Source organism: Alteromonas genovensis (assembly GCF_010500895.1).
Taxonomy (GTDB): Bacteria; Pseudomonadota; Gammaproteobacteria; order Enterobacterales; family Alteromonadaceae; genus Alteromonas; species Alteromonas genovensis.
Genome location: NZ_JAAAWO010000001.1, coordinates 230,687 through 346,029 on the forward strand (window position 1 = coordinate 230,687; position 115,343 = coordinate 346,029).

Annotated in this window: 96 protein-coding genes, 1 other RNA gene and 1 pseudogene (2 of these 98 running past the window's edge); 67 read left to right on the forward strand and 31 right to left on the reverse strand. The window is 44.8% G+C overall.

The features are described 5' to 3' along the window. Together prsK and prsR are read left to right on the forward strand one after the other, a co-directional pair. A protein-coding gene (gene prsK / locus GTQ48_RS00930) for an XrtA/PEP-CTERM system histidine kinase PrsK (RefSeq protein ID WP_163104550.1) crosses the window boundary here: on the forward strand, positions 1–873 show its 3' portion. The gene continues 1,164 nt to the left of window position 1, outside the view; 873 of the gene's 2,037 nt are visible here — the last part of the coding sequence; the start codon falls outside the window, past its left edge; it ends in the stop codon at positions 871–873. Between the two features lie 110 nt (positions 874–983). Beyond that, positions 984–2,345: a PEP-CTERM-box response regulator transcription factor gene (gene prsR / locus GTQ48_RS00935; protein WP_163104552.1), complete on the forward strand. Its 1,362-nt coding sequence runs from the start codon at positions 984–986 to the stop codon at positions 2,343–2,345. 173 nt (positions 2,346–2,518) lie between these two features. On the opposite strand, the gene GTQ48_RS00940 is transcribed toward prsR, so the two are convergent. The 5 genes from GTQ48_RS00940 to GTQ48_RS00960 all read right to left on the reverse strand — a co-directional run bounded on the left by GTQ48_RS00940 (position 2,519) and on the right by GTQ48_RS00960 (position 6,934). Continuing rightward, positions 2,519–2,944 (reverse strand): hypothetical protein, encoded by a 426-nt coding sequence (locus tag GTQ48_RS00940; protein WP_163104554.1) that lies wholly within the window; start codon positions 2,942–2,944, stop codon positions 2,519–2,521. A 220-nt stretch (positions 2,945–3,164) separates the two neighbouring features. After that, complete coding sequence (locus GTQ48_RS00945) at positions 3,165–3,467, reverse strand: ADP-ribosylglycohydrolase (protein ID WP_163104556.1); 303 nt, start codon at positions 3,465–3,467, stop codon at positions 3,165–3,167. A 4-nt stretch (positions 3,468–3,471) separates the two neighbouring features. Then, positions 3,472–5,610 carry a diguanylate cyclase gene (locus tag GTQ48_RS17855; protein WP_163104558.1) on the reverse strand — a complete coding sequence of 713 codons (2,139 nt, stop codon included), beginning with the start codon at positions 5,608–5,610 and terminating at the stop codon, positions 3,472–3,474. A 300-nt stretch (positions 5,611–5,910) separates the two neighbouring features. Next, the gene (locus GTQ48_RS00955) at positions 5,911–6,279 is read right to left on the reverse strand and encodes a replication protein RepA (RefSeq protein ID WP_163104560.1); all 369 of its coding nucleotides are present in this window, start codon (positions 6,277–6,279) and stop codon (positions 5,911–5,913) included. Continuing rightward, the gene (locus GTQ48_RS00960) at positions 6,239–6,934 is read right to left on the reverse strand and encodes an AAA family ATPase (RefSeq protein ID WP_032097450.1); all 696 of its coding nucleotides are present in this window, start codon (positions 6,932–6,934) and stop codon (positions 6,239–6,241) included. The genes GTQ48_RS00955 and GTQ48_RS00960 overlap by 41 nt, the downstream gene beginning before the upstream one ends. A 474-nt stretch (positions 6,935–7,408) precedes the next feature. Between GTQ48_RS00960 and GTQ48_RS00965 the strand changes: the two genes are divergently transcribed. Together GTQ48_RS00965 and GTQ48_RS00970 are read left to right on the forward strand one after the other, a co-directional pair. Beyond that, positions 7,409–8,149, forward strand: coding sequence for a glutathione peroxidase (locus GTQ48_RS00965; protein WP_163104562.1), 741 nt, complete (start codon positions 7,409–7,411; stop codon positions 8,147–8,149). A gap of 122 nt (positions 8,150–8,271) precedes the next feature. Further along, positions 8,272–9,387: an alpha/beta fold hydrolase gene (locus GTQ48_RS00970; protein WP_163104564.1), complete on the forward strand. Its 1,116-nt coding sequence runs from the start codon at positions 8,272–8,274 to the stop codon at positions 9,385–9,387. A gap of 275 nt (positions 9,388–9,662) precedes the next feature. Here GTQ48_RS00970 and GTQ48_RS00975 read toward each other — a convergent pair whose 3' ends face one another. Beyond that, positions 9,663–10,949: a dipeptidase gene (locus GTQ48_RS00975; protein ID WP_163104565.1), complete on the reverse strand. Its 1,287-nt coding sequence runs from the start codon at positions 10,947–10,949 to the stop codon at positions 9,663–9,665. Positions 10,950–11,602: 653 nt separating this feature from the next. Here GTQ48_RS00975 and GTQ48_RS00980 point away from each other — a divergent pair. From GTQ48_RS00980 to GTQ48_RS01130, 31 genes are all read left to right on the forward strand, one after another. Then, the gene (locus tag GTQ48_RS00980) at positions 11,603–12,379 is read left to right on the forward strand and encodes a SapC family protein (RefSeq protein WP_163104568.1); all 777 of its coding nucleotides are present in this window, start codon (positions 11,603–11,605) and stop codon (positions 12,377–12,379) included. Between the two features lie 390 nt (positions 12,380–12,769). After that, a complete protein-coding gene (mraZ, locus tag GTQ48_RS00985) occupies positions 12,770–13,228 on the forward strand; it encodes a division/cell wall cluster transcriptional repressor MraZ (RefSeq protein ID WP_032097455.1) in 459 nt (152 codons plus the stop codon). Next, positions 13,225–14,181, forward strand: a complete 957-nt coding sequence (gene rsmH / locus GTQ48_RS00990; RefSeq protein ID WP_163104570.1) for a 16S rRNA (cytosine(1402)-N(4))-methyltransferase RsmH — start codon at positions 13,225–13,227, stop codon at positions 14,179–14,181. Before mraZ ends, rsmH begins: the two co-directional genes overlap by 4 nt. Beyond that, positions 14,178–14,507: a cell division protein FtsL gene (gene ftsL, locus GTQ48_RS00995; RefSeq protein WP_032097457.1), complete on the forward strand. Its 330-nt coding sequence runs from the start codon at positions 14,178–14,180 to the stop codon at positions 14,505–14,507. Before rsmH ends, ftsL begins: the two co-directional genes overlap by 4 nt. Further along, a complete protein-coding gene (locus GTQ48_RS01000) occupies positions 14,504–16,279 on the forward strand; it encodes a penicillin-binding transpeptidase domain-containing protein (protein ID WP_163104572.1) in 1,776 nt (591 codons plus the stop codon). The genes ftsL and GTQ48_RS01000 overlap by 4 nt, the downstream gene beginning before the upstream one ends. Next, positions 16,269–17,846 carry a UDP-N-acetylmuramoyl-L-alanyl-D-glutamate--2,6-diaminopimelate ligase gene (locus GTQ48_RS01005; RefSeq protein WP_163104574.1) on the forward strand — a complete coding sequence of 526 codons (1,578 nt, stop codon included), beginning with the start codon at positions 16,269–16,271 and terminating at the stop codon, positions 17,844–17,846. Before GTQ48_RS01000 ends, GTQ48_RS01005 begins: the two co-directional genes overlap by 11 nt. Continuing rightward, positions 17,843–19,240 carry a UDP-N-acetylmuramoyl-tripeptide--D-alanyl-D-alanine ligase gene (locus tag GTQ48_RS01010; RefSeq protein ID WP_163104576.1) on the forward strand — a complete coding sequence of 466 codons (1,398 nt, stop codon included), beginning with the start codon at positions 17,843–17,845 and terminating at the stop codon, positions 19,238–19,240. Before GTQ48_RS01005 ends, GTQ48_RS01010 begins: the two co-directional genes overlap by 4 nt. Beyond that, complete coding sequence (gene mraY, locus GTQ48_RS01015; RefSeq protein ID WP_032097461.1) at positions 19,234–20,316, forward strand: phospho-N-acetylmuramoyl-pentapeptide-transferase; 1,083 nt, start codon at positions 19,234–19,236, stop codon at positions 20,314–20,316. Before GTQ48_RS01010 ends, mraY begins: the two co-directional genes overlap by 7 nt. A gap of 7 nt (positions 20,317–20,323) precedes the next feature. After that, positions 20,324–21,688 carry a UDP-N-acetylmuramoyl-L-alanine--D-glutamate ligase gene (murD, locus tag GTQ48_RS01020; protein WP_163104578.1) on the forward strand — a complete coding sequence of 455 codons (1,365 nt, stop codon included), beginning with the start codon at positions 20,324–20,326 and terminating at the stop codon, positions 21,686–21,688. Beyond that, positions 21,685–23,094: a cell division protein FtsW gene (ftsW, locus tag GTQ48_RS01025; RefSeq protein ID WP_203565041.1), complete on the forward strand. Its 1,410-nt coding sequence runs from the start codon at positions 21,685–21,687 to the stop codon at positions 23,092–23,094. The genes murD and ftsW overlap by 4 nt, the downstream gene beginning before the upstream one ends. After that, positions 23,087–24,280 carry an undecaprenyldiphospho-muramoylpentapeptide beta-N-acetylglucosaminyltransferase gene (murG, locus tag GTQ48_RS01030; protein ID WP_163104580.1) on the forward strand — a complete coding sequence of 398 codons (1,194 nt, stop codon included), beginning with the start codon at positions 23,087–23,089 and terminating at the stop codon, positions 24,278–24,280. Before ftsW ends, murG begins: the two co-directional genes overlap by 8 nt. Further along, positions 24,280–25,734 (forward strand): UDP-N-acetylmuramate--L-alanine ligase, encoded by a 1,455-nt coding sequence (gene murC / locus GTQ48_RS01035; protein ID WP_163104582.1) that lies wholly within the window; start codon positions 24,280–24,282, stop codon positions 25,732–25,734. The genes murG and murC overlap by 1 nt, the downstream gene beginning before the upstream one ends. Next, the gene (locus GTQ48_RS01040; protein ID WP_163104584.1) at positions 25,727–26,701 is read left to right on the forward strand and encodes a D-alanine--D-alanine ligase; all 975 of its coding nucleotides are present in this window, start codon (positions 25,727–25,729) and stop codon (positions 26,699–26,701) included. The genes murC and GTQ48_RS01040 overlap by 8 nt, the downstream gene beginning before the upstream one ends. A gap of 79 nt (positions 26,702–26,780) precedes the next feature. Beyond that, complete coding sequence (locus GTQ48_RS01045) at positions 26,781–27,494, forward strand: cell division protein FtsQ/DivIB (protein WP_239059961.1); 714 nt, start codon at positions 26,781–26,783, stop codon at positions 27,492–27,494. A 7-nt stretch (positions 27,495–27,501) separates the two neighbouring features. Then, complete coding sequence (gene ftsA / locus GTQ48_RS01050) at positions 27,502–28,731, forward strand: cell division protein FtsA (RefSeq protein ID WP_032097467.1); 1,230 nt, start codon at positions 27,502–27,504, stop codon at positions 28,729–28,731. A gap of 105 nt (positions 28,732–28,836) precedes the next feature. Then, positions 28,837–30,006, forward strand: coding sequence for a cell division protein FtsZ (ftsZ, locus tag GTQ48_RS01055; RefSeq protein ID WP_163104588.1), 1,170 nt, complete (start codon positions 28,837–28,839; stop codon positions 30,004–30,006). Positions 30,007–30,386: 380 nt separating this feature from the next. After that, the gene (gene lpxC, locus GTQ48_RS01060; protein ID WP_163104590.1) at positions 30,387–31,298 is read left to right on the forward strand and encodes a UDP-3-O-acyl-N-acetylglucosamine deacetylase; all 912 of its coding nucleotides are present in this window, start codon (positions 30,387–30,389) and stop codon (positions 31,296–31,298) included. A gap of 175 nt (positions 31,299–31,473) precedes the next feature. Then, the gene (locus GTQ48_RS01065; protein ID WP_163104592.1) at positions 31,474–32,352 is read left to right on the forward strand and encodes a M23 family metallopeptidase; all 879 of its coding nucleotides are present in this window, start codon (positions 31,474–31,476) and stop codon (positions 32,350–32,352) included. 193 nt (positions 32,353–32,545) lie between these two features. Then, the gene (gene secA / locus GTQ48_RS01070; RefSeq protein WP_163104594.1) at positions 32,546–35,257 is read left to right on the forward strand and encodes a preprotein translocase subunit SecA; all 2,712 of its coding nucleotides are present in this window, start codon (positions 32,546–32,548) and stop codon (positions 35,255–35,257) included. Then, positions 35,257–35,643 carry an 8-oxo-dGTP diphosphatase MutT gene (gene mutT / locus GTQ48_RS01075; RefSeq protein WP_163104596.1) on the forward strand — a complete coding sequence of 129 codons (387 nt, stop codon included), beginning with the start codon at positions 35,257–35,259 and terminating at the stop codon, positions 35,641–35,643. Before secA ends, mutT begins: the two co-directional genes overlap by 1 nt. A 333-nt stretch (positions 35,644–35,976) precedes the next feature. Next, positions 35,977–37,884: a methyl-accepting chemotaxis protein gene (locus GTQ48_RS01080; protein WP_163104598.1), complete on the forward strand. Its 1,908-nt coding sequence runs from the start codon at positions 35,977–35,979 to the stop codon at positions 37,882–37,884. Between the two features lie 84 nt (positions 37,885–37,968). Then, entirely contained in the window at positions 37,969–39,489 is a 1,521-nt protein-coding gene (locus GTQ48_RS01085) for a chemotaxis protein CheW (RefSeq protein ID WP_163104600.1), read from the forward strand. Between the two features lie 27 nt (positions 39,490–39,516). Next, entirely contained in the window at positions 39,517–40,554 is a 1,038-nt protein-coding gene (gene cheB / locus GTQ48_RS01090; RefSeq protein WP_163104602.1) for a chemotaxis-specific protein-glutamate methyltransferase CheB, read from the forward strand. A gap of 10 nt (positions 40,555–40,564) precedes the next feature. Then, positions 40,565–41,206, forward strand: coding sequence for a HEAT repeat domain-containing protein (locus tag GTQ48_RS01095; protein WP_163104604.1), 642 nt, complete (start codon positions 40,565–40,567; stop codon positions 41,204–41,206). Next, positions 41,199–42,053: a CheR family methyltransferase gene (locus GTQ48_RS01100; RefSeq protein WP_163104606.1), complete on the forward strand. Its 855-nt coding sequence runs from the start codon at positions 41,199–41,201 to the stop codon at positions 42,051–42,053. Before GTQ48_RS01095 ends, GTQ48_RS01100 begins: the two co-directional genes overlap by 8 nt. 1 nt (position 42,054) lies before the next feature. Then, a complete protein-coding gene (locus tag GTQ48_RS01105) occupies positions 42,055–42,426 on the forward strand; it encodes a response regulator (RefSeq protein WP_163104608.1) in 372 nt (123 codons plus the stop codon). Beyond that, entirely contained in the window at positions 42,423–45,005 is a 2,583-nt protein-coding gene (locus GTQ48_RS01110; RefSeq protein ID WP_163104610.1) for a chemotaxis protein CheA, read from the forward strand. Before GTQ48_RS01105 ends, GTQ48_RS01110 begins: the two co-directional genes overlap by 4 nt. Continuing rightward, the gene (locus GTQ48_RS01115) at positions 44,996–45,250 is read left to right on the forward strand and encodes a hypothetical protein (RefSeq protein WP_163104612.1); all 255 of its coding nucleotides are present in this window, start codon (positions 44,996–44,998) and stop codon (positions 45,248–45,250) included. Before GTQ48_RS01110 ends, GTQ48_RS01115 begins: the two co-directional genes overlap by 10 nt. Further along, the gene (locus GTQ48_RS01120; RefSeq protein ID WP_163104615.1) at positions 45,250–45,981 is read left to right on the forward strand and encodes a ParA family protein; all 732 of its coding nucleotides are present in this window, start codon (positions 45,250–45,252) and stop codon (positions 45,979–45,981) included. The genes GTQ48_RS01115 and GTQ48_RS01120 overlap by 1 nt, the downstream gene beginning before the upstream one ends. Before the next feature lie 13 nt (positions 45,982–45,994). Then, positions 45,995–46,363 carry a response regulator gene (locus GTQ48_RS01125; RefSeq protein WP_163104617.1) on the forward strand — a complete coding sequence of 123 codons (369 nt, stop codon included), beginning with the start codon at positions 45,995–45,997 and terminating at the stop codon, positions 46,361–46,363. Positions 46,364–46,371: 8 nt separating this feature from the next. After that, positions 46,372–47,682: a methyl-accepting chemotaxis protein gene (locus GTQ48_RS01130; RefSeq protein ID WP_163104619.1), complete on the forward strand. Its 1,311-nt coding sequence runs from the start codon at positions 46,372–46,374 to the stop codon at positions 47,680–47,682. Between the two features lie 65 nt (positions 47,683–47,747). On the opposite strand, the gene GTQ48_RS01135 is transcribed toward GTQ48_RS01130, so the two are convergent. The 9 genes from GTQ48_RS01135 to GTQ48_RS01175 form a co-directional block, all read right to left on the reverse strand. Continuing rightward, positions 47,748–48,629, reverse strand: coding sequence for an aspartoacylase (locus tag GTQ48_RS01135; protein WP_163104621.1), 882 nt, complete (start codon positions 48,627–48,629; stop codon positions 47,748–47,750). A 21-nt stretch (positions 48,630–48,650) separates the two neighbouring features. Then, positions 48,651–48,878, reverse strand: coding sequence for a DNA gyrase inhibitor YacG (gene yacG / locus GTQ48_RS01140; protein ID WP_032097484.1), 228 nt, complete (start codon positions 48,876–48,878; stop codon positions 48,651–48,653). 264 nt (positions 48,879–49,142) lie between these two features. Beyond that, complete coding sequence (gene zapD / locus GTQ48_RS01145) at positions 49,143–49,895, reverse strand: cell division protein ZapD (protein ID WP_163104623.1); 753 nt, start codon at positions 49,893–49,895, stop codon at positions 49,143–49,145. A 254-nt stretch (positions 49,896–50,149) separates the two neighbouring features. Further along, a complete protein-coding gene (gene coaE / locus GTQ48_RS01150) occupies positions 50,150–50,767 on the reverse strand; it encodes a dephospho-CoA kinase (RefSeq protein WP_163104625.1) in 618 nt (205 codons plus the stop codon). 259 nt (positions 50,768–51,026) lie between these two features. After that, positions 51,027–51,941: a prepilin peptidase gene (locus GTQ48_RS01155; protein ID WP_163104627.1), complete on the reverse strand. Its 915-nt coding sequence runs from the start codon at positions 51,939–51,941 to the stop codon at positions 51,027–51,029. A 195-nt stretch (positions 51,942–52,136) separates the two neighbouring features. Next, positions 52,137–53,348, reverse strand: a complete 1,212-nt coding sequence (locus tag GTQ48_RS01160; RefSeq protein WP_163104629.1) for a type II secretion system F family protein — start codon at positions 53,346–53,348, stop codon at positions 52,137–52,139. A gap of 73 nt (positions 53,349–53,421) precedes the next feature. Continuing rightward, entirely contained in the window at positions 53,422–53,868 is a 447-nt protein-coding gene (locus GTQ48_RS01165) for a pilin (RefSeq protein ID WP_163104631.1), read from the reverse strand. A gap of 404 nt (positions 53,869–54,272) precedes the next feature. After that, entirely contained in the window at positions 54,273–55,127 is an 855-nt protein-coding gene (gene nadC, locus GTQ48_RS01170) for a carboxylating nicotinate-nucleotide diphosphorylase (protein WP_163105062.1), read from the reverse strand. Positions 55,128–55,159: 32 nt separating this feature from the next. Then, positions 55,160–55,678, reverse strand: coding sequence for a retropepsin-like aspartic protease family protein (locus GTQ48_RS01175; protein WP_163104633.1), 519 nt, complete (start codon positions 55,676–55,678; stop codon positions 55,160–55,162). Positions 55,679–55,878: 200 nt separating this feature from the next. On the opposite strand from GTQ48_RS01175, the gene ampD reads away from it, so the two are divergent. The 6 genes from ampD (at position 55,879) to lpdA (ending at position 65,123) form a co-directional block, all read left to right on the forward strand. Continuing rightward, positions 55,879–56,418 carry a 1,6-anhydro-N-acetylmuramyl-L-alanine amidase AmpD gene (gene ampD, locus GTQ48_RS01180; protein ID WP_163105063.1) on the forward strand — a complete coding sequence of 180 codons (540 nt, stop codon included), beginning with the start codon at positions 55,879–55,881 and terminating at the stop codon, positions 56,416–56,418. Between the two features lie 149 nt (positions 56,419–56,567). Next, positions 56,568–57,482: a beta-lactamase regulator AmpE gene (ampE, locus tag GTQ48_RS01185; RefSeq protein ID WP_163104635.1), complete on the forward strand. Its 915-nt coding sequence runs from the start codon at positions 56,568–56,570 to the stop codon at positions 57,480–57,482. A gap of 350 nt (positions 57,483–57,832) precedes the next feature. Then, the gene (locus GTQ48_RS01190; RefSeq protein WP_163104637.1) at positions 57,833–58,579 is read left to right on the forward strand and encodes a GntR family transcriptional regulator; all 747 of its coding nucleotides are present in this window, start codon (positions 57,833–57,835) and stop codon (positions 58,577–58,579) included. A 187-nt stretch (positions 58,580–58,766) separates the two neighbouring features. Then, on the forward strand, positions 58,767–61,442 hold the full coding sequence (gene aceE / locus GTQ48_RS01195) for a pyruvate dehydrogenase (acetyl-transferring), homodimeric type (protein WP_163104639.1): 2,676 nt from the start codon (positions 58,767–58,769) through the stop codon (positions 61,440–61,442). A 26-nt stretch (positions 61,443–61,468) separates the two neighbouring features. Beyond that, complete coding sequence (aceF, locus tag GTQ48_RS01200; RefSeq protein ID WP_163104641.1) at positions 61,469–63,559, forward strand: pyruvate dehydrogenase complex dihydrolipoyllysine-residue acetyltransferase; 2,091 nt, start codon at positions 61,469–61,471, stop codon at positions 63,557–63,559. 142 nt (positions 63,560–63,701) lie between these two features. Next, positions 63,702–65,123, forward strand: a complete 1,422-nt coding sequence (gene lpdA / locus GTQ48_RS01205; protein WP_163104643.1) for a dihydrolipoyl dehydrogenase — start codon at positions 63,702–63,704, stop codon at positions 65,121–65,123. 66 nt (positions 65,124–65,189) lie between these two features. On the opposite strand, the gene GTQ48_RS01210 is transcribed toward lpdA, so the two are convergent. Next, entirely contained in the window at positions 65,190–66,272 is a 1,083-nt protein-coding gene (locus tag GTQ48_RS01210; RefSeq protein ID WP_163104645.1) for a LysR family transcriptional regulator, read from the reverse strand. 218 nt (positions 66,273–66,490) lie between these two features. Between GTQ48_RS01210 and GTQ48_RS01215 the strand changes: the two genes are divergently transcribed. Both GTQ48_RS01215 and GTQ48_RS01220 read left to right on the forward strand, forming a co-directional pair. Then, positions 66,491–67,759: an efflux RND transporter periplasmic adaptor subunit gene (locus tag GTQ48_RS01215; protein ID WP_163104647.1), complete on the forward strand. Its 1,269-nt coding sequence runs from the start codon at positions 66,491–66,493 to the stop codon at positions 67,757–67,759. Beyond that, positions 67,759–70,881: an efflux RND transporter permease subunit gene (locus tag GTQ48_RS01220; protein WP_163104649.1), complete on the forward strand. Its 3,123-nt coding sequence runs from the start codon at positions 67,759–67,761 to the stop codon at positions 70,879–70,881. The genes GTQ48_RS01215 and GTQ48_RS01220 overlap by 1 nt, the downstream gene beginning before the upstream one ends. A gap of 117 nt (positions 70,882–70,998) precedes the next feature. Here the strand turns inward: GTQ48_RS01220 and GTQ48_RS01225 are convergent, their stop codons facing one another. Continuing rightward, on the reverse strand, positions 70,999–71,643 hold the full coding sequence (locus GTQ48_RS01225; protein ID WP_163104651.1) for a hypothetical protein: 645 nt from the start codon (positions 71,641–71,643) through the stop codon (positions 70,999–71,001). A gap of 166 nt (positions 71,644–71,809) precedes the next feature. On the opposite strand from GTQ48_RS01225, the gene GTQ48_RS01230 reads away from it, so the two are divergent. The 5 genes from GTQ48_RS01230 to GTQ48_RS01250 all read left to right on the forward strand — a co-directional run bounded on the left by GTQ48_RS01230 (position 71,810) and on the right by GTQ48_RS01250 (position 75,850). Then, entirely contained in the window at positions 71,810–72,520 is a 711-nt protein-coding gene (locus tag GTQ48_RS01230) for an SIMPL domain-containing protein (protein ID WP_163104653.1), read from the forward strand. A gap of 180 nt (positions 72,521–72,700) precedes the next feature. Beyond that, the gene (locus tag GTQ48_RS01235; RefSeq protein ID WP_163104655.1) at positions 72,701–72,997 is read left to right on the forward strand and encodes a DUF1289 domain-containing protein; all 297 of its coding nucleotides are present in this window, start codon (positions 72,701–72,703) and stop codon (positions 72,995–72,997) included. Between the two features lie 74 nt (positions 72,998–73,071). Further along, complete coding sequence (locus GTQ48_RS01240) at positions 73,072–73,896, forward strand: HDOD domain-containing protein (protein ID WP_163104657.1); 825 nt, start codon at positions 73,072–73,074, stop codon at positions 73,894–73,896. Positions 73,897–73,999: 103 nt separating this feature from the next. After that, a complete protein-coding gene (locus GTQ48_RS01245; RefSeq protein ID WP_239059945.1) occupies positions 74,000–74,899 on the forward strand; it encodes a DUF481 domain-containing protein in 900 nt (299 codons plus the stop codon). A 207-nt stretch (positions 74,900–75,106) separates the two neighbouring features. Further along, positions 75,107–75,850, forward strand: a complete 744-nt coding sequence (locus GTQ48_RS01250) for a DUF481 domain-containing protein (protein WP_163104659.1) — start codon at positions 75,107–75,109, stop codon at positions 75,848–75,850. A 157-nt stretch (positions 75,851–76,007) separates the two neighbouring features. Here GTQ48_RS01250 and serA read toward each other — a convergent pair whose 3' ends face one another. The 7 genes from serA to ssrS all read right to left on the reverse strand — a co-directional run bounded on the left by serA (position 76,008) and on the right by ssrS (position 82,721). Beyond that, a complete protein-coding gene (gene serA / locus GTQ48_RS01255) occupies positions 76,008–77,237 on the reverse strand; it encodes a phosphoglycerate dehydrogenase (protein ID WP_163104661.1) in 1,230 nt (409 codons plus the stop codon). A 107-nt stretch (positions 77,238–77,344) separates the two neighbouring features. Beyond that, positions 77,345–78,001: a ribose-5-phosphate isomerase RpiA gene (rpiA, locus tag GTQ48_RS01260; RefSeq protein ID WP_163104663.1), complete on the reverse strand. Its 657-nt coding sequence runs from the start codon at positions 77,999–78,001 to the stop codon at positions 77,345–77,347. Positions 78,002–78,087: 86 nt separating this feature from the next. Continuing rightward, positions 78,088–78,855 carry a 5-formyltetrahydrofolate cyclo-ligase gene (locus GTQ48_RS01265; protein ID WP_163104665.1) on the reverse strand — a complete coding sequence of 256 codons (768 nt, stop codon included), beginning with the start codon at positions 78,853–78,855 and terminating at the stop codon, positions 78,088–78,090. A gap of 115 nt (positions 78,856–78,970) precedes the next feature. Beyond that, complete coding sequence (locus tag GTQ48_RS01270; protein ID WP_163104667.1) at positions 78,971–80,587, reverse strand: hybrid sensor histidine kinase/response regulator; 1,617 nt, start codon at positions 80,585–80,587, stop codon at positions 78,971–78,973. 67 nt (positions 80,588–80,654) lie between these two features. Beyond that, a complete protein-coding gene (locus tag GTQ48_RS01275; protein WP_163104669.1) occupies positions 80,655–81,599 on the reverse strand; it encodes a nucleoside hydrolase in 945 nt (314 codons plus the stop codon). A gap of 21 nt (positions 81,600–81,620) precedes the next feature. Beyond that, the gene (locus tag GTQ48_RS01280) at positions 81,621–82,517 is read right to left on the reverse strand and encodes a ribokinase (protein WP_163104671.1); all 897 of its coding nucleotides are present in this window, start codon (positions 82,515–82,517) and stop codon (positions 81,621–81,623) included. Between the two features lie 21 nt (positions 82,518–82,538). Further along, positions 82,539–82,721: non-coding RNA, 6S RNA (gene ssrS / locus GTQ48_RS01285), on the reverse strand. Positions 82,722–83,255: 534 nt separating this feature from the next. On the opposite strand from ssrS, the gene GTQ48_RS01290 reads away from it, so the two are divergent. The 5 genes from GTQ48_RS01290 to GTQ48_RS01310 all read left to right on the forward strand — a co-directional run bounded on the left by GTQ48_RS01290 (position 83,256) and on the right by GTQ48_RS01310 (position 89,399). Then, complete coding sequence (locus GTQ48_RS01290; protein WP_032097509.1) at positions 83,256–83,822, forward strand: UPF0149 family protein; 567 nt, start codon at positions 83,256–83,258, stop codon at positions 83,820–83,822. A gap of 269 nt (positions 83,823–84,091) precedes the next feature. Next, on the forward strand, positions 84,092–85,399 hold the full coding sequence (gene pepP, locus GTQ48_RS01295) for a Xaa-Pro aminopeptidase (RefSeq protein ID WP_163104673.1): 1,308 nt from the start codon (positions 84,092–84,094) through the stop codon (positions 85,397–85,399). A 54-nt stretch (positions 85,400–85,453) separates the two neighbouring features. Next, a complete protein-coding gene (locus GTQ48_RS01300) occupies positions 85,454–86,743 on the forward strand; it encodes an FAD-dependent monooxygenase (protein ID WP_163104675.1) in 1,290 nt (429 codons plus the stop codon). A gap of 94 nt (positions 86,744–86,837) precedes the next feature. Next, on the forward strand, positions 86,838–88,010 hold the full coding sequence (locus GTQ48_RS01305; protein ID WP_163104677.1) for an FAD-dependent monooxygenase: 1,173 nt from the start codon (positions 86,838–86,840) through the stop codon (positions 88,008–88,010). 87 nt (positions 88,011–88,097) lie between these two features. After that, complete coding sequence (locus tag GTQ48_RS01310) at positions 88,098–89,399, forward strand: M24 family metallopeptidase (RefSeq protein ID WP_163104679.1); 1,302 nt, start codon at positions 88,098–88,100, stop codon at positions 89,397–89,399. A gap of 12 nt (positions 89,400–89,411) precedes the next feature. On the opposite strand, the gene GTQ48_RS01315 is transcribed toward GTQ48_RS01310, so the two are convergent. Then, on the reverse strand, positions 89,412–90,263 hold the full coding sequence (locus GTQ48_RS01315; protein ID WP_032097514.1) for a LysR family transcriptional regulator: 852 nt from the start codon (positions 90,261–90,263) through the stop codon (positions 89,412–89,414). A gap of 293 nt (positions 90,264–90,556) precedes the next feature. Here GTQ48_RS01315 and nagA point away from each other — a divergent pair, with 293 nt between their 5' ends. The 6 genes from nagA (at position 90,557) to GTQ48_RS01345 (ending at position 98,175) form a co-directional block, all read left to right on the forward strand. Beyond that, complete coding sequence (gene nagA / locus GTQ48_RS01320; RefSeq protein ID WP_163104681.1) at positions 90,557–91,753, forward strand: N-acetylglucosamine-6-phosphate deacetylase; 1,197 nt, start codon at positions 90,557–90,559, stop codon at positions 91,751–91,753. A gap of 219 nt (positions 91,754–91,972) precedes the next feature. Continuing rightward, complete coding sequence (locus tag GTQ48_RS01325) at positions 91,973–92,401, forward strand: DUF4168 domain-containing protein (protein ID WP_163104683.1); 429 nt, start codon at positions 91,973–91,975, stop codon at positions 92,399–92,401. Between the two features lie 321 nt (positions 92,402–92,722). Beyond that, a complete protein-coding gene (gene gcvT / locus GTQ48_RS01330; protein ID WP_163104685.1) occupies positions 92,723–93,802 on the forward strand; it encodes a glycine cleavage system aminomethyltransferase GcvT in 1,080 nt (359 codons plus the stop codon). A 48-nt stretch (positions 93,803–93,850) separates the two neighbouring features. Next, entirely contained in the window at positions 93,851–94,240 is a 390-nt protein-coding gene (gene gcvH / locus GTQ48_RS01335) for a glycine cleavage system protein GcvH (protein WP_163104687.1), read from the forward strand. A gap of 382 nt (positions 94,241–94,622) precedes the next feature. Further along, positions 94,623–97,544, forward strand: a complete 2,922-nt coding sequence (gene gcvP / locus GTQ48_RS01340) for an aminomethyl-transferring glycine dehydrogenase (protein WP_163104689.1) — start codon at positions 94,623–94,625, stop codon at positions 97,542–97,544. Between the two features lie 433 nt (positions 97,545–97,977). Then, complete coding sequence (locus tag GTQ48_RS01345; RefSeq protein WP_163104249.1) at positions 97,978–98,175, forward strand: hypothetical protein; 198 nt, start codon at positions 97,978–97,980, stop codon at positions 98,173–98,175. 891 nt (positions 98,176–99,066) lie between these two features. Here the strand turns inward: GTQ48_RS01345 and GTQ48_RS17575 are convergent. Beyond that, positions 99,067–99,189 (reverse strand): annotated as a pseudogene (locus GTQ48_RS17575) (endonuclease III); the annotation flags it as partial. Positions 99,190–99,328: 139 nt separating this feature from the next. Here GTQ48_RS17575 and GTQ48_RS01360 point away from each other — a divergent pair. Further along, positions 99,329–101,452, forward strand: coding sequence for a FlgO family outer membrane protein (locus GTQ48_RS01360; RefSeq protein ID WP_163104691.1), 2,124 nt, complete (start codon positions 99,329–99,331; stop codon positions 101,450–101,452). An 831-nt stretch (positions 101,453–102,283) separates the two neighbouring features. On the opposite strand, the gene GTQ48_RS01365 is transcribed toward GTQ48_RS01360, so the two are convergent. Further along, positions 102,284–102,886 (reverse strand): LysE/ArgO family amino acid transporter, encoded by a 603-nt coding sequence (locus GTQ48_RS01365; protein WP_163104693.1) that lies wholly within the window; start codon positions 102,884–102,886, stop codon positions 102,284–102,286. Positions 102,887–103,190: 304 nt separating this feature from the next. On the opposite strand from GTQ48_RS01365, the gene GTQ48_RS01370 reads away from it, so the two are divergent. From GTQ48_RS01370 to GTQ48_RS01380, 3 genes are all read left to right on the forward strand, one after another. Beyond that, positions 103,191–104,546 carry a hypothetical protein gene (locus tag GTQ48_RS01370; RefSeq protein ID WP_163104695.1) on the forward strand — a complete coding sequence of 452 codons (1,356 nt, stop codon included), beginning with the start codon at positions 103,191–103,193 and terminating at the stop codon, positions 104,544–104,546. Between the two features lie 189 nt (positions 104,547–104,735). Further along, on the forward strand, positions 104,736–105,380 hold the full coding sequence (locus GTQ48_RS01375) for a phosphoribosyl-AMP cyclohydrolase (protein WP_163104697.1): 645 nt from the start codon (positions 104,736–104,738) through the stop codon (positions 105,378–105,380). Between the two features lie 85 nt (positions 105,381–105,465). Further along, positions 105,466–106,170, forward strand: a complete 705-nt coding sequence (locus GTQ48_RS01380) for a DUF2490 domain-containing protein (protein WP_163104699.1) — start codon at positions 105,466–105,468, stop codon at positions 106,168–106,170. A gap of 125 nt (positions 106,171–106,295) precedes the next feature. Here GTQ48_RS01380 and GTQ48_RS01385 read toward each other — a convergent pair whose 3' ends face one another. The 3 genes from GTQ48_RS01385 to GTQ48_RS01395 all read right to left on the reverse strand — a co-directional run bounded on the left by GTQ48_RS01385 (position 106,296) and on the right by GTQ48_RS01395 (position 108,452). Beyond that, positions 106,296–107,804 (reverse strand): serine hydrolase domain-containing protein, encoded by a 1,509-nt coding sequence (locus GTQ48_RS01385; protein WP_163104701.1) that lies wholly within the window; start codon positions 107,802–107,804, stop codon positions 106,296–106,298. A gap of 146 nt (positions 107,805–107,950) precedes the next feature. Continuing rightward, positions 107,951–108,193 (reverse strand): DUF4235 domain-containing protein, encoded by a 243-nt coding sequence (locus GTQ48_RS01390; RefSeq protein WP_032097533.1) that lies wholly within the window; start codon positions 108,191–108,193, stop codon positions 107,951–107,953. A gap of 94 nt (positions 108,194–108,287) precedes the next feature. Continuing rightward, a complete protein-coding gene (locus GTQ48_RS01395; RefSeq protein ID WP_163104703.1) occupies positions 108,288–108,452 on the reverse strand; it encodes a DUF1328 domain-containing protein in 165 nt (54 codons plus the stop codon). 373 nt (positions 108,453–108,825) lie between these two features. On the opposite strand from GTQ48_RS01395, the gene GTQ48_RS01400 reads away from it, so the two are divergent. Together GTQ48_RS01400 and GTQ48_RS01405 are read left to right on the forward strand one after the other, a co-directional pair. Next, a complete protein-coding gene (locus GTQ48_RS01400; RefSeq protein ID WP_163104705.1) occupies positions 108,826–109,707 on the forward strand; it encodes an ABC transporter ATP-binding protein in 882 nt (293 codons plus the stop codon). An 11-nt stretch (positions 109,708–109,718) separates the two neighbouring features. After that, the gene (locus tag GTQ48_RS01405; RefSeq protein WP_163104707.1) at positions 109,719–113,273 is read left to right on the forward strand and encodes a M1 family aminopeptidase; all 3,555 of its coding nucleotides are present in this window, start codon (positions 109,719–109,721) and stop codon (positions 113,271–113,273) included. Between the two features lie 130 nt (positions 113,274–113,403). On the opposite strand, the gene GTQ48_RS01410 is transcribed toward GTQ48_RS01405, so the two are convergent. Beyond that, complete coding sequence (locus GTQ48_RS01410; protein WP_163104709.1) at positions 113,404–113,622, reverse strand: hypervirulence associated TUDOR domain-containing protein; 219 nt, start codon at positions 113,620–113,622, stop codon at positions 113,404–113,406. Positions 113,623–113,928: 306 nt separating this feature from the next. Between GTQ48_RS01410 and GTQ48_RS17785 the strand changes: the two genes are divergently transcribed. Both GTQ48_RS17785 and GTQ48_RS01420 read left to right on the forward strand, forming a co-directional pair. Then, positions 113,929–114,402, forward strand: a complete 474-nt coding sequence (locus tag GTQ48_RS17785; RefSeq protein WP_163104711.1) for a type II secretion system protein — start codon at positions 113,929–113,931, stop codon at positions 114,400–114,402. A gap of 37 nt (positions 114,403–114,439) precedes the next feature. Further along, a protein-coding gene (locus GTQ48_RS01420; RefSeq protein WP_163104713.1) for a putative bifunctional diguanylate cyclase/phosphodiesterase crosses the window boundary here: on the forward strand, positions 114,440–115,343 show its start. Its footprint extends 1,322 nt past the window's final position; 904 of the gene's 2,226 nt are visible here — the first part of the coding sequence; its start codon is at positions 114,440–114,442; the stop codon falls past the right edge of the window.

Consider the following 115,343-nt stretch of genomic DNA (forward strand, 5'->3'; position numbering starts at 1 on the left):
TTAAAGCTTGATAGGGAAGTATTAAAACAGTGGGATTACCAACTATTCATACCCTTCATGCAAGATGCCCAGGTATGGGGCTTTGCCGTGTTAGCCGCGGGCGATAAAGAAAAAGTCGCATTGAATTGGGAAGTTAAAGATTACCTCAACGCAGTATCAGAGCAAGTCGGCACCTTTATACAACATCATGAAGCTGCTCAAGTCGTTGCTGAGAATGCACAATTTGCAGCTTTCAATCGAATGTCCGCATTTGTGCTACACGATTTGAAAAACGTGCTTGCTCAGGTAGACCTCATTCTTGCTAATGCGCAGCAGCACAAACACAATCCCGAATTCATTGAAGATACGTTTGAGACGCTTGAGCACACAAAAGCGCGTATGGAAAAAATGCTGAAACAATTAACCGATAAGAAGGTCATTGAAGAGAGTGTGAATGATGATCAGTATCTATCGCGAATAGTCGATGAGGTGGTAACGCAGCGCTGCAGTTCAATTTCTCCGATACCAAAAGTCCATTTGATGAAAGAAGAATCTGTTATTGTGGACAAAGAGAAAGTGGCCAATGTACTTTATCACTTAATCAGTAATGCTCAGCAGGCTACCGCAGATGATGGCGAGGTTGATGTGGTATTGACGGTTGATGGCGCAGAGCGCACGCAAATGATCATGATTGAAGATACCGGTACCGGCATGGAAAGAGCCTTTATTGAAGAGCGCCTCTTCAAACCCTTTGATACGACTAAAGGAAATGCAGGTATGGGCATTGGCGCTTACGATGCAAAAACCTACCTAGAGTCTATTGGCGGCAAACTTACCGTACAAAGTGAAGTGGGAAAAGGAAGCTGTTTTACTCTGCATTTTCCCATAGAGTAAGCGATGATACCTTTCGCAAAATAGCGCTTAGGCGCAGTAAGCACCCAATCAAATACGAGCGCAGTGGATTGTTCGCGGCGTAGGATGAAGTAGAAGAATAGGATGACAAGATGACAGATACCATACTGGTAGTTGATGATGACCTCGGTATCCAAAAGCAGCTCAAGTGGAGTTTAACCGACTACAACATTGTGTTTGCCGATGATCACACCTCGGCAATTGCTCAGTTGCGACGTCATGAGCCCAAAGTTGTTACTCTTGACTTAGGACTCCCTCCAGACCCTGCAAACGCCTCAGAGGGGCTGCGTATACTTCACGATATAATTTCTCTCGCGCCTCGTACAAAAGTAATAGTGGTAACGGGCAACAGCGATAAACAAAATGCACTAAAGGCCATCGATTTTGGTGCTTATGACTTTTATCAAAAACCTATCGATTCAGATACGATAAAGCTGCTAGTAAATCGCGCCTTAAACTTAGCAAAATTGGAACACGAGAACGCTATTTTAGCCCGCACTCGTACCGGCATGTCTCGAATTGTAGGAAACAGCGAAGCCATTCAAACGGTGGTAAGACGCGCAGAAAAAATAGCAAATACTGACATTAGCACGTTGCTTCTTGGGGAAAGTGGTACGGGTAAAGAGGTGTTTGCCCGCAGTATTCACGAACATAGTCCGCGCAAAGATAAGCCGTTTGTGGCTATTAACTGCGCATCCATACCGGAAAACTTACTTGAAAGTGAGCTGTTTGGTTATGAAAAAGGGGCATTTACCGGAGCTAACAAAACCACGCTCGGTAAAATCGAAACTGCCCAGGGCGGGACTCTATTTCTTGATGAAATTGGCGATATGCCGATTGGACTGCAGGCTAAAATGCTGCGTTTTCTTCAAGAGCGCATTATCGAACGTGTAGGTGGAAGAAGTGAGATACCCGTCGATATACGAGTTATCTGTGCAACCCACAGAGACTTGCAGGCAATGGTGGCGAACGAAACATTCAGAGAAGATTTATATTACAGGGTAGGGGAAATGCCTATTATGATCCCACCTTTGAGAGACCGGGATCAGGATGTCATTTTACTCGCACGAACGTTTCTCAATATTTATCGGGAAGAATTTAAAGCGAAAGCAAAAAGTTTTTCCGAATCTGCTGTTAACGCCCTGCTTGCTCACAAATGGCCTGGCAATATCCGGGAAATGCAGAATAAACTCAAATCAGCGGTAATTATGGCCGAGGGAACGGTGATACAGCCAGATGATTTAGGGTTGTTACCTGCAGATGGTGTTGACGAGCCCACCACATTAAATTTAAGGGAAGTGCGAGAAATAGCCGAAAGTAAGGCCATTCGAAACGCTTATCAAAAAGCTGAAAAGAACATGTCTAAAACTGCGGAGTTACTCGGGGTTACAAGGCCAACGCTTTATTCGCTTATCGATAAATATCACATGGAAGATATTAAAAGTAGCGACTGAGCTAGATAACCGGGTTTTTGCATTTGCGCCAGTAAAGAACGAGACCTGTTAAATAGTCTCTGTAAAATAAAGTGTTGGGTGGCTTACGCCAACCAACACTTCACAGGGCAACTTGCTAAGTAGTAAGGAAATTCAGATTCGTTGAATTAGCCTTACCTATCGCATTCACTAAATTAGTCTTGCGTGTCGCATTCGCTAACGTCGCCACCCATTTTTTTCTTCATTTCGATACACGCTTCGCGCATTTTTTCTGATGCCGCATCTTTCAGCTCTTCAGATTTTTCAGCGCCTTTGTCCATCATATCAGAACCCATTTCTTTACCGTCTTCGTATGCATCAGAAGCCATATCTTTGCCGTCTTCGTATGCATCAGACGCCATGTCTTTACCTTCTTCGTAGGCATCAGATGTTGCATCTTTGGTCTTATCCCATGAATCTGCTGCTTTCTCTTTTGCATCTTCATAGGTATCAGCAGTTGCTTCGCCTGCCTTTTCCATTTCAGCCATTACTTCTTCTTTCGGCTCTTCTTTCTGATCAGAGCAGCCTGCTACGCCAAGAGTGGTAAGTAGTAGTGCTAGCGCGACTGTTTTTGTTTTCATGGTAAAACCCCTTTTGCCGGATAATTTGAGTGCTGGTGTCACAAGTTGATAAGCGTAGAACAGGTAATGAATCTACCACACCTCAGCTTACGCTTAACTTCACGAGTCTAGCCTAATTCTAAAGCAAAGTGTGAGAAGTATTTGTATAGTGAGAGTTAGCGCCCACAAAGAAGAAACCGCAATGGGTCAATACCGTAGTGTATTAAATGGAGCCATTAACTTAGGTGAAACCAATCGGTTTACTGTGCCCTGCAAACATGACTTCAAGCTGGAAAGTATCTGGCTTTACTTCCACAAACAACAGCGACCCACATATATTGCAAACATGATGTGTTTCGCCGCTTGAAGCATGGAGTCGTGCGACACTTGATGGTGCGCAATCTACAATGACATGCTGTCTATCAGCCTCAAGTAACATTTTACTGTCATCTGTTGGCAGTGACATCGATGAATAGGCTTCTAGATGGTTGCCATCGGCTAATTCAAAATGCACAGCTTGGCATTTGCAATTTCCCCTATACATACTGCTACCTCGTTACTTCTTCAGGCCATTGAATACTAGCGATATTGTTAAATGATGTTGCTATTCTTGAACTTGGAAAATCGAACTTACAGTCTAAGGGCGTTCGATTGGCGTCTGTCGTGTGATACGTTTCAATTAGCCCTATCCACCCATTTCTACCAGAAAGTTTAGCGGCATACAGGGCATAATCAACGACCGCAAACGTTCGTTGCCACGCCTTATCAAAATGTGAAATTTCGTTGGGTGGAAGTAGTGAAAATCCAATACTGCAGGTAACTTTAACCGTTTTGTCATCGCCGATATTAAATACATTGCTTGCCACCGTTGCTCGGCAACGCTCTGCTAATTCAGGAAGCTCCTCTCGCGAGGAATGGCGGCACACTACAAGAAACTCTTCCCCGCCCCAGCGGATAATTAAATCGGTATGCCTAAACACCTCTTTAAGTACAGATGAAAAACCTTCAAGCACCTTATCGCCTGCTAAATGTCCATAATCATCATTAATACTTTTAAAGTGGTCTATATCAATGAGTAAACACAGAAGATCCCGCTTCTTTGACGGCGTAGATATATTGTCAATTTCAATCTGACTGCGTTTAATCTCTGAAGGTAGTTGAGATTCCAAGTAATGTCGGTTGTATAACCCCGTGAGTGGGTCGCGTAAGCTGACATGCTCTAAGGTTTTGTAGGCTTGCTCTAATTCACTATTCTTCTCTTGTAAGGTTTCAGTTTGCTGCCTAACTTCACGGCGTAAAATAATGGTTTGTTGGCGCTGCTTAAACCTGCTCCACATTAAAAAGAGCATGAGTAACACCGCGACAGATGCACTCCAAAAAAGGGTGTTTTTTAGCTTTTCCCGCTCCGCTTTTGCAATAACAAGCTGTTTGGACTCTTCTAATTTTTCAAGCTCTCCTGACTGCCTAACAAGTTCAATTTCCGCTTGAAGCCCTTTTACAGCATTCTGGGTTTCGGAATTAAGAAGCGCCTCGCGAAGTTCTTGAACCACCGACTGTATGTCCAATGCTTTCTCGAAATCGCCAAGGCTAACATTGGCGCTTAGCTGAATAGCTAAAAAGCGTAATTGGTCTCGCAAGTTCCCATGTTTTCGAGCGTCAACGGTTCCTGCGCGCGCATAGATGAGCGCTCGGTCAAACTTTTGTTCTCGCATATAGCCCTGAGCAAGCGCTAAGCGCACATCATTGACTAAACCAATTTGTCCTGATTCCAACGCAAAACTCATTGCCTCTTGCAACAAAGCAGTGCCTTTGACTGTGTCTCCGGTTTCTAACAGCGCTTTGCCCATTAACATCTTTGCCTCGAAAATGGCGCCAACATCATTGGTCGATAAAAGAAGATCAAGCCCATCAGTAATTGATTGCAGCGCGTCTTCTTTCTCGTTGTCTTTAAGCTGAAGACTTCCCATTTTGCTTTTTATCATTCCCAATAAGCGTTTATTTTCTACATTTGCGCTTAAGTTAGAAACAGCAGAATAGGCATCGTCATAATACGTAAAGGCGAGGGTAGTGTGGCCTAGTAAAGCGTAAATATCCCCGATATGAGACAAGCAAAGACTTGAATAAGTCACGTTGTCGTTGTCGCGAAACACTGCCAAAGCGAGCTTCAAAGGCTCCAAAGCGAGCTCTAATTTATCTTGCTCTTTATATACAACGCCCAACTCTAAATGTACTTCTGCTTTAAGCTGTCTGTCATTTCTCATTTCGGCAATCGAAAGGGCACGACGTAAATAGTCTTCTGCAGATACGTAATTTGAGAGGTGCCGTTCAGCGCTGGCTAGGTGCAGAAGTGAACGAGCTACGTTGAGTAATTGGCCTTCACGTGTATACGTTTCAAGTGCTGCGTCTAATACTGCTTTGGAAGCTTTGAATCGTGAGTAGGCTTGAAGCAGCTTTCCCAACGGTAGGTAGTCTGACGGTGCATTATCTTTTTGAAGCGCTCTTTCTATAAAAAGCAGCGCTTGTCTGTCAGCATCTGCATATCTTTTCGCTTCTAGAAGTCCGCCGATAACGTTGAGTTCATTGACTTCGTTTTTTTCATTACTTTGTGCAAACGATGGTACGACGAAGATACTGCTTAATAAAAGAGAAAGAACAAGCGAGTGAATAAGCTTGAAGCTGTAAATCACGTTCTTCCTCCTGAGTTGCGTGATAAGATTTTTAATAATAACTCTTTAGCTGATAGCTTTTTAGATATAGCGTTTTAGGTGTCGCTTTATAGGCTCTTTTTTTGAGCGCTCCTTGTTCTCGGAGCGCTAGGTAGCGAGAGCCGCCACGATGGCACTGATATGCTGCCATCATGCATAGACCGTAAACGGTTTTTCAATAACGTCTAGAAAGGCAGTTATACCTTAGTATAAATGATTAAACGAACTGAGCCTAAATAAAGCTCAGTGTTTTATTATCTTTATACAATGTAGTTCTATAAATTAGCGCTTTCTAAATTGACGTTTGGAAAATTCAGCTGATATCCATTCTCTTATTATTGCTGATTTCGCCATACCGCTATCTTGTGAGAGTAGTGAAAGCTGCGTAATACACTCGGGTGTAAGCGTGAAGGTTGCATGGCGCATGCCTTTTTGCTGCTTCTGAGTGGCATTACACTTAACCGCTTTCAGACACGGTTTTACTCGAGTATCTTTTGGTTTTTGGTTCGAGTCTGCCAGCGTTTCCAATGGCGTTTCTTGTTGTAATCCCTTACCCGCTGCGTAAGATATCGCATCGTCAATAAACGAATCGACAGAGTGAAGCGTGGCTTTAGCTGACGGCTTCGACTTTTTGAGGCTGAGTAAACTCATGCGAATCCTCCACTTTTCCCGCTAATAGCTCTTCAAACAAAGTTCTTATCTCGTGCGACGCTTTACCCTCTGGCTCGCTCTCTATGACTGATTGTCCTGATTCTTCTGAATCATCATACATATTGCGGCTGAAGGTAACAGCGTTAAGCACCGGAATACCAAAAGAACGGCACACTTCTTTCGCTTCTAAAATTCGTCCTGCAAGGCTAGGTAGAGAAGGGCACTGCGTTACAACAAATGCAGCATTCATCTTTGGATTTACCATCTTACACGTTGACAGTATATCTTCCATGTGAGGAACGGTTTTTAAGTCTCTACGTTTAGGGCGAAGAGGAATAAGAATATGATCGGCCACTGCCATAGAAGAGCGAAGTGCAAGGTTGTCTTGCCCACCGCAGTCTATTACGACGTAATCGTAATACTGACGAAGGTTCAAAAGTTCGTTACGTATTTTTCCGTATAACTGAACGCAATTTATTTCAGCAAGTCTCGGGTTGGCTTTTCTCTCTTGGATCCAATCCGATGTGGTTCGTTGAGGGTCACAGTCGACCATTAGCACATTTGCTCCTTTTTCGGTACGCAAATACACTGCTATGTTCTGGGCTAAGCAACTTTTACCGCTTCCGCCTTTTTCACCACCGACTAGAATAATCATGGTACAAACCCTCAAGTAAACCTTTAATAAATCGTTGTGCTACCAACATGAACCACGCATTGAACGTGCGGCGTCGGTAACCTATGACACAAAGCATAGAAACACTTGGGTGAATCTTCAGCATCAAAAACGATATTAACGAATGTAGTTAAATACCTAATAATGATTAAGTGACTGTTGTTATGGCATAATCGCCCTGCGATGCAGTTTATAAAGCATGCCGCAGTATATAAAGGGCATCTATTGATTTGTGATCTAACACAAACTAGTCTTGTCACACGGTGTTTTTATTTGTCGTGTGCTTTAGATGCAGAATCACTGCACCTTTAATGTGTGTCGCGAATCTGCGCACAAACAATATGTGCCGAGAGTGTGCGCTGCACGCACGTAGAGTGAACAATATGCACGCAGCAAAATATATGCAGCAAAGATAAGCATCCTCCATTTAATAGTAACTTTAACAGTGAGAGAAATATGTCAGAGAGTCGTTTCACATCCAAAGAAGGCCAAAAAGTACCAAGCGTAACGTTTCAGTGTAGAGAAGGTGAGTCGTGGGTAACGAAAACGACGGAAGACATCTTTGCTAAAAAGAACGTTGTCGTGTTTTCTTTACCGGGTGCCTTCACGCCAACGTGCTCATCTACACACCTACCTCGTTTTAACGCCCTTGCGAAAAAATTCGCCAAGCACGGTATCGACGACATTGTGTGCATGTCAGTGAATGACACCTTTGTTATGAATGCGTGGTCTGCCGACCAAGAGGCAGAAAACATTACCGTTATACCAGATGGAAACGGTGAGTTTACTGATGGAATGGGCATGCTAGTAGACAAAGCTGACTTAGGTTTTGGTAAACGCAGCTGGCGCTATTCTATGCTAGTGAAAGACGGTGTGGTAGATAAAATGTTTATCGAACCAGATGTGCCGGGCGACCCATTTGAAGTATCAGATGCCGATACTATGTTGTCTTATATTGCACCTGAAGAAGTCACCAATGCACCGGTTGCACTCATTACTAAGCCTGGTTGCCCTTTCTGTACGAAAGCTAAAGCACTTCTTACCGAAAAAGGGTACGACTATGAAGAACTAGTGCTAGGGAAAGATGCTACGTTAACCAGCCTTTCAGCCATTAGCGGAAGAGAAACCGTACCTCAAGTGTTTATCGGTGGTAAGCACATTGGTGGTTCTGATGACTTAGAAGCCTACTTTAGCTAAAGAGGTTGTTGTAAGCTAAAGCTAATGTGAACAACAATTAGCGGGGTCGTGACAACATGGCCCCGTTTTTTATTGTCATTTATTAACCGCCGTTTTTTTGAGTTTTTCCGTGGAGATTTAAGGTGTCGTCAAAATTAGGTTTCAAACTACTTTCTGCACTCATATTGTCGTTGATGTCGATGTTAGCTGGGGCTAAAGAAGCCAATGAGCGCTTTAAAGGATTCTACGAGAGCGAGTGGGGACAGACACAAACGTGCCGCGAAACGGCGTTAAATAAGTTTGGCGTTTGCAGCAACGTTTTGCGAAATGAAGGAAATGCGCCTTTTATTTTGCACAACAAAAATAGCGAAAAAGTTGCAGTGCTCGTGCATGGTTTAAGCGACTCTCCTTTTTTCATGCGTGCAATAGCACAAGTATTGTTTGAGGAAGGTTTTTCAGTTGTAGTGCCGCTGTTACCGGGGCACGGCTTACGAGAAGCCGATGACGATATGTCGGATTGGGACCTTGCAGAGCGCTGGCAAGCCCACGTAGACGATGTCATTTCATTAGCGGGCACTATGGGTGACACCCTTGTAGTCGGCGGATTTTCTACGGGTGGGGCGTTGGCCGTCGATAACTATCTTACCAAGGAAAACAATATTGATGGGCTCATGCTGTTTTCGGGGGCGTTAGCGTTGTCTGATAACGCAGAAGGCATGTCTCGAATTTGGGGTATTAAACTCCTCGCCAAGATTGTTGATGGCACTTACGAGACTCATGGTCCCAATCCTTATAAGTACCCTAACGTGGCTGGTTTTGCTGGTTTGGAGCTAATGGATATCATTAATGATATTCGCGACGTGATGGATGCTTCCAATAACGCTGAAGATAGCTTTGATGGCAGTACTTTTGAAAAAAACAGCGCTGAAAAAAGCAGCTCTGATAAAAACAGCTCTGGCGCAAAGAAGCACATAGACATCCCTGTATTTGCTGCTCACTCTCAGGCGGATTCAACAACGCCAATTTACGGGGTTGAAAACCTGATAGCGCAAAGTAAAGGTATCAACACCTTTTTCGTGATTGATGAATCATACAAGCTTTGTCATGCCGACTTAGTCGTTAACGCTGCGCTACTTGCCAAAATGGACTTTAATGCAAACATGGTCAATCAACAGGAAGAATGCGCTATTCCAAAAGCAAACCCGTTGTTCCCTACCATGAAACTGATGTTAGTTGATTACCTGACTAACTTTAAGTAAGGCAGGTTTAAGCAAGGCAAGTCTAAGTAAAGCATACTCGGTTTAATCGTTACGTTGGGCGTCAGTGGTATGCGTCTATGAGGCATATGCCAGTGAAGCCGTTTTAAACTGAGGTGTGGATTGCAAGCTGACCACACTATGATTCAATAGACAATAGCAGCAAGCAAAAGACAAAAAAGGGGCGTTTTCTGTACAGAAAACGCCCCTTTTTTTAATATTTTAGATTACATAAGACTCGGTGAGCAACAGTTGCAGCCGTCTTTAATAAACGTGTTTTAATGTGTTTCTGCGTAGTCTTCTACCTGTTGCCACACACGCAGTAAATTGCCACTCAATATCTTCTCAATATCGGCTCGGCTGTAGTCTCTGTCTAACAGGCCTTGCACTAAGTTTGGAAAACTCGACACGTCCTTAAGGCCTATTGGTAATGAGTCGCCAACGCCGTCATAGTCTGAGCCAATGCCTACGTGGTCAACGCCAATTAACTTAACTACGTGATCAATATGGTCCAACACTTCGTCAAGGGTAGAGTATGGATAAGGCACTTTTTTGCGATACTGTGCTTCAAAATCTTCGAGCTTAGGACTGTCTTCGCCTTCAGCTTTTATCAGCGCTTTTCGCGCGTTAGTGAGTCCAGTGCGCCATTGACCCGCTTCTTTAGAAACAAAGCTTGAGCCAAAGTTAATCATGATCACGCCACCATTGTCGCCCAGCTTTTTTATCATGTCATCGTTCATGTTGCGCTCAAACCCTGGAGTAAAACGGCGCAGCGAAGAGTGTGATGCAATAACGGGAACGTGAGTAAGCTCAACCACCTGATAGAAGGCATCATCAGATACATGAGAAATATCCAGCATAATGCCAATGTTGTTCATTTCGCTAACCAACTGCTTCCCAAACGGGCTCAGCCCTTTCCACTGTCGACGCAGGTCATAGGATGAATCTGAAATATGATTAGACTGGCTGTGAGCAAGGGTTATATAGCGAATGCCGCGCTCGTGAAAGTCTTTTAGGTTATCTAAGTTACCCTGAATAGGTGAGCCATTTTCCATTCCAAGTGGAAGTGAAATAATGCCTTTTTTAAAATGTGCTTTTACGTCGCTTGGGCTTTTGGCAATGGCAAACTTATCGGGCGCTCTCGCCACAATGGCCTCTACAGAGTCGATAAGCAGATGTGCCAGTTGGGTTGATTCGGGCGAGTTATCCAAACTTGCTGGAACATAAATACTCATAAAGGGAGCGTTTAACCCTCCTTTTACCGCCCGAGGATAGTCAAAGTCACCATCGTCGGTGGCTTTTGTCACATCAACCCACTGGTTTTTAACCCGATAGGGAACATCAATATGGCCATCGACAATAATGGTTTCCTTGGCAATGCTCACCGCTTTATCTGAAGCACTGTATGATTTAGAAACTGTAGAGCTATTGTCCTGTGCCTGGTCTTGCGACAATGGTACAAAAGCGAGTGCGCTAGCTGACAATACGCTGGCGGTAAAAAATGCGGTGATAGCCAGTGCACACTTACTCTTTACAAAGTGTGTTGTTGGTAGACGCCCCTTCATTGTTTTATTCCTTATTTGTTATTTTCATTACTTATGGATCTTAAGGTGTAGATAAAAGCCCTTGTCTTAGAGCTTTTAAACCAAAGCTTAGTAGATACTATGAGCCTAATGCATATTTTGGTGGGCTACAACGACTGCTTTTCTATCGCTTATTATCGCAGTTTTTAAAGGGGGTATTAGGGCCTGTTCACTACCTGCCTTTCGACTATTAGGCCTATTGGGCTAGGTTTTCACCTCAATTGCTCATTTTTAAAGCGGTCGGGCGTATTTACCTCAAGTTTACATTGCAATAAAAATTTAAAACTTGTTATTGTGAAGCCTGCGTGACTTCATTGCGCGAATACGGGATACTTCATGGCGTTATTTTCGGGAGAATCCCTGGGCGTGTTGACCGCTGCCCGAAGGGGTCGTTATGGAAGCATTTTACTCTTTGTCACAGTCCTTTGATCTAGCTCACTAGGCCTACAGGACTGTTTCGCGATCAAAATGCTTCCATTTAGACCAAAATCTGTACATCAGAGGTCAGCACGCCCTAGCGCTCGTCCGATGGGTGATGACGACATATCACCTGAACGGCAAAACTACATTTTTTGTGGCTCCGCACTTATCAAAACAAAAGCAGGGGCCACCGTTAACAAGTATGAGAAATAAATATGGCTATTAATTTTGTACCGCTAGATAAAGAAAAGCATAAAGACCTGAAGGTTGCGGTAAATTCATCTTTCAGCTTCGCAAAAAATACTCACCTTGCTGCGGCAACAATTCGTGAGTTTGCACAACTTGCGGCAACTATGCCTCTAGTGTTCATCGAAGATCCAACATCAAAGCGTCACCACGTAGTCACTATGCTAGGTATGGAACAAGGTCAAAACTTGTTTTTAACTGGCGACTCGTGGAAAGGCCCTCATGTTCCAATGAACATTCTTCGTTACCCGTTTGACGTTCGTCCTGACGGCGACAAACTAGGTGTATACATCGACGAGAACAGTGACCTAGTGTCAACGGGTGAAGGTCAAGCATTGTTCACTGATGCTGGCGAGCCAAGCGAGTTCCTAGACGGTCGTCAGAAGTTCTTAGCAGACCTTGCTAACAGCGAAATGCTAACACAGCGTTTTGTTGCTAAAGTGGTTGAGCTAGACCTTCTTGATCAAATCCAAATTCGTCTAACTTACCAAGACGGTAAGCAACGCAACGTAACTGGCATGATGAGCATCAACGAGAAGAAGTTACTTGAGCTTCCTGAAGAGCAAGTACTTGAGCTACATAAAGCGGGCTTCTTAGGTGCAATCTACGCGGTAATGATGTCTGTAGGTCAACTAAACCGTTTGGTTGAGCTTTCTAACGACACAGAAAACCCAATTCGCAACATGCAGCTTTCAGCCGTTCAGCCTGAAGAGCAACAAGCAAGCGAAGAAGCACCAAGCGAATAATAGATTTAATAATAGGCTACACGGCCTAGCGTATTTTAAAGCCCCGCTTTTTTGCGGGGCTTTTTGTATCTCACACAAATCCACGGTTAGCGACACTATTTACTGCAGTTCATCGATTAATTTTTAAAGGCTTAATTTCTTTTCCCAATATTTTTCTCTTTTTTACATGCCTAATCATACACTTCCTCTTAGTACTGTATATACAAACAGTCAAAAGCCAGTAAATACGCGGGCTTGGCGTTGTTTTTATACTTGACAGTGGGGATCAATGATACCTAAACTGTCACCTAGTGGGTAAATGTGGCGAAATGTGGATCAAATCATCATCACTTTGCAGATTAGTACTCAAAAAGTAAGAAAAATAAAAGCAAATAACAAAAGGCTAGGGGAATGTTCCGCGGCGCTAACGCAATTAATCTGGATACAAAAGGCAGACTAGCTATACCTACGCGGTATCGTCAGTCGCTGCTGGATGATTGTGAGGGACAACTTGTCTGCACTGTCGATACACAGCAAAGCTGTTTGCTACTTTACCCACTTCCCGAATGGGAAGAAATCGAGCTCAAGCTCATTAAGCTCTCTAGTATGGTTCCAGCCGAGCGCAGAATGCAGCGCTTGCTATTAGGCCATGCTTCAGAGGGGGAAATGGATAAAAGCGGTCGAATTCTTATACCTACACCTTTGCGTGCTCACGCAAAGCTATCCAAAGAAGTCATGTTAGTTGGTCAGTTAAACAAATTTGAAATTTGGGATGCCGATGTTTGGGCTCAACAAATTGAGGTTGATATAGACACCGAACGCAAAGGCGAATTTGAACTTACCGAACGGCTACAGGATTTCTCTCTATGACATCGCAAAACACATCATCAACAGGCGAATTTAAGCATATTTCCGTATTGCTTGATGAATGTATCGAGGCGTTATCTATTAAGCCTAATGGCACTTATATTGACGCGACCTTTGGACGTGGAGGCCATTCTGCGCACATTTTAGCGGCGTTAGGTAGTGGCGGAAAACTTATTGCGTTTGATCGCGACCCACAAGCTATCAAGGCAGCTGAGCGCTTTGCCGAGGACGAACGCTTCAGTATTATTCACGCGCCCTTCGGCAATATGGCCGAAGAAATAGAAGCCTTAGGTTTGACGGGGAAAATTGATGGTGTATTGATGGACTTAGGTGTGTCATCACCTCAGCTCGACGATGCTGAACGGGGTTTCAGTTTTCTTCGCGATGGCCCTCTTGATATGCGTATGGATACCTCTAAAGGCCAAAGCGCCGCTGATTGGTTGGCGCACGCAGAAGAGCAAGATATCACGCAAGTTATCAAAGAGTTCGGTGAAGAGAAGTTCGGCAAGCGAATAGCGCATGCCATTGTGAATACGCGCAAGGAAACGCCTATCACTCGTACGGCGCAATTAGCGAAAATTATCGACGAAGCCGTACCGGTAAAAGATAAATATAAGCATCCAGCCACGCGAGCATTCCAAGGCATTCGAATTTATATCAACGCTGAGCTTGAGCAGCTGCGCGTTGGGTTAAAAGCAGCGACGAGGGTGTTGGCGAAAGAAGGTCGATTAGCCGTTATTTCTTTTCACTCATTAGAAGACAGATTGGTTAAACGTTTTATTAAAGATCAGAGTAAAGGGAAGTCGGTTCCTCACAACATGCCCATTACTCAAGCTGAAATTGATGCCGACAAAGTGCTAAAAGCGCTTAGTCGAGCTATCAAGCCATCTGAGCAAGAAGTCATCAACAACGTGCGCTCTCGTAGCTCAGTATTGAGGGTGGCCGAAAAGCTATGACAACGCCGAATAAAGCCAGTACTAATTTTAACTTAATACTGATTATCGTCTCAGATTTGACCCGCAACAAGTTGCGGGTTTTGTTGTATTTGATGGTTATTACAAGTGCTATGGCCGTGATTTTGAGTAGTCACCACAATAGACAGCAAGTTATTGCATTAGAAGACCTTATGCAGGAGAAAGACGAGCTTGACGTTGAGTGGCGAAACCTCGTGCTTGAGCAACGCGCTTTGACCGAGCACAACCGCATCGAAACCTTAGTTGAAAAGCAGCTTGGTATGTATCGCCCTACTGCCGATGATGAAGTGGTGGTTAGACTTAAATGAGCACGGTATCTACTACTCGGTCGCGCAAGAAGACAGGCGCAAAACAAAACGTAACACCAAGTTTCATGCACTGGCGATTCCTCGTTGTGCTTGTGGTTATTACTTCTGTGTTTGGCGTACTTGCAGCCCGCGCCGCGTTTATTCAAGTGATAGAGCCCGATGAGCTTATTCAACAGGGTGACAGCCGCACACTGCGTACACGCAACATGCCCACCTACCGCGGTATTATTACCGACAGAAACGGGGTTGAATTAGCAGTCAGCGTGCCGGTAAGAGCGATATATGCCGATCCAAAAGTAATCCATGAAAACAACGGTTTTGATGAAGTGCGCCGCTGGGATGCACTGGCAGACGTTTTACGTCAGGACGTGACTGAACTAAAAGAAAAGGTAGCAAACCCTAAACGCCGATTCGTGTATCTGCAGCGCCAAGTATCGCCAGCTATGGCCGAATACGTGGACAAACTTGATATTCCCGGTATTTATCTCAGAAGGGAAAGTCGCCGTTATTACCCAACCGGTGAAGTATCAGCACAGCTTATTGGCATCACGGATGTTGATGATACCGGTGTTGAAGGTCTTGAACACATGTTTGATGAGTGGCTAACGGGCACGCCTGGCTCTCGAAAAATCCGTCGCGATGCAAAAGGGCGGCAAGTAGAAATTCTGGAGACCAAAGCAGGCGAAAAAGCCGGTAATCTTCAGCTTGCTATAGACCAACGTATTCAGGCTTTGGCGTATAAAGAAATTAAAGAAGCCATGATTTATTATCAGTCCAGCTCTGCATCGGCCATGGTGGTTGATGTAAAAACGGGCGATGTATTGGCCATGGTAAACGCACCGTCGTTTAATCCTAATGACAGAAGTGACATTGCGCCGCACAGAATGCGTAACCGCGTGATTACTGATGCCTTTGAGCCAGGCTCTGCATTAAAACCACTAGCGGTGCTTACGGCACTTGAATTCGGTGAAGTAGAACCTAACGATACTATTGATACTAGCCCTGGCTGGATGCGGCTTGGCGGTAGTTTGGTCAAAGACTCTCGCAATTACGGTGAACTATCCCTTGAAGAAATTATTCAACACTCGAGCAACATGGGAACGTCTAAGTTAGGGCTTTCAGTACCCAAAAACTTCCTATTAGACACCTATTACAATCTTGGCTTGATGAGCGACACTGGGCTTAATATGTCTGGGGAAAGCAGCGGCATTTTCCATGAAAGAAGCCGGTGGTCGAAATTTGAATTAGCGACACTGTCTTTTGGCTACGGTATTTCGGTAACCACTGCTCAGTTAGCACGGCTTTACGCCACTATCGCCAACGGTGGAATTAAAACGCCACTTAATATGGTGAAGTCGCCAGAGCAGCCTGCATGGCAAGGGCAGGCCGAACGGGTGATTAGTGAAGAGAATGCAAAAGCCATTGTTCAAATGATGGAGAGCGTTACCCAGCGTGGCGGTACAGCAACTAAGGCCGCTGTACCTGGCTACCGCGTTGCGGGCAAAACGGGCACAAGTCGAAAAGCGGTGGCCGGTGGTTATGGCGAAGAGTATGTGAATATTTTCGCAGGTATTGCCCCTGTTTCCGATCCGCGATTAGTCACGGTTGTGCTTATCAATGAGCCTGGTGGCGATCTATACCACGCAGGCGATACCGCTGCCCCTGTATTTTCATCCATTATGGGTGGGGCACTTCACATATTAAATATTACCCCCGATGACAAGCAGGTTACGTTCAGTCGATTTTTGAAGGGAGGTGAAAGTGGTAGCTAACGCCTTCACTCAAAGCATTCGAGCCTTACTCGCAAAGTTTGGTATAGATGCCCCTGATATACGCGTAGAAGGGCTCACCCTTGATAGCCGCGAAGTTAACACGCGCTCAGCGTTTGTTGCCATAAAAGGCCATGAAAGAGACGGTCGTGAATTTATTCCCCAAGCTATTAGCTTAGGTGCAAAAGTGATTCTGGCGCAAACTGACGACAGTGATGCCCATGGCGCCATGGAGATGCGTGACCATAGCGTTATCATCTCGCTTTACCAGTTGCCTAATTTGCTATCCACATTAGCGGGCGCATTTTACGACTACCCTGCACAAAAAATGACATCGGTTGCGGTAACGGGTACAAACGGAAAAACATCGACAGTTCAATTGCTTACGCAGATTAAAGGCGCGCTAGGTACACGCAGTGCCAGTATAGGAACCTTAGGCAGCAGTGTGTTTGAAGGTGCTGATACCCAGTGGCAGACAACGTCAGCGGCAAATACCACGCCTGATGCCATTCGCATGCAGTACTTGTTGGCAGAGTTTGTGCAAAGCGATGTGCAGCACGTTGCGTTTGAGGCGAGTTCTCATGCTCTGGTTCAGGGGCGTCTGAGTCATGTTAAAATCGATATTGCGGTGTTGACCAACTTAACCCGGGATCATCTTGATTATCATGGCTCTATGGAAGAGTACGCAAAGGCTAAACGTTTGTTGCTAGAACAACCGGGACTTGCGGCAATTGTATTAAATGCAAATGATGAAGAAAGTAAGCGTTGGGACAGTGCGGCAGCACAACATATTACTCGTGTGTGGACTGGTGTAACTAGCAACGAAGTTTCGGTAAGTACGTATGAAAACCAAGGCTCTGCTTTAACTACGAGTGCGGAGAAGCCCGCTAGCAAATATTGTTTTGCGCTAAATGCCGAGTATCACGAAGCCGGCTGTCGTTTTGACATCCAAAGCTCTTGGGGGAGTGCCTCGATAGCGCTTCCGTTATTTGGAGCATTTAATGTAGCCAATGTACTGAGTGCCATTGCGACTTTATTACAGCAGGGAGAGCGCTTTAACGAGGTGGTCAGCGCCGTCAACGCAATTACACCCGTTGAAGGACGCATGGAAGTATTTCCCTTTCAAGCTCACGCTAATGTGGTTGTGGATTACGCTCACACCCCCGATGCCCTTGAAAAAGTGCTTGCCAGCGCCAAGGCGCATACAGAAGGAAATGTATGGTGCGTATTTGGCTGCGGTGGAGACAGAGACAAAGGAAAGCGTCCTTTGATGGCGCGCGCGGCAGAAACGGGTGCAGACAGCATAGTGATTACCACCGACAACAGTCGAAGTGAAGCGCCTGAGGACATTGCAAAAGACATTGTTAAAGGGTTGCACAACCCAGACGTTGCGGTGTCTATCCCCGATAGAGAGAAGGCAATTCGTTACTGTTTAGCGCACAGCGCAGCGGGCGACATTATCATCGTGGCGGGTAAAGGCCACGAAAATTACCAAATTATTGGTGATACGAAAATAAATTACGATGAACGTGCAGTAGTGGCGCGACTACAACAGGAATACAGCAAATGATAATTACAACGCTGTCTTGGGTAGCCGAGAAAATAAACGGTACATTAATAGGAAATGATTGCGACGTTTCAAACGTTAGCACAGACACCCGGACAATTAGCGAAGGGGCTATTTATCTTGCACTCAAAGGCCCTAATTTTAATGGTCACGATTTTGTTAACCAAGCACAACGTGCAGGTGCAAAAGCGATAATCGCTAGCGAAGATATTACGACATCCTTACCCGTTATTCAGGTTTCAGACACAAAAGTAGCCTTAGGGTTATTAGGGGCGGCAGTAAAAGCTTCTGTGGCTCCAAAAACTATCGCCATAACAGGCAGCAGTGGCAAAACCACAGTAAAAGAAATGTGCGCATCCATATTGCAAGGTTGCGGAAGTGTGTTGGCCACAAAGGGCAATTTCAACAATGATATTGGCGTCCCGCTTACCTTGCTTCGCCTTGAACCTCATCATGACTTTGCCGTCATGGAGCTTGGTGCAAACCACAAAGGTGAAATTGCCTATACCACTGAACTAGCAAAGCCTGATGTCGCCACCATTGTGAATGCCGCTGCATCACACCTTGAGGGGTTTGGCAGCGTAGAGGGTGTGGCACGAGCAAAAAGCGAAATATTCGATGGCTTAGCAAACAATGGCGTTGCCATAGTAAACATCGATAGTGAATTTGGTGATTTTTGGTTGGACAAAGTGAGTGGTAAGCAAACCCTGACGTTTTCACCTGATCAAAAAAATGCAGCAGACTTCACTGCCACAGATATTGAAATAAAAGACAGCGGCTGTGCGTCTTTTACGCTTAATACACCAGACAGTCACATTGCTATTGCGCTAACTATTCCCGGTATTCACAACGTAGGCAATGCACTACTTGCAGCGGCTCTTACGCTGAATGTTGGAGCCACTCTTGCCGATGTAAGCGCAGGGCTCAGTGCAATGAATCAAGTAGATGGCCGACTTAACGTTAAGCGGCTTAACAAGCAGCTACGGGTGCTTGATGATACTTACAACGCCAACGTTGCCTCGGTGAAAGCCGCTATTAACACCTTGGGCGAATTTTCCGGTGCCAAGGTACTCGTTTTAGGTGATATGGCAGAGCTTGGTGATGAGTCAGATTATTACCATCAGCGCGTCGGTGAGTATGCAAAGCAGCAGGGCATTAATTACCTTTACACTATGGGTGCCCTAAGTCATTTGGCGAGTGACTCATTCGGAGGTCGACACTTCGACAACCTTGACAGTTTACTCGCCTCGCTACAAGACGACGTAGTGACAGCACACCAAGATATTTCAGTTTTGGTAAAAGGATCCCGTAGTTCAAAAATGGAGCGAGTCGTTAAGGCTATTGAAGCCTCTTCATTCGGACAGTGCGATAGTAATGAGGAGCAAAGTAAATGTTAATGTGGCTGGCCGATTGGCTAACTCAATTCGATTCAGGGTTTAACGTATTCTCGTACCTCACGTTACGGGCTATCTTAAGTACGTTGACTGCGCTTCTGATTGCTATTCTTATAGGTCCTAAAATGATCCGCTATTTGCAAAACATGCAAATAGGCCAAACGGTGCGCGACGATGGTCCGCAAAGTCATTTATCGAAGTCTGGAACGCCTACAATGGGCGGCCTCCTCATACTCGCGGCAATCGTAATAAGCGGTTTACTGTGGGCTGATTTATCAAACCGATACGTGCTTGTGACGCTTACCGTGGTAGTGGCTTATGGCATTATTGGTTTTGTTGATGACTACAGAAAAGTAATACGCAAAGACTCGAAGGGTCTTATTGCTAGGTGGAAGTACTTTTGGCAATCAGTGATTGCGTTGGGCGTTGCGTTTTATCTTTACAGTAGCGCTACGCTAAGTGCAGAAACATCCCTACTAGTGCCTTTCTTCAAAGAAGTATTCCCACAGTTAGGGATATTTTTCATCATTATTACTTACTTCGCTATTGTGGGTACCAGTAACGCCGTGAACTTAACCGATGGCCTTGATGGCTTGGCCATTGTGCCGACTATTTTAGTTGCCGGTGCGTTTGCTGTTTTTGCCTATGTGACAGGGAACGCGAACTTCGCGGCCTACCTAAATATTCCACACATCCCCCTTACCAGTGAACTGGTGATTGTCTGCACCGCTATGGTGGGTGCCGGACTCGGCTTTTTGTGGTTTAACACCTATCCAGCTCAAGTATTCATGGGCGATGTGGGCTCGTTAGCCCTAGGTGGCACACTTGGTGTGTTAGCGGTGTTAGTAAGGCAAGAGCTGGTGCTTATCATTATGGGCGGTGTGTTTGTTATAGAGACGCTGTCTGTAATCTTACAAGTGGGCTCTTACAAACTGCGCGGGCAACGTATTTTTAGAATGGCACCTATTCATCATCACTATGAATTGAAGGGTTGGCCTGAACCCAGAGTTATTGTTCGGTTCTGGATCATATCCATTATTTTAGTGCTAGTAGGTCTAGCAACACTGAAGTTGAGATAAGTCGATAATGACGTATAACGTACGCGAGCAAAGCTATGTAGTAGGAGGCCTTGGAATAACAGGTCAGGCTTGCGTGCGCTTCTTACTTCAACAAGGCGCTAGTGTAAAAGCGTTCGATACACGACCCACAGCTTCATCGACAATGGCTTCAATGCCAGAAGCGATGCAAGTAAGCATGAAAGGCAAAATAGAAACGGCTTCTTTGTCTGCCGCTTTTTTCGATAACGTAGATACACTAGTACTCAGCCCTGGCTTATCGCCGGATATAGAGCAAGTTAAGCTAGCGAAGCAGTGTGGCGTTGAAGTCATTGGTGATATAGAGCTTTTTGCTCGACTTAACACCAAACCCGTTGTCGGTATTACCGGTTCAAATGGCAAGACCACAGTGACCTTACTGACTACGCACTTGCTCAACTCACTTGGCGTTAAAGCGATTGCCGCTGGCAATGTAGGGCTTCCTGCTTTAGATACGTTGGATTCTGATGCAGACGTTATTGTGCTTGAGCTTTCTAGCTTTCAGCTTGAAACCACATCAAGCCTGTCGCTCTGTGCCGCCACTATTCTTAATCTGTCCGACGACCACCTTGATCGCCACGGCTCGTTTGAACACTACGCCCTTGCAAAACATCGTATTTTTGATAACGCATCGCAGGCTATTGTGTGGCGCGATGGTCATCATGTCGCACCTCAATCATCCTCTGTTGTACAGTTACACTATGGGTTAGGGGAAGCGCTGCAAGGTTTTGGTGTGAGTGGTTCTACAGATGAACAGCAGCTTACTTTTAACGGTGAGTCTCTTTGCAGTCTAAGCAGCATCCATCTTGCAGGCACGCATAATGTGCTTAACGTAATGGCATCGTTAGGTCTCTGCTATGCGTTAAATAAGAGCCATGCACTAGAGATAAGTCTAGAGGCAGCGGCAACGCATATCGGCAGCTTTGCCAGTGCTCCACACCGCTGTGTTGAAATTGCGAACAATGGCGTGCGCTTCATAGATGACTCAAAAGCCACAAACGTAGGTGCCACCATTGCCGCCCTTGAAGGGTTAGCGCCTGTCACACAAGGTAAACTCATTCTTATTGCTGGTGGAGATGCAAAAGGCGGCGATATTAATGCGCTGTCTCCTTATCTGAACCAGTTTGTCTCACACGTATTTGCTATCGGTAAAGATGCGCCTTTGTTCACCGCTGCTTTTGCCAACACCGTAATAAGCAGCAATTTAAACGACGCAGTAAAAAGTGCATGCAAGGTAGCAAGCAATGGCGATGTGGTATTGCTGTCTCCAGCCTGCGCTAGTATTGATATGTTTAACAACTATATGCACCGTGGAGATGTATTTAAGCAGGCGGTTGAAGAGGTATTAGCAGCATGATGTTAACCTCTACCAAACTCAGCGCGCTATTTGCAGCCAAGCATGATAAACCGCAGCAACCAAAGTACCCTTACGATGCTACCTTGGTGCTGATTGCCCTAGCGCTTATGAGCATAGGCGTCATTATTGTTACCTCGGCATCAATGCCCGTGGCTGACCGATTACACGGTAATCCTTTTCACTTTGCTATTCGCCACGGCATTTATATTGTCGGCGCCATCTTAGCGGCTATTGCTGTATTACAGCTGCCGATGCAGTTTTGGCGCGTGACAAATCCTTACCTTCTTTTTGCCGCAATAGGCCTATTGCTAGCGGTACTGCTTATTGGTCGAACCGTAAACGGCAGTACCCGGTGGTTAGCACTTGGGCCCATTACCATTCAAGCAGCCGAACCGGCAAAGTTATTTTTCTTTGCTTACCTAGCTGGGTACTTAGTTCGTCGTTATGAAGAGGTTACCGAGAATTTAAAAGGGTTTATCAAGCCCCTGGGCGTATTCTTCTTACTTGCGCTTCTACTGTTGTTACAGCCAGATTTAGGCACGGTCGTAGTGATGTTTGCCACCACTATAGGGCTGTTGTTTTTAGCTGGCGCAAGGTTGTGGCAGTTCTTTGCTTTAGTGTTTGTTGGGCTTATGGCAGTGGTTGCGCTTATCGTATTTGAAGAATACCGCCTTAAGCGCGTGACATCGTTCTTAGATCCGTGGGCCGACCCTTTCGGCGCTGGATATCAGCTAACCCAATCGCTAATGGCCTACGGTAGAGGTAATTGGTTTGGCCAAGGGCTAGGGAATAGTCTACAGAAGTTAGAGTTTTTGCCTGAAGCCCATACCGATTTCGTGATGGCAATTTTAGCTGAAGAGCTGGGCTTTGTAGGCGTTCTTGCTGTGCTAGGTCTTATTTTATGGATGGTGATTAAAGCGCTGCATATTGGCAATCACGCATTGGAGAGAGGACGAGCCTTCGACGGTTTCCTATCTTACAGTATCGGCATTTGGTTTAGCTTTCAAACGGCGGTAAATATTGGCGCTAGCGCAGGTATTTTACCCACAAAAGGGCTTACACTACCCCTTGTCAGTTACGGTGGTTCTTCCCTTATTATCATGTCGATTGCCGTTGCCATTTTATTGCGAATAGACTTTGAGCTTCGCGTAGATGGCGTACAAGCGTTAAACCGCGGGGAAAAGAGAAAGGCTAAGGCTTCTGCATCAAACGCTGAAGACTTACATACTCCAGACTCAAATGCCCTAGACTCAAATGCCTCAGGCTCAAATAAAAGCGCTGGGGCGAATGCTTCTCCAAGGGCTACACCTAACTCTTCTAGTGCTAAAGCAAAACCGGAAGACGAAGGAAAGGCCGGTATTAAAGCTATACTCGCGCGGGTAGCCGAGGAGGCCGATAATGACTAAGCGTTGTCTTATTATGGCCGGCGGCACTGGCGGGCATGTATTCCCTGGGCTCGCAGTAGCCAACGCGTTGCGTACAGAAGGATGGGATATTCATTGGCTTGGAACTGCCGAGCGAATGGAAGCGAACGTGGTGCCAAAGCACGATATTCCTATTCACTTTATTCCGGTAAAGGGTTTACGTGGCAAAGGTATGTCAGCGCGTATTAAAGGTGGCATTGCGCTACTAAAAAGTTTGCTATCGGCTAGGCGTATTATCAAGCGTATACAGCCTGATATTGTCGTCGGTTTTGGTGGTTACGCGAGTGGACCTGGTGGCATAGCGGCGAAGACCCTTGGCATTCCGGTGATTATTCACGAGCAAAATGCGGCTGCCGGAATGACCAACAAACTATTGAGTAAAGTGGCGCATCGCGTGTTGCTTGGGTTTGAGGATGCGAAAGCGCAATTTACTAATGTGGCCAGTAAAGTACACGTTGTTGGCAACCCAGTAAGAGACGATATTTGGGAAGTCTCTAGTAAGTCTCAGTTACAGAAGGTTCATCAAAGCGAACCTCAAGCGGTTAATAGCTCGGCCAGTGTTTTAGAAAAAAGCTCAGAGATTAGCTCAGAGGAAAGCGTCAATACAGCCAATGAGAGCAACGCTTCATGCCTTAACATGCTAGTTGTTGGCGGCAGTCTGGGAGCGCAAGTGCTCAACGAAGTAGTGCCGCAAGTGTGCAGCGCATTAAAAGGGTTATCCATTGTGCATCAATGCGGCAAAGATAACGCCTCGCCTGTAAAACAAACCTACGATAATTTGGGTGCTAATACTGTTGATGTAACGGTGAGTGATTTTATTGACGATATGGCAGACGCTTACGAATGGGCCGATTTTATTGTATGCAGAGCAGGCGCGCTTACCGTTAGCGAAGTTGCTGCGGCGGGAAGGGCGGCGATTTTTGTTCCGCTGCCTCATGCGGTGGACGATCATCAAACTAAAAATGCACAATCGCTGGTTAAGCACAGCGCTGGCGTTATGATTGTGCAATCGGTATTAAAAGAGAATTTAGGGCAAACCGTTCGTCACTGGATACAGCATCCAGAGGACTGTTTGAAAATGGGCGAGCTTGCACGTAAATGCGCAAGCCCCCACGCCACACACCAAGTAGTAAGCCACATTAAGTCAGTGGTAGGAGTAGGGGACTAATGGTTTTTAAAACCCCATTTGAAAGCCCGCAAATGCGTCGGGTTAATAATATTTTCTTTATCGGTATCGGCGGCGCCGGTATGGGTGGTATTGCAGAAGTTCTTCTTAATGAAGGGTATCAAATAGCGGGCTCAGATATTCAAGAGGGCCCAATGACAAAACGCCTTAGCGAGTTAGGTGCTGACGTTAAAATTGGACACCGAGCGGAAAATGTCGATGGCATGGATGTGATCGTCGTCTCTAGCGCGATTAACGAGGAAAACCCTGAAATCATCACCGCAAGAGAAAACCGTATCCCCATTATTCGCCGAGCTGAAATGCTTGCTGAGCTAATGCGTTTTCGCCACGGAATAGCCGTTGCTGGTACGCATGGTAAAACGACCACGACCAGCTTAATTTCGACCATTTTTGCTGAGGCCCACTACGACCCAACCTTCGTGATTGGTGGGTTGCTAAATAGTGCTGGCACCAATGCCCGCTTAGGGAAAAGTCGTTACCTTATTGCTGAGGCTGATGAAAGCGATGCATCATTTTTGCACCTACAGCCTATGGTCTCTGTAGTGACCAATATTGAAGCTGACCACATGGATACCTATGGCGGCGACTTCTCAAAGGTTAAAGATACCTTTGTGGATTTTCTGTCTAACCTGCCGTTTTACGGTCAGGCCATTGTGTGTGGCGATGATACTAATATTCAAGAAATACGCCCGCGTATAGGCAGAAGCATCGTTACTTATGGCTTTGAGGAGCATAACGACTATCGCGCCAAGAACATTACGCTGTCCTTTGGTAAAGCAAATTTCACTGTACACCGACCTGATGCTGAGCCCCTTGAGATAATGCTCAACTTAACCGGTAATCACAATGTGCTTAATGCGCTCGCCGCCATAGCGGTAGCTTGTGATGAAGGTATTGATGATGAATCAATAGTAAGCGCACTGGCAAGCTTTGGCGGCATAGGGCGTCGATTCGAACAGTTAGGCACGTTTAATACCAGTAAAGGTGAAGTGTGTTTAGTCGATGACTACGGCCATCACCCTACCGAAGTAAAGGCGACAATTGCGGCAGCAACAGCCAATTGGCCAGACAATCGCTTAGTGATGGTTTATCAGCCTCACCGCTACACGCGAACTCGAGATTTGTATGAAGACTTTGTTGAGGTGCTATCAAGTGTTGATGCACTGCTGTTGCTTGATGTGTATGCCGCTAGCGAGCAGCCCATTGAAGGGGCAGATAGCAAGTCATTGTGTCGCTCTATTCGACAACGAGGCCAAATAGAGCCTGTATATGTGGGTGATAAAGAGGCGTTGCCCTCTATATTGGCCAACATATTACAAGGCGGCGATATTGTTATGACGCAGGGCGCAGGCAATATCGGTCAAATTTCAAAACGATTAGCGGCGTGTGAATTAGAGCCAGCAAAGCTTGCTAGCGAAGGAGGTGACCATGCTTAAGCCAATGGTGACTTCTCATACACCAGAGCAATACGGCAAAGTTGCCGTGTTACTTGGTGGTGACTCTGCCGAGCGCGAGGTATCGCTTAATTCGGGTAACACGGTGTTAAACGCCCTGCTACGACAAGGGGTTGATGCCTTTGCTTTTGACCCTGCCGAACGCCCGCTTACCGATTTGATTGACTTAAACGTCGATCGCGCGCTTATCATGCTGCACGGTCGCGGCGGTGAAGATGGTTCTATGCAAGGGGCACTTCAGCTGCTCAAAATTCCCTATACTGGCAGTCGAGTTTTAGGCTCTGCATTGGCAATGGACAAAATCCACACTAAGCAGGTGTGGCAAAGTCTTGGCTTACCTACGGCGAAATATGAAATTGCTGACAAAAGGCGCTTTGATGCTGGTAAGTGCAGCGCTATAATGGAAAAGTTGGGAAATGAGGTCATGGTAAAACCGGCTCAAGAAGGGTCGAGTATTGGCATGGCAAAGGTGACAAGCGCTAAACAACTAGAAACGGCTGTTCAAGATGCCTTTCAATATGACGATCAAGTATTGCTAGAGCAGTATATCGACGGCCCTGAGTTTACTGTTTCTGTTGTTCAGGGGCAGGCTTTACCGTCAATTCGTATGTCTACGCCTCACACGTTCTACGACTATGCTGCGAAATATCAGGATAATACAACCGAATACTTTTGCCCAAGCGGCTTATCAGAAGCGCAAGAAGTGCAGCTGGCATCGCTAGCATCTCGCGCTTTTGACGCTATTTCAGGAAGCGGCTGGGGAAGAGTAGACGTGATGCAGGACAATCAGCGCCAGTTTTATTTGCTAGAAGCGAATACGGTGCCCGGTATGACTGAAAAAAGCTTAGTGCCAAAGGCAGCAAAAGTGGCAGGGCTGAGCTTCGATGAGTTGGTGTTAAGTATTTTATCAACGAGCTTCGATAGCGTTGCTTATATTGCTAATGACTAAAGCCGCGCGAATGACAAAAGCCGCTGATGAGTCGGGCGCAGGTTCAAAAGCTAAAGCGCCGAAGAACAATAGGCGCACAATGTGGGCCGGCGTACTCTTTTTGCTGTTGGTGATATCGGGTGTGGTGTTTGGCGGCATGAAAGCCAATCAGTACTTGCATGATGAACAACAAATGCCGGTACAAGTTATCGATTTTTCTGGGGATTACCAGCATATCGATATCACTAAGCTAGAGAGATTGATTAGAAAGGCGCAGCCCGGCAGTTTTTTTGCTTTGGATGTTAATGACGTGTTTGAGTTAGTTGAAGCACAGTCATGGGTATACCGCGCGTCGGTTCGCAAAAAGTGGCCGAACACGCTGAAGATTTATTTGGTTGAGCAGCAAGCCGTTGCAAAGTGGAACGAAGACTTGCTGCTTAATCCGTACGGCGACACCTTTAATGACGAAGGCGTTGAGATTGATTTGCCGCGGCTGTATGGTCCCGGTGGTAGTGAGAAAACAGCGCTAGAAGGCTTTAACAGCATGCATGCACTGATAGGCACTACCAATATGGCTATTGATGAACTGTCACTCAGCGAGCGATTTGCTTGGCAGGTACAGCTAGAAAATGGCATTAGATTGAATTTAGGGCGCCAGGATTTTATCGATAGGCTACAGCGCTTTATCGATGTGTATCCACTGTTAGCGCAACAAGAGAAGGCTGTACGTTACGTCGACCTTCGCTATGACACTGGTGTCGCTGTTGGTTGGAATGAAAACGACAGCAGCAACACGACAAACAAAGAGAGTTAAGAAAACCATGTCAAAACCTGCGGAACGCAATTTGATTGTAGGACTAGATATCGGCACCAGCCAAGTTAAGGCCGTGGTGGGCGAAGTACTAGATGATGATCAAATCAGTATTGTTGGTGTGGGCACTCATGCATCGAAAGGCATGGATAAAGGTGGCGTTAACGATCTGAATTTAGTGGTAAAATCAGTACAACGTGCTGTTAATGAAATGGAATTAATGGCAGATTGTCGTGTTTCGTCGGTGTTTATGTCTATCTCAGGACGTCATGTTAAATGCCAAAACGAAAACGGCATGGTGCCAATTAACAATCAAGAAGTGACACAAGAAGACGTGGACAACGTTATTCACGCGGCGCGCAGTGTGCCAATAGCAGCTGAAAGACGCTTACTTCACGTGTTGCCACAAGAGTTTACTATTGATGTGCAAGAGGGGATTAAAAACCCCATTGGTATGTCAGGGGTGCGTATGGAGGCCGATGCACACATCATTACTTGTGCAGACGATATGGCTAAAAATATGGTGAAGTGTGTAGAGCGCTGCGAACTAAACGCAGACCAGCTTATTTTCTCTGCACTGGCCTCAAGTTATGCAGTACTCACTGACGATGAGCGCGAATTAGGCGTCTGTGTGGTTGATATAGGTGGCGGCACCATGGATATGGTTATTTACACTGATGGCGCAATTCGTCACACTGCAGTAATACCTGTTGCTGGCAATCAGATTACGAGCGACATAGCGAAAATATTTAGAACACCTATCAGCAATGCGGAAGAGATTAAAATCAACTACGCGTGTGCACTAAAAGATATGGTGAGTATGGAAGACAGCATTGAAGTGCCTAGCGTGGGTGGACGCCCTGCCAGAGTCATGTCTCGTCATACATTAGCGGAGGTCATTGAGCCTCGCTATCAAGAACTTTTTGAACTGGTACATGATGAGATTCGTGCCAGTGGTCTGGAAGAGCAAATTGCTGCGGGCCTTGTGCTTACAGGAGGCACCGCGAAGATGGAAGGTGCTGTTGAATTTGCCGAAGAACTTTTCCAGATGCCCGTTCGCGTGGGCAAACCTATCAATGTAAAAGGCTTAGCCGAATATGTTGATGATGCCGGATTTGCAACTGTAGTAGGTTTACTGCAATACGGCAAAGTACAAACTGATAATAAGAATTCCAGTACGCAGAAATCGAGCGAAAGTTTGTTTCATCGAGTGCAAAGCTGGTTCAAAGGTGAATTTTAATTTTTTAGGGGGCGCTGCAGTAAAGGCATTAAGGCTAGCAGGATGCTATTAGTCAACAACGTGACCTAGTGCAGTGTTTTAAAGACGTACAACCGGAGAGTAAGTATGTTCGAATTAATGGATAGTCACGGCGAAGAAGCCGTAATCAAAGTCATCGGTGTAGGCGGTGGCGGCGGTAATGCAGTTGAGCACATGGTGTCTCAAAGCATTGAAGGCGTAGAGTTTATCGCTGTGAATACTGATGCACAGGTACTTCGTAGTTCAAATGCAGATATTACGCTGCAAATTGGCTCAAGTGTCACAAAAGGGTTAGGCGCAGGCGCCGATCCAAATATCGGTAGAGATGCAGCGCAAGAAGACAGAGAAACTATTCGCCAAGCGTTAGATGGGGCCGATATGGTTTTCATTACCGCTGGTATGGGTGGTGGTACTGGAACCGGAGCTGCGCCAGAGGTGGCAAAGATAGCCCGTGAAATGGGTATTCTTACAGTGGCCGTGGTAACCAAACCATTTCCATTCGAAGGGAAGAAACGTACCTCTTTTGCTGAGCAAGGTATTGTTGAGCTAGCGAACAACGTTGACTCATTGATCACTATTCCTAACGAAAAGCTTCTTAAAGTAATGGGTCCTGGCACGCCGCTTCTTCAAGCATTTAGCGCGGCGAACGATGTATTACGCGGTGCGGTTCAAGGCATTGCAGAGCTGATCACACGCCCTGGTTTGATCAATGTGGATTTCGCCGACGTAAGAACTGTTATGTCTGAAATGGGTAAAGCCATGATGGGTAGCGGCGCAGCAAGCGGTCCAGACCGTGCTGAAGAAGCAGCTGAGTCCGCTATTGCGAGTCCACTGCTTGAAGATATCGATTTATCAGGTGCGCGAGGCATTCTTGTTAACATTACAGCGGGCCCAGACTTTGCTATCGACGAGTTTGAAACTGTGGGTAATGCAGTTAAAGCATTTGCATCTGAAAACGCTACTGTTGTTGTTGGTACCGTTATTGATATGGAAATGACGGACGAGCTACGTGTCACTGTTGTTGCCACAGGTATTGGTGCAGAGCGTAAGGCTGATATTTCGTTGGTCAGTACTGAAGGTTCTCGCTTAACTCAGCCTGCTAAAGAGTACGGAAGTAATAGCAATACTACCGAATCACGCTCCTCTGTTGGTGGTACCGAAGGCAACCAAGCATTAAAAGCAGAAGACAGTGCACAGCCTGACAATGATTTGGAATATTTAGATATTCCTGCGTTTTTGCGTAAGCAGGCAGACTAACCTACTGCCTGGCAGTTTCGAGACATTTGAAAAAAGTCTGCGAAAAAACGTCAGGAAACTACGGGGAATCTTTTGGTTTTGCTGTGGTCTGAGTAATGCGGTCATTCTCTTATGGCTAGAGTGTTATGGCTAGACTGTTATGGTTAAAGCATTATGGTTAGAGTCTTAAGCTTAGAGTGAAACAGGCACTGGTTGAATAAACTGCGAGCGAGTACGAGGTGCTTTTTAGACTACCTCAAGGTTTATGAAAGCAAGTTATTCAGTATTTTTGCTCAGGCAAAGCAGTGGGAGAAATTCCACAATTTGTGTGTTTTTTGACATGTGAGTAATAACTCACTATAATTCGCGCCCGCTTTTTTAAAAGGTAAAAGCATAAGCAAATGATTAGACAACGTACAATCAAGCATCCGGTTCAAGAAACCGGCATTGGGCTTCATAAAGGGGAAAAGGTCACGATGACTCTCCGGCCTGCGCCTGCGAACACGGGAATCGTGTTTAGGCGTGTTGACCTTATCCCTCATGTTGATATTCCTTCTCGCGCCGATGCGGTAGGGAACACCATGCTGTGCACGTGTTTAAATAACGAAGACGGTGTGACAATTCAGACCGTTGAGCATCTTGCTTCTGCTCTTGCTGGCTTAGGCATCGACAATATCATCGTTGAAGTTGACAGTAACGAACTGCCAATCATGGATGGAAGTGCAAGTCCGTTTGTATTTCTGCTTCAAACGGCGGGTATTGAAGAATTAAATGCACCTAAGCAGTTTATCCGTATAAAGAAACCGGTGCGCGTGGAAGATGAAGACAAATGGGCTGAGCTGGTTCCTTATGACGGCTTCCGTGTAGATTTCAAAATCGACTTTGACCACCCAGTTATTAGCGAAACCCGCCAACACATGGTGATGGATTTCGATTCATGCTCTTATGTTAACGAAGTTAGCAGAGCGCGCACATTTGGTTTTATGCGCGATCTTGAGTATATGAATGCGAATAATCTGGCATTAGGTGGCAGCATGGAAAATGCCGTGGCTCTTGACGAGTTTCGCGTGTTAAACCCTGAAGGTTTGCGCTACGACGATGAATTCCTAAAGCATAAGATTTTGGATGCTATCGGTGATTTGTATCTTGGCGGCAACAGCTTGATCGGCGAACTGAGAGCGTATAAAACCGGTCATGGTTTGAATAATAAGCTGCTGAATGCCCTACTAGCACAACAAGATTGTTGGGAGTTCGTGACGTATGACTCTCAGGAGTCCGCGCCAATACGCTACGCACGACCCGTATTAGCATAATTTGAAAAAGCCGCCAACTTGGCGGTTTTTTTTCACGTGGCAATCGTTTCAATAAATGATAAAGTAAGCCGATAATTTACAGAATTCCGTCTCGACATTAATAATAAAGCCCTAGGAAGTTAGCCTAGTGCGCAAAGAACACGTTCGAGTGTGAAGTCCAATTCCGTTTTGTGGTATGAAGTTAACAATTACACTAGCAGGTAAAAATACACGCTATCGGCACAGTATCAGTGTCCGTACGCTTGTGAGCGCAACTGTGCTCACATCTATTTTTATGCTGGTGTCGAGCCGTTCAACAGAGTCTGTTCCTGAAGACGTTGCTCGGGTTCGCTTAGCTCAATCACAAGTCGATGGCGCTAGAGAAGACATTGACGCGCTAAAAAATCAAACCACAACGAAATTAAAAGCACTGCTCTCACGTGTGGCCGAACTCTCGGCACAAGCAACCATTCTTGACGAGCAAGGCAAACAAATTGCAACAGAATTAGGTATGTCAGCGGCTGACCTGGACGCTTTCGTACCGGTATCGATACCAGACAACATCCAAGACGACCTCATCCTCAATGAGATAGCCAAGCTAGAGCAATCACTCGATTTGAAATCGCAACAGCTAGCTATGCTTGAAAGTTTGGTTCGGGGTCACCATATCCAAGAGCAGAGTCGATTATCTGGTCGTCCGATTGCGTCGGGATGGTTGTCATCTTATTACGGTATGCGGGCCGACCCGTTTACTGGCGAATCAGCTATGCACAAAGGGCTAGATTTTGCTGGAGAGGCGGGTGTAGACGTAGTGACAACAGCTGCAGGTATTGTTACCTGGGCAGGTGATCGCTATGGTTATGGCCAACTAGTAGAAATTGATCATGGAGATGGATTCGTTACCCGCTATGGGCACAACGACACACTGTCTGTTTCCATCGGTGATGTGGTTACCAAGGGGCAACCTATCGCTAAAATGGGCAATACCGGTCGTTCGACTGGCGCTCATGTTCACTACGAAGTAATAAGAAACGGAAAACAAGTCGATCCTCTACCTTACGTAAGAAAAAGATAAAGGTAGCAGCCAGGTAAGTAGGGTAATTCCTGCGTCAATATAAAGTGCATTTTTAAGCAGTGTTTACGCACTACAAACCGCATTTTATGTGAAAATCGCAAGGCAATGTCACATTGTGGCTTCAGTCTTATACAATTAATTTTTGCTGTACCTCTGGTATGGCGTCTCGACAAGTAGTGGAATAAAAAAGCTAATGTTTTCAAGCATCCTTAGAAAAGTATTCGGAAGTAGAAACGACCGTCTATTAAAAAAATTACGTAAAAACGTAGATGCCATCAATGCACTGGAAGCAGAGTATGAAAAGCTTTCTGATGAGGCGCTAAAAGCAAAAACTGACGAATTTAAAGCGCGCATTGAAAAGGGCGAAACCCTAGATGCGTTGCTAAATGAAGCGTTTGCGACAGTGCGAGAAGCCAGTAAACGCGTATACGGCATGCGTCACTTTGACGTGCAAATGTTGGGCGGTCAGGTACTGCATCAAGGTAACATTTCAGAGATGCGTACTGGTGAAGGTAAAACACTAACTGCAACCTTGCCTACCTATTTAAATGCATTATCGGGTAAAGGTGTTCACGTTATTACTGTGAACGACTATCTTGCCAAACGTGATGCGCAGTGGAGCAATCAACTGTTTAACTTCTTGGGCATGGAAGTCGGTTGTAACATTCCGGGGATGTCCTCTGAAGAGAAGCGTCAAGCCTACCAGGCCGATGTGACCTACGGTACGAACAACGAATTCGGTTTTGACTACCTACGCGACAACATGGCGTTTAGCCCCCAAGACAGAGTACAGCGTCCTCTAAACTACGCAGTAGTGGATGAGGTTGATTCAATTTTAATTGATGAAGCTCGGACGCCTTTGATCATCTCTGGTCAAGCTGAAGATAGCTCAGAACTCTATCGCAGAATAAACGTGCTTATTCCTCAACTTGTACAGCAAGAAAAGGAAGATGAAGAAGGCCAAGAAGGTGATGGCGATTACACCATTGACCTTAAAGCCAAACAGATTCACTTAACTGAACGTGGGCAGCTTCACGTAGAAGAAATTCTTCAGGAAGAAGGCGTGCTTCCAGAGGGGGAATCTCTATTCGCTGCAGGCAATATCTCATTACTGCATCATATTAATGCTGCACTGCGTGCCCATAAGCTATTTACGAAAGACGTAGATTACATTGTTAAAGACGATCAGATTGTCATTGTTGATGAGCATACTGGTAGAACAATGGAAGGACGTCGCTGGTCTGAAGGTTTACACCAAGCCGTAGAGGCGAAAGAAGGTGTACGCATTCAAAACGAAAACCAAACGCTTGCATCAATCACTTTCCAGAACTACTTCCGCATTTATAACAAACTGGCGGGTATGACAGGTACGGCAGATACAGAAGCGTTTGAATTTCAGCATATCTATGGCTTAGAAACCGTAGTTATTCCCACCAACAAGCCAATGCAGCGCAAAGACATGGCTGACCTTATCTACTTAACTGCTGAAGAAAAATACGAAGCGATAGTAGAAGATATAAAAGACTGCGTGAAACGTGGGCAGCCTACTCTGGTAGGTACGGTATCGATTGAAAACTCTGAGCTTATCTCGCGTATTCTGAAAAAGGCGAAAATTCCGCACAAAGTACTGAATGCCAAATTTCACGAGCATGAAGCAGACATTGTGGCACAAGCGGGTAAAACCGGTGCCGTAACTATTGCGACTAACATGGCTGGTCGTGGTACCGATATTGTATTGGGCGGTAACTGGCAGGCTGAGGTTGAAAATATTGAAAATCCTACCGACGCTCAGGTTGAGAAGATCAAAGCAGAGTGGAAAATAAGACACGACGAAGTACTCGCTGCTGGTGGTTTACACATCATTGGTACTGAGCGTCATGAATCTCGTCGTATCGATAATCAGCTTCGTGGACGTTCAGGCCGTCAGGGTGACCCTGGTTCAAGCCGTTTCTATCTATCGTTAGACGACGCACTTATGCGCATATTTGCCTCTGAAAAAATGGGCAATATGATGAAGCGTTTAGGCATGGAGCGTGGCGAAGCCATTGAACACCCTTGGGTGACCCGCGCTATTGAAAATGCACAGCGCAAAGTGGAAGGTCGTAACTTCGACACCCGTAAACAGCTTCTTGAATACGATGACGTGGCTAACGATCAGCGTAAAGTCATTTACGAGCAGCGTAACGAACTACTCGATGAAGGCGATATCAGCGAAACGATTTCTGCTATCCGTGAAGACGTTATTACGAGCGTTGTAGACGAATACATTCCACCGCAGTCTCTTGAAGAAATGTGGGATGTAAAAGGCCTAGAAGAGCGCTTGAAGGCAGACTTCGCTGTGGATTTACCGGTGCAGTCATGGTTAGAAAACGACGACAAGCTTTATGAAGAGAAGCTTCGTGAACGCATTCACGGTGAAGTAGTAGGCGCTTACACAGAGAAAGAAAAAGTAGTAGGGGCTGACGTGTTACGTCAGTTTGAAAAAGCAGTCATGCTACAAAACCTAGACAGCCACTGGAAAGAGCATTTGGCGGCTATGGATCATCTTCGTCAGGGCATTCACTTGCGTGGCTATGCTCAGAAGAATCCAAAGCAAGAGTATAAGCGAGAGTCCTTCGCGCTATTCTCACAAATGCTTGAGACCCTAAAGGTTGAAGTGATCACTATTCTTGCTCGCGTGAAAGTACAAGCAGAAGAAGACGTGCAAAAAGTGGAAGAGCAGCGTCGTCAAGCCGACGATGTTCCTAAGAACTTTGAGCATCAAGATGCTTCTGAAACGCAACCAGAAGAAGCGAGCAATACGCCGCGCACCGCAGTGAGAAATGGCCCTAAAGTCGGCCGTAACGATCCGTGTCCGTGTGGTTCTGGCAAGAAGTATAAGCAGTGTCACGGTAAGCTGAATTAATGAAGCTAGTACACGTAGCCGTGGGCGTAGTTGCCCGCGGTAGTAACATTTTCACTACCCTTCGTGCTAAAGACGCTCACCAAGGCGGGAAATGGGAGTTTCCGGGCGGAAAAGTGGAAAGTGGAGAAACGGTTACTGATGCACTAACGCGAGAGCTTGCTGAAGAAATTGGCATAGACGTGCTATCTAGCGAGCCGTTAATACTTATCGAGCATGACTATGGCGATAAGCGCGTAAAACTAGATGTGCATCGCGTGACGCAATTTACCGGCGAGCCTCACGGCAAAGAAGGGCAGCCTTCAAAGTGGCAGTCGTTGAGTGACATTAACAGCGATGAATTTCCTGCGGCGAACAAACCCATCATACAAGCTTTAGCACTTCTTTAAGCTCTTTTTTGTACTGAACGTCATACACATGGCGTTCAGTTACGCAAAAACTCAAAAATTTTCTTTTCACAATTTCTCCTATTAGACGAAAGATAATTGACAATTTTTTCAATTGTCACCTTTTTAAATTTTATATTGCAGATCAATATTTTATTTTTTTATATGACATTAGTGTCATTTGTGTATTCTGCTTGTATCTCCGAAATTTCAATAGCGGCATAATTCCCTTAGTTCGTTATTTCTATACTTTAGTATTTTGATTTATACCTAAATTGTTCAGAAAGTCGCTGATAGTAAATGGCGTATCTATCCTGAACCGTACTGAGGTAACCCATGGCACTCAAAAAAAACACCGAGCAAAGCTCTGCCCCCACCGTTAACGTTGACGCTAGAATGAGGAAACAAGCGGAAGATGCACGTAAAAAGGCGCGCACGCTAGCAAGGCAACAACAAGCAGCTGAGCGGATTGCAACGGCAACAACTGAGCTTGCAAGTGGAATCAACGAATCATCGAGTGCTACAGATCAACTTTCAACTGCGGTTAGTGAAATTTCGGCTGGAGCAGAAGAGTCAAGTAGTGCAAGCCAAGAAAGTCTGGCAGCTATCACTCAAATTGCGGGCGGTTTAGCAGAGCAAACTGAGCTATCTAGCGCGACGCTAGATAAATCCAACGAGCTAAAAAAATATATTGAAAGAGTAGTCAGTGATTTGGCGATTATGATGTCAAGCGTAAAGGTGGCATCTGAAAATCAATCCCGTTCTGTTGTGATGATGAGTGAGTTAGAGCAACAGGCCTCCAACATTGGCGAGGCGGTCAAACAAGTGACACGTATTGCTGACCAAACTAATCTTCTTGCTCTCAATGCAGCAATTGAGGCGGGGCGAGCGGGTAAGCACGGTAAGGGGTTTGCGGTTGTCGCTGATACGGTGCGCGCTTTAGCAGAAGTATCTGATAAGAGTGCATCTGAAATTGCAAGGCAAATAGAGTCTATTCAAATGCAGTCGAACCAAGTTTCAGACTCTGTGAAATCATCCTCTGAGTCAGCACTTGAAGAAGTAAAAAAAGGAGAAACAGTCACTTCGCAGCTCAGTACGATAAAGGAAGATATGCAAGCAATTTCGGATGGTGCTTATGAGCTTCAAGCTCAGGTTAAATCGATGGAAAATGCTGCAACAGAAATTCAGACTGCTTCAGAAGCTATTTCCTGCGCAGCCGAAGAGCAGTCATCAGCCGCCCAAGAGGTTTCTTCTAATGTCGCTGAACAAAGCGCTGCACTGACCCAAGCAGAGCAAGCCGCACAGTCGCTCGAAATCATAACTGAGGAGCTTCGCAATAGTACTGACATTAATAAAAGCGCGGAAGAAGTCGCCTCCTCTGCTGAAGAACTTTCTGCCACCTTGGAAGAAATCAGTCGGTCATCAACAGAAATATCAACCGCTCTTACTCAGGTTAACAACGGTGCTCAGCAAGCTGCAAGCGCGGTTGACCAGGCGGTTGGTAACATTGAAATACTGCGAGAGGGTGTGGATAAAGCCTCTTCCCAATGCGATACAGCTTTAGAAAAAGGTGAATCCATTTCTGTCTTACTCGCAACGAATAAAACACTTATCGAAGAGATGGTGTCGGGAATTGATATCGCGCTTGAAACCAGCAAAGAAAATGTCTCATCCATTTCTACCATGGAAGCAATGACCCGACAGATCGATAAAGTTATAGACACTATCACCACAGTATCAGTGAAGACTAGCATGTTAGCGGTTAACGGTGCTGTGGAGGCGGCAAGAGCGGGCGAATTTGGAAAAGGCTTTGCTGTCGTTTCTTCCGATATTCAAAGTTTAGCCGATGAAGCGGCGGAAAACGTAGAGCAAATCAAAGACTTAATAAAAGCCATTCAAGATCAGACAGTTAAAGTCAAATTTGACCTTACTAATGTTGCAGAAAGCGCGTCGCGGGAAGTTCAAAAAGCTCAGCAAACAATGAAAGATGTGGAAAAAATCAGTATTGATATTGGCGAAATCGTTAAGTTCAACCAAGGAATGAAAGATAGTGGTCAGGAAATATCAGCAGGGGTAACACAAGCGCAAAAAGGACTGGAGCAAATTGCCACTGCCAATGAGCAAGCCAGCAGTAACTGTCAGCAAGCACTTGTGGCTGCCGAGCAGCAGAGTAGGGGAATGGAGTTACTCGCTAAGTCCATTGAAGAAATTGCATCTGTAGCTGATGAAATGCAAAACGGTTAGTTTGAGTGGCCGATAGAAATCGGTCATTTAAATGTGGTTTGTGCAAAGTGGTTAAAACGAAGCGGTCAAGATGAGGAAGCAGTGATGAGTATAACCGAACAAGTTCACACTGATAGCGCAGATGTTGAAAAACAATTTGTTTCTTTTTTAATCCAAGAAGAGTGTTTTGCATTCCAAATGTTATCAGTCGGAGAAATCATCAGAGTTCCAGTTTTGGTATCTGTCCCATTAGGGCCGCCTCAAATGCAAGGACTGGCAAATCTTAGAGGAAATGTGCTGCCAGTTTACGATCTGTCAATGATTTTACTTGGCAAGCCTTCAGTGGTATCCGATGTGAATCGCGTTATTGTAGTTGATACAGAGCTTGGGAGTATTGGTTTTCTTGTAGACCGAGTTCTCAAGGTGTACAGCGTGCCAAGCAATTGCGTGGTCGACAGCGATAGTAAAGCGGTCGCTGTGGCTTACGACTATTTAGATGGAATTATAAAGCAAGCAGATATGCCCGTTGAGCAAATTCTGAATGTGTCTTCACTAGCTAAAGCACAATCAATAGCAAAGCTAGAATCGAAAAATACCACCCTTTCTCACTTTGCATCAGCTGACAGTAAGACGAATATTGGACAAGAGGCAGATGACCTGCAGCAACTTGTGTGTTTTTCGCTAGAGGCTCAAGACTTTGCTCTGCATTTACAGGACGTGCAAGAAATAGTGCGGGTACCAGATGCCATGTCGCAATTACCCGATAGCCTACCTTGTGTTTTAGGGCTTGTTAATCTCAGGGGGCGAATTATTCCTATTATCGATCTTGCGTCGACCATACACATGAAAAGTTCTCAAATTAACGATGCAAGCAGAATTGTGATCATACATAGCGCACATTATGGAAGTATTGGCTTCGTTGTCGCTAAGGTAAGCAACGTCATGTCAATTTGCAGTAATGAGATGGAGCCTGTTCCTAGTGTTTGTAACGATGGCGCAGAGTCTGGCTTCCTTGAAGCGGTTTACCGACGAGACGGCGGCAAAAGTTTAGTTTCAATAATCTCGTTAGAGAATATTTTCATGCGTTCCTTATCACATACGCTAAGTACCATGGAAACCAATCTTATAGGAGAGGAAAACGTGACTGAGGTTAAGCAAGATTCGGTGGGCGAAGACGACTATGAACAGTACGTCATATTCTGGATTGAGGGACAGGAGTATGGCGTTAGTATTGAAGACACTCAAGAGATAACTCGTGTACCAGAAAAGCTAGAGAGTGTGCCAGGCACTCCTCACTACCTGAAAGGAATTGTTAACTTAAGAGGTACAGTTTTACCTGTTATCGATTTGAGAAGCCGTTTAAATCTGCCTTCGTCGCAAAGCTGTGAGCGTCAGAGGATTGTTGTACTGACGAAAAATAAGTTACGTACAGGTTTTATTGTAGACAGCGTTGTTGAAGTAAAAACCGTGGTGCGAAATGCGATTGAAAAAGCACCTTCCTTATCAGATTCACAAAGTGAATTTTTAAATAGGTTAATAAAGCTCAGCGATGAAAAACGCATTATCCAACTTATCGAGCCTAGTGTGTTGCTTCACGACAGTGCTGTAGAAACTGCTCGTGGTTAAATGTCTTATCGCTTGAGAGGTCAAGAAATGCCCATTAAAGTTCTTATCGTCGATGACTCCGCTCTTATGCGCAAACACTTCTCTAACCTATTCATCAGGGAGGGGTTTGTGGTTGACATAGCGCGCAACGGAGAAGAAGCACTTAGCAAAGCCGTTGAGTTTCAACCAGATTGCATTACGTTAGACATCAATATGCCCGTGATGGACGGGATGACATGTTTAGCTATTTTGAAAGATTTATACTCTTGCCCAATTATTATGGTTTCATCGCTCACTCAAAAAGGTGCGATCGTCACCTTAGAAGCGCTCACCTTAGGCGCCGCCGATTTTGTACTAAAAACTGGCGGAACCGTATCTCGTGATATTGCAGACATAGAAGCTCCCCTAATTGATAAAATCCATGCTCTGACAAACGCGGTTAAGCCAGTAAGAACAATTCGAAAAGTAAATTCAACTGCAGCCCCTGTCCCGCAGAATACATCTTCAAACCAGCAGGTGGATGTCGTGCTTATTGGAGTTTCAACTGGTGGTCCAAAAAAACTGGAGCAAATTTTAACTCAGCTTTCGCCACAGTTTCCAGCTCCTATCGTAATTGCTCAGCACATGCCAGCTTCATTTACTAGCGCACTAAGCAATCGGTTGGATGGAATTTGCCCGCTTCCTGTCATGGAAGCCGGCAATAAAACTAAGTTGAAACGCGGCTGCGTGTATATAGCAAAAGGGGATTCGGATGTCGTATTCTCAAAATCAGGCCAAGACATCTTTATCAGGCCTGTTCCCTCTAGTCCTTCTTTTCTATGGCACCCGAGTGTAGATCGCATGGTTGAGTCTGCACTCTCCTGCTATGAGCCGATGAATATGGTTTGTGTTCAACTCACTGGAATGGGGTATGACGGGGCGCATGCTATGAGTAAAGCGTTCAAAGGTGGGGCTATAACAATTGCCGAAAGTGAAAAGTCTGCAGTGGTGTTTGGCATGCCTAAAGAGTTAATAGAGGCTGGATGTGCCAGTTTTACCCTTGATAGTCATCATATTTCCGGAAAATTGAACACACTGTGCCGCTGAGGAGATTCAAATGGGATTGAAAAAGAAAAATGACGTTAGTTTTGATACTGAATCGAGCGAGTCAGAACGCCGTGCAGTAGCCAGAACCTACGAACAATTAATCCGCGATTTATCCTCAAGTGACATAGAGGTAAGACGCTGGGCAATTCGTGATTTAGGGGCCAGTGACACTGCGGACGAAGTGTTCATCGAACGGCTTCACAAAGAGACTGACGTTACCATTATTGAGGCGCTATTCTCTGCTTTAGACAAGATGTTTTCGTCAAAGACAGCAAGTGAGATGCTTGATTTGCTCAAATCAGAGAACGTTCAAGTTCGAAATGGAGCTATAGAACTTTTTCAGCTCAATCCTGTTGAGTTCGCCTCTCAAATTGACAATATCATCGATGATAGCGATCCAGATGTACGAATTTTCTGTGTCGATATTATTGGCGCTGTTGCACACAAAGAGGCTACAAACTGGCTACATAAAATTGCTCTAACGGACACGAACATAAATGTTGTAGGAACCGCATTAGACAAACTCACAGAGGTAGGCGACGGCACAACGTTGGAAGTATTGCCATTGGTTGCTGAACGACATGCTGGCAATTCGTACATAGAATTTGTCATCAATATTCTCTATCAACAGCTAGGTTCAGCTGATGAGTAGCGCATCATTAGACAAAATTTCAACAGCAGATTTTGAACGCTTCCGCTCACTGTTTTATCGAAAAACAGGTATTCACTTTGAAGATGGGAAGCGTTATTTCGTTGATAAACGTCTCTATGAACGAATGAAAGTCACGGGGCATACGACATTTAAAAGCTACTTTACGTTCATGCGATTTCAGGCAAGCGGTGATGAATTTCAAAACTTAGTGAATGCCATGACAGTCAACGAAACGTACTTCTTTCGTGAAGACTATCAGTTTTCTGCCATGACTAAACATATAATGGACGAGCTTGATAGTAAACGTCAGCCTGGTGAAGATCTTAGGATTTGGTCGGTTCCCTCTAGCACTGGCGAAGAGCCTTATTCTATTGCAATTCAGTTGCTTGAATATTGGAAGGGAATATCACATCGAGATGTAGAAATAATTTCTTCAGACATCGATAGCAAGGTCTTGCAAGCAGCAAAGAAAGGACTCTATTCAAAACGCTCGGTACAAAATATTCCAGTGGATATTCAAAGAAAATACTTTGTAGAAAACAATGGGCAGTTCCAACTAATTGAAGATATTCGCGATTCTGTTTCATTCACTCTCGCCAACATTTTATCTTCAAGCAATATGAAGCAGTTTCGACATTTTGACCTCATATTTTGTCGTAATTTATTGATTTACTTCGACGATGACTCACGCAAGCGGGCAGCACAAGTTTTGTACGATGCTATGAAGCCAGGGGGGTATATTTTTCTCGGTCATTCTGAGTCGATGAGTCGTATAACGTCTATGTTTAAAATTAAAAGATTTGGTGATGTGATTGCTTACCAAAAACCTATGACAGGGGGTGAGTGAGATGAAGAATATCATGATTGTTGACGACGCCACTACAGTTCGTATGTTTCACAAAGGCGTTATTTCTTCTATAAACCGACACATAGAAGAGGCTGAAAATGGCGTAGAAGCATTAGAGAAAGCGCTTAAAGCGCCTATTGATCTGTTCTTGGTTGATATCAACATGCCAAAAATGGACGGGTACCGATTATGCCAAGAAATCAGACAACGTGACGAGCTACGCACATCCACAGTCATCATGATAAGTACAGAGTCAGCGAAGCTGGATGAGGAACGGGCCTATAGAAGTGGTGCAAATTTTTATATGTCTAAGCCTGTAGACAGTGAACAGCTCAAAGTGCTTGTTGGGGCTATATTAGGGGATGCGGTATGAGTGAGCTTCTAGATGTATTTATTAATGAGTCGAGAGAAAATCTAGAGTCAGCAAGTCGAGGCCTGTTAACGATACAGTCCTCGAGCTCTCACAACGGTATCATCGACGGTATTTTTAGAGACATCCACACAATTAAAGGCTCTTCTGATCTTTTCGATATTAAACCCCTCACCGCGTTAGCGCACGCCGCAGAAGATTTGCTTGATTGTCTACGAGCGAGTGAAGTCGTTTATACCGAAGAAATTGGTGACCTTCTATTAGAGGTGTTAGATCAAATATCCTCGTGGTTCGATGAGCTTGAACTCGGTACTGAAAACATGAACGAATGGAAACCAGTTTCGGTAAAACTAAGCGATTCATTACGTGCATTCATTAATGCAGACAACCCAAAGGTCACCAGCTATGAAGAGCAGCCGCACCCCGTCTCATCGTCTTCTGAAAATGTTATTGGAAATATAGCGAGTGAATCACCTGGCGCTGGCCCATTCACTAGCACTATCGGTACATTCACGTCCAAGTTTTCATCAAGCTCGGCAATCATTCTTTTGGCAAAAACGCAAAGTGAAAACCTGTATCTCATAGACTATCAGCCAGATCACGACTGCTTTTTTCGGGGCGAAGATCCGTTCAATGTATTAATCACAATGCCTGGTTTATTGGGTTTCAAAGCAGCATTTCCACTTTTAACAAGCGAAAGCGATATTTACGAGAGTGCTCTCTCTTTTGTTGCCATCGGTGAAGCGGATATAAGTGAAATCGATAGCCATATGGCATATTACGAGGGACAGTATCACGTATCGCACATCTCTCGCCGCGAATTAGCACTGTCTTGTGCCGCTGAAATAAGAGACGCTGTCGAGAAACTTGCGAATGAAAGTCTCCTTATTGCGATTGAAGATGGTGAGTTGGAGCAGATACAAAGTGTTGCCGAGTTACTGCAAACCTCGGGTAATCACGACCCTATGACAAATGCAGTGCTCTGTTATTTGGCAAAAGGAAATGAGTACCCTGCTAATTCTACTCAAGCCCATATGCAAGGTAGCGTGAAGCTAGAATCTCTTCAGCTTACAGACAATAAACACGTTAAATCTGTCAGCCTCTATGAAGTCGAGCTATTGCAACAGCAGCGCAAACTACTTGACGCAGAGTATTACAATCGCGAGCTTATGCTCCCTTCAGTAGCGAACCTAACGCAACAATTGCTGTGTCGTTTTGCAATTGAATGTGATTTGACCTGTGAGGAGAGCATACGAAATGCGATAGACCGCGCCTTGTCTGTGGCGAGCACCCCTTTAGAGAATTCACAACCAGAGAACGACAGTAATTCAATAGATGTTGATTCGCATAACAGACACGCTTCTTCAAATTCACCCGCTGAAGAGGGGGCTAAATCAGAACGCCACGTCGTGAAAATGCTCAAAGTCGACCAAGAAAAAATTGATTATCTCATGGATATCGTTGGTGAACTGGCTGTCGCAAAAAATTCTTTACCCTACTTAGCAAAGCAAGCTGAAAAAGAAGGGGGAAGTAAAGCGTTGAGTAAGCAGATTAAGTCTCATTTTTCTATCGTGAATCGTTTAACTGAGTCGTTACAAAGCGCTGTGCTTCAGATTCGTATGGTGCCAGTATCTCATGTTTTCGAACGGTATCCTCGTTTGGTGCGTGACCTTGCTAGAAAGCTTAATAAAAAAATTGAGTTAGTTATGAGTGGAGAGGATACAGAATTCGACAAAAATTTAATTGAATCACTGTCTGAACCGCTTATTCACCTGCTGCGAAATAGCATTGACCATGGTATTGAGCTTCCAGATTTAAGGATACAGCAGGGTAAAGCGGAAAAAGGAAGAATAGATCTTATTGCTACTCCGCTTGATGATAGCGTTGTCATTGAAATTCGCGATGACGGTAAAGGAATTGACCCTGAAAAATTAAAAATGCTTGCCTTCCAAAAGGGCATCATCACTGAACATCAGCTAGAAACAATGAATGATGAGGACGCGCTTCAGCTTATCTTTGCTCCGGGATTTTCAACCAACGAAGAGGTGTCTGATTTATCGGGACGTGGAGTTGGCATGGATGCTGTGCGCACCATGGTAAATCAGGCCGGCGGAAAAATTGAGATGAGCAGCGAGCTCGGTATTGGAACCACATTTAAACTCTTGCTGCCTCAAACCATGTCGGTAAACCATGTAATGATGTTTGAGGTCGCCGATCAAATGTTCGCTGTCAGTATGGATGCGGTTGTTGAAACAGTAAAAGTGCATCGAAGTGAAATTCAACGAATTCGCAATCAGAATGTACTTGTTATCCGCGATAAGTTAATCCCGCTGTGTGAACTGCGTTCGGCGCTTGGTTTTGAAAATCAAGAAAAGGGAGAAGAGTGTTCTATCTTGATCGTGACTTCTCCTACCGGCGAGCATGGGTTGGTGATAGATAAATTTCACGAGGGAATAGATGTTATTCAAAAGCCTTTAGAGGGAGTCCTGTCTGGCTATTCCCACTTTTCAGGTACAGCACTACTAGGCGATGGGCGTGTGCTGCTGATTGTAAATATTCAGGAGATACTCGCATGCCATTAGTATTGAAGAAAAAAGTGGCGGTGCTGCGTGGGCACTGCGAAATAGAGGACGCAGAAAGCTTGTTCAATTGGCTGCAGGAGTCCTCTGGACGTTCGCTAAATTTAAAAGAGCTGACCTCCGCACATACAGCTATCTACCAAGTGATTTTAGGGTTCCAACCTACAATATCGATAATGCCTGAGGACACTTCACTGTTTTGGCTTAAAGAGCTATTAACGCACGATTCGAAAGAGGTGTGGTTGTGATGCGGGTTGTAACGGTCGCAAATAGGAAAGGTGGAAGTGCTAAAACGACCACTGTTGTAAACCTTGCCTATGGTCTTGCGACTAGGGGGCGACGTGTATTGGTATTAGACTTAGACAATCAAGGACATGTGCTACACGGATTCTCTCAAGGCGAGCAAAGCCCTATTACGCCTGCTTTTCCAATTGAGCATTTTTATAAACAACTTGTGGCAGTGCACCCCAATATTGATATCACAGAAGTGAACAATACAAGTTCCGATATTGGAAGCCAGATCCAGTTACAAGCGGTAAGAGAGTGGTGTGATGATTCAAGAGTGCGCGCACGCTACGACGTGATTCTTATTGACACCCCACCAACGCTCAATGCTCAGCTAATGGCTGCATTAGCAGCCGCTACAGAAATCGTTATACCCGCAGCTCCATTGCCCCTTAGCTCGGATGGTGTAGATAAACTGCTTTTTGCTTGTTTAAAAGCGGTGTCAGAAAGAAAGTTTAGAGCAAAAAGCATAAAGCTACTCCCTGTCATGGTTGAAAAAAACGTGAGGCTTCATCGCTTAACGCTTAACCAGTGGAGAGAGAGATTTGGGAACACAAAAGTATTTTCCCCTATTCACAAGTGCATCAAATTAGCGGAAGCATTCAGTATCAATAAGCCAATAAGTGAGTTCGCCCCTAAATGTCGGGGAGCGAAAGACTACGACGCACTGTGTAACGCCATGATTTCACAGTAACAACGGAGCCACTATGAGTACAATACATTTAATTGACGATTCTGCAACCATGCTAATGAGTATGGAAATGCTACTTAAGCGAGCAGGATATACCGTAACAAAATCAAACAGCGCTGAAGCTGCGATGAAAGACCTTCAAGAGATCACGCCTAAACTCATCATCACAGATTTAAATATGCCAGGTATGAATGGAATAGATCTCATTCAGACTTTAAAACAACAAACAAAGTTTCGGTTTATGCCGATGCTGATGTTGACTACTGAGTCACAGCAAAGCCGACGTGAGGAGGCGAAGCGAGCTGGTGCAACAGGTTGGTTGGTTAAGCCCGTAGAGCCCGATCAGCTCATTGGCGTAGTAAAGCAACTGGTTCCTGCAGCATAAGGTTAAACATGATGAAGAAATCAACTTTTTTTGATAATCAGTTTGTAGCGAGCAGAATGAAATTTGCAAATATGAAAATCTCTATAGATTCTTTTGTCAGTTTTTTCAGTCTTCAAAGAATGGTGTTTTGTGCCTGCATAATCCTCTCTTTGCTTATAGGGCTTGGGGCAAATCTTCACTCAAGTTTATCAATGGCTCTTGGTGGAGCTCTTGATATGGTTCTCGTTGCATCGGGAATTTTGTTCAGCTGCTTTTGGAATACGAAGAAGGTGAGGAAGGAGTTGAATGCAGAGATACACATACAAAATCTCTATTTAAAAGAAGCGTCGAGTCAATTAAGCGATACCCATAATCAAGTAAACGATTACGTTGCAATACTGAAAGGACAAATTGATGGGATTAGTACGATTACCGAAGAGGCGTCATTAGAGCTAATGACTGCGCTTTATGAGATCGAAAGTTCCATTCAAAGCAGCTTGGACAACGTTGAAATGAACCAACGTCAAAGTGTTAATTGCAAGAAGGAAAGTGCTTCTGAGTTTTTAAAAGTTGAAACGCGCTTATCGCAAATACAGACTCTTATAAACCAGCAGCGAGAGCAAGATATCGAACACAATGAGTCTATCCAAAATGTTATGTCCGAAGTGGAGAAACTCAAAGAGTTGACGGATTTAGTCAAAAACATCGCAAACCAAACTAACCTTCTAGCGTTGAACGCTGCAATAGAAGCAGCAAGAGCCGGGGAGTATGGTCGAGGTTTTGCAGTGGTCGCAGAGCAAGTTCGTATTCTGTCTTCGCAATCTTCTGAAGCAGCAGATAAAATTGAATTTGGAATAAAGTCGGCGCTTGATGCTGCTCGTCTTCAGGGCGATAAAATGTTGGCATCTACCCAGTCCAACGAAACCTGTGACTTGCTAAGTGGTTTCTCAAGCTCCTTGAAAAGCATTACTCAACACTACAAGTCATTAGAAGATTTAAATCCTGCAATGCTTGCGTGTTTTGAAAAAAGTGCGTGCGAAGTCGCGAAGAAAGTAAGTGGGGCAATTGGTAAAATTCAGTTTCAAGATATCATAAGGCAGCGCGCAGAGCACATAAAGCTAGAACAAGATGCTATTGTGGGACTGTTCGGCCATTTTTCTTCATATATTGATTCACGAGAAGAGTTTGATGAAACTTTTAACTTAAATACAAAGAAGATGTTTGAAAATTACGTTATGGAAGATCAGCGTAAGATTCACTTTGATATCAATGAGGATAAAGGTAACAGTGTTAAAACAGAGGTTGAAGAAGCGAGAGAGCCCAAAATACAACTATTCTGAGAAGCGATATCGCCAAGCACTGAAGTGCAAAGCATATCGCTCCTATTTGTATGATTTTAGTTCTGCTATAGCGTAATTAGTGACGAGGTGGCAAAGGCCACATCTAGTTTGTGATAGGCCGCTTCATTGATAAAGTGCGGGTAGGTTGGCTCTGTACCCTCCCATACAACGTCTTTACCATCAAAACGCCTAAACATGGGCGCGCCAGGCATTAAGGGGACAAAGTCGTTATCTTGCAACGAATGATGGATCATAGCCGTGCGGTTGCCTTCATCATTTAATGGGAAGGCGATGTTCTCACCGAGTCGAAACGCCTCGCAGGCCTCTAAGTCGTCGCACTCGCCTTTGTTATAAGCAACACAAAAGGCCAACAAAACTTCTGCCATCTTTTGTGTGGCTAAGTACACGTCCTCTCGCAATACACCTTGAGGCTGGGCGCCAACCTCAATCATCACGCCATATTTACCTGTAGTACACAAATAACCGTGAGACGCATAGGGCTTTTCGTCTTCCACTAAAATATTAGCTTCTGGCATATTTTGCTTTACGTAACGCGCCATTTTAACGTACACATCGCTCGTATCGAGGATGATAAGTGTTGCACCCATATTGCTGGTGGTATTGTGTATATCGATTACCAAGTCGGTAGAAGCATTGCCTTTAGGGCCTAATTGTTCGTTAATCGTTTGTGCTAACTTGTGTTCTTCACTCGTGCTGGCAGCTTGAGGTGAATCGAATTTTAAGGCGTCAGGAGTAAACTGACGATTTAAATCTTCCTCTAAAAACCGAACGTTGGCCGCGATAGCAGCAGGGTTGGCAGTATAAAGCGTGACGTCCAAGTCACTAAACTGAGTAGGAATGCCGCTAGATTCCCAATTTTGAATAAGCTGAATACCGCTCATTTCATTGCCGTGAGTACCACCTACCAGTGCGATATGGTTAATCATGTTGTTCCTTAAATAGACAAATTAGTGCTTGAAGAAGTCGTTAGGCTGCTGCGCTAACATTGCCTCTATTTCCTCTATATCCATAGCTTGCGGCGTAGCATCTTGAGCTGGTTTACCGGCTATCTTTCTATCTTCACCGGCCCATTCACCTAAATCAATCAGCTGGCACTTTTTACTGCAAAAAGGGCGGTATTCACTTTGTGGCGACCACACAACAGGTTTGGTACAAATAGGACACTTTACTTCCATCTATCTCTCCAAAAAGAATGCTAAAACAATAGTCTAGGGCATATTCACCCTTGCTAAGAACTTAAAACCACATGTGTTCACCCACGCATAAACTAGGCTAATTCTTTGAATGAGCTACTAGGACGAATCGACCACAAGCGGCTCTATGTTCTGCAGGTACAGCAATTATCCGCTGTAGATACAGCTATTACAAAAGTTCAAGATGCTAGTTATTCTACATAGTATGTGTACGGGTTTTAGTAAGGAGTAGCTCTTAACTACAGGTTAGCAGGCTGCTAAAAGGAATTGAACGTTTTCTTCTACAGAACCGCTCTTACTGTCATCACTTGAGAAAAGCATAAAGCGAAGGGCATAGCGATATTTGTTACCGCTAAGGGTTGGGTAGTAACCTTCATCGGTGCGACATTTGACTCTTATAAGCTCATTTTTGTCTTCTGCTGCTCCTTGATAGAAGCCACTCTCTGCAATAGTACTCTTAAATTGACCTCGTTCGCGAATAAACGATAGGCCTACCGTGATAGCGTCGTCTAATAAGGCAAGGGTGTCTAACCATTGCGCTATTTCTGTTAAGCGACGCTCAAGGGGTTGATGTAACCAAAAATGCAAATTAGGTAAATCAAAACTACAGGCACCGCCAGGTATGGCGAATCGCTGCCTTATGGAGCTTAACAACTTGTCTTCTTTTAGCGTACTGCCAAACCGACCTTCAGTTTTAATTTTTTGGCGTAAACGCAATACGGTTTTTAACGCATGATCAAGGGCAGTAGAGTCGATTTTAGGATGTTTTGACCAGTAAACAAGGCTCTTTTCGTGAGCTTCTAAATCTTTAGTGAGATCTGAGCGAAGATCGATTCGCTCTACAAGGTCAAGCAGCTCAAAGAGCTGCTCAAAAAATACAAGCTGCAAGCTACTTTGCTCTGCCTTAGCCGTAATTTTAAGTTGCCCAAGCAGCTGTTCTACGCGTAAGTAATTACGCACCTTTTCCTTTAGAGGGAATTCGAATACAGCGTCGCTCATGGATATCCTTTAAATACAATTACGTAAGGAGAAAGCGTAAAGCCTAAAGCATAGTGACCATTAAGCCAAGTACACTTACCAACCAAACTAGTCTTTAGATACCAAATGAGCAAAAAAGTTTCAAAAACAGGCAAATTGTCATCAATCGCTGTTACAGCGGGATGTCTTTAACTATTTGCCTTGCTTAACTTGAGAATAAGCCACTGTAAAAATGTGCAGAGAGGGAAGGCTCGCTCTAGGGAGTGCGGATTGCTCTAGGAAGAAGGAGTATTTGAGGCTTGCGCTAATAATTGATGGTGTAAATCTGCTACTTGCTGCTCAAGCGATAGTAAGCTTGAATTGTTATCTAGTACATAATCAGCTGCATTTAAACGTTCTTCGCGGGTAGCTTGGGCATCCATAATGTTCTTTATGGTTTCTACATCACTGCTATCTCTTTCCACTGCACGAGTCAGCTGAGTGCTTTCGCTGCAGTCAACTACAACGACTTTGTTGCACATTGTAGTGAGTTTGTTTTCCACAAGTAGCGGCACAGAGAGTATGCAGTAAGCGCTCGATGTGTCGGCTATCAGTTGCTGCATACGCTCCCGTATAAGGGGGTGAAGTAAGCTATTTAGCCAGTTTTTCGCTGTGCTATCGGTAAACACTAACTTACGAAGTTGTGCTCTATCAAGGGTGCCATCGCTGAGCAATACACTGTCGCCAAAGCGCTCGACAATACTCTGCAACCCAGTTGTGCCAGGTAAAACTACATCTCGTGCTACTTCATCGGCGTCGACAACGTCAATACCATGGGTTTTAAACAAATCGGTAGCTGCCGATTTACCGCTTCCAATACCGCCAGTCAGGCCAACAACAAATGTGTTATTCAATTTTCACTCTCCCCAAACACGTTAATTAAACACACTAAGCCAATCAGTTTATCCAACACGTTAAACAAGAATGTCAAACAAGAACGTCAAACAAACGTCTATTCGTTACATGTTGTAGTTACCAAACCAGCGCTGTTTGACAGCGTCGCTGCTCTTGAATTATCAGCTTGAGCCATAAGTTCGAGCCATAAGCTTGAACTTAAAATTTGACTGATAAACTGATAATGAACACAATCAGCTTTTGCTATTTAGCTAATTGCTACAAAACCATATCAAGGTAGGTGGTAATAATAACGTCTTTGTATAAAAGCGTCAGCCAGCCCGCAACTGCTAAATAAGGCCCAAAAGGAATCGCCAGCGATTTACCCTTATTTTGTATCATCATAATGGCAATACCAATAACGGCGCCCACAAAAGAAGAGAGTAAAATAATAACCGGCAGGCCCTGCCAGCCAGTATAGGCACCAAGGGCAGCCAGCAACTTAAAGTCGCCGTAGCCCATACCTTCTTTGCCAGTCACTAACTTAAACAGCCAATAAACAGACCATAAGCTTAAATACCCTGCAGCAGCACCAATTATGGCATCGGTAGTGCCAACAAAAACGTCACTCGTGCTTAACAGCAAACCAAGCCAAAGCAGTGGCAACGTCAGTTGGTCTGGCAGCAACATTTTGTCTACGTCGATGAAAATAAGCGAAATAAGTACATAGGTAATTAAAATGGCCCATATGGCTTGGGACGTTGGCCCAAAGTGATATGCAGTAAACGTACAGGCGATAGCAGTAAAAAGCTCTACTAGCGGATAGCGAGGGGAAATGCTCGTTTTACAGTTGGCGCATTTGCCTTTTAAAAGCAAATAACTGAGTACTGGAATATTCTCCCACGCCCGAATGGTATGCCCACACTTAGGGCAGGTGCTATCAGGCTTAACTAGGTTAAACGGGGCCGAGGGGGGAGAAAGGGCAGGGGCAACAGTTGAAGCAGCATTGGCGTCTTCATCACTATTTTCTTCAGCAAAGTAACTGTCGTATTCTTCTTGCCAGCTTCGCTCCATCATAATTGGCAGGCGATAAATAACCACATTCAAAAAACTGCCAACCATTAGGCTAACCAGAAAAACGAATACGTAAAAGAACTCTGGGTGGAGTTGACTGAGGGTAATTATTGCATCCATTAAAGCAGTTCCATTAATGTAATTCTGTTATCGGCAACGTATTTACGCGCTACCTATACCAACCAGAATAAGAAAAAGCCCGCGAAAGCGCGAGCTAATTATTTGTTATTGTATTTAAACTGAGTGATTTTACACTATCCTTCGAGAGAGCTTGCTAGCCTTTGTGCTAGTTCGACGCTGAGTTCATTCAAGCATTTATACTACGTTACCCATATCGAATATAGGAAGGTACATGGCGATAATAAGGCCACCAATAACCACGCCTAATACAGCCATTATCATAGGTTCTAGTAAGCTGGTTAAACCATCTACCATATCATCCACTTCTGCTTCATATATTGTGGCAATTTTACTCAGCATCTCATCAACAGCACCAGACTCTTCACCAATAGCAATCATTTGCGTCACCATATCGGGAAATACGTTGGTAGCACGCATGGCCACATGCATGGGAATACCGCCAGCCACTTCTTTACGCATATATAATATCGCTTCCCTATATACGGCATTACCAGATGCGCCTGCGGCAGATTCAAGAGCACCGATAAGGGGCACGCCCGCTGAAAAAGTAGTGGCAAGGGTGCGAGTAAAGCGAGCAATACTAGCCTTCTTTAGAATTTCGCCAATCACAGGAATTTTCAATACCAATCTATCGCAACGATCACGTAAGTTTTGGCTCTTTTTATAAGCACGGCCAAATAGAAATCCAGCAACACCCACACCAATCGCGATAAAAATACCGTAATCTTGTACAAATCGAGAAATGCCTAATACAAACTGTGTAAAGGCGGGAAGTTCAGCGCCGAAACTACTAAATATTTCTTCAAACTGAGGTACCACAAAAATAAGCAGTATAGTGGTGACAATGAAGGCTACCACTACAACAGCGATAGGGTAGAACATAGCCTTTTTAATCTTAGATTTTAAGGCTTCTGCTTTTTCTTTATAGGTTGCAATTCTGTCGTAAATAAGTTCGAGTGCACCGGACTGTTCACCGGTATAAACTAGGTCGCAGTATAAATCGTCGAAGTAGTTGGGATGTTTTCTTAAGGCGGAAGATAACGGGTTTCCGGCTTTAACTTCTTCGGTTATCTCACCTAAAAGTTTGCGCATGCTTACTTTTGCATGGCCTTGGGCAATCATTTCAAGAGACTGGATAAGAGTTACACCGGCGCTAAGCATAGTAGCTATTTGGCGTGAAGTGACGGAAATATCCGCAGCGGTTATTTTTGCTGCGCCAGAGCCAAAGAGTGGCTTTGCTAACTTCTTTACTTTGTTTGCAGATATACCTTGGCGACGAAGTAAGTTTTTCGCCTCTGAAATTGATACGGCGGAAACTTCACCTTTCCGCGACTGGCCTTTTCGGTCTTTACCTTGCCATGTGAAAGTTACTGCTGCTTTTGCCATCTAACATACTCTGTGCCGTTAAAAAAAAGCCCAGTTAAAACCGGGCTTATTTCTTAATAAATGTAATCAAAAATTAGCATAAGTCTGCTGGGTCGCATGAAACGTCCCAAAGAAGGCGGCCATTACTTTCAGTGGCGGTTAACGTATAAGTACCATTACCAGCAGCGGCTCCCTGAATATTCATGTCAGGGTATGCTGTTGCTTCTATAGTGCCTGCGGTATCAGTATCAACACCAACTATTGCAGGTGAAGTAGCAGTTTCGTTTGCAGCTGCGTATGTTGCAGGTACACCATTACTCCCGCCAACACAATCTGAAAGGTCAGCTGTGGAAGCGTAGCACACCTCTACTGCTGTCTTAGCGGCTGCTGTTGCATTGGATACTTCAGTAAACTTGGCTTTCTGCGTGTAGTTCTGATAGGCAGGCAATGCGATTGCTGCAAGAATACCGATGATCGCAACAACAATCATTAATTCGATTAGGGTAAAACCTTTTTGGTTTGTAGTTTTCATTTTCATCATGGTCTATCTCCGGGACGCGTATAACACGCTAAGTTTAAATAAATTCAAATTGACGTTTATACCCGAGTCGTCCTTAAACGCCCCTGGTACTTGTTACTCAGTATAGAATTTTCTTTGTCTATGACAAGTATCTAGAATTATACCTATGTCTGACACAGTCAGTATGACACGTTCGTTCACACCATTGCAGCTCTATGTCATTGAACTTTCGTATAAAACTATTCCTACTGGCAAAGTATGTTGAGCAATACAGACCACAACATTTAATGTTATACATGTTGACCTGCGCCGAACTGCTCGTCGCAGGTTTATATTCTGCAAATTTTCCGTTGATTTCGGTATATTTTCTAACTTGCTTATTTATTGACAGCAATTGTTGTGAGCAAAATTAAACAAAATTAGCCTTAATCTAACTGGATACGCAGAGACAAATCAATAGCTTGCACGTGCTTTGTTAGCGCTCCTGAAGAGATATAATCTACCCCAAGTTTTGATAACGAAGCCAAACGCTCATCGGTAATGTTGCCAGACACTTCTAGCTTACACTGTGCGTTATTCATGGCTACTGCCTGCTGGATCTGTTCGTTAGTAAAGTTGTCTAGCATTACAATATCCGCACCGGCATTAAGGGCCTGTTGAAATTCTTCAATGCTTTCAACTTCTACCTCGACCGTTTTACCTGGCATGTTTGTTTTTGCTCGGCTTATTGCGTTGTGAATACCGCCGCAGGAGAAAATGTGATTCTCTTTAATTAAATAGGCGTCGAACAACCCAACACGGTGATTTTGCCCACCGCCGCAGCGTACGGCATATTTTTGCGCGTATCTAAGCCCTGGAAGGGTTTTACGTGTATCAAGAATTTTGGTGTTTGTACCGGCTAAATACTTGGTGTAAGAAGCGGTTACTGTTGCACTGCCTGATAAGGTCTGTAAAAAGTTAAGCGCAGTGCGTTCAGCGGTAAGAATAGCTCGGGCAGAGCCAGACAAACTCACTAGCACCGTATCGGCTTCTACATGGTCCCCGTCTTTTACATGCCAAGTTACCGACACTGACTCATCTATTAAGGCAAACGCTTGGTTTACCCAAGCAACACCACAAATAACGCAAGGCTCTCTGGTAATAATAGTGGCACTTGCTGTTACTTCTTTATCAATTAGGTTGGCAGTTATGTCGTTATCGGCATTCAGTTCACCACCTAAGTCTTCAATGAGGGCTTGAGAAACCTGTTCGCGGATGGCTTGTATATCGGGTGACGTCATCTTCATCGCTGTTGTCTTTTCACTTTGTCTTGTCAGAGGGTACGCAATATTAACCAATCGCCACGCTGAGTAAACTCTAATTGGCGAAGAACGCTCATTCCGAGCAATATATGGTTATCTTGCATACCAGGATTTAAGTTGGCTTTTACATTTCGTACTTCGATATCGCCAATGCGAAGGGTGTCTATGGTGGATTCGGCTATTCTGACCGTTCCATTTGCGGTTCTTGCCAGTGCTTGGCGGCCTGCCTGCAACTGAAGCTTGCTGGCCAAATGCGCTGGCACAGCAACATCCGTCGCACCAGTGTCGACTAAAAAGACAACCTCTTCACCGTTAATATAGCCGCTGGTGACGTAATGGCCCTGACGGTTCTGTTTAAGGCGCACTTCGGTTTGCGATCCCATTTGCTGCGAAATAGGCGTGCTATTCGGGTTAACTTGTTTTTCCAATAGGCCGGAAAAAACATACACAAGTAAACCCAGTCCGCACACCCACGCTAAAAGCACCATCCACTTTCCAGCGGCGCTTGTTTCATTGTGTTCCTGAGACATTACTCTCCCGTTAGAGCGCTTATCATCGCTTTTATATTAGTTGTTTCCGTAGCTTTTTTCATGGCTTTTTAAAACCTGCCTTTGGCTTAAGTTATTGATTTTGCCAGTACAGGAATGTAACACTTCTATATGACAGGCATCTAATACTTAAAAATGCTGCCAAACACATGAGTACAACCCACACCGAGGTGCTTCACCCTATGTTGAAATACGACAATGCGACCTTTGTACCGTCTCCTCACTGTGATGCTCGTCCTGATGACGCACAAGTAAGCCTGCTGGTGGTTCACAATATTTCTCTACCACCCTCTCAATTTGGTACGTCAGGAATTCGGGATTTGTTTATGGGGCAGCTTAATATTAATGAACACCCTTTTTACCGAGAAATTGCTGGTCTGCGGGTATCGGCACATTGTGTAATATATCGTACGGGTGAAATTGAACAATTTGTTCCATTTAATCAGCGGGCATGGCATGCAGGTCTGTCCACTTATCAGGGTAAAAGCAGGTGTAATGACTTTTCCATTGGTATCGAACTTGAAGGCACAGACACACTTCCTTTCACCGATGAGCAGTATACCGCATTGACAAAACTGACCCATTTCATCGTTAAGCACTATCCTCATATCTCGTTAGGGCGTATCGTAGGTCATAACGATATCGCGCCAGGGCGAAAAACCGACCCTGGCGTTGCATTTGATTGGGCTAGGTATAGAAAGACCCTTATCAATTTACTGTAGGCCACTCTTAGTAAACAAAGTAGTAAACTAAGTCGTAAATGAGTAATAAAATGAATGCCTATAAAGTGGGTCACCGCGTTTAGTCAGGCTTAATCAACAATTAAGATAAATACCTGTATTGCGTCAAATAACTGGAAGCGATTTACCACATGATTTTAATGAGTTTGCTATTAGTACTTAGTTTAGAGCGATTAGTAAGTAAAGAACCACGTTGGCATATTGAAAAATACGCCGGTCAATACCGGGAGTGGCTTATTGAAAAGCGCTGGTTGTCTAAAAAGAACACGTCTGCGTCATTGTATCTTTGCCTGCTAGCTCCCGCCGTTGTACTTGCAGCAATAGAATATTTTATTTTCGGCGCTTTTCTTACGTTTATAGAGCAAAGCGTTGTCCTATTTATTTGCATTGGTTGTCCTGCACTAAGGGCCACGTATAAATGCTTCTTAAACGCGGCCGAGCGAAATGATTTGCAGGCCTGTAGTATGTACACCGACCAATTGGGCCACTGTACCAATGAGCGTGATAGTCAAAGTAGTCTTAACGAAAACGCAAGCGATGAAGAGACTGACGACACGAGTAGCGCAAAATACCAAGGCCAAAGCTTTGGGCAACATTTAACATGGCTTAATTATCAGCATTACGCCGCTGTTATGCTGTGGTTTATTGCGTTTGGCGCGCCTGGCGCATTATTCTATAGCCTGAGTAGAAGTACTACCGAAGCGCTATGTGCTGCTAATCATCCCATGCGCGAAACTTCAGCCCGTCTCATGTTCGCATTAGATTATATTCCAGTGCGTATTACTGCCTTTGGTATGTTGATGATGGGGCACTTCTCTCGCGCATTACCGGAATGGATTAAATATGCGCTGCAATTAGATGTATCTGCCTACGACGTACTCACGATTATTTCGGCGAAAGCTGAAATGCTAACGCCGGAAGAACAAGCGCTACAGGCTGAAAATGCATCGGTTGAACCCAAGGTACTTGTAAAGTTAGCAAAACGTAATGTTATTTTTTTACTGGTTGTTACTTCGGCACTTACGGTTATAGGTAGCCTCGCATAATCACTATTTTTAACATTTAAAACGATGAAAACATTTGGTCTAGTAAAAAACTGTTGCTAGATCAGATGCTTTTGTCTTTTCACCTGCTTCCATCTTCTCATCAGACCAGTAATGGTTTAAATACTTTTCTTAACAAATTCAACAATAAAGCTTAACAGACAGCAAACTCAGTCAGGTTTGCTATGCTTGAGAGTATTTACCTCCAAAACGATCTGCCTTAAACTGTATAGGTAAAATGGTATTACCAATTTGAGTTGAGTTTACATTAATGTCACTAATTTAGCGTATTCACAACTGTTATTACCACTTAAGGACTTCACTACAGGATTCTTTACAGAGACAGGGGCCGCATGCGTCAGCAGCGAAAAAAACTAGCAGATGTCATAACTGAGCAACTTGAATCTATGATTCTTGATGGTTCTCTGTTGGCGGGGCAAAAATTGCCGCCAGAGCGAGAACTTGCGCTGAAGTTTGATGTGTCTCGTCCTTCTTTACGTGAAGCTATTGGTAATCTGCAAGCCCGTGGTCTGGTAGAAAGGAAGCAAGGTGGCGGTACGTTTGTCAACCGCAATCTCAATGCAGCAATGAAAGATCCACTCATGGATTTAGTGAGCAAACGTCCAGAAACTCAGTTTGATTTACTCGAATTTCGCCATGCCTTAGAAGGTATGTCGGCTTATTACGCTGCGCTTCGTGGGCAACCAGAAGATATTGATGCACTAACTCAAGCATTAAATGAGCTTCCGTCGCCAAAAGTGAGCGAGAGTAAGCGCGCTCAGGCCGAGGCGCTAGGCCAGTTTTACATCATCATGGCTCGAGCTTCGCACAATATGGTGCTGCTTCACGTAATGAGTACCATGCAAAGTATGTTGGTTGACAACATAGAACGAAATTTAGACATGCTGGCGATGCACACTGATGCCGTGGCAGATATTGCCAAACAGCGACGAGAAATTGTGGAAGCCATAGCGTCGCAAGATCCAGAAGCGGCTCGCCAAGCATGTAACACGCATTTGGCGTTTATTGAAAAAACGCTGTTAACCATTAATCAGCGCGACACTCGTGTTCAGCGAGCGTTGCGTCGTTTAGAGATTTAGCCTCGAGCATGCTGCTCGCGGTTAATTATTCGCAGAGGCCGGTCGGGTTGTACCCGTGCCACTGCCCAAGCAGGTGAGCCAGAACGGGTCACTGTGAGTACAACGTAGTTTAGTATTCCTCCTTCAACGCAGGGTGTAAATGTTGCGTAAGGAGGATTCTCTATATAAGCAAAAATAGGATGGCACCATGACTGATATGATGCACCAAGATGTGGACCCTCAAGAAACTAAAGAGTGGCTAGATGCACTCGAATCTGTATTCGAAGAGGAAGGTGTAGAACGCGCTCATTACTTACTTGAGAAGCTTGTTGATAAAGCTCGCCGTAGCGGAGCTCACTTACCGTACGACGCAACAACAGCGTACATCAACACTATACCTGCAGCGCAAGAACCTAACATGCCAGGCGATCTCACTATCGAAGCGCGCATCCGTGCTGCAATTCGTTGGAACGCATTGATGATAGTGTTACGCGCGTCTAAGAAAGACCTAGAACTTGGTGGTCACATTGGTAGCTTTGCCTCTTCAGCCATGCTGTACGATGTTGGCTTTAACCACTTTTTCAAAGCGCCAACAGATGGTAATGGCGGCGACTTTATATTCGCTCAAGGCCACATCTCCCCAGGTATCTACGCTCGTTCTTTCATCGAAGGTAACTTAACGGAAGAGCAGCTAAACAACTTCCGTCAAGAGTGTAACGGCGATGGACTATCATCGTACCCGCACCCGCATTTGATGAAAGACTACTGGCAGTTTCCAACAGTATCTATGGGCCTTGGTCCACTTCAAGCGATATACACAGCGCGTTTCTTAAAATACCTCACTAACCGCGGTATTAAAGACTGTTCAGGTCAGCGCGTATACTGCTACATGGGTGATGGTGAGTGTGATGAGCCAGAATCATTGGGTGCCATTGGCTTAGCGTCTCGCGAAGGCTTAGACAACCTAACATTTGTTATTAACTGTAACTTACAGCGCTTAGACGGCCCTGTACGCGGTAATGGCAAAATTATCCAAGAACTTGAAGGCACATTCCGCGGCGCAGGCTGGGAAGTGGTTAAAGTTATTTGGGGTAGTTACTGGGATGAGCTTCTTGCCCGTGATAAATCAGGCAAGCTTATTCAGCTTATGGGCGAAACCGTAGACGGTGAATATCAGAACTGTAAAGCGAAGGGCGGTAAGTACACCCGCGAAAACTTCTTTAACAAGTACCCAGAAACGAAAGCGTTAGTGGCTAACTATTCAGATGAAGACATCTGGCGCTTAAATCGTGGTGGTCACGATCCGGTTAAGGTATTTGCAGCATATCAAAAAGCCATCGATACCAAAGGTCGCCCAACGGTTATTCTTGCGAAAACCGTTAAAGGCTTTGGTCTTGGTTCATCGGGTGAAGCACAGAACGTGGCTCACAACGTGAAGAAAATGGAAGTGGAATCTATTAAGAAATTCCGTGACCGTTTCAATATTCCAATTGAAGACGACAAAATTGCGGATCTTCCGTACTATCGCTTCCCAGAAGACAGTGAAGAACTTAAGTATCTGAAAGAGCGCCGTGAGGCCCTTGGCGGATACCTTCCAGCGCGCAGAGAACAAGCAGAAGAGCAGTTAGAAGTACCAGAGTTAAAAGCCTTTGACGCTATTTTAAAAGGGTCAGGCGATCGTCAAGTGTCATCTACTATGACCTTTGTTCGCGTACTTAACGCGCTGCTTAAAGATAAGAAAATTGGCAAGCGCATTGTGCCAATTATTCCTGATGAAGCCCGTACATTCGGTATGGAAGGTCTGTTCCGTCAGGTAGGTATTTACGCTAATGAGGGACAAAAATACGTTCCACAAGACGCCGACCAAGTGGCTTACTATCGCGAAGATAAGAAAGGCCAGGTATTGCAAGAGGGTATTAACGAGCTAGGCGCTATGGCGTCTTGGGTAGCGGCGGGTACGTCTTACTCAACCTGTAACGCGACCACTATTCCTTTTTATATCTACTACTCAATGTTCGGTTTCCAACGTGTTGGCGACTTAGCTTGGGCAGCGGGTGATAGTCAGGCCCGTGGTTTCCTATTAGGTGCTACAGCAGGTAGAACAACACTGAATGGAGAAGGTCTACAGCATCAAGATGGCCACTCACATGTACAGGCTAACTTAATTCCTAACTGTGTAACGTACGATCCGACGTATGGCTACGAAGTGGCGGTTATCGTACAAGATGGCTTGCGCCGTATGTACGGTGAAAACGAAAACGTTTTCTACTACCTCACGTTAATGAACGAAAACTATCAGCACCCTGCGATGCCTGAAGATGATGATATTGCAGAGCAAATCATCAAAGGTATTTATAAGCTAGAGCGTGTTGAAGGTAAGAAAGCTAAGCACAATGTTCAATTGATGGGCTCGGGCACTATTTTGAATGAAGTGCGCAAAGCGGCACAAATTCTTAGTGACGATTACGATGTGTCTTCTGACGTGTACTCGGTAACATCTTTCAACGAGCTGGCTCGTGAAGGTCAAGGCGTTGCACGCTGGAACATGCTTAACCCAGAAGCAGAGCAAAAAATACCGTACATTAGCCAAGTGATCACAAAAGATGCAGGCCCAGCAATTTCTGCAACTGATTACGTGAAGAACTACTCTGATCAAGTCCGCGCTTTCATCGATACAGAATATCGTTGTTTAGGTACAGACGGCTTCGGAAGAAGTGACAGCCGTGAAAACTTGCGTACGCATTTCGAAGTGAATGCTGCCTACATTGTAGTGGCATCACTTTACGAACTTGCACAGCGCGGTGACGTTGAGAAAAAAGTGGTGGCAGATGCCATTAAGCGTTTTGAAATTAACGCTGAAAAACTTAACCCACTTTACGCGTAGTCACAGACACATAAGGTATTTTACATATGTCAGATATTCAAAAGATTGTCGTTCCCGATGTTGGTGGTGACGAAGTTGAAGTTATCGAACTGTGTGTTTCCGTTGGTGACACATTAGAGGCAGATGAAGGGATTGTTACTGTAGAGAGCGATAAAGCATCTATGGACATTCCTGCGCCGTTTGAAGGCGAAATAGTAAGCCTATCTGTTGCCGTGGGTGACAAGATTAAAGAAGGCGACGTTATCGGCGAAATCAAAACCAGTGCTGACTCTGAGGAGAACAGCTCTGAGGCTGATGATTCTGAAGCTAATGATTCTGAGGCAAGTAGCTCAGCAGACGCCGAGTCGGACAGTGAGTCATCTTCAAACGAATCGCCTAAAGAAGAGTCCGAATCAACATCAGACTCTGCTAAGTCTTCAGGCGGCAACGTGATTGAAGTTGCTGTACCCGATATTGGTGAAGACGGCGAAGTTGACGTTATCGACGTGCTAGTTGCGGTAGGCGATACCATTGAAAAAGAAGATGGTTTAATTACGCTAGAAACTGACAAGGCAACGATGGACGTGCCATCAAGCCATGCTGGTACCGTAAAAGAAGTTCTCATAAGCAATGGCGATAAAGTTAAAGAAGGCACCGTGGTTATCAAGCTTGAGGTGGGTGGTTCTGACTCATCTGAAAGCACAGAAAGCACGGAAAGCTCGAGCACTGACTCTTCAGATAGCGCCGAAAAGGAAGCTAAGTCGTCAAGCGCCGCATCTTCTGATTCGTCTTCAAGTGAAGTGATTGAAGTATCCGTCCCTGATATTGGTGAAGACGGTGAAGTCGACGTTATCGACGTACTTGTATCTGTTGGCGATACCATTGAAAAAGAAGATGGTCTGATTACCCTTGAAACCGATAAAGCCACCATGGATGTGCCATCGACACATTCAGGTACGGTAAAAGAAGTGCTTATTTCAACAGGCGATAAGGTTAAGCAAGGCACCCTAGTAGTGAAGTTAGAAACTAGCGGTGGCGCGTCAGCCTCTTCAGCAAAAGAAGAAAGTAAATCTGAAGCACCTAAGCAGTCAGACTCTTCTAGTAAAGAAGCTGCGGGCAAGAAGACTGAAGAAAAGTCAAAAGCGCCAGCACAAAAGCCTGGGCCGGCTAAAGCACACTCAAGCTCTGATACAGAAAGTAATGACGGAAAAGCTCATGCTTCACCATCGGTGCGCAGAGTAGCGAGAGAATTTGGTGTAGACCTCACCTTGGTAAAAGGCTCTGGTCGTAAGAATCGTATTTTGAAAGAAGATGTTCAAGAATACGTAAAAGCTGAATTGGCTAAGCCTAAAACGGCTGCCGCGTCAGGTAATGCACCTGTGGGTGACAATGTACTTCAAATTGTGCCGGTTAAACCTGTTGATCACAGCAAGTTTGGTGAAGTTGAAGAGCAGAAGTTATCGCGTATTCAGAAAATCTCTGGGCCGTTCTTACATCGTAACTGGGCTACTATTCCACACGTTACGCAGTTTGATGAAGCTGATATCACTGGCGTTGAAGCATTCCGTAAAGAGCAGAATGCTTATCATGCAAAAATAAAGTCTGGCTTAAAGATCACGCCACTTGTTTTTGTTATGAAAGCCGTAGCGAAAGCGCTAGAAAAATACGAAGTGTTCAACTCGTCGCTATCTGAAGATGGCGAAAGCTTGATCATTAAGAAGTTTATCAATATTGGTATTGCGGTAGAAACTCCTGGCGGCCTTGTCGTACCTGTAATCAAAGATGTAAACAGAAAAGGTATTGAGCAACTGTCTCAAGAGCTAATTGATACGTCTAAGAAGGCACGTGAAGGTAAGTTGAAGTCTGCCGATATGCAGGGCGGCACGTTCACTATCTCTAGCCTAGGTGGTATTGGCGGTACGGCGTTTACGCCAATCGTAAATGCACCAGAGGTGGGTATTTTAGGTGTCTCTAAATCAGAAATGAAACCTAAGTGGAATGGCAGTGAATTTGAACCTCGTTTAATGGTTCCGTTAAGCTTGTCATACGACCACCGTGTTATTGATGGTGCTGTAGGTGCAAGGTTTGCTGCAGAAGTTGCTGCTAACCTAACTGACTTACGTAGAATTATACTTTAAAAGAAAATCGTAAAATGTTTACAATGTGTTTAACATTTTTGACGATTTTATAGGCCCTTAGGGCGGTATTTAGGTTATGCTAACGCCTATATGTGTAAGCAACGCGTGTTAGCATAATCAAAAAAGAGGATTGAGGTTCACAATGAGCGAAATTAAAACGCAATTAGTGGTACTGGGCGGCGGCCCTGGCGGTTATTCTGCAGCATTCCGTGCAGCCGATTTAGGCATTGAAACAGTTATCGTAGATTCGCGCGATTCATTAGGCGGTGTATGTCTTAATGTTGGCTGTATTCCGTCAAAGGCACTGCTCCACGTTGCGAAAGTAATGAAAGAAGCAAAGCACTTGGCAAGTCATGGCGTGAGCTTTGGTGAGCCAAAGATTGATTTAGACAAAATTCGTGACTACAAAGACGGCGTTGTTAAGCAACTTACCAACGGTCTTGCAGGCATGTCTAAAATGCGCAAAACCCAGCATGTGAAAGGCTACGGTAAGTTTACGGGCAGCAACACTCTTGAAGTGCAAGGCGACGACGGCGTTACCACTATTACGTTTGAAAAAGCAATTATTGCTGCAGGCTCTGAGCCAATCAGCTTGCCATTCATTCCCGAAGACGATCGCGTAATCGACTCAACTGGCGCTTTGGAAATGAAAGATATTCCAGAGAAAATGCTAGTCCTTGGCGGTGGTATCATTGGTCTTGAAATGGGTACAGTGTACGAAGCTCTAGGCTCAAACGTTGATGTAGTTGAGTTTTTAGACCAGCTTATTCCAGCTGCCGATAAAGACATCATGAAAGTATTCATGAAAGACTACAAAGAAAAATTCAACATCATGCTAGAAACCAAAGTAACTGCGGTTGAAGCAAAAGACGATGGTTTGTACGTTACGTTTGAAGGCAAGAAAGCACCTGCTGAGCCAGTACGTTACGACAAAGTACTTGTAGCAGTTGGCCGTAAGCCAAATGGTAATCTAGTAAGTGCTGATAAAGCCGGCGTTAATGTTGATGAGCGTGGTTTCATCAATGTTGATAAGCAAATGCGCACTAACGTAGAGCATATCTTTGCCATTGGCGACCTTGTAGGTCAGCCTATGCTTGCACACAAAGCGGTACATGAAGGTCATGTTGCTGCAGAAGTGGTTGCAGGTCAGAAGCACTACTTCGACCCACGTGCCATTCCATCAGTTGCCTACACAGAGCCAGAAGTTGCTTGGGTTGGTCTAACTGAGAAAGAAGCTAAAGAGCAGGGCGTAAACTACGAAGTAGCGTCGTTCCCGTGGGCTGCATCAGGCCGCGCAATTGCTCAAGATTCGACTAACGGTTTGACCAAGATGATTTTCGATAAAGAATCTGGTCGCGTTATTGGTGGTGCAATGGTTGGTACTAACGCGGGCGAAATGCTTGGCGAAATTGGCCTAGCTATTGAGATGGGTGCTGACGGTGAAGATGTTGCACTTACCATTCATGCTCACCCTACGCTAAACGAATCAATTGGACTAGCGTCTGAAATATTCGAAGGAAGCATCACTGATTTGCCAAACCCTAAGGCAAAGAAAAAGAAATAAATCGCTTTTTTCTGATGTAATAAAAACCCGCTAATTAGCGGGTTTTTTAATTTTTAAAGGTAAATGTTAAGCTATAACCTTGTCTTTCAGTACAGGTTCGGGCTCAGGCCCTGCTACTGCATCGTTAGCGGTTTGTAAGTGCGCTGGAGTAAACTCACTGCTATCCATATTGCGCTGCGCCATAAGACGTTTCACCGTATCGGCGCAGTACGCTTTTCTACAGCATTGCGACAACAGTAATTCATGACGCTGAACTCGTTCGCGAATAAATTTCACAACCAGCCCCCGCAACCATTGCAACCCTGCGTCTTGATCTTGGCGCTTGTGCCACATTACCGAAAGTGGCGAGCTGACAATTTCCACTGGCGTTTCGAATACAGCCAGTTCACCAGAAAATATTTCCTTCTCTACCACCAGAGATGGCGCTACGCAGATAAGATTGCTCTCTTTCAAAAGTGGGGTAGCGTTATAAAACTGATTAACCGACATGGCAACCCGTCTTTTAAGTCCCAAGTTAGCCAATACTTGGTCGGTTGGGCCCGTGACATCGCCAGTGACCGACACCAACAAATGATCAGCTGCTACAAAGTCATCCAGTGTAAGTTGAGACGCTGCAAGAGGATGATCGGGGCGCATTATTACCACCCAACTCGGGTCTAGCACATGCTCTGCACGTATGACTGAATCAGGCTCTTGATGCTTTGAAAACGTTAACTCAGCCTCGGCGTCTTTTAATATTTTGTCTGTTTCCATGTCGTAATTAGGAATAGCGTGAATATTAATGCCAGGTGCCTCATTTTCAATCACCTTTCTAAGAGGGCCCCATACCATGGAAACAATACTGTCTGTGGCGGCTATACGAAAAGTGCGTTTGGCAGTGGCCGGATTGAAATCGGTGGGGTTAACCGCTACTTCAAGCTCTCCCAGCGGCCCTTGAATTTGACTCCACAGGTTCTTTGCGTAAGACGTAGGCTGAATGCCTCTACCGTCTTTTACAAACAGCTCATCTTTCCATGCGGTGCGCATTCTTGATAAGGCGTTCGATACAGCGGGCTGTGTCATTGAAAGCCTGTCTGCTGCACGTGTAATCGCGCCCTCTGTCATGATGGCATCGAAAATCATCAATAAATTTAAGTCATGTGGACGCATTGCCGTCTCCATTAAAAACCTGAATGTAGCCTCAATATTAAGCGTTTATAGCCAATTTTTACGCTATATATATGTGCGGTTAACAAGGGTGTTACATAACCTCAAAGTATCACATTAAATGATGTGTTGCATATGAAAATATAATTATTTTTATTGTTTAGACTTTAGCATAATGCGCGCCATCAAACCTATAGCTAATTTCAAAAGAGTATCTTGCAATGAAAAGTTTAACCCGTTTTATGGCAGTGGTAGGTCTCACTGCACTTATCGCTGCATGCGGTGATAATCAGGAATCTGATCAAATGATGCAAGCGAGTAACGGTGTGCCGGTAGATGTGGCTACTGTGGTATCACAACGCTTGACCGAGTGGGACAACTTTACGGGTCGCCTAGAGTCGCCGCATATTGTAGCGCTTCGCCCTCGTGTTTCAGGCTATGTTGATTTTGTTGCCTATGAAGAGGGTGAATATGTTGAGCAAGGACAAACTCTATTTCTTATCGACAACAGAATGTTTAAAGCAGAAGTATCCCGTTTAACGGCGCAGCTTGAAGAAGCCAAAAGCCGACTATCTCTTGCCAAGCAAAATTACGACCGTGCCTTTAAGCTGCGTGAAACTCAAGCGGTATCAGAAGAAGTGTTAGATGCTCGATTAGCCGAGAAGAATCAGGCGATGGCGAGTTTAAATCAAACGCAGGCGTCATTAGAAGTTGCTAGATTAAATCGCGGTTTTGCCCGTGTTGAAGCGCCTATTTCAGGTCGTGTATCGCGCGCCAATATTACCGAGGGTAACTTTGTTACCGCAGGGCAGACCGAACTTACCCGTATCGTGTCTACCGACCGTCTGTATGCCTACTTCGACATTGACGAGCAAACCTACCTTAATTACTTATCTGATAAAACCAATGCCTCTACTGCAGTGAGTGAGCAGCCAGTAGCAATGCGCTTGGCAAACGAGAATGATTACATGCACTGGGGGCAAATCGACTTTATTGACAACCAGGTTAATGCAAATACCGGAACCCTTCGCGTACGCGCTGTGTTCGACAATGAAAACGGCCGTTTAATTCCAGGCTTGTTCGCTCATTTGAAACTTGCGGGTGATACCAACGAGAAGGGCATACTAATTAAAGAAAGAGCCATAGGCACCGACCTGAATAATAAGTACGTGCTTGTGGTAAATGATGACAATAAAGCGGAGTACCGCCCAGTCACGTTAGGTGACAAAGTAGGAAGCATGCGCATTATTAAGCAAGGGCTTTCTACAGACGACACTATTGTAGTTAACGGACTTCAACGAGTTCGCCCGGGCGCAACCGTGGCCAGAAACAAAGTTCCTATGAGTGATGAAGATGCCCTTGCAAACTTAGAGCATTGGCAGTCTCGCGTTGATAGCGCAACGCAAGTTACCCAAAACATGGCGCAAGTAGAAGACGTGTTATCAGGAGGTTCATTTTCTACCGGTTCAGCAACGGCAGGCCTTAAGTAATGAATGTTTCGCAATTTTTTATTAGCCGGCCGATATTCGCCGGCGTATTGTCCATTCTTATATTTATCGGTGGTGCCATTGCGGTATGGCAGCTACCCATTACTGAATACCCAGAAGTGGTGCCACCCACAGTTGTAGTCACGGCTAACTATCCTGGTGCCAACCCTGAAGTAATAGCAGAAACCGTCGCCACTCCGTTAGAGCAAGAAATTAACGGCGTAGAAAATATGTTGTATATGTCGTCGCAGGCTACAAGCGATGGACGCATGACGCTCACTATTACCTTTGCCATTGGTACCGACCCAGACGATGCCACAACCCTAGTACAAAACCGTGTTAATCGCGCGACCCCTCGATTGCCACAAGAAGTACAGCGCCTTGGCGTAGTGACCGAAAAATCATCTCCAAATCTAACCATGGTGGTGCATTTAACGTCACCGGATAATCGCTACGACATGCTGTATTTGTCGAACTACGCCGATCAAAATGTAAAAGATGAACTTGCGCGAATTGATGGTGTTGGTCAGGTGCGTTTATTTGGCGCAGGTGAGTTCAGCATGCGCGTATGGCTTAACCCAAGTAAGCTTGCTGCTCTGCAAATGAACCCCGGCGACGTGGTTGCCGCCATTGCTGATCAAAATCAACAGGCTGCCGCTGGTAGCTTGGGCGCACAGCCTAATGGGTCCAGTGAATTTCAGCTGTTAATTAACGTTCGCGGCCGTTTAAAAGACGAGTCAGAGTTTGAAAATATCATCGTAAAAACCGGCGATGATGGTGAAATTACGCGCCTAAAAGATATAGCGCGTATAGAGCTTGGGGCAAATACTTACTCCTTACGTTCGCTGCTTAATAACAAGCCGGCTGCGGCAATCCCTATTTTTCAGGCTCCAGGTTCAAATGCAATACAGATCTCTGACGATGTCCGTGCTCGCATGGCTGAATTGTCACAGCTGTTTCCTGAAGGGCTAGAGTTCGACATTGTTTACGACCCCACTGTGTTTGTTAGGGGCTCCATAGAAGCGGTGGTAAACACCCTTTTTGAAGCCGTGCTGTTGGTGGTGCTGGTGGTGGTTCTGTTTTTGCAAACGTGGCGCGCCTCAATTATTCCCTTAGTGGCGGTTCCTATTTCGTTGGTAGGTACTTTCGCATTTATGCAACTAATGGGCTTTTCCCTCAATGCGCTGTCGTTGTTCGGATTAGTATTGGCAATAGGTATCGTAGTTGATGATGCCATTGTGGTGGTGGAAAACGTAGAGCGAAATATCGCAGAGGGTAAAACACCTTTCGATGCTACCGTGCAGGCGATGAAAGAGGTCACTGGGCCTATTATTGCCACTACGCTAGTGCTGGCTGCAGTATTTGTTCCCACTGCATTTATGAGTGGTTTAACGGGGCAGTTCTATAAACAGTTTGCATTAACCATTACCATTTCAACGGTTATCTCCGCGATAAACTCTTTAACGCTGAGTCCAGCACTGTCTGCGCTGTTGCTAAAACCTCACGGCAAATCGAACGATTGGCTAACGCGGGGCATGGACAAAGTGTTTGGCAGATTTGTGTTTGCGCCCTTTAATCGGTTATTCGAACGCAGTGCTAAAGGGTATACCAATGCAGTTGGTGGTTTAATTCGTAAGAGCAGCATTGTATTAGTGCTTTACGCCGGCCTTATTGCGCTAACTTACAATCAATTTGCTACCACGCCAACGGGGTATGTGCCCCCTCAAGATAAGCAATATCTAGTGGCGTTTGCTCAGCTTCCTAATGCAGCAAGTTTGGACAGAACAGAAGAAGTTATTCGAGAGATGTCCCGTATTGCCATGGAACACCCGGGTGTTTCAGACGCGGTAGCATTTCCTGGGCTAAATATTAACGGGTTTACCAATAGTCCTAGCTCGGGCATCTTGTTTACACCGTTGAAACCCTTCGACGAGCGAGAGTCTCCAGAGTTATCGGCAGGTGCCATTGCCGCTAAACTAAATCAACAGTTTGGCTCGATAAAAGGCGCCTATGTGGCCATATTCCCACCGCCGCCGGTCAATGGCTTGGGTACGATTGGTGGCTTTAGATTACAGGTTGAAGATAGAGGCAACCTTGGGTTTGAAGAGCTAGAGCGAGTTACTCAAGAAGTGATTGGCAAAGCGTGGCAGCATCCTGCGCTTACCGATGCTTTTACCAGCTTTACCGTTGCCGTTCCGCAATTAGATGTAGATGTAGATCGGGAAAAAGCAGTCAGTCAAGGGGTAAACATAGATACCTTGTTTACCACTATGCAAGCTTACTTGGGCTCGCTGTATGTGAACGACTTCAATCTATTTGGGCGAACTTATCAGGTGAACGTGCAGGCCGATGCACAGTACCGTCAAGATATAGAAGATATTAGCCAATTCAAAATACGAAACGCTCAGGGCGACATGATCCCACTTGGTTCATTTTTAGACGTTGAGCATAGCGCCGGCCCAGACAGAGTGATGCATTACAACGGCTACATTACCGCGGAAATTAATGGCGCACCTGCACCTGGATATTCCTCTGATCAGGCTAGGGCAGCAATCGAGAAAATTCTTGCCGAGACATTACCGTTAGGCATGACCTACGAGTGGACAGAGCTCACCTACCAGCAAATACTGGCGGGTAACGCAGCGGCTTATATCTTCCCACTCGTTGTGCTGTTGGTGTTCTTAGTATTAGCAGCTCAATATGAAAGCTTGCGTTTACCGCTAGCCATTATTCTTATTGTGCCTATGACACTGCTAAGCGCGTTAATAGGGGTTAAAATTTATGGTGGAGATAACAATATATTCACCCAAATAGGGCTAATCGTGTTGGTTGGCTTGGCAACTAAAAACGCCATTCTTATTGTGGAATTTGCGAAAGAGTTACAAGACAGCGGCATGAGTGCGTTAGCGGCAATTAAGGAAGCAAGCCGCTTGCGTCTACGCCCTATTTTAATGACTTCAATCGCATTCATCATGGGTGTACTGCCAATGGTACTCTCTACTGGTGCAGGGGCTGAAATGCGTCAAGCCATGGGTGTAGCGGTCTTCTCGGGCATGATAGGAGTCACCGTCTTTGGCCTTATCCTTACACCGGTGTTTTATTACTTACTGAAACGGAAAGGCTAGAGCGTATCGACTAGCGATTTTATTCTTCGTTTTTATTAATTGAACATTTCCGTCTACCCAAGCGTTGCTCTCTTAAGGAGCCTTTTAGGCCACTCAATTGAGTGGCCTTTTTTTCAGCTAACGGTTTTTCACATTTTCAAATTTGGTCTTTGCCTCTACGTATTGAGTGTAGCGCTTGGCAAGTTCAGGGTTTGAATTTATAAGGTCAGCCATTTTCTTAGCCATTTCTTTTTTCTTTTTTGCGTAGATTAAACGTAAGGTTGCTTTGTCTGGCACTGCGTTCAAAATTGAGCTGGCGCTAAGCCTGCCACTCCTCAAAGCGGCAGTCTCTAGCTCTCTAGCGTTTTCAATTTCTACAAATCGGGGGATGCAGGCGCGATGCTTAACTTTTGACTGAAGATGCATTGAGCGCATTTCACAGTCCATTCGAAATTGATTTTCATCTATAAGCTCGTTGTACAGATCAAAAAAATTATCTTCTTGACGATAGAAGGCTTTTCGCAGCAGATTGGCTGGCATTTTTCCTAATACTTCTATCTTTTCTACATCATCATTAGCTGTATTTTTATTATTTACTAGCGCGGACTCTATTTGCACGGCTTCCACTTGCGCGCTCTCTATTTGCGCCGCTTCTATTTGCGCAGCTTCTATTTGAATATTTTCCATGTAAAAAGCGTAGCCTTCATCTACTGGGGAGATGAGTAGCAAAAGCATTAAAGCAGCGAATTGGCGTGTTACAATAAATCTCTTATTCTTACTCATCACACTGTCTTTTTCATGATTTCAAATATAACGATAGACTAATGAAAATAGAAATCAAATGAGATAAATGTCTTTGTCGTTTTCTATTAATTAGAGTCCGTCCAATCAAGCGTGTATATTTAACAATAGTTCAGTTGAGCTCTGCCGTACAAAGGAGGTTAGTTATATGAAAGTTGGCGCCGCAATAATAATTGCTCTGGGGATGATTGTTGCCACGGCTTTTCTGGGGACAACCCTATCTGCATCGATGAAAGACATGCAGACATGGAATAGGGTGGTGACGGTAAAGGGGTTATCAGAGAGAGAGTTTGTTGCCGACCAAGTTATTTGGCCAATTCAGTTTGTGGAAGCCGGTAACGACTTACCGGAGCTTTACGACCGTATTGAGCTAAACAGCGAAACAGTAGTACGTTTTTTACAAGATAGCGGCATTGAGTCAGATAGCATTACTACCGGCAAACCCCAGATAACGGACAAGCTTGCACAGCAGTATGTTGGAAGTGAACGAGCGCCATTTAGGTATAGTAGCGTACAAACCATTACGGTTTTTTCATCGCAGGTTGAAACGGTTCGCACAGCGATGCAGCAAATGGGTAAACTTATCAAGTCGGGAATAGTGTTATCTGAAAACCGCTACGAGGCCCAGCCCGACTACGTGTTTACACGGTTAAACGAAGTGAAGCCCTCTATGATTGAAGAAGCCACATTGAACGCGAGAGAAGTGGCTGAGAAGTTCGCAACAGATTCGCAAAGTACGTTAGGTAAAATTAAGCGAGCCAATCAAGGTCGCTTTAGCATAAGCAGCAGAGACAGTTATCACCCTCATATTAAAAAAGTACGCGTGGTATCGACCATCGATTACACGTTAGTAGATTAATCGCTAAAGGCTATATTCACGCTGATGGCTCCGAGAAGCTCAAGGCTTATTTGATGCTAATGTCTAGTAGCAGTAAGGTTGAATTTCGTGTTTAATCGGCGCCGTGAGTTCGCTAGCGTTAACATCACATTAGAAAGGGCTGCGGTTACGCGTTCATTCTAACAAAAACATTGAGAGATCATGTCACAGCAAAAACCACAGTCTGAACAACTGGAGTTCTTTGAGATACCAAGCCCGTGTATTGGAGTTTGCGAATCTGGACCCCGTGGTTTTTGCAAAGGGTGCCTCAGAAGCCGAGATGAACGTCTTTATTGGCTTCAAGTGAATGATGCAACGAAACGCCAAATTATAGCGGCCTGCATGAGGCGCAAGCGCGCCATTATTGCCAGAGCACGCAAACAGCAATTAGAAGCACAAAGTAAGAAGACAACTAGCCAAATAGGCCTGTTTGAGAACGAGCAACGCGACGATGAATAGCTGCCGAGCCAGAGCCAAAAAGGCTTTAGAATCAGTTGTTATAGCCGCGTCTAATACCAATTGAGAGTGTGTTAATGTCGATAAAGAAATACGTAAAGTTTGCCACTAAATCTTTTGCGCTCCCCAATGTGTGCGTAAGGTTACGTGAATTACTCGACTGCCCGCGTTCAAGCGCTGAAGACATCGGTAACTTAATCAGTATTGACCCCTCGCTAACGGCTAAGGTACTACGCCTTGCAAACAGTTCTTTGTTTCGTTTTCCCTCGCAAATTGAGTCTGTGTCAAAAGCCATTAACGTGATTGGTGGCGAGGCGCTGTATAACTTAGTCATCTCTGAAACAGCCAGCACCGCTTTTAAGTGTTTTGATTCTGAACTTATCGATTTAAAGCAACATTGGCATGCGTCTGTTTATTCAGGCATGTTAGCCAAACACTTAGCTATGAGTACCAATGCGAAAGTCATAGAGCGCTTTTTTGTGATGGGTATACTGCAAAACTTAAGCGAGCTTGTAGTAGCAAAGCGTTCGCCAGAGCTTTACCAACAATATTTAGACAGTGATAAATCACTTCTTCCTTACCAGCGACAAAAGCAGCTTTTCGGTTTTACCTTCGCACACTGTAGCGGTATCATATTGGAAAGTTGGAACTTACCTATTGGTCTATTCTACCCAATCACGCATGTGAACGATGTGGCAAGACAGTCATCAGATCGTGAAATTGGGGTACTGGCATTGTCCAATCGGATTGCAGTGCGTCAGTTAGACAAAGAAAATCATTCAGATATTGAACTTTTTACTTCTGAAATAGCCAATACAGTAAGTTTAGACATGGAAATGGTGAGCAATGCCACTGATTACGCAGAGCGTGAAACAGTGAAAATTGCTGCACTAATCAGATGAGTCAAAGCGTAAATCGCAAAGTGAATATAGTGCTTTAGTAAATATATTACTTAAGTGGATGTTATTATAGCTAGTTATTGCTAACTCGTGGCTCAACGCTCAAATGGACTTGAATAAGTGTTTTTATTTAAAAGCACTTTCAAATAGAAAGTTCATAAAAGCCAATAACAAAAACGATAAAGCTAACGTTAATTTAATTATGCTCACTGACCTCTTCAAGACCTGCATCGCGCTGTGCGTTATGTGCACCAGCATCTCTTCATTTGCGCAGGCCACCGATCTTATCCAAACGCTTTACCACGCCGACTTCACACCAGATACGGACGAAACCATCCCGCGATTTAATCTTGATGGCGAGCTGGGCGTTTTGGTAAACACCGGAAATACTTCAGCGGCAAGTGTTAAAGCCGCAGTGAATGCCGACCATGAAACCGAAACGTGGAGCAGTGTGTACTTCGCAGAGCTTCTTTATAAAGAAAGTGCCACCATTGGCGCTAAACGAGATATTAGTGCCCAGCGCTTCTTTGGTAGCGCTCAATTTGATTACAAGCTTGTGGCCAATGGTCGTCGAATTTTTATGTATGGCGATTATGAGGATGACAGGTTTACCGGTTATGAGCACCGTGCGTCGCTGGCAGCGGGTTATTCAGAGCGACTTTGGCGCAATGAGGACAGTGAATTCCGCTACAGCATTGGCCCTGGTTACAGCTTCATTGAGGCGCAGGCGGACAATAACACCATGGTGAACGACGGCGTTATAGTCAGAGCCTCAGCGGAATACAAATACCGTTGGAGTTCAGGTGCCAAATTAAGGCAATTTGTGAGTACCGAAGCTGGAGAAGAGAACACCAAATCCCGCAGTGAAACCTCTCTATCTGCTAACGTTTTCGGCTCCCTTGCCATGAAGTTATCCTTCATTTTAAACCATGAAACAGATACAGCAGAAGATATAGCGCCTTTAAGCACCGAAACCTCTGTAGCTCTTGTTTACCAATTTTTTTAAACGTTGTTTATTCGTTGTGCGCTTTACTACTTTCGGCGATTTTTTGACCTTTTCTCGTTGACTGTCAATTTTTAATCGGTACACTGCGCGGCACACATCATCAGCAGCGATTTGTATCGTTGTTAATATCCTGAAAATAGTTGTGTTGCGTCGTCAATGAAGTGATCGCAGCGTAACGAAGGGAAAGTTAATCAATAGGACTGTCCAATGAAAAAGCGCGTTCTGACAACCATAATTGCATTCTCACTTGCACCCTCTGCTTTTGCTCAAGATAAGCCAAAGCCATTTACTATGGAAGGTGAGTTAGGGTTTATCTCAACAACGGGTAACACAGAAACCACATCAATAAATGCCGGTATTACTGCGCATCAAGAGTTAGAAATGTGGAGCAATGATTACCTGATTGAAGGTCTCTACAAAGAAGAGACTGTAGAGGGTGACGACGGTGAAGACGTTGAATTTACATCAGCACAAAAGTTTTTCGCCTCTGCACAGGGTAACTATAAATTAGATAATCCAGATAATCGCTTGTTCGGCTTTGCTTCGTTTGAAGATGACCGCCTGAGCAACTTTAATTATCAAGCTACGCTAGCACTGGGTTGGAACCAAAAGGTATTACAGAACGAGAGACATACACTAGAATATTCAATCGGTCCGGGTTACTCGTTTGTTGAAACACAAGACGGTGAAGATCAAGACAGTGTAATTGTTCGTGCTTCAACAGCATATACTTGGTTAATTTCAGACACGTCTAAGTTTACTCAAACACTGAGTACGGAAGTGGGTTCTGAAAATACTAAGTCTCGTGCGGAATCGGCACTCACTGCAGTGATCACAGGTAATCTTTCAATGCGTTTGTCATTCAAAATGGATCACAACTCAGACGTAGCTGAAAACAGAGATAACCTTGATACCGAAACAGCAGTTAGCTTAGTATACAATTTCTTTTAAACAAGCTGATACACAAACAGTGTTAGCTGTTTAGTGATAAAAAGCGCCGCATCGATATTTGTCGATGCGGCGCTTTTGTTTGTGGCTATTGACCATTATGACGAGTCGCTGGGCATTCAGCCGCTCGCTAGGCTTTTAGCAAGTATGCAGTGGGTACTTAGTGCAATATACGCGTCTTTATAGTGCCGTCAATTTGTTGAAGTTCAGCAAGGGCTTCATAGCCTCTGTCTTCTTTAACGTCTACTACCACGTAACCAATTTCGGCGTTTGTTTGCAGGTACTGCGCTTCAATGTTGATGCCTTTCTCTGCAAACGCTTGGTTAATTTGCGTAAGAATACCTGGTTGGTTTTTGTGAACGTGAAGCAAGCGTGAGCGGCTGTTGTGCTCTGGCAGCGATACTTCGGGGAAGTTAACCGCAGACAGGGTTGAGCCGTTATCGCTATATTTTGCGAGCTTCCCCGCCACTTCAATACCAATATTCTCTTGCGCTTCCTGGGTGCTCCCCCCAACGTGTGGCGTAAGAATGACGTTGTCGAATTCACGTAAAGGTGATTCAAACTCTTCGCCATTCGACTTAGGCTCTACTGGGAATACGTCAATGGCAGCACCATTTAACTGACCGCTTTTAAGAGCCCCTGATAGTGCGTCTATATCAACCACCGTTCCGCGAGACGCATTAATGAGAATGCTGCCAGGCTTCATTTGTGCAAGCTCTTTTTCACCTATCATGTTTTGCGTTTCAGGTGTTTCAGGCACGTGAAGCGTGACTACGTCAGAGGTGTTAAGCAATTTCTCAAGAGACTTAACTTGGGCTGAGTTACCCAGCACTAGCTTATCTTCGATGTCAAAAAACTGTACGCGCATGCCCAAGTGTTCCGCCAAGATGCTAAGCTGCGTTCCAATGTGGCCATAACCAATAATTCCCAGCGTTTTGCCTCTTGCTTCGTAAGAGCCAACAGCGGTCTTTTCCCATTCTCCACGGTGTGCCTTTGCATTTTTGCTTGGCACTTGACGAAGTAAAAGAATAATTTGGCCTAGCACTAGCTCGGCAACAGAGCGAGTGTTTGAAAAGGGCGCGTTAAACACAGGAATACCGCGGCGCTGAGTAGCAGCTAGGTCAACTTGGTTTGTACCAATACAAAAGCAGCCGATGGCAACAAGCTTTTTAGCGGCATCCACCACTTTCTCAGTTATTTGGGTACGAGAACGAAGTCCGACGAAGTGGGCATCTTTGATTTTTTCAATCAACTCATCTTCTGGAAGAGAAGTTTTAAGATACTCAATGTTTGTGTAACCGTTATTTTTTAGTGTTTCGAGCGCGCTCTGATGAACACCCTCTAACAATAAAATTCGGATTTTGTCCTTCTCAAGTGAAACTTTACTCATGAACTCGCTGTCTCTCGCTGTTGTGTTTCGGTTCGAAAATATGGATCGAGCCATCTAGACGTCTAAAAGAAAAATAACAGAAAACGCCCTCAGTTAAAAGGAGTATTTCACTTAAAGGTTTTTACACCTTCATCGGTCGCTGAAAGCACGATATCTGCGCCGCGCAAAGCGAAAATTCCGTTAGTGACAACACCGGGAATATTATTGATTGCTTGCTCTAATTCACGAGGATTGAGTATGTCTAAATTGTGGACATCTAAAATGACATTGCCATTGTCGGTTACGACACCTTGACGGTATTCTGGATCGCCACCGAGTTTCACGAGTTCTCTAGCCACAAAAGAGCGCGCCATAGGGATCACTTCCACCGGAAGGGGGAAGTTACCGAGAACAGGAACGCGCTTACTGTCATCAACAATACACACGAACGTTTTTGCCACGCCAGCCACTATCTTCTCACGTGTAAGCGCAGCGCCTCCGCCTTTAATCATATGCTTGTGTTCGGTGACTTCGTCGGCCCCGTCAATATACACCGATAGGTTGCTAACGTCGTTGAGTTCAAAAACCTCAATGCCTAATGCTTTTAGCTTTTCTGTAGAGGCTTCAGAGCTTGATACAGCACCCTCTATTTTATGTTTGATTTTGCCTAATTCTTCAATAAAAAAGTTAACGGTTGAACCTGTGCCTACTCCAACAATGCTGTCTTGTTCGACATAGTCTATTGCCGCTTTTGCCACTGCTTGCTTTTTCGCGTTCTGATCCATTGTTACTCTCCTTTTGGTTTGTTTGAAGTGTAACCGATAAGGCGCAAAATCGCAGCTTTATGTCTTTAAAAGAAATGGACCTAGGATTAGGGCTTAATATTAGAAAAGGTGAGTATTCGTTTAGGGGTCACAATAATATCTAGCGGAATATCCCAAGGTTCAAAGGGCAGGGTCTCAACTTCTTGCTCATCGTGTGCAATACCAATCAAAATGGGTTTTTGTTGAGTAAATTGAGTAAACGCCAGCGTACGGTCGTAGTAACCGCCGCCCATGCCCAGTCGATTGCCTTTGCTATCAAAGCCCACCAAAGGCATTAAAATAACGTCTATAGTGCTAGTGGGAATAACGTTGGGGCAGGCCAGTTCAGGCTCATCAATATTGTATTTATTTTTTACAAGTGTGGTATGTGGGCCATATTCAAGAAACAGCAGGTGGCCTTTACAAACAGGGTGTAACACGGGCAGTGAGAACGTGGTGGGCATCGGTGTAAGAGCTGACTTAGGAGCTGATGCAGATGTTGATGCAGATATTGATGCAGATATTGTTGCGGATGTAGACGTAGATGAATAATCGATGCTGCTCGTCACTTCTTTGCGCATATCTTTGGAACGGGTAAACGCATCTTGCATAAAGTTGCTAAGGTCTAGCTCTCCATCATTCACCAAATACCCAGCAATTGACTTTGCTTTAGTGACGCAAGATAAAGAGTTTAACTGTTGGCTAATCTGCAGCGCAGAATGCGCACATTGCTCGGGCGGTATGCTATTTCTTACGTTTCTTAGGCTTTTACGCAAATGTTTGCGAAGACTTGCTTTGCTCTCAGCACGCTCATTATTGGGTAAAAACTTACTCATCGCCATGTTACTCTCAAACCAACTTGCCTTTATTCGTAATTTTGATCAGTTTTCGCTTGATTAAGGCTCGCTCAGCCTAAGTCTTTTTAAACCAGGCATTCTTAACTAGGCACTTTTAACCAAGAAAGTGGTTTAGCACTTTTACTAGGTTGGCTGCATTAATTGGTTTCGTCAACACGTCGTCCAGTCCCCTCTCTTTCAAACTGTCGGAAGTAGTAATAGCATCTGCGGTGAGTGCCACAATAGGAAGGTTAGGGTATTGAGCTTTAATCAGCCTAGATGCCTGGTCGCCCTGGATACCGGGTAAATTTATGTCCATTAAAACAAGGTCGGCGTGATTGGATTTTATGTATTCAACGCCTTCTTCACCCGTATCAACAATGGTAAACGCCAGCCCTAACTTCTCAAAAAGCGCTGCAATAACCGCTTGATTAATAGGGTGGTCTTCTACGATCAGAATATTTACGGGCTTAGAAATAGAAAGTTGCGCGGATGCACTTTGAGGAGAGGCTTCTGCCACCTGATTTTGGTCCATCTGCGCAGACGGAATTGAGATACTGACTCTTGTACCTTCTTGCAGTTTACTCTTAAGTTTTATTGAGCCATCCATTAGCTCAACCAGTTGCTTAGATATACTCAGTCCCAAACCAGAACCAGGTATTTTATGTGCATTATCCATACGCTCAAATCGAGCAAATAGGCGCGCCTGGTCGTCATCGCTAATACCAATACCTTCATCGGCAACAATAAATATTAAGGCGCCTTTTTTGTATTTTACTTGACAAGTCACTGCCTTATTTCTTGGCGTAAATTTAATGGCATTGGAAAGTATATTTAGCGCAACTTGCCCAAACTTAGTGTCATCTAAATAAATAGAAGCTGGAAGGCTAGTATCTAGTGTTGCAGTAAAGGTGATGTCGTTTTGTTCGGCGCGAACACGAGTTACTGAAAACAGATGAGTGAAAAAATCGTTCGTATTAATAGCGCGTGGCATCACACGCATTTTACCCGCTTCTATCTGCTTAATATCAAGCACTGAATTGACGATTTCTAGCAGGCGCTCGCCGCTTTTACTAATGTGCGACAGTGAAGAGCTAAATTGAGACGGAAGCGACAGTTTTCGAGCCTCACTCTCTAGCAAATTACTAAACGTGTTAATCGCGTTAAGCGGCGTGCGAATTTCATGGCTGACATAAGACAGAAAATCAGACTTAAATTGGCTTGTGCGCTCAAGCTCTCTATTTTTACGTCTTAATTCTAGGTGAGCAACCACTGATTGCCCCAGTGTTTCTAGTGCTTGTTTCTGTTCTTCTGTTAGTCTATTTGGCTTTTTATCAATGGCGCAAAGTGTGCCAATTGGATGACCAGAGGGGGTAATAAGCGGTGCACCCGCATAAAACCGAATATCAGGAGAGCCAGTTACAAGAGGATTGTCGCTAAAACGCTCATCCTTGGTGGCATCAGGCACTTCAAACACTTTTTGCTGCAATATGGCGTGTGAGCAAAATGCGATTTCGCGAGATGTTTCTTCGGCAGCAAGGCCAATACGAGATTTAAACCACTGCCTATCGGGGTCGATAAGACTAATAAGCGCGATAGGCGTACCGCAAATTTGTGACGCTAGCGCAGTAAGATCGTCGAAAAGCTTTTCAGCTTCAGTATCTAAGATGTCGTAGCTTAGAAGTTCAGCTAACCGTTCTTTTTCATTTTCTGGCTCAGGGGCAGACTTCATAGCTCTGGTTTTTAACCTTCAAGTACATGTTCGTTAGGGGAATCTACTGATTCCCCTAACGATATTACTAAAGAGCGTAGGTGTCTATGAACAATTTCTCAAGCTTACTATGGTCTACTTTCGTCGCCACTCTAATCGTATTTGCGTCGTTCCAAAGTGGACTTGGTGTTGTGCCTTTAGGTGCGACTACCGTTTGGCCTCTGTCTAGCGAGCCTGTTCCAACCCTAACGTGGCCCTCTGTTAATTCAAAAAGCTCTGGGTGGCGAAGGTGTGCAATAGGAAACGCATCGTGGAAGAAACACACTCTGTCTTCTCTATTTTGCGAGTAAAAATCCATATAGAACTGGGCGCTTTCTTGAACAAAGCCACCTAGCGTTGGGTTTTTCTCAGCCAGTACGTCAACAAAGGTAGGTGCAAATGGCACGTCATTGGTTACGTCTAAACCAAACATAACCAAGTCCCAGTCTGCAGCAAATACTATTTCTGCTGCATGAGCATCATTCCAAATGTTTGCTTCTGCAACCGGCGTTAAATTGCCAGGTACAAACGCAGCACCGCCCATAACGCTTACGCCTTTAACCAGTTTAGGTAGTTCTGGCTCTAAACGAAGCGCTAGCGCTAAGTTACCAAGCGGGCCTATTGCAACTAAGGTAATTTCGCCCGGATATTTACGCGCCATATCAACGATAAACTGTGCTGAGCTGCGAGGGTCGAGTTTGCCTTTAGGCGACTCTGGCTTAATGTGGCCAAACCCGTGTTCTCCATGAACGAAGTGAGCATAGGTAGACTCTTCGCCAACCCAAGGCATGCCGACCCCTTTTGTTACTGGAATGTCGTTTTTGCCAGCCAGTTCGCAAAGCGTTAGGGCATTTTGCGCTGCCATTGTAACGGGAACATTACCGTAAACCGTTGTTAAGCCAAGAAGCTCAATATCTGGTGATTGAAACGCAAAAAATATGGCCATTGCATCATCAATGCCCGGATCGGTATCTAATATTATTTTATGTGCCATGAAATTCTCTCTGGGATATTTTTAGCCGGAATGCTTTGCTAAAAAACGGTCTACTTCTTTCTGAGTTGGAATGCTTTGCGCAGCGCCTTCGCGAGTAACGGCTATTGCAGAAGCCGCGCATCCGCGTTTAAGTGCCTGTTTAGCGTCTGTGTGGTTACTGTACGCTGATAAAAAGTATCCGATAAACGTATCGCCTGCGGCAGTAGTATCAACAGCATCAACAGAAAAGGCATCAACGTTAATGACGTCGCCTTTTCTCAGCATCATTACACCAGCTTTACCCAACGTGATAATGACTTCACAGTGGGCCCACTGCTGCTTAAATTCATCAACAATGTCATCCATTGCTTCTTTACCAGTTAGCGCGGCGGCTTCTGTTTCGTTAACGATAAGCAAGTCTATACAATCGTGAGGCAATGCTTTAACCGACTCGCTCATTGGCGCAGGATTAAAGGCAACTTTCAGCTGTTTTTCTTGTGCTTGGCGAAGCACTTCATCAATACTGCTCGTTTCGTTTTGCGTTAGCACCCAGTCTGCAGGCTTGGTGTCATCTAGCGCGGCCATAACGGTTTTAGCTGTAATGGTTTGGTTTGCACCGCCAAAGAGAACGATGGCATTTTCGCCGCTTGGGGTGACTTGGATTATGGCATGACCTGAGGGAGTCTCAGAGCATTTTACGCCGCGACAATCTACACCTTTTTTAATCAACGCTTGCTTAAAATAGGCGTCATTTTGGTGAATACTGCCTACATGCCTAACATCAGCACCGGCTTGCGCTAGCGCAATTGATTGGTTTGCGCCTTTACCGCCTAACAAGGTTTGGTAGTGCGTGGAGGCGATTGTTTCACCAGGTTGAACAAAGTGATCTACTTGGTAAACGTGGTCGATATTAATGGAACCAAAATTTATTATTGCCATTTCTTCTTCCGTCGAAAGAGGGCGTCTCCCAGAATGCCGCGTGTCCATTTTCGCCCGTGAACCGAAATGTTCAGGGCGGAAGAATCACTATGACCGTAGGCTTCTCGATACGAGCCGAGCTTGCACAATAGTTACAGTTTCAACTTCCTAGGTTTATAGCATCGGCCAGGGACATGAATGAACTAGCAAACATCCCAGGAAACATTGTTGTTGTATTAACGCAACAGGGTATATGAAACGCATGTACTAGTGAAGGAGATCACTCTTGTGCGTAGCAAAACTTTGCGTTGTTGAGTATAGCTGCTTAAAGAATACTTTATTCTTGACCATTTGGTCAGCACCTGTTGGTCAGCAAGTATACACGCATATGCGACAAGCTCAAGAAAACCGCGTTCTCTCTTTACGCTAGCACTTTCTCTGTGTTGCAAAGGGAAGTCCTTGTCCACGTCTTAATGGTAGTAGAAATACACGAGGGTTACCAGAGAAGATAAAGGTTTTACTGCTTTTGCTCACTCGTTTGAACAGTGAGTAATCAAATTGGCAAAAGTAGGTTTTATATCCCGATTTTGCTACTATAAACCCACAGTATACGCACGGCGGTTATCTTTTTGGCGTTGTTTTACTTCGCGTGGTTCACTCATACCTAAGCGGGTGTGCTAAAGCCTAAAAAAGCGGATAAAGGCAAAGAGAATAATTTCCATGCATTACATCAAATTTCAAACATAAAGAGAGTTACCAGTGGAAAAGCAGCTTGATTACGACAGCGTTACCAATAAATTGTCACAACATGGCGTAATAGTAGACGGCGCCGAAATACACGGCATCCTCTGCGGCATGTTGTGCGGTGGTATGTCTCTTACCGATCAAAAATGGTTAGAAGCATTAAGCGAAACGGTGAATCAAGACGAAAGCTTTAGTGAGCCGGTTGTTTTTACGCTAACGACTTTATTTAACCAAACTTGCCAACAGTTGTTAGAGCCTGAGTTTGCACTTACTTTGCTACTTCCAGAAGACCATGCCCCAATAAACGATCGCGGCGCTGCTCTTATTAATTGGGTGCAAGGGTTTATGCTTGGTTTTGGATTACACCAGCAAGATTTAGTGAAGTGCAGTGATGATGTAAAAGAAGCACTTGAAGACTTTTCCGACATTTCTCGAATGGAAGAGCCAATGGATGCAGACGAAGAGTCTGAGAAAGCACTCTTTGAAGTAGAAGAGTATGTAAAGATTTCAGCAATTCTCTGCTTCAGCGAGCTGGGGCAGTCATTGCTGGACGATCAAAAAGAAAAGCCTTCAATACATTAATTGCGAAGAGCCCATTTTTTAGAGCTGGGTTTTATAACTGGGCTTTAAAAGTGGGCGCTACTTCTTAGGCTCTAATACGTGAGCTTCAGAAATTGGCTTTAAATCTTGAAATTTAACACTTAAATTTTAAGGACGTCTTTTATAAGCAGGTTTCTTAAATATAAATCACTTATAAACAAACTGCTCACAGGTTGAGTAAGTAAAAGTAATAAAAAAGTGCTGCAAAAACACCGTTTTCTAAAAATAATGCCGACAGGGTTTGTGAATTTATGATTAGCGCGCAAGAGTTTATTTCTAGGCAAGATAGATTATTAGTACAGTGCCAGCCAAACAGTGTATGCATTGTACCCGCAGCGTCTTTAGTTACCCGAAGTCGAGATACGGAATACTTATTCAGACAAGACAGCGACTTTTGGTATTTAACGGGTTTTGAAGAGCCAAACGCATGGTTAATCATTTCAAATCATCCCCGCTATGGTGAAAGCTACCGCGCAATGGTAGTACAAGCTAAAGACAAACAAGCGGAAGTGTGGCAAGGAAAACGATTAGGCGCTGAGGCGGCATTGTCCCGATTTAGCCTAGACGAGGCATTTGAAGAACAAGAGTTAGAAGAAGCCATTCTTGAAGCAATGCAGGGACAACAACATCTTTATGTGGCCCTTGGTGCAAATGAGCAGCACGATCAGTTAATTGTTAACGCTTTAAAGACGTTGAAAGAGGCCCCGAAACAGTCCCTTGCACCTGCTACTGTGCGCGATATACAGCCTTTGCTACATGAGATGCGCGTGTATAAGTCGGCAAGTGAAGTTGCGGTTATGAAAGCGGCCTGTGAAATAAGTGCTCGTGCCCACAAACGCGCCATGCAGTTTGCGCACCCAGGGTGCTTTGAATACCAGTTAGAAGCTGAACTTCATCATGAATTTGCCATGGCGGGCGCACGAAGTCCGGCTTACGGTACCATAGTGGGTAGCGGGGAAAATGCATGCATATTGCATTACACACAAAACAGCGCACAGGTTAACAATGGCGATTTAGTGCTTATTGATGCGGGTGCCGAGTACCAAGGGTACGCTGCCGATATTACGCGCACGTTTCCAGTGAACGGTAAGTTTAGCGACGCGCAACGCGCCATATACAGTTTGGTCTTAAAAGCCCAAAAAAGCGTTTTAGATATGCTGGCACCGGGCGTTACTTTACCTCAGGCAATGACTCACAGCGCAGAAGTGATCACCGAAGGTTTAATTGAGCTGGGCATATTATCCGGCAGTATCGCAGAAAACTTAGATAATCAAACCTGGCGACAATTTTATATGCACGGTTTAGGGCACTTTTTAGGCTTAGACGTGCACGATGTTGGCGACTACAAGCACAATGGCGATGACCGAGCGCTCAGCCCTGGCATGGTCATTACCGTAGAGCCTGGGATCTATATTAGCAGCGATTGCGATGTGCCAGAGCGTTTCAAAGGTATTGGCGTGAGAATAGAAGACGATGTAGCCATTACCGCTACTGGCGTTGAGATACTCACTAAAGACGTGCCAAAAGAGATTGATGAAATTGAGGCATTAATGGCGTAATTTAGCCTTGAATAAAATTGGGCTAATCAAATGCACCTAGAAGGAACGGACTGAGTGAAGAGTGTTGATGTAGTTGTTGTTGGCGGCGGAATTGTCGGTTGCGTTCTCGCTAAAGGGCTGTCCCAAACTTCAGGGCTATCTAAGCGCTCAGGGCTGAAAGTAGCTCTGATTGATTCGGCAGCGCCAGTTTCATCGAGCTCGCTGAAAACAAAAGCACCAACAAAAACAACTGCCACCAACGACTTCAATCCATTTACCGATACCCGGGTTATCGCCCTTGCTCGCCGCACGGTACAAGAGCTTAAAGCACTCAACGTACAGTTAGATAAACTGGCAGAGTACAGCTTTGGCGAATTACCGCCGACTATTGATGCGATTGAAGTAAGCGACAGTGGGCATCTAGGGTTAGTAAATTTAGCAGCAAAAGACTTCCACATTTCTTCGTTTGGGCAGGTGGTCTCGTTAAGTGCATTAACTAAGCTTGTTGCAGACTCTAATGACAGTTACGAGCATGTAGCGCCTGCGAAGGTAGTGAGTGTAAAGCAGCATGTTGCACACACCGACGTTACCTTAGATAACGGCGAATGTTATCGGGCTAAGCTGTTGGTGCTGGCCGATGGCGGCCGCTCCCCACTGGCTGAGCAGGTAGGCATAGGCAGAAGTGAAAGCGACTACGGTCAAACCGCCATTGTGTTTAATGTGCATACACAGCTATCTCACAGCAATAAGGCCTACGAGCGTTTTACCGACTCTGGCCCATTAGCGTTTTTACCCTTTGATAACGAAATAGACGGTGAAAAGTCATCAAACAATGGGTTTTCAGTGGTGTGGACAGTAAAGTCTGACAAAGCCGCTCACCTATTAGCCATGTCGGCCAATGAGTTTGCTAGCGCTCTGCAAGATGCGTTTGGCTTTCGCCAAGGCAAAATAGAAAAGGTCAGCGACAAAAGCAGCTATCCACTTTCACTAAAACTTGCCAGTGACGTAATGGCTCACCGAACGGTGATTGTGGGTAACGCCGCACAGGCGCTTCACCCCATAGCGGGGCAGGGCTTTAACCTGGGTCTTAGAGATATCCACACCTTGATATCGGTGCTTACTCGCAATACAACATCACCCTCTGACCCGGGCGATTTCTCTGTTTTACATGAATACGCAAGTAAGAGAAGCAAAGATAGAAAAACCACGGTGGCGCTTACCGACACCTTGGTACATACATTTTCTAACCGCCACTTTCCCCTTGTTGTAGGGCGAAATATATCGCTACTTGCGCTCGGAATGTTGCCCGCTGCTAAAAAGCAGTTTGTTAAGCAAACCACTGGATACGGCCTAGGTGTTAAGTGAGCCATTGCCAAGCACATAGCTGTATTTAACCAGTTTTTAAATGAATTCAAACTAAGCCTCTAACGAGTCCTAATCTGAGAAACAAGAGAGAGTTATGCAACACGTTGATATTGGAATAGTGGGTGGGGGAATTGTTGGCTTAACGCTAGCCGCTGCGCTGAAAGAAAGTTCGCTGTCTGTTGCGATAATTGATAAGCACCCTTTATCAACAGCCCTAGGCGAGAAGCCTACCGCACGAGTCAGTGCTATTAATCAGGCCAATATTGCTGCCTTGCAGTCGTTAGATACATGGCAACACCTGCAAAAAGACCGCGCCAATGCTTACGTGGCTATGCACGTGTGGGACAAAGACAGCTTTGGCGATATTCATTTTAGCTGTGAAGAAATGGGCAGCGATGCCCTTGGCGTTATTGTTGAAAACCAGGCGTTAATTAATGCGCTGGCGCAGAGCGTTGAAAGTCAGGCTAACGTTCAGGTGTTTGAATCTGGCATAGAGCGGGTGCTATCAGGGCCAAATCAAAATATGGTGATGTTTGACAATAACGACGCCCTTAGCTGCCGACTGCTCATTGGCGCAGATGGTGCTAACTCCTTTGTTCGTCAGCAGGCAGGTTTTCCAATCACGTTTAAAGACTACGAACATACGGCCATTGTTGCCAATATCAAAACCGCACTGCCCCATGAAAACGTGGCAAGACAAGCGTTCACCCCTACAGGGCCTCTTGCGCTGTTGCCTATGGCAGAGCCCAACGTTTGTTCTATCGTGTGGTCACAAACACCTGACGCTGCTGCTAAACTTGCCGCAATGAGCGACAGTGACTTTTGCAATGCCCTAACGGCCGCAAGTGGCAGCATTCTTGGCACAACCGCACTAGAAACTCAGCGTTCAGCATTTCCATTAACCATGCGCTACGCCAGAGAATGGGCTAAAGACGGCATCGCGCTAGTAGGAGATGCCGCTCACACCATTCATCCTCTTGCTGGACAAGGCGCAAACTTAGGAATGCAGGACGCGCTAGCACTGGCTGAATTATTGGTACAGCTTTCGAACGAGGGCAGCGATATTGGGTTACACAAAAACCTACGCCCTTACGAGCGAAGCCGTAAAACCGAAGCGATGAAGATGATTGCAGCCATGGATGGTTTTAAGTTGCTATTTGACGGTGACGACCCGCTTAAAAAGCTTATTCGCGGCGTGGGCTTGGCGGCTACCGACAAAGTGGGGGCCATTAAGCAGGCATTCGTTAGTCATGCGATGGGGCTATAAACCGCCTTGAGCATTTAAAAAAGCGGTATTAAAAGCGTAGTTAAAGAAACCATTTAAAAATAATAATATAAACGACAGGTGAATTTCATGGATAAACGACATTTTTTAAAGTTTGCAGGTGCTGGGCTCGCGCTATCACCCGCACTTTCGGTGGCGGCAAATGCCTCTTCCAGCGCAGACGCCAGCGGCACTGCTCCTATGCCATCGCTATCATCACTAAAACTGCTCACTGAAAACGCAAAGCCTATTAACCTAGCAGAAAGAAAAGCAAGAATAGAACACGCACAGTCTTTGATGAAAGCACAAGGCATAGCGGCCATCCTAATAGAGCCGGGCGCGGCAATGGATTATTTCTCTGGCATACAGTGGTGGCGCAGCGAAAGACTAACGGCGCTTATTATTCCTCAAAAAGGGGATATTGCTGTTGTTACGCCGTTTTTTGAAAAGCCAAGCGTATTGGAGTCTCTTAAAGTAGGCGATGACGTTCGCGTATGGCAAGAGCATGAAAGCCCTTTTGACGTTGTTGCCGATATTCTAAAATCAAGAGGCGTTACCAGCGGCAAGTTAGGTGTTGAAAATAGCGTTCGCTACTTTGTGGTGAACGGCGTAAGTAACGCTATGCCTAGCTTGGATATTGTGCCTGCAGAGCCTATTACTCGTGGTTGCAGAATGTATAAAACGGCTGCCGAGTTAACGCTGATGCACAAGGCGAATGAAGTTACTCTTGCAGCATACGACGTTGTGTTTAAGCACCTCAAGCTAGGCATGACCCAAGCTGAAGTTAAAGCCTTAATGCACAAAGCACAGCAACAGTTAGGTGGCAGCAATTCGTGGTGCCTTGCCTTATTTAATGACGCCAGTGCGTACCCGCATGGAACCAATGCAAAGCAGGTTATTCAGCAAGGCTCCGTAGTGTTGCTTGATAGCGGATGCAGTGTGCACGGGTATCAAAGTGATATCAGCCGTACTCTTGTGTTCGGTGAGCCATCACAAAAAGTGACAGACGTATGGAATACTGTGCGAGAAGGGCAAAATGTCGCGTTTGATGCAGCCAAAGTGGGTACACCTGCCGGTAAGGTAGATGACGCCGTGCGTGCTTATTACGTTACTCAAGGTTACGACAAAGACTATGCACTACCTGGGCTAAGTCATCGCACAGGACATGGCATTGGAATGGAAGGTCACGAAAGCGTGAATTTTGTGCGCGGCGAAACAGCATCGCTTAAAAAGGGTATGTGTTTTTCTAACGAGCCTGGTTTATACATTCCTGGCGAGTTTGGCGTGCGGTTAGAAGACTGTTTGTATATGACAGACAAAGGCCCACGGTACTTTACTGAGCCACCTGCATCGCTAGAAGAGCCGCTAGGTCGACTAGTGCCTATGGTATAGCACTTTCACCCGTTAGTTATTTTTAAGTCGAGTCGTAAAAAATTCCGCCAAGGTCTTACTAATAACAGGGTGCTGGGTATCTTGGTTGAACAAGCAAATATTCACCTTGCCCAGTTTCGGTAGGTGAGGGTGTTTAAGCAAAGTCAGGTTGGCAGGTAGGCTTGATTTTGCCAACGCGGTAACGCCCAAGCCCTGCTGAATAGCCGCAGTTATGCCCCCTAAATCGGCGTTGGTATACGTAATTTTCCAAGCAAAGGTTTGCTGCTTGAGTTGCTCTATTACCCGGCTTCTATACATACAGCCATCTGGGGCCAGTACAAGGGGAATAGTACTACCCACCAGCGGATGCGCACTATCTCCCACCCATACCACATCATCTTCTAACACCACCTCGCCTTCGGTGTCTTCATCGGGATTAACTAAGGCCAAAATAAGGTCAAAATGATCGCGCTGGCTAGGGTGCAGCAAGTCTCGGCTAAGCGAGGAAGTGACTTCTAATGATACATCGGGATAGCGCTTTGAAAATTCACCAATTAACCCTGGCAAAAGGGTAGAGGCAAACTCATTGGGAATGCCCAACCGAAGGCGGCCACTAAGCGGGGCAGGGGTTAAACTTCGAAATATGCTGTCGTTGAGTTCAAGTAATTCTTTGGCTTTTGCATACAGCCAATTGCCATCTGCACTTGGCACATGTCGCTGGCCTAACTTGATAAAAAGCTTGCGGTCGAGCTGCGATTCCAGCTTCTTAATTTGCAAGCTAATGGCAGGCTGAGAACGACCAAGAAAGTCGCCGGCTTTAGCGTACCCACCAAGCTCAATAACACTCACAAATGTACGCAAGTTATCTAACGAAAGCTGTTTCATTATATAAGTATTTCTAATTACCTACCCGCTCAACATTATATTTGTAAATGTTAATATTGAAAACCGCTAATAGAAGTATTTACTTTGTACCTTTTATTTTGACTATTTCAACAAAACTAAATGGTGATTAAGGTGCCTCTGTAACTGCGGCCGAAAAATAGTGTATTCCCCCTATGTTTGATATTCTCAGGCATATAATTGCGCTTCTGCTTTAGTAATGACTATTCAGGTATGGAAGGTTTCGGGGCTTAAACGAAGTTCATCATCAAGCTAAACAAGGTAAATAACACGTAATGCAAAAAACTATCTACGTTGATTCCATATTGGTTAATGCCGAATGGAAAGCACAGCAAGTGATGATTGTTGAAAACGGGACTATTTCTGACATTGTCGACGCTGCTAAATTCGCTACCGGCAATGAAATGACTGCAAACAGTAAAGACCTCGCTAGCAAAGTGAACGTCGACGAGCGTATTGAAGGAACGGTTATACCTGGCTATGTAGACACCCAAGTGAATGGCGGTGGCGGCGTTATGTTTAATCATGCCCCTACATTGGAAAGTGTAAATACTATTGCCAATGCACATGCTCGTTTTGGCACTACGAGTTTGTTTCCCACGCTTATCACCGATGACTTTGCGACCATTAGCAGCGCTGCCGACGCTATATCTCAAGCTATACGCTTAAATCATCCCTCCATCATGGGCGTTCATTTTGAAGGGCCGCATTTGTCGGTAGCGAAAAAGGGAGTGCATAAGGCTGCTCACATCAGGTCAATTTCAGATGAAGAGCTAGCGGTGTATACGCGAAAAGATATTGGCCAAGTTATTGTTACTGTAGCGCCAGAAAATGTGTCACCTGAGGTTATACAAGCCCTTGTTTCAGAGAATGTGGTTGTGGCGCTTGGCCATTCAAATGCGCCCTATGAGGTGGTGCAGAGAGCTCTTGATGCTGGTGCTACTGGGTTCACTCACTTATTTAATGCCATGTCGCCATTAACCTCTAGAGAGCCGGGTATGGTGGGCGCTGCGCTTTTATCAGATGCCATTTGCGGGCTGATTGTTGATCATCAACACCTTCATAAAAAGTCGGCAGAACTTGCCTGCAAAGTTAAAAGTGAAAAGGGCATTATGCTTGTCACCGATGCCATGGCCCATGTTGGCGGAAAACAAGACACCGTTGCTTTTTTTGATACAGAGATCACTCGTACGAGCACCCGCACGGGGGAGAAGTTAACCACGCCCGATGGCACATTAGCCGGCAGCTGTTTAGATATGCATTCGGCGCTACGTCATTGCGTTAACGATTTAGGCATTACGCTTAAAAGTGCCAGTGTAATGGCAAGTACCACGGCGTCTTGTTTCACTTGCACTCAGCGTAACATTGGGCAGTTAGTACCAGGGACTGCTGCCAATTTTGTTGTACTCGACGATAAGCTCAACCTTAAAGCAGTGTGGCAAAGGGGCCTCAATATTCACAATAACGACTAGCCGAAAAATCAGAACAAGTAAAAAGACTGCTCCGTGTGTTTGAACTTTTAACTCTCGCTATTGCCCCACATTATTCAACTAGTGTGAAACTCAATAGGTGCAAAGCTTTATGGGTAGAACGAAGTTGTTCACAATTGGCTAAGAGAACTGCTTTCAAATAACGAAGTTAAACTCACTTATTACGGCCAATTGATATTCACGAAATGACAAGGAGCTTTAATGAAGCTTATTAAGACAACATTGCTCACCGCCGCCTTAACCGCAGGACTAAGTGCAGGTGCAGCCATTGCACAGGAAACAAATACGCAAGCCGCAAAAGCTCAAGAACAGCAGGGCGCCACACAACAGATACAAATTTCTGAAAAGCAGGTAGATCAGTTTGTTGATGCCTATTTAACGGTTCAGTTAATAGGGCAGAAGTATCAGGCAGAAATTCAGGCCGCTGGCGATCAGGCAAAAGCCAAAGATCTTCAGCAAGAAGCCAGAGAAAAAATGCAAACCGCGATTTCCGACAGCGGTATAGCCATGCAGAAATACCGTGAAATTTCTCTTGCCGCCAATCAAGACGAGGCATTACGAGGCCGCATTTCCGAAAAGCTTACCGTAGAGCTAGAGTCGCGCCAGCAGGCCCAAAACGTCGACAGTTAAGTCGCATCGTATTCACGAATTCTCAATAAAACGCTGCATCAATATGTAGCGTTTTTTATTTTGCGCTGTCTATTTTTCCCCTATTGGCAAATCTGCTCTATCAACGCTCTCTAATCTTGCACAACAGGTTCTCCTCGAAGGCTCACCTCAAGCTCTTTTACAGCTCTTCTAAACCCCTCGTGCGAATATAACGTTTTCTGATGTTCTCTAGTATCTACATCAGGTTTTTAAATGTAGTGATAAGAATTATCAATTTGTTGCGCGATTGTTACCTATCTATACTCAATATCGTTTTCTATCTTTCAACAAGAGTAAAGTGGAATGTCTAACACCACCGCCCTACATGCGAAGCACCTAGAAGCTGGTGCCAAAATGGTCGACTTTTTCGGCTGGGATATGCCGATTAACTATGGCTCTCAAATTGAAGAACATCACGCTGTGCGCCAAGACGCCGGTATGTTTGATGTGTCTCATATGACCATTGTTGACGCGAAAGGCCCGCAGGCAAAAGCGTATCTTCAATACCTATTGGCAAACGACGTTGCCAAGCTGAAAGACAAAGGCAAAGCCCTTTACAGCGGTATGCTAAACGAAGAGGGTGGGGTTGTTGATGACCTTATCGTGTATCACTTTGACGAAACCAATTACCGCTTAGTGGTTAACTCAGCCACTCGCGAAAAAGATATGAACTGGCTGTTGAGCAAAGCAGAAGGTTTTGACGTAACCATCAACGAGCGTTCTGAGTTCGCGATGATTGCAGTACAAGGCCCAAATGCAAAAGAAAAAGCCGCAACGCTTTTCAGTGCGGCTCAAAAAGAAGCAGTAGCCGGCATGAAGCCGTTCTTTGGCGTACAAGCTGAAGACCTTTTCATTGCAACAACAGGCTACACCGGTGAAGCGGGCTACGAAATTATGGTGCCAACGGCGCAAGCAGCAAGCTTTTGGCAAAGTTTATTAGATGCAGGCGTTAAGCCATGCGGCCTAGGCGCACGAGATACATTGCGCTTAGAAGCAGGTATGAACCTTTACGGCCAAGATATGGATGAAACCATATCGCCACTAGCGGCTAACATGGGTTGGACTATAACTTGGGAGCCAGCAGACAGAGACTTCGTTGGCAGAAAAGCCCTTGAAACACTGCGTGAAACAGGTACCGACAAGCTAGTAGGCTTAGTGATGACTGAAAAAGGCGTACTTCGCCACGGCTTAAAAGTAAAAACAGAAAGCGGCGAAGGGGTAATCACTTCAGGTACGTTTTCACCTACATTAGGCCATTCTATTGCCATGGCACGAGTGCCTAGCAATGTGGGTGACACAGTAGAAGTGGAAATGCGCAAAAAGTGGGTTACAGTAAAAGTGGTTAAGCCCTCCTTTGTTCGCAACGGAAAAAGTGTTTTATAAGTTTATGTCTCAAGTTTACAAAATTGACAAAGATTAACAGGAACGATTATGAGCAACATCCCAACTGATTTACGTTATGCCGCTACCCACGAATGGGTTCGCTCTGAAGGCGACGGTGTTTTTACTGTAGGTATTTCTGAGCACGCACAAGGTTTACTTGGCGACATGGTTTTCGTTGAGCTACCTGATGTGGGCGACGCGGTAACTACTGGCGACGACGTGTGTGTTGCTGAGTCGGTTAAAGCGGCTTCTGACGTTTACACGCCAATTACAGGTGAAGTAATCGAAATCAATGAAGACCTAGAAGACTCGCCAGAGCTGGTAAACTCTGACCCATACGGCGAAGGCTGGATGTTTAAAATTAAAGCGGAAGACCCTGCAGAAGTAGAAAGCTTGCTTGACGCAGAAGGTTATGAAAACAGCATTGACGAAGAGTAATTCGTTACGAGGGCGTGTTGATCTTTGATGTACATTTTTGCAGCGGTCTGTGAGTTATTTAGACAAGGCGAATGGTTGAAGGTCTAGCGGGCTAAATCGAAACCATACAACGCAGGGTAAATAGCTCACAGACCGTTGCCCGAAGGGGGCGTTATGTAAGCATTTTACTCTTTGTCACAGCCCTTTGACTTAGCCCACTAGGCCTACAGGACTGTTCCGCGATTAAAATGCTTTCATTTAGCCCAAAACTCGTACAACAAAGGTCAACACGCCCTAGAAAGATACACAGTTGAAAAAGGGGCATGAATATTATTCAGCCCCTTTTTAACTTTTAGATTTAACGACGCCCTTGCGGCAACCATTAAGAGTGCTTAACAACGTTATGTCGAATACTTCTCCTACATTGGCTCAATTAGAGCAAAAAGATACGTTTATCCGTCGTCATATTGGCCCGGGTAAAGGCGAAATTGAAGAAATGCTGTCTGCCATTGGTGCTAGCTCATTAGATGATTTAATTGAGCAAACCGTACCAGCAGGTATTGCGCTACCAGAACCGTTAAAGTGCGGCGAAGGTGCGACAGAAGTTGAAGCATTAAGTGAATTAAAAACGGTTGCGGCGAAAAACAAAATTAACCGTTCGTTTATCGGAATGGGTTATTACGATACCCACGTACCGAACGTTATTTTGCGTAACGTGCTAGAAAATCCAGGTTGGTACACGGCTTATACACCTTATCAGCCAGAGATTGCGCAGGGTCGTTTAGAAGCTATTTTGAACTTCCAGCAGGTAACCATCGATTTAACCGGCCTCGAGCTAGCATCTGCATCATTGCTAGATGAAAGTACCGCGGCAGCCGAGGCGATGGGTCTTGCCAAGCGTGTATCGAAAAACAAAAAAGCGAACATCTTTTTTGTGTCTGACGATGTGCACCCACAAACACTAGATGTTGTGCAAACTCGTGCCGACATGTTTGGTTTTGAAATTGTAACTGGCCCTGCAGAAGAAGCGGCAGAGCACGATGTATTCGGTGCGCTTTTACAATACCCAACTAGCACGGGCGAAATTAAAGATATTTCTGACATTATTGCCGCAGTACAATCAAAAAAAGGCATTGTGGCAGTAGCGGCAGACCTAATGAGCTTAGTCATGCTTAAGTCGCCTGGCGAGCTGGGCGCAGATGTTGCACTAGGTAGTGCGCAGCGCTTTGGTGTACCAATGGGTTATGGCGGTCCACATGCTGCTTTCTTTGCAACCCGTGAAAGCTTCAAGCGTTCATTGCCAGGACGTATTATTGGCGTAAGTAAAGATACACGCGACCGCCCAGCACTACGTATGGCACTGCAAACTCGCGAGCAGCACATTCGCCGCGAAAAAGCGAACTCGAACATTTGTACCGCGCAAGTGCTACTTGCCAACATGGCGAGCTTTTACGCCGTATATCACGGCCCACAGGGCTTAAAAACTATTGCCGAGCGTATTCACCGTTTCGCCGATATTCTTGCAACCGGCTTAACACTTAAAGGCGCCAACAAAGGCGTAGCGCTTAAGCACAGCACGTACTTTGACACACTCACTGTAATGGTTGAAAACAAAGAAGATGTTCTTGCTAAAGCTTATGCGAAAGGTATGAACCTTCGAGCAGACCTAGAAGGTGCAGTAGGTGTATCGCTTGACGAAACCACTACTCGTGAAGATATCTTAGCGTTATTCGATGTTATTTTAGGCGACGGCTTTTGTGAAGAGAACGGATTAAGTGTTGAAGACCTAGACGCGGAAGTAACTACACAAGCCGTTAAATCTATTCCAGAAGAGTTAGTGCGTACTAGCGATATTTTAACTCATGAAGTGTTCAACAAGTATCACTCTGAAACTGAAATGCTGCGTTATATCAAAAGCCTTGAAAACAAAGATTTGGCATTAAACCATTCAATGATTTCATTGGGCTCTTGCACCATGAAGCTAAACGCAACGGCAGAAATGATACCCGTAACCTGGGCTGAATTTGGGCAATTGCACCCGTTCGCGCCACTTGATCAAGCCGTAGGCTATCAAGAAATGATTGCAGAATTAGCCGAGTGGCTCATTGATGTAACGGGTTACGATGCACTTTCTATGCAGCCTAACTCAGGCGCACAAGGTGAGTATGCTGGCTTATTAGCTATTCAGCGCTACCATGAAAGCCGCGGCGACAGCCACAGAAACGTATGTTTGATTCCAAGCTCTGCTCACGGTACTAACCCAGCCTCAGCGCAAATGGTTAGCTTAAAAGTAGTGGTAGTAGCCTGTGATTCAAACGGTAACGTAGACCTTAACGACCTTCGCAAAAAAGCGGAAGAAGTGGGCGACAACCTATCATGCGCAATGATCACGTACCCATCTACTCACGGTGTTTACGAAGAAACGGTGAAAGAAATATGCGATATCGTTCACGAGCACGGCGGCCAGGTTTACATGGACGGCGCTAACATGAACGCGCAGGTGGGTATTACATCACCAGGCTTCATTGGCTCAGACGTATCGCACCTTAACTTGCACAAAACATTCTGCATTCCACACGGTGGCGGCGGCCCAGGTATGGGGCCAATTGGCGTAAAATCGCACCTTGCACCGTTTTTACCTAATCACACCGTGATTAACGTAGAAACTGCGGGTAAAGGCTGCGGCGCGGTAAGTGGTGCGCCATGGGGAAGTGCGTCTATTTTGCCTATCAGCTATATGTACATCAAAATGATGGGTAGCGAAGGCCTACGCCGTGCAACGGAAGTGGCTATTCTCAACGCGAACTACGTGGCTAAGAAGCTAGAGGGGCACTTCGAAATACTTTACAAAGGCAACAACGACCGCGTAGCCCACGAATGTATTATCGACCTTCGCCCACTAAAAGAAGCCAGTGGCGTAACCGAGCTAGACATTGCTAAGCGCTTAAACGACTACGGTTTCCACTCACCCACAATGAGCTTCCCTGTGGCAGGCACATTAATGGTAGAGCCAACCGAGTCTGAAGCGAAGTACGAGCTAGACCGTTTCATTAACGCCATGATGAGCATTCGCCAAGAAATAGCGAAAGTGGAAAGCGGTGAGTGGGATGCAACAGATAACCCACTGCACAATGCACCGCACACGCTAGCTGACATCTGTGACAGCGACTGGAACCGCAGCTACGACCGCATGTTAGCGGCGTACCCAGCACCAGAAGTACACAGAAACAAATTCTGGCCAACGGTTAACCGTATTGATGATGTATATGGCGACCGTAACTTAATTTGTTCTTGCCCAAGTATAGAGAGTTATATTGAGGGGTAGGTTGGTTGACTAACTGCAATTAAAATTGTGAATGCGACAATTAAGTTTGTGAATGCAATTAAGATTGTAAATAGCTAGATATGAGACAGGCGAACCAGAAATGGTTCGCCTTTTTTTGTTTGCCCAGCGAAGCTGGCAAACCCGTCAGATTGGAAGAAACCTGAATCACCCAGACTGAGGGGAAGATAATCCGAATGGCAGGGACGCTGCTGGCCAACGGCAGGGTCTCCGGGGGCCGGCCCGAAGCAAGCCATAGGACGTTAGAGGTACACAACGAAAGTGGACCTGATTCGGCAAGGCAGGAGGGTAAGCGTGTAAGATAGCGTAAAGCCCGATACTCGGTCAGTCCTGTTTTGTGCTTGAGTGTGGGATTTCTAACAGGGCGTCAGTGCAGTAACCGGGGAAGCCTGGCACCTTAACTTGCTTGGAGTAAGTGGTTAATGTTCAAGGGGAGACTCAAGATGTTAATCGGTGTGAGGTGGCAGATGAAGCCGTATTAGTGAGTAAAGTTCGGCCTGTGAAAGCCAGTAATTGTGTGGAGGATAAAACCGAACTAACCATCAGCAGTAAGTCTGATGGCGTTCTTATCAGTCAAAAGCTGATTAGGATGGCGAAGGGCGGAAGTACATAGTCAGTCTGTGATGAGCAGATGTTTTTTTTTTCAGTGGTACACGAATCGACTAGCTATCGACGTCTTTGTACTTGGTTTGTCGCGGAAGCGATAGACTGGCTACGAAACGGTGCATGGGGGTAATGTGGAAACACTGAGTAGATTGCCATTTGGCTAGCACGCCCAACCACCATGTGAAATAGACCAACACGAAGAGAAGTCATCGGCCCCCACACAGCACACTGTCTTCGAGTGGATGCGTGCGGGTTTTTTATAGTTTGTAAGGTCACTTGCTAAATAAAGCAAGACTGTTCAAGGCATTTAAAAAGGTATTCAAAGCGAAAGGCGCGGCTGGAATAGATGGGCAGAGCCTGAGTGCGCTTGCCCCAAATCTGGATAATGAACTTACACAGCTTCTTCTCGAACTCAAAACCAAACGCTATCAAGCGCAACCGGTAAGGCGGGTTGTTATCCCGAAAGAAGGTGGCGGCGAGCGTCTGTTGGGTATTACAACGGTAAGAGATAGAGTCGTTCAACAATGCTTAAATGACCTCCTAACCCCATCTTCGAGGAGCAGTTCCATCCATCAAGCTTTAGTTATAGACCGAAGTGGAGCTGTCACGGTGCGATAAATAAATCCACCATGTTTATCCGTCGATATAGTCGTCAACACGTGGTGGATACGGACTTGTCGAAGTGCTTCGATAAGCTGGACTTTAGGCTTATCATAGAAAGCGTCAAAAGACGGGGCCGAGATGGCAGTGTGCTGAGCTTCATTGCTCAGTTCTTATAAAGTGGCGTAATGGTTTATGGGCATTGGCAGCACTAAAACTATAGAAGTGATCCACTTAAATTGGTTTTGATCCTTTTAATAAGTAATGTATAGCTCATGGCGTCAATTTTTCTTTTACGCACTTTGAATTCTTCAGTTGCAACCTTTAAAAGCTTGTTTTCAACTTCAACAACATACTTACCTGTAGCAATCTTTGTAAGGTTTGATACACGATCGATATGAGTGTCGACAGCTATGGTAGGTCAGTTAATAGATAATAAAGTTAGGAATAGCTTATGGCCTGTGATGTTTTGCCAAACCTCTTTACGCTTAATGTATAAAGGTTGTACAGCTGTGGATGTTCGAGTATGTTTAACATTCAAAAAATAAAGAGCAGGACGCATGAAATTCTTTACAGAATTAAAACGACGCAACGTGTTTAAAGTCGCTAGTGTCTATCTAGTGACTTGTTGGATTATCTTACAAATTGTTGCGGTGATTTCACCCGCCTTACACCTGCCCATTTTATTCAGTACCATTACCACGGTTATCCTCGCGATTTCTTTTCCTTTTGTGTGTATTTTTGCATGGGCGTTTGAACTCACGCCGGACGGGCTAAAACGAACGGGTGAGGTGGAAGTCAACGAGTCGATTCATGAGTACACCGGCAGTAAAATTAATTATATTTTAATCGCAGCGTTGATATTGGCTCTTGGCTTCATCGCCTATGAAAAGCTTTTTCTAACGAGTGCTGATGGAAGTTTAGAGCGCTCAATCGCCGTATTACCGTTTGAAGATATGAGCCCGGATAAGTCACAAAGCTATTTTGGAGATGGTATTGCCGAAGAAATATTGAATTCATTGGCGCGCCTGAAGCAGTTAGTCGTTATTGCCCGCACCTCATCGTTTAATTTTAAAGACAGTAATATCGATATTCGCGAAATAGGGCAAAAGCTCAATGTAAACTATGTGCTTGAAGGCAGCGTACGCAAAGATAGAGACAAGGTGCGCATTACCGCCCAGCTGATTGATGTAACAAGTGGTGCGCATATCTGGTCACAAACGTATGACAGAACCCTTGATAGCATTTTTGCGGTACAGGATGAGTTGACGTTTGCCATCACTCAAGCACTTAAACTGAACCTGTTACCCGAACAAGTAAAATATGAAGCGGGTATGACTGACACCCCTGAAGCCTATGAGTTATTTATTCTGGGGCGTGAGTTGGCCTATCAACGAACCTCAAAGGCATTGCGAAAATCTGCCGAAGTACTTAAACGCGCTATCGAGCTGGATGAGCATTTTTATCTCGCTATGGCCCAGCTATACACGACGTATATCTTGGCAAGTGAATACGGTGGTATTGATTACGCCACCATACTTGCAGAGCAAGAAAGGTTATTTTGGCAATTGCAAGCTGCGCCTGATTTTGCATTAAAATATCTTGCGTTATCATTCCATGCGAGTCAAAAATATCAAACCACAGTTTACTTGGCATTGATTAGGCGTGCTTATGAGCTTGCACCCAATGACCCCCTTGTTCAGAACGGTTACTTACTGATTATAGAGGATATTGACCAAACGATAGAGCAACGCTTTGCAGTACTGCGCACCAACCCCGAAAGTGCCATTAACTATCGAAACCTTATTGACTTACTTATTGCTCAAGGGCGTGTTGCTGAAGCAAAAGATTTGCTCAATGATATGGAGACTAAATTCCCAAACACAACATTACTACTGGTTTCGAAACTTCTCGTTTATTTTACCGGCGAGCATGATTTTGAGAAAAGTTTGCGCTTGTTTGCCAACTATAAGGGCGAGCTCGACGGAAATTTGCGGGCGCTTGAAACGACGTTGTTGATTTTTTCTGACCGAATTGATGACGCTCTGGCGTTAATGCAGAAAAACACCACCAATCATCCAACTCAGTTTGATTTCGAATATAGTAACGCGCTATTGCTCTCGCAATTGCGAAATTATGAACGATTGACACCGGCGCAAGAAACCAAATTTAAACAAATTTTTGACGATACTCAGCAAGCAGAATTTCATATTCTACTTGAATTATTAAATGGAAATACGCAGTCTTTTATTGAAAAGTATGAGTTAAGTAATCCGACACAGCAAACCCTGAAAAAAGCTTTATCTGATGATCCGTACATCACCATGCTGTATCTGGCCATTCTCAAAGAGCGAGGGAAGACAGATGAACTTAATATTTTACTGCCTGAAATGAAGTCACAATTCGAAAGCCATTGCATCACTAATTTGGTCAGTCAGATGAGTAATTCTTGTTTAGTTTTCTGGTATTTAAGCGAACAACATAGTGCTGAGCAACGCTTTACCAGCTTTAGTAAACAACTCAATTATTTATCTATTTATTACGGAGGAATGACTCCTTCGTTACCGAATTCAACAGGATATAATGGTGTGAAAAACCATCCTGAATTTAAGTCAACCGTTCGAAAGTTCATGGATGACACGTTTAGGCAATCAAATCCTAAATTGATTTTTGAGCCGCGTTGATAGCTGGAAAGTGCAATGATACTTGCATTTCGTATTTCAAATTATTGCGTTTATAGCTGGCAGGCTGAGTTTGTAATACAGACATTTAATCTTTCCTTTCCTCAAACTCACTCAAATTTTTAATAACGCAACTGCCTTAGTGTTGCTTTTGCTCAATGTAAGTAAGACGACCATTAAGGGGGCAACTTCTGCTCAACCTAATGGGCATTTTTACCCATGCCTTACTTAGTGCGGTCTGATATGCTGAATATATTATGGCAACAGCTATTATTGACCAGGCAAAAGATAATAAAGCTAAATATTGAAGTTTTCCGCATGCTGGTATATCAGAGGCAGCATGGAGTTTAATAATCCATAACAAAAGTAAACCGGTGATTGTTCTTGCAATTTTTCGGTGACCAAAAATAAGCATCGGCTTATCAGCATATTTTACCCGTTGTTGAGCATTAAATAGGTTTGCGATATCGACGAAATAGAATAATAAAGTAATCGCTGTGAATACCAGAATAATATCGAGATTCCGCGGTTGCCTATCCGTCTCTAGTTGATTCTAACTCTGCACAAGCTCTACTCAAACAGTTAGAGCGCCATAGTCTAGCGATAGTTAGATGGGTTCACAAACAAAGGTTAACTAGCTGCTTAAATCAACGTTTGCTGAGCATTATAACAAATAGGTTTTCTCTGCTTCATAGCAACGCCTTCTCAAAATGAGTAAAGCCTTGCATTGACCAGTTGAACTCATAGCCTTTTGTTGCCTGTCGGTTTAGATCGAAACCTTCGAACAAATAACTAAACAAGACAGGCATGTTAAGCACCACACTTTTCAGTAAACTACACCAGCAAGCTCACGCCAAGCGCAGCCATAACAAACCCTATTATAAATTCGAGTACCTTCCAGGCTTTAGGTTTTTTGAAAACAGGAATGAGTAATTTCGCGCCGTATCCGAGCGAAAAGAAAAAAACAAACGAGCCGAAAATTGCGCCTAAGCCAAATGCAGCTTGCTGGCCTTCATATTGAGTGGATATTGAGCCTAGCAATACAAAAGTGTCGAGGTAAACATGCGGATTAAGCCATGTAAAAGCAAGACATGTCATTGTGGCCGCTAAAAGGCTTCCAACTTCTTTTCCCTTTGCCTGTAAAGCGTGATCTGTCGTAAAGGCTGACTTAAAACTAAGTGCACTGTAAAAAAACAGAAATACTGCGCCTAAATAACGGGCCAGTTGTTCGATAAGTGGAAATTGTTGTACAACTACACCAAAACCTGCCACACCAAGTGTGATCAAAATAGCGTCTGATAAAGCACAAATCAAACAAACAACAAAAACGTGCTGTTGCTTCAGCCCTTGTTTGAGTACAAACGCATTTTGCGCACCAATGGCAAGTATAAGAGATATACTAAGTGAAAAACCTGCTAAAAATACTGAAAAGCTCATTTATACTTCCGTTCCTTACTTTTCTTTTGGTATAAAACACGAAGCCATATCAACTGGTAACAAAGGCTGGTGCTTTTTTAGGGAGGATTACAGCAGTCCTATTAATAAATTGCACGGTCAACTTGAACAATGCATTAAATGGTCTGTTTTTTAAAGCATGCCTTTGCAATAACGAGTTCATTTATCTTCCGCGGTAATAGGCGTTAATCTATTAAATCGCTATTGTAAAAGAGTGGCAGTTGAATTTAACTATCCAACAAGTAATAAAAATACTTATACAAAACCGTCAACTGGGGCTAGCATTTTGAACTTTTTAAAGGGCCTTATTGGCTTGATTAATCCAAAGAACGCAAAGACTTCTTACACGTTTGCCGTTTGTTGCATTGTTTTAGCCTTACTCAGCGCTTGCTCCATATCACCTCAAGATGAAGGCGTTGCCACAACACTAGCATTTAGCCCCAGTGATGACACACGCTTTTCAAATGAAGTGATGAACGTGGCACCATTTTTACCAGCGAACCAGGTTAAAAGACACGAACAATGCAATATAAAAACTGCCGATAAAGGTTTTAAAACCTCACATGAGGTTAATTACACCAAGTATGGATGGGAAAAGCGCATCGCCCATCAAACGGAATTCTTTGATATTCCGCAGCAAGAGGGGCGTATTCTTATTATTGATTTTGCAAAGGCAGAGGATGCGTTGGCTTATCGTTATTTAAGTAACGATAATAGTCACAATACGCTTTACGAGCCGTGGAGTTCATCGAAGATATTTGCCTTTACTGGCGCTATAGCCAAATTGCGTGAGCAGGGTTTAGGAGCACAAGCAAAAGTTGGCGGCACTTACGTTGCTGATATGATCACCTCTATAAATACTTATGAAGCCTTTGGCACCTCAATAGACAACTCAAATGCACTCGCTACTTTGTTTGCTAATGTTGCTGGTAGAGACAATCTTAGCGCGCTGTTTTACGACGATTGGTTAAAGCTTTCAACGCCCAACATATATTTTCGAGGTGCTTACGGTCCTAGCGCATATAAACCTAATTCTTATGAGGCGCAAATGCTTGATGGCACGAGTAGTATACGATTACAGCCTTTTTTAAATGCAGCGGATGACCCAGGATATTTAAATTACCGCTGCGAAAGCTGCGGGTTAACAGGCAACAAGCCAATGACGACCCTGGCACAAGCGGAGTTTTTAAAACGACTGGCTAGTCATACGCGCGACCCACTTACTCAGCATCCAGCTCTTGAGGCCGTCGATGTTAAAACGCTTTTTTATGGTGACGGAAATTCATTAGGTAACGAACGCTTTGCAGGTATGAGCGCCGGTATCTCAGTAATGTTACAGCATGCAATCGCCAACAGTATTCAAACTGAAACAAGCACGAATAAAAGCGCGAAACTTATTTTAGATGAAGCAAGTCAGGGTAAATGGCGCGTATTTCAAAAAATAGGGTGGGGTCCTAGCGACACTCGCGGTACCACAGAGGTAGTAGTGCTTGCACACGTGTGTTTGCCATATTATCTAGGTGGTCGAGAGTTCACCGTTAGCGCGCAGGTGTCAGTGCCTAATGCAGATGAAAGTCTACTTCCTGCTGCCGGTAAAAAAATGCAAAGATTATTAGAAAAAACCATGGATAAGCTTTTATAAACGTAACTCGCTTTTGGCTTCTGTCGCTTTTACTTCCTTTAAAGCGAATTGTCTAATGCCCACCTGCTGTTAATCTGCTTTTAATGTTCAGTAAAAGTACTCTTAACCATAGATGTATATTCTTATTAGCAACCAATACAAAGCGACGTGCCTTGTATTAATCAATGCTATTTAGGTGGGAGTCTACTCATGAAATTACGTACTCAATCGATAATGAAAGCTACTCTTTTAACTGCCTCAGTGATAATCGCATCTGGCTGCGCTGCTGTGGCAAAGCCCCAAATGAGTAATGATACAGCCAAAAGCGCAGCTATGATGAAGCATCAGAGCGAAGATGATGTGCTTTTGTATTCAAATCAGTGCATTACTGAACGAGAGGTAGTGAATGCACAGAAAATGTGGGGTGATGGCATTGTTAGAATTGGCAGCGTTTTTTCTAACAAAGGTGATTATTCTAACGAAGCCGCCGATTTTATTCAGCAAATGTACGGCTATGATTTAAGCAGCGTTTTATTTAAGCCCACGCTAGCGGCTAACGATCAGTTTAGGTCAAGTTTTGATGCTGCTTTGTCGTACTTCGTAGGTGGTAACGATGCATACGAAGAAGATAAGGGCTTTGCGATAAAACCCTATACCAAAGTGAAGTTCGACAACGTGGGAATTATCAATAATAGCTGTCGTATGGCTGTTGCAATGGGCAATTATTATTTCACTGACACCACAGGTGGCGAAACCAAAGTGGAATATACATTTGCGTACGTGAAAGACAGCGAAGGTGATTTGCGTATTGTCGCTCATCAGTCGTCACTTCCTTATAACCCATCATCAAATTAAACCTCGCTATTAGCGCGATATGAAATACTTCATATCGCGCTACCTCTCATTAAAGCACCACAAAGCTCATCACATCGAGGTTTCTATGCGCACGATAAAAAATACAATAACCACTATTACCGCTTTATCATTACTGCTGATGTGCACCGCTGAATCGCATGCAACAACAAACGATTTTCAATCGTGGAATGCTGTTGCCCTTGCTGGTAACGCTGATAAAGCGGGCGACCTGCAATTCTGGTTTGATGGACACCTGCGATTTAAAGACGATGCCTCTCAACTGGGTGTGTCAATTTTTCGCCCTGGTATTGGCTATCGTATGTCTGACGACCTTACGTTGTGGTTAGGTGTTGCGAGGATAGCGATAGATTCAGAGGCCGGTACGGTAGAAGAAGACCGGCTTTGGCAGCAAGCAACCTACTCACTTCGCCCATTTTTAGGCGGCAATGTGTCTGCACGCACGCGGCTTGAACAGCGCTATCGCAGAGTCCAAGGTGACGACGTGGGCCATCGAATTAGACAATTCGTGCGTTGGGAAAAGCCGCTGGGCGACAAATGGTCTTTTGTTGTGTGGGATGAGCTGTTTGTTACCCTTAATGATACGCAGTGGGGGCAAGCAAGTGGGTTTGATCAAAATCGATTCTATGCAGGCCCAGCTTATCAACTTAACGACACATGGCGCGTTGAAATGGGATATATGAATAACTATATTCATTCGCCCGGTGCTTCTTCAGCAGAGGCCCAAATAAACCACAATCTTTCTCTTACGTTTTTTGGTTCGTGGTTTTGAGTGTGAAACAACAACTCATGTTTATTGATGTTGACAACACCTAGATATCGGCCCTTTGAGTATGCATGCTGAGCAATGGAATTTTATCAAGGGCCGCTCGTAATTTCTAATTTCCCAGCCCCTAATTACTCCATTTTCTCACCACGAATGTTGTTATCCATCACAAGGGTCTTAACCATTCCTTCATCCGTAGTTTCGAATACAATATTACTGCCGTTTTTGGCAAAGAAACGGTCTTCTCCCTCGTAGAAATACGCTTCATTTTCAATGTACGGTAGCGCATTAAGCACAAAGCCATCATTCGTTGCCTGCAGGGTAACTTCTACTTCAACAGGCGCGGTCACTTTATAAGTACCAATATACTTACCGAGCTCTTCTTGGCTTATTTGAGCTGTGCGTTTCACATTGGCTTGGGAGTAACCCACATCTAACGCTTCTTTTATTCTAATTTCGAGTTCTTGGATTAGCTGAGTGCCGTTGTTACTGTTTGTCATAATGGCGTAGCCATTACCGGTGTCTAACTCAATATATAACTGCGACATAAACCCTTCATCAGCACCGCCATGGCCAAAGCCTAAAATTTCTCCGTCTTCATCCATATTGATGAAAAAACCAATGCCTACATTTGGGGCTGCAGTGGTAGGCGTATTATTGGTTAATATTTCTGTTGCTGTGGCCTTTGATATCCAATCGGTGTTTTCACCTAAATAGGCGCTTCGCACAGCGCCAGCCATTTTTAGCATATCCGCTGGCGTGCTCCACATACCAGCTGCTGCAAGAGTCGCATAGGTATGGGCGCCACCTTCTACTGGCGCACCGTCTCCGTTATAGGGAGTGGCCATATTGCCTGCTAACTGAGAAGATATAGGCTGTTGAAAGCTAGAGCGAGTCATACCCAAGGGTTTAAATAGTAGCCGCTGGGCCATTGGCGGCAACGCTTCTTCGGTCACATCTTGCAAGGCAAGTTGTGCCACTGTGGTACCGCCACCTGAATAGCGCATTTGTGAGCCGGGCTTAATATCAACTAGCACGGCACTAGTGTTAGCTGGCTTAGCACCATCTAACACTTGCTGTAAAGAGGGCACAGCTTCGCCTGCAGCGTAACCCGGAAAACCATGCACTGTAGTACCAGCGGTATGGCTCAGTAGCCTACGCAATGAAACGGCTTCTTCGCCTGTCCATTCATGAGGTGGCAGCTGCCAGCTGGTAAGTAAGTTATTAATATCTGCGTCTAAATCGATAGGGTTGTTTTGACGATATTTCATTAACACGGCCGCAAATGCAGGTTTAGAGATACTGCCAGCTTGAAACACCGTGTCCGCATCAATAGGCTCTTCAGTATCGACGTCTTTAACGCCGCTTTGAAGTGTCCACGCAAGTTGCCCATCTCGCATCAATGCCACAGAAACGCCAGGTACATTATAGTGCGCTTGACGCTGCAATAAGGTTTGAAAGTCGACTTCTTGGCCCTCAATGCGAACTTTCTCTGCAAGGCCTGTTCGTAATAAATCAGATTTTGATGATACTTTGGGAGGGGGAGTATTCGGCTTTGGAGTTTCAGCCTCTGTGCAACCAAGCAATGACGCCATGCAAATAGAGAGCGTGAAGGAGATTATCGTTTTACGAGATTTCATCTGAGTATTCCATTACAAGTGAAATATCAGCATACGGACGTTAATTTAAGGAGTCAATTCGTGTGAATTCGTTCAGCGGATGCGTTGCCCTTACCCCTACTAAAATGCGTTATACATTAAGGGGAAAGAAGCAAAAACACGAAGAACTACTTGGAGTTGCGTTTATCCAACGCGTATTGAACCGCCATTCTTGCAGCGCCTGCACCAATGCCTGATACCACGGCCCACGTTACGGCTTCTTGAAGATCGGTATTTTCACTTCCTTTGTCTTTCGGAGCAGGTTCGTTAGTCACCTTTTCCCACGATTTTTGAAGTGTTTTTCTGGCCAGCATGCCTGCTGATGCAGCGGCGAGGCCAATGCCTACGGTTGTAATTAATTTGTCACTCATAGTATTCTCCTTAAATTGGTAGTGAGAAGTCTGCGTGAAACAGCTATCGCAAGCTGCGATAGGTAATTAAACCCATCGCTTAGCTTGCGGTTGTCTACTTGCCTCTCACCATGTTCATCACGAGTGATACAACCAGTAAGACTAAGAAAACACCAAAGATAATTTTGGCTATACCTGCCGCAGAACCTGCAATTCCACCAAATCCTAAAACGGCAGCAACTATTGCAACAACTAAAAATATTAATGCCCAACGTAACATAATGTATCCCTTCATTTTGTGAGTTCACAATTGAAGGTGCAAAGCATAGGCCTACTTTAAAAAGTTGCTTAAATTATTGTATGAAATGTAGCCGTAGCGAGGCCTGTAGAGCGATGGTGTCAGAAAAAGGAAGTCCATCTTTTTATGCTAGTGCAAAACTAGCACAGGTTGATGGTGAGTATTTTTCCCAATAAAGCTGTAAATATTTCTTATTTTTAATTTGCAATTTTACCAATAGTGCTTGGCCAAATTCATTCTTTTCTCACTTTGTTACAAGTTTCGCATTAACAGGTGCATTATTTAGGAGTAGTTTATATTTTGAACAGAAAATAAAAAGAACTCATTACTAATAACTACTTACAAAGGAATGCTCATGCTCAACATTAGCGGTCTCACCAAAACTTACCCCAATGGAGTTAAAGCCCTTAACGGCATCAACCTTTCAATTCCCAAGGGAATGTTTGGGTTACTTGGCCCCAACGGTGCCGGCAAATCCTCTTTAATGCGCACTATTGCTACCCTGCAAAATCCTGACACGGGTTCAATACAATTTAATGGTATTGACGTGTTGGCCGATCCTAATGGGTTGCGACAATGCCTTGGCTATTTACCGCAAGACTTTGGTGTCTACCCGCGCATTAGTGCAGAGAAACTGCTAGACCATCTAGCCGTGTTAAAGGGTATTAGCAGCAAGTCTGAGCGTAAAGACGCGGTGGAAAGCTTGTTGGTTCACACCAATTTGTGGCAGCACAGAGACAAAGCAGTAAGTGGTTATTCTGGCGGTATGCGTCAGCGCTTTGGTATTGCTCAGGCATTATTGGGCGACCCTGACCTTATTATTGTAGATGAGCCTACCGCTGGCCTCGACCCTGAAGAGCGCAATCGCTTTCACAACTTGTTAGTAAGCTTAGGTGAAGAGAAGGTTATTATACTCTCTACACACATTGTTGATGATGTATCAGAACTTTGCCCGAAAATGGCCGTGCTAGGGCAGGGAGAAATTTTATTAGAAGGTAACCCTATTAGTCTCACCACAGAGCTGGCGGGACGCATTTGGCGCAAGCAGGTGAGTCAAGAAGAGTACCGCGAACTTGAGCAGAGCCTGAATATTATTTCTGCCCGTTTAATTGCCGGTAAGCACGTTATTCACGTAATGGCCGACACGCCCCCAGAAGGGTTCGAACAAGCGCCAGCTAATCTGGAAGATGTGTATTTTTCCACCTTGCACAATAGCCGCGCTGCAACTGCTGCGTAAGGGGAATAACCATGTTTTTAAATAGCCTTACGTTTGAATGGCGATATTACCTTCGCCAACCTTCGTTTTACGTCACCATGCTGGCGTTTTTCTTGTTACCTTTTTTGGCAACCACTACCGATAACGTTCGTATTGGTGGTGGTAACGTGCTGTATAACGGCTCGTTTGCTATTACTCAAACCGCGCTTATTATGGGTATCTTTGCGCTGTTTTTGTTGGTTAACTTTGTGTCTGGTACTGCAACACGAAATCACTCCAGCAATATGGGCGAGCTAATATACACTCGGCCTATTACGCCGCTGTCGTACCACTTGGGCCGTTTTTTAGGTGCCTATTTGGTCAGTATTTGCGTGTTTGCTATGGTGCCTTTTGCCATTTTATTAGGCTCGTTAATGCCTTGGATAGATCAAGAGCGAATAGGGCCCACTAATCTTAGTTTCTATCTAACTACCTTTTTCTACTTCTCAGTGCCCAGCATGTTAGCACTGGGTATGATTTTTTATGCCGTTGCTCAGCGCCTTCGCTCAATTATGGCCGCGTATTTGGTAGCAATGGGTATATTCATTTTCTACCTCATTAGCGGGGTCGTCACCTCAGAGCCTGAATATCGCACCATTGGCGCATTATTAGACCCCTTTGGTCTTCGTACCTACGCCGAGATAACCCGTTATTGGACAGTGTTTGATAAAAACACCAGCGTTGTGTTGTTAGAAGGTGTGTTACTGCAAAACCGTTTGATATGGCTTGGCATTGGCGCAGTTATACTGGCCACTGTTGGCAGTATTTATCAAATGCGCTGGCAGCAAAAAAGCCGTAAAGAAAAACCAAGTAAAGCCTCGGCTGTGGCTCCACCCAAAATCCTTAACCTTACTATTAAAGCAAAGGCGGGCGGGCAGTTTGATAAGTTACTTACCCGTATTGGCTTTGAAATGCGCCAAGTTATGTTTAGCCCAGCCCTTCTTGTGCTGATGATTTTTACGCTGTTCAATCTGTCTGCCCTGTATTTTGTGCCTATTGGCGGTGTGTACGGCACGCCAGATTGGCCGCTTACCTATAAAATGGTTGAGTTTATTCGCGAAAGTTTTGGGTTGATGATGCTAATTGTTATCACCTATTACAGTGGCGAAATTGTATGGCGTGAGCGTGGTTCTGGTATGGGCGATATCGTCGATTCAACGCCCGCTTTTAATCTGATCTTTTGGGTATCTAAGTTACTTGCAATGTGGGCGGTAACCGCCGTGCTATTTGCTATTGGCATTGTTTTTACCGTTATCTATCAGGCTACCCAAGGGTATTTCGACTTTGATTTTAGTACGTATTTAATTGGGATCTATTTTGTATCATGGGTTCCGTGGGCGCTATTGGCGGTTCTGGCATTTTTTATTCAGGTACTAAGCCCGAATAAATTTGTGGGTATGCTGCTGTTTGTGGCGTACTTCATTGTTAGCTTAGTATTTGCTGAGCTAGGTTTAGAGCACAACATGTTCAGCTTCAGCGACGCGCCAAGCGTGTTGTATTCCGACCTTAACGGCTGGGGATGGTTCTTGGCTCCGTTCGCTTGGTACATGCTTTATTGGAGTGCATTATCGTTAGCGCTATTCACCATTGGTTATGCATTGTGGCAGCGAGGGCCAGAGGTATCACTAAAACACCGCTTTAAGTTACTTGGTTATCAGTTAGGGGCGTCTGGAAAGGCCGTGTTAGCAGCAAGCCTTCTCGTATTCGTACTTACGGGTGGCTACATTCACTACAACACCAAGGTGGTAAACACTTACCTTACTCAAGATGAGACCTTCGAGCTTCAAGCTGAATACGAAAGTCCGTTTGGCCAGTATGAAGACGACTTAATTCCGGTCGTAACTCAAGTAAATGCGAACGTTGATATTTACCCAGAGGCCCGCCGTGTAGAAGTGTCGGCAGATATGACCATCAGCAATCCGTTTGATGAGCCAATTTCCCGCACCTTGCTGTCGATTCCACGGTTTACGACTACATGGGATGTGGTTATACCTGGCGCGCAAATTACCGAACGCTTCGACAACCTGTCTGCGGCGTGGCTAACCTTTGACGAACCACTAATGCCGGGTGAAACCAGGAAAGGAACCCTTTCAGCACTGCGCGAGCATAAGGGGTTCAAAGATGGCAGCTTCGATCTGCAGGTAGCTGAAAATGGCACGTTTATCGATAATTTCTCGCTGTTTCCATCTTTTGGGTTTAACGGGCGTTATGTAATTTCAGACCGACACGAGCGACGTAAGCGCGAACTGCCAGAGCGTCCTCGGGCCTATAAGTTGGAAGATACCTCACGTTATGCTGAGAGTGGTTTTGGTAAGGGAGTCACCTTTATCGACTTTGAAACTACGGTGTCGACCAGCGGCGATCAAATTGCTATTGCGCCGGGTTACCTGCAAAAAGAGTGGCAGGAAAACGGACGTAACTATTTTCATTACAAAATGGATGCGCCAATTGTTAACTTTTTCTCCTACCTTTCTGCGCGCCACGACGTTACGCGAGACGAGCATAAAGGTGTGAATATTGAGGTGTACTATCACCCTGAACACCATTGGAATGTAGATGTGATGCTGCAAAGTGTGAAAGATTCTCTCGATTATTTCACCAACGCCTTTGGCCCTTACCAGCACAAACAAATGCGTATTATTGAGTTTCCAGGGTATCGGTCGTTTGCGCAAAGCTTTGCTAATACGGTGCCTTATTCTGAGGATATTGGGTTTATTGCCGACCTGCGCGACCCTGAAGATATTGACTATGTGTACTATGTTACCGCCCATGAGGTAGCTCACCAGTGGTGGGGACATCAGGTAGGTGCTGCCAATGTTCAGGGCCAATCAATTATTATTGAGAGTTTGTCTCAGTACAGTGCCATTATGGTATTGCGCGAGCGCTTTGGCGAAGAGAAGATGCGACGCTTCCTCAAGTATGAGCTGGATCGCTACCTTCGCGATCGTGGGAGTGAGCTGATTGAAGAAATGCCGTTTATGCGCAGTGAAGATCAGCAGTACATTCATTACCGTAAAGGTTCGGTAGTCATGATGGCAATTCTAGATAGGTTAGGGGAAGAGCGTGTTAATACCGCACTGAAAAGCTTTTTAGAGGCGTATAAGTTTAAAAACGATCCCTATCCAACTACGTTAGATTTGCAGGCTGCCCTTAATGCTGAGGCGACAAACGAGGAACAGCAGTTTATCGCAGACTTGTTTGAGCGTATTACCCTGTATGACTTAAAAATGCTGTCAGCTGAGGTTGAAGAAACTAGCGACGGTAAGTTTGCCGTAACCATGACAGTATCGGCGGGCAAGTTTGAGGCTAATGGCGATGGACGTGAAACAGAAGGTAGTGTTGATGAATATATTGATATTGCACTGTTCACTGGCGACCCAGAAGATGTGTCTGAAAACACTCAGGTGCTTTATAACCAGAAGCACAGATTAATTAGCGGGGAAAATACAATAACCGTGACGGTGGATGAAAAGCCCGCCTATGTGGGAGTAGACCCCTTTGTGAAAATGATTGATAGAGACAGCGGAGACAACGTAATTAAGCTGTAATTTTTATCAGTAAGCGTGAAGCAGAGCAGCGTATGTTTCAAAATTTGAAACGTACGCTTGCTTCGCTTTTAATCACCAAGAGCAAACCGATAGCTTTTTATAGAAAGCTAAAGCTAAAGCTAAGCAGGCCTTAAGATGCCTTCTTCAGTTCGCTGTGTGATTTTAATACTTTGCTTCCATCGTCCTGTTCAATCATATACGCGGGGTCGGTTTCGCTTGCATCTCGTTTAACCGATGAGCCTTTGATAGTGCGTTCAACCTCGCTGGTAAACTTCTCTCGAATATTGCCCGAAGCACTGCCGTTGCCCCATTCCCATTCAACCTCGGTGTTTATAGCATAATGTTTCATTTCAAAATTCCTTGTAGTGGTGGCGACTTTATTAAACGGTTCAACCATACCTCGCAAAACCTGTGGAGCTAAGCTCTGGCAAATAAAGCCAGATAGAATAAAGCCAGAGAAGGTAAGGCTGGGTAAAATAGAGCCCCGTTAAATGGCTAACATAGTTGTAACGCAAAGGAGGAATTAAAGGTTCATAAAAGGTGCAGCTAACTAGCTTAAGGTTTGCTTTAACACTATGTTAGAAGGTCTATTTCAGAATTTTCCATTTATACTATACACTTGCATCAATTACAGATAACGCAGTTCTGTCCGATTATGAGTAAATATCACAACAGTAAAGGCTTTACGCTAATTGAGTTAATTATCGTAATAGTCGTTTTAGGAATACTGGCCGTTACCGCTGCACCTAAGTTTTTAAACGTCCAAAAAGACGCACAAGCTGGGGCACTTGAAGGGCTAAATGCTGCATTATTAGGGGCGTCGGAAATTGTTTACGCAAAAGCACTGATTGAAGGGACGCAGGGAAGTGCCGATACTACCCTAACTTCTGGCATTCGTGTGCGTTACGGCTATCCTTATGCAACGCAAACAAACTTAAAAGAAGTGGCTGATTTTTCAGAAGACGATTGGAAATTAAGTGGCTCTGCACCTGAAGTCACCTTTACGTTAGAGCGTCAAACTGCAGACTTAACTAACGCTGAGATTGCAGCAAACGATGTGTGCAAAGTTACTTATCGTCACCCCAATCAAGGTGAAAAGCCCACAATCACGGTAACTGATTGCAATTAGGCCGAAACTCAGAAACGAAGTGTATCGATAGAAAAATATGACAACAGAAAAGATTACTATTGAGCAACCGAGATCGGCTTTTAGCGCTTTTTTTATAAGCGCTCGATCATCGGGTGTGTTTTCTATCGTTAATTTCACTAGCTTTATCTACATCATCGTTTTGGGGCTTACCTTCAAAGACCTGTACAGCTTTATGGAAGATTGGGTGGTTATCACTCAGGCCATTGGTGTGCTTGTTATTTTAATGAACGTTGTCGCGCTTAAAAAAACCAACAATGTACCGTTAGCGTCAGCAATTATGCTGTTTTGTATGTTTGCCATACACATGGCAAACGTCACCTTTGCAGGGGGTATTGATACTGTCCATTATGCGTGGATCTTTATCTTTCCCATCCTTGCTGGTGGAACAATGGGATGGCGCGGGCAAATATTCTTTTGGTTTATTAGCGTGCTTGGCACCGTTTACTATTATGTGTGGCCCGAGCAAATGGACACACTTCCCTACGAGGGTGACATGGGCTACACATTGGCTACGCGCCTGATGTGTTTAACAATTTTCAGCCTTATTATGCTCACTTACTATTTTACGCTGAATGAAAAAATGCTGTTTTTGCGTAAAGCCCTTAAACTGGCCTCGTTTGAAAGTGACTTGTTTTCTGGGGTGTTTAATTCAAAAGCGCAAAGTGTGTTGTTGGTAGATGAAAAAGGAACTATACAGCGCGCTAATCATACCACTCATACTACTTTCGGCTTTGCTGAAGATACGCTAATTCATCAACCAGTGAGTACGCTATGTTTGCACGCCGACCTGCTTTTTGCTGCAGATACGGTAGATAAACCGACGCGAGAAATACAGGTACAAACCAAAGATGGCCGAATTGTTTGGATTGAATATTCAGCACTTAGCGTTTTGGATGAAAATGAACATCGACACAGCTTGA

Excerpts from the sequence above, each read along its gene's own strand:
- prsR (WP_163104552.1), top strand. The coding sequence starts at position 984 with ATGACAGATACCATACTGGTAGTTGATGATGACCTCGGTATCCAAAAG.
- GTQ48_RS00940 (WP_163104554.1), bottom strand. The coding sequence starts at position 2,944 with ATGAAAACAAAAACAGTCGCGCTAGCACTACTACTTACCACTCTTGGC.
- GTQ48_RS00945 (WP_163104556.1), bottom strand. The coding sequence starts at position 3,467 with ATGTATAGGGGAAATTGCAAATGCCAAGCTGTGCATTTTGAATTAGCC.
- GTQ48_RS00955 (WP_163104560.1), bottom strand. The coding sequence starts at position 6,279 with ATGAGTTTACTCAGCCTCAAAAAGTCGAAGCCGTCAGCTAAAGCCACG.
- GTQ48_RS00960 (WP_032097450.1), bottom strand. The coding sequence starts at position 6,934 with ATGATTATTCTAGTCGGTGGTGAAAAAGGCGGAAGCGGTAAAAGTTGC.
- GTQ48_RS00965 (WP_163104562.1), top strand. The coding sequence starts at position 7,409 with ATGTCAGAGAGTCGTTTCACATCCAAAGAAGGCCAAAAAGTACCAAGC.
- GTQ48_RS00975 (WP_163104565.1), bottom strand. The coding sequence starts at position 10,949 with ATGAAGGGGCGTCTACCAACAACACACTTTGTAAAGAGTAAGTGTGCA.
- GTQ48_RS00980 (WP_163104568.1), top strand. The coding sequence starts at position 11,603 with ATGGCTATTAATTTTGTACCGCTAGATAAAGAAAAGCATAAAGACCTG.
- mraZ (WP_032097455.1), top strand. The coding sequence starts at position 12,770 with ATGTTCCGCGGCGCTAACGCAATTAATCTGGATACAAAAGGCAGACTA.
- rsmH (WP_163104570.1), top strand. The coding sequence starts at position 13,225 with ATGACATCGCAAAACACATCATCAACAGGCGAATTTAAGCATATTTCC.
- ftsL (WP_032097457.1), top strand. The coding sequence starts at position 14,178 with ATGACAACGCCGAATAAAGCCAGTACTAATTTTAACTTAATACTGATT.
- GTQ48_RS01000 (WP_163104572.1), top strand. The coding sequence starts at position 14,504 with ATGAGCACGGTATCTACTACTCGGTCGCGCAAGAAGACAGGCGCAAAA.
- GTQ48_RS01010 (WP_163104576.1), top strand. The coding sequence starts at position 17,843 with ATGATAATTACAACGCTGTCTTGGGTAGCCGAGAAAATAAACGGTACA.
- mraY (WP_032097461.1), top strand. The coding sequence starts at position 19,234 with ATGTTAATGTGGCTGGCCGATTGGCTAACTCAATTCGATTCAGGGTTT.
- murD (WP_163104578.1), top strand. The coding sequence starts at position 20,324 with ATGACGTATAACGTACGCGAGCAAAGCTATGTAGTAGGAGGCCTTGGA.
- ftsW (WP_203565041.1), top strand. The coding sequence starts at position 21,685 with ATGATGTTAACCTCTACCAAACTCAGCGCGCTATTTGCAGCCAAGCAT.
- murG (WP_163104580.1), top strand. The coding sequence starts at position 23,087 with ATGACTAAGCGTTGTCTTATTATGGCCGGCGGCACTGGCGGGCATGTA.
- murC (WP_163104582.1), top strand. The coding sequence starts at position 24,280 with ATGGTTTTTAAAACCCCATTTGAAAGCCCGCAAATGCGTCGGGTTAAT.
- GTQ48_RS01040 (WP_163104584.1), top strand. The coding sequence starts at position 25,727 with ATGCTTAAGCCAATGGTGACTTCTCATACACCAGAGCAATACGGCAAA.
- GTQ48_RS01045 (WP_239059961.1), top strand. The coding sequence starts at position 26,781 with ATGTGGGCCGGCGTACTCTTTTTGCTGTTGGTGATATCGGGTGTGGTG.
- ftsA (WP_032097467.1), top strand. The coding sequence starts at position 27,502 with ATGTCAAAACCTGCGGAACGCAATTTGATTGTAGGACTAGATATCGGC.
- ftsZ (WP_163104588.1), top strand. The coding sequence starts at position 28,837 with ATGTTCGAATTAATGGATAGTCACGGCGAAGAAGCCGTAATCAAAGTC.
- lpxC (WP_163104590.1), top strand. The coding sequence starts at position 30,387 with ATGATTAGACAACGTACAATCAAGCATCCGGTTCAAGAAACCGGCATT.
- GTQ48_RS01065 (WP_163104592.1), top strand. The coding sequence starts at position 31,474 with ATGAAGTTAACAATTACACTAGCAGGTAAAAATACACGCTATCGGCAC.
- secA (WP_163104594.1), top strand. The coding sequence starts at position 32,546 with ATGTTTTCAAGCATCCTTAGAAAAGTATTCGGAAGTAGAAACGACCGT.
- mutT (WP_163104596.1), top strand. The coding sequence starts at position 35,257 with ATGAAGCTAGTACACGTAGCCGTGGGCGTAGTTGCCCGCGGTAGTAAC.
- GTQ48_RS01080 (WP_163104598.1), top strand. The coding sequence starts at position 35,977 with ATGGCACTCAAAAAAAACACCGAGCAAAGCTCTGCCCCCACCGTTAAC.
- GTQ48_RS01085 (WP_163104600.1), top strand. The coding sequence starts at position 37,969 with ATGAGTATAACCGAACAAGTTCACACTGATAGCGCAGATGTTGAAAAA.
- cheB (WP_163104602.1), top strand. The coding sequence starts at position 39,517 with ATGCCCATTAAAGTTCTTATCGTCGATGACTCCGCTCTTATGCGCAAA.
- GTQ48_RS01095 (WP_163104604.1), top strand. The coding sequence starts at position 40,565 with ATGGGATTGAAAAAGAAAAATGACGTTAGTTTTGATACTGAATCGAGC.
- GTQ48_RS01100 (WP_163104606.1), top strand. The coding sequence starts at position 41,199 with ATGAGTAGCGCATCATTAGACAAAATTTCAACAGCAGATTTTGAACGC.
- GTQ48_RS01105 (WP_163104608.1), top strand. The coding sequence starts at position 42,055 with ATGAAGAATATCATGATTGTTGACGACGCCACTACAGTTCGTATGTTT.
- GTQ48_RS01110 (WP_163104610.1), top strand. The coding sequence starts at position 42,423 with ATGAGTGAGCTTCTAGATGTATTTATTAATGAGTCGAGAGAAAATCTA.
- GTQ48_RS01115 (WP_163104612.1), top strand. The coding sequence starts at position 44,996 with ATGCCATTAGTATTGAAGAAAAAAGTGGCGGTGCTGCGTGGGCACTGC.
- GTQ48_RS01120 (WP_163104615.1), top strand. The coding sequence starts at position 45,250 with ATGCGGGTTGTAACGGTCGCAAATAGGAAAGGTGGAAGTGCTAAAACG.
- GTQ48_RS01125 (WP_163104617.1), top strand. The coding sequence starts at position 45,995 with ATGAGTACAATACATTTAATTGACGATTCTGCAACCATGCTAATGAGT.
- GTQ48_RS01130 (WP_163104619.1), top strand. The coding sequence starts at position 46,372 with ATGATGAAGAAATCAACTTTTTTTGATAATCAGTTTGTAGCGAGCAGA.
- GTQ48_RS01135 (WP_163104621.1), bottom strand. The coding sequence starts at position 48,629 with ATGATTAACCATATCGCACTGGTAGGTGGTACTCACGGCAATGAAATG.
- yacG (WP_032097484.1), bottom strand. The coding sequence starts at position 48,878 with ATGGAAGTAAAGTGTCCTATTTGTACCAAACCTGTTGTGTGGTCGCCA.
- zapD (WP_163104623.1), bottom strand. The coding sequence starts at position 49,895 with ATGAGCGACGCTGTATTCGAATTCCCTCTAAAGGAAAAGGTGCGTAAT.
- GTQ48_RS01155 (WP_163104627.1), bottom strand. The coding sequence starts at position 51,941 with ATGGATGCAATAATTACCCTCAGTCAACTCCACCCAGAGTTCTTTTAC.
- GTQ48_RS01160 (WP_163104629.1), bottom strand. The coding sequence starts at position 53,348 with ATGGCAAAAGCAGCAGTAACTTTCACATGGCAAGGTAAAGACCGAAAA.
- GTQ48_RS01165 (WP_163104631.1), bottom strand. The coding sequence starts at position 53,868 with ATGATGAAAATGAAAACTACAAACCAAAAAGGTTTTACCCTAATCGAA.
- nadC (WP_163105062.1), bottom strand. The coding sequence starts at position 55,127 with ATGACGTCACCCGATATACAAGCCATCCGCGAACAGGTTTCTCAAGCC.
- GTQ48_RS01175 (WP_163104633.1), bottom strand. The coding sequence starts at position 55,678 with ATGTCTCAGGAACACAATGAAACAAGCGCCGCTGGAAAGTGGATGGTG.
- ampD (WP_163105063.1), top strand. The coding sequence starts at position 55,879 with ATGTTGAAATACGACAATGCGACCTTTGTACCGTCTCCTCACTGTGAT.
- ampE (WP_163104635.1), top strand. The coding sequence starts at position 56,568 with ATGATTTTAATGAGTTTGCTATTAGTACTTAGTTTAGAGCGATTAGTA.
- GTQ48_RS01190 (WP_163104637.1), top strand. The coding sequence starts at position 57,833 with ATGCGTCAGCAGCGAAAAAAACTAGCAGATGTCATAACTGAGCAACTT.
- aceE (WP_163104639.1), top strand. The coding sequence starts at position 58,767 with ATGACTGATATGATGCACCAAGATGTGGACCCTCAAGAAACTAAAGAG.
- aceF (WP_163104641.1), top strand. The coding sequence starts at position 61,469 with ATGTCAGATATTCAAAAGATTGTCGTTCCCGATGTTGGTGGTGACGAA.
- lpdA (WP_163104643.1), top strand. The coding sequence starts at position 63,702 with ATGAGCGAAATTAAAACGCAATTAGTGGTACTGGGCGGCGGCCCTGGC.
- GTQ48_RS01210 (WP_163104645.1), bottom strand. The coding sequence starts at position 66,272 with ATGCGTCCACATGACTTAAATTTATTGATGATTTTCGATGCCATCATG.
- GTQ48_RS01215 (WP_163104647.1), top strand. The coding sequence starts at position 66,491 with ATGAAAAGTTTAACCCGTTTTATGGCAGTGGTAGGTCTCACTGCACTT.
- GTQ48_RS01220 (WP_163104649.1), top strand. The coding sequence starts at position 67,759 with ATGAATGTTTCGCAATTTTTTATTAGCCGGCCGATATTCGCCGGCGTA.
- GTQ48_RS01225 (WP_163104651.1), bottom strand. The coding sequence starts at position 71,643 with ATGAGTAAGAATAAGAGATTTATTGTAACACGCCAATTCGCTGCTTTA.
- GTQ48_RS01230 (WP_163104653.1), top strand. The coding sequence starts at position 71,810 with ATGAAAGTTGGCGCCGCAATAATAATTGCTCTGGGGATGATTGTTGCC.
- GTQ48_RS01235 (WP_163104655.1), top strand. The coding sequence starts at position 72,701 with ATGTCACAGCAAAAACCACAGTCTGAACAACTGGAGTTCTTTGAGATA.
- GTQ48_RS01240 (WP_163104657.1), top strand. The coding sequence starts at position 73,072 with ATGTCGATAAAGAAATACGTAAAGTTTGCCACTAAATCTTTTGCGCTC.
- GTQ48_RS01245 (WP_239059945.1), top strand. The coding sequence starts at position 74,000 with ATGGACTTGAATAAGTGTTTTTATTTAAAAGCACTTTCAAATAGAAAG.
- GTQ48_RS01250 (WP_163104659.1), top strand. The coding sequence starts at position 75,107 with ATGAAAAAGCGCGTTCTGACAACCATAATTGCATTCTCACTTGCACCC.
- serA (WP_163104661.1), bottom strand. The coding sequence starts at position 77,237 with ATGAGTAAAGTTTCACTTGAGAAGGACAAAATCCGAATTTTATTGTTA.
- rpiA (WP_163104663.1), bottom strand. The coding sequence starts at position 78,001 with ATGGATCAGAACGCGAAAAAGCAAGCAGTGGCAAAAGCGGCAATAGAC.
- GTQ48_RS01265 (WP_163104665.1), bottom strand. The coding sequence starts at position 78,855 with ATGAGTAAGTTTTTACCCAATAATGAGCGTGCTGAGAGCAAAGCAAGT.
- GTQ48_RS01270 (WP_163104667.1), bottom strand. The coding sequence starts at position 80,587 with ATGAAGTCTGCCCCTGAGCCAGAAAATGAAAAAGAACGGTTAGCTGAA.
- GTQ48_RS01275 (WP_163104669.1), bottom strand. The coding sequence starts at position 81,599 with ATGGCACATAAAATAATATTAGATACCGATCCGGGCATTGATGATGCA.
- GTQ48_RS01280 (WP_163104671.1), bottom strand. The coding sequence starts at position 82,517 with ATGGCAATAATAAATTTTGGTTCCATTAATATCGACCACGTTTACCAA.
- pepP (WP_163104673.1), top strand. The coding sequence starts at position 84,092 with ATGATTAGCGCGCAAGAGTTTATTTCTAGGCAAGATAGATTATTAGTA.
- GTQ48_RS01305 (WP_163104677.1), top strand. The coding sequence starts at position 86,838 with ATGCAACACGTTGATATTGGAATAGTGGGTGGGGGAATTGTTGGCTTA.
- GTQ48_RS01310 (WP_163104679.1), top strand. The coding sequence starts at position 88,098 with ATGGATAAACGACATTTTTTAAAGTTTGCAGGTGCTGGGCTCGCGCTA.
- GTQ48_RS01315 (WP_032097514.1), bottom strand. The coding sequence starts at position 90,263 with ATGAAACAGCTTTCGTTAGATAACTTGCGTACATTTGTGAGTGTTATT.
- nagA (WP_163104681.1), top strand. The coding sequence starts at position 90,557 with ATGCAAAAAACTATCTACGTTGATTCCATATTGGTTAATGCCGAATGG.
- GTQ48_RS01325 (WP_163104683.1), top strand. The coding sequence starts at position 91,973 with ATGAAGCTTATTAAGACAACATTGCTCACCGCCGCCTTAACCGCAGGA.
- gcvT (WP_163104685.1), top strand. The coding sequence starts at position 92,723 with ATGTCTAACACCACCGCCCTACATGCGAAGCACCTAGAAGCTGGTGCC.
- gcvH (WP_163104687.1), top strand. The coding sequence starts at position 93,851 with ATGAGCAACATCCCAACTGATTTACGTTATGCCGCTACCCACGAATGG.
- gcvP (WP_163104689.1), top strand. The coding sequence starts at position 94,623 with ATGTCGAATACTTCTCCTACATTGGCTCAATTAGAGCAAAAAGATACG.
- GTQ48_RS01360 (WP_163104691.1), top strand. The coding sequence starts at position 99,329 with ATGAAATTCTTTACAGAATTAAAACGACGCAACGTGTTTAAAGTCGCT.
- GTQ48_RS01365 (WP_163104693.1), bottom strand. The coding sequence starts at position 102,886 with ATGAGCTTTTCAGTATTTTTAGCAGGTTTTTCACTTAGTATATCTCTT.
- GTQ48_RS01375 (WP_163104697.1), top strand. The coding sequence starts at position 104,736 with ATGAAATTACGTACTCAATCGATAATGAAAGCTACTCTTTTAACTGCC.
- GTQ48_RS01380 (WP_163104699.1), top strand. The coding sequence starts at position 105,466 with ATGCGCACGATAAAAAATACAATAACCACTATTACCGCTTTATCATTA.
- GTQ48_RS01385 (WP_163104701.1), bottom strand. The coding sequence starts at position 107,804 with ATGAAATCTCGTAAAACGATAATCTCCTTCACGCTCTCTATTTGCATG.
- GTQ48_RS01390 (WP_032097533.1), bottom strand. The coding sequence starts at position 108,193 with ATGAGTGACAAATTAATTACAACCGTAGGCATTGGCCTCGCCGCTGCA.
- GTQ48_RS01395 (WP_163104703.1), bottom strand. The coding sequence starts at position 108,452 with ATGTTACGTTGGGCATTAATATTTTTAGTTGTTGCAATAGTTGCTGCC.
- GTQ48_RS01400 (WP_163104705.1), top strand. The coding sequence starts at position 108,826 with ATGCTCAACATTAGCGGTCTCACCAAAACTTACCCCAATGGAGTTAAA.
- GTQ48_RS01405 (WP_163104707.1), top strand. The coding sequence starts at position 109,719 with ATGTTTTTAAATAGCCTTACGTTTGAATGGCGATATTACCTTCGCCAA.
- GTQ48_RS01410 (WP_163104709.1), bottom strand. The coding sequence starts at position 113,622 with ATGAAACATTATGCTATAAACACCGAGGTTGAATGGGAATGGGGCAAC.
- GTQ48_RS17785 (WP_163104711.1), top strand. The coding sequence starts at position 113,929 with ATGAGTAAATATCACAACAGTAAAGGCTTTACGCTAATTGAGTTAATT.